The sequence below is a fragment of the Brevibacillus sp. TJ4 genome (assembly GCF_044627595.2).
GTDB lineage: Bacteria > Bacillota > Bacilli > Brevibacillales > Brevibacillaceae > Brevibacillus.
On sequence record NZ_CP185865.1, the window covers coordinates 1,846,774 to 1,960,307 of the forward strand.

The window sequence follows — 113,534 nt, forward strand, 5'->3', positions numbered from 1 at the left end:
GCACAGATTGAACCGATGGGCTATAATGAAAAGGTTTCTGCCTTGTTGCAATGCGACAAGTCTACACCACTTCTGCTGCTCAAGCAGATCCACTACGATGCGAGTGAACGTCCGGTCTTGTATTCCCATAATTATTTCAGGGCGGACAAATTTCACTTCCACGTCGTACGAAGACGGTTGTAACTGTGGGGGAAACCCCACGTTCACAATTTTTTACCATAAATTACAGGGGGTATTCTTAGATGAAAAAGGTTTTTTCCGCCCTTTCTGTGGCAACACTCAGCCTGTCGCTTGTGCTGGCAGGTTGCGGAACCACACAAGAGGCACCGCAAGGACAGGCAGGAGAGGGAGCAGGAGGAGAGACTCCGGCAGCTACAGCTAGAGTGGGTATGGTTACGGACGTTGGCGGCGTAAACGACAACTCCTTCAACCAAAGCGCCTGGGAAGGCCTGCAAGCTCTGCGCACTGAGTTGAACTTGCCAGAAGCAAACGTAAACTATCTGCAATCGACCAGTGATGCGGACTACGTTCCTAACCTGAACCAATTTGTCAAAGACAACTGGGATCTGACTTGGGGAATCGGCTTCCTGATGGGAGACCACCTGAAAAAAGTAGCGGATGAAAATCCAAATGCGAAACTGGCGATTATTGACGCAGAAGTAGATGCTCCAAACGTAGCGTCTGTTTTGTTCAAAGAGCATGAAGGTGCTTTCCTCGCGGGTGTAGTTGCTGCGAAAATGAGCCAGTCGAAAAAAGTAGGTTTTGTCGGTGGCGTTGAAATCCCGGTCATCAAGCGTTTTGAGCTTGGCTTTGAAGCAGGTGTAAAAGCCGTTGATCCGGAAGTGCAAGTAATCAAAATCTACACTGGCTTCTTCGACAAGCCAGACGAAGGTAAATCGGCTGCTGCACAAATCTACGGACAAGGCGCAGACATCATTTTCCACGCTGCTGGGCAAACTGGAGACGGTGTGTTCAACGAAGGAAAAGACCGCAAATCCAAAGGCGAAAACGTCTGGGTAATCGGTGTAGACAAAGACCAATCCCTGACTTTTGGCGACGACATCACGCTGACTTCCATGGTAAAACGCGTGGATGAAGCTGTACTCCGCGTTTCCAAGGATGCGATCGACGGCAACTTCCCTGGCGGCAGCATCGTATGGCTGGGTCTGGCTGAAGACGGCGTAGGATTGGCTGAAACTTCCTCCAAAAACGTACCGGAAGATGTATTGGCTTTGGTGGAAGAGTATAAGCAAAAAATCGTGAGCGGTGAAATCAACGTACCTGCTGAATAATACGTAGGTAGCTACGAAACGGACAAGGCTGGTTCGAGCAACCGGCCTTGTTCTTTACCTTCAAACAAGACCCACAAAAACGGGGGGAACGTGCTTGGATTCGGTAAAGAAAGTTGTTGAAATGCGAGGCATTACAAAGCGTTTTCCCGGTATTATCGCAAATGACAATATCTCATTGTCCGTGAGAAAAGGGGAAATTCACGCGCTTCTAGGTGAAAACGGCGCTGGCAAATCCACATTGATGAACATCTTGTTTGGTTTGTATCAACCAGATGAAGGCGAAATCCTGATCAACGAGAAGCAAGTCAAGATTACAAGTCCGAATGTGGCAAATGAGCTGGGCATCGGCATGGTGCATCAACATTTTATGTTAGTTGAAACTTTTACAGTGACTGAGAATATTATCTTAGGAAACGAACCGAAAAACGGGTTACAGATAGATATGAAAAAAGCAATTCGGGATGTGGAGGAGCTTTCTCAAAAATACGGATTGAAAGTAGACCCGAACGCAAAAATCGAACAAATCTCTGTCGGCATGCAACAGAGAGTAGAAATTTTGAAGACGCTGTACCGCGGTGCGGAAATTCTCATTTTCGACGAGCCGACCGCTGTTCTGACCCCGCAAGAGATCAACGAACTCATCGAGATCATGCATAACCTCGTAAAAGAAGGAAAAACAATTATCCTGATTACCCACAAGCTGAAAGAGATTATGGCTGTATGTGATGCCGTTACGATTATTCGTCGCGGCAAGGTGATCGACTCGCTGGAAGTGAAACATACAAATCCGGACGAGCTGGCCGCCAAAATGGTCGGTCGTGAAGTGAACTTCAGTGTGGACAAGAAGGAAGCACAGCCGAAAGAACCGATTCTCGTCGTCGAAAACGTAGTGGCAAAAGGAAATCGCGGGGTAAATGCGCTCAACGGGATCAATCTCGAGGTGCGGGCTGGCGAAATCCTTGGTATTGCTGGAGTCGACGGCAACGGGCAAAGTGAACTCGTCGAAGCGTTGACGGGCTTGCGCAAAATCAGCGAGGGCCGTATTCTGCTCAACGGCAAAGAGATCAGCAATCATACGCCCAGGGAGATTTCGGAATCGGGCTTGTCCCATATTCCAGAAGATCGCCACAAGCGCGGTCTCGTTCTCGACTTTACGATGAGCGAGAACATGGTGCTGGAAACGTATTTTCATCCCACCTTTTGCAAAAACGGGTTTCTCGATTACGGCGCGATAGACAAGCATGCCGCGAAGTTGATCGAGGAATTTGACGTACGAACACCAAGCATTCATACGCCTGCGAGAGCGCTTTCCGGCGGGAACCAGCAAAAGGCGATTATCGCTCGCGAAGTCAATAAAGACCCGGATTTGCTGATCGCGGCACAACCGACACGCGGTTTGGACGTAGGTGCAATCGAATTTATTCATCGTCGCCTTGTCGAGCAGCGCGACAAGGGAAAGGCTGTGCTCCTGCTATCGTTGGAGTTGGATGAGATTATCAATGTATCGGATCGCATCGCGGTGATTTACGAAGGAAAAATCGTGGGAATCGTGGATGCGAAATCGACGGGTGAACAAGAGCTGGGCCTGATGATGTCGGGAGGAAAACGAAAGCAAGGAGAAGGAAACGATGAATAGAGTCATTGCCGTCTTTACCAAAGAGTCGTTTCTCGTACCTGTCATTGCCATCCTCTTCGGGTTGCTGACGGGAGCCATTGTCATGCTTGTGGGTGGATTCAATCCTATTGCTGCCTACACAGCGCTGGTCCAAAAGGTGTTTGGGAACGCGTACAATATCGGGGAGACGATTCGTCAGATTACCCCGCTGATTTTTACCGGCTTGGCTGTCGCATTTGCTTTTCGGACAGGCCTGTTCAACATCGGTGCGGAAGGCCAATTCATCATGGGCATGGTCGCAGCTACCGTTGTCGGGGTGTCGATTGAGCTGCCGGCGATTATTCACGCGCCATTGGCTGTTCTAGCCGGTGCTGTGGTCGGCGGTCTGTGGGGCTCCGTCGCTGGATATTTAAAAGCAAAGCGCGGCGTCAACGAAGTCATTACCAGCATTATGATGAACTGGATTGCGCTCTATTTGGCGAACTGGATTATGAATGCGTTTTTCGTACCAAAAGGACAGCAGCGTTCGGAGATGATCCACGACTCCGCAAGTATTTCCCTGACATTGCTGTCTCAAATGTTCGACAATGCCCGCTTGCACTGGGGCACGATGATCGCACTTTTGGCGGCCGTGTTCTTTTACATCATCATGTGGAAGACGAAGACCGGATACGAGCTGCGAGCTGTCGGATTTAACCCGCATGCCTCGGAATACGCGGGCATGAACGTAAGCCGAAATGTCGTCAAAGCGATGTTTATCAGCGGACTGTTCGCGGGAATCGGCGGAGCCTGCGAAATTCTCGGCGTGTTCCACTACCAGGCGATTTTGACCTCACAGCCTGGATACGGGTTTGACGGTATCGCCGTTGCCCTGATTGGCGGAAATACTCCGGTTGGCGTAGTGCTGGCCGCGATCCTGTTCGGGATGCTCACCTTTGGCGGTGCCGGAATCCAGTTTAGCGCTGGAGTGCCCGTCGAACTGATTAGCGTAGTGATCGCCTCCGTCATTTTCTTCGTCGCTGCGCATGGTATCGTAAAGATCTTTTTGAAGCCGATTTTGAAGAAAAAGGAAGGTGGAAAGTGATGGGCTTTGTAGACATTTTCAGCAGTCTTGTTCATAATACCATCGTGTTTTCCACTGCCTTGATTTTTGCCGCCTTGGGCGGACTGTACTCCGAGCGCTCCGGCGTGATCAATATCGCATTGGAGGGAATGATGATCATCGGTGCCTTTACGGGTGCTGTGATGACGTTCTACTTCCAGGAGTCAGCCACCAGCCTGGCGCCGTGGATTGGCTTTATCGCTGCAGCGATCGCAGGAGCAATCTTCGCCCTGCCGCACGCAGTCGCATCTGTCACCTTCAAGGCAGACCAGACTGTGAGCGGGGTTGCACTCAACTTTTTGGCTGCAGGTCTGGCCGTCTATTTGACAAAAGTCATCTTTAACGGTGCCGGACAGACGACTACGCTGAGCAGCGTTTTCGGCAAGTGGGAAATCCCGCTTCTCGGCGATATTCCGTATATCGGATACGCGTTGTTTACTGCTTATCCGACCAGCTTCATCGCATTTTTGCTCGTGCTTTTGACCTGGTTTTTGCTGTTCAAGACCTCGTTTGGCCTGCGGCTGCGCTCCGTTGGTGAGCACCCGCGCGCTGCTGATACAGTCGGGATCAATGTCAAAAGAATGCGCTACACCGCCGTGATGATCAGCGGTGCGTTGGCTGCCATGGGCGGAGCTACGATTGCTCTGACCACGACGAGCAACTTCTCGCACAACACGATCTCCGGGCAAGGCTTTATCGCGATTGCCGCCTTGATTTTTGGGAAATGGCATCCAGCCGGAGCGATGGCAGCAGCGTTGTTCTTCGGCGTAGCGCAAGCGCTCAAAGGTTTGGTCCAAGTGTACGGATTGACCCAGTATGTACCGACGGAGTTTATCTTCATGCTTCCGTACGTCTTGACGATTTTGGTGATTGCAGGCTTTGTCGGCCGTTCCAGTGCACCTGCTGCTCTGGGCAAGCCGTATGAAACCGGCTCTCGCTAAAACGGCAAGAATGGTGCAAAATGGGGCATGCTAGAAAGAGCAATCCCTTTTTCAGGGAAAGGAGGCTCTTTCGATGTGGACATGTCCCTATTGCGGAGGAACGAACGGTATTCCGTTCCACGATGAACAGTTGGATGGTGTACTTTGTCTGGAGGCGGACTGTGGCCGCTTTGTCGACAACGAAGAACTGTACACGGATGCGATCCGTCAGTGGGACGACACTGATTTTTAATACGTATTGCGTGAAAAAAAGGGGCGGATAACGCTCCTTTTTTGCTTGTTGCCCTGTCCATTGGTTACAATAGGAGAGTAAGCAGAAGAGAAGGGAGAATGGAGCATGAGCACCCAACCTGGCGAGATTTCGTTTCAAAGCAACCAGATGAACGGGATAAATGTACATATTTTGCCAACCTCCAAGTTTAAAACGACGACGATCGTGACGATGATCGAGCAACCACTCTCCGAAGAGACGGTCACGAAGGCAGCACTGCTGGCCATGGTGATGAAGCGGGGGACAGCCCGGTTTCCGGAGACGAAAAAGCTGCGGGAGCATCTCGATTTTCTGTACGGCGCCATCTTTGATGTCGACGTGACGAAAAAAGGGGAGCGGCAGATTCTGCAAATCTATATGGAAGTTCCCAACGAAAAATACTTGTCCGAGAATACGCCGCTTTTGGAGCAGGCAATCCAGTTTGTCGGCGATATGCTGGTTCGCCCGTGCGTGGAAAACGGCTCCTTTTTGCCAAAATACGTCAACCAGGAAAAGGAGACATTGCGCAAGCGGATCGAGAGCTTGATCGATGACAAGATGAAGTACGCCAACCAGCGCGTTACCGAAGAAATGTGCAAGGGAGAGCCGTTCGCATTGCTCGCCCAGGGCAGACGCGAGGATTTGCCGGGAATTACTGGGGAGGATCTGTATCAGTACTTCCAGCAGATCACCACGTCCAACCCGATCAACATGTTTGTCGTAGGCGACGTCGAGGTCGAGCAAGTACGTGAGGCGATCACCAAGCACATCCCGTTGCCGGAGGGTCAGCGTGCGCGTATCCCGGTGACCGATCCGCGCAAGCAGGTGGAGAAGGAACGCGAAGTGATCGAGCGACTCGATGTCAGTCAGGCGAAGCTGAATATCGGCTGCCGTACGCAACTCAGCTACAAGGACGACGAGTATCCGGCTCTTTTGATGTACAACGGAATTCTCGGCGGCTTTCCGCACTCCAAGCTGTTTGTCAATGTGCGGGAGAAGGCCAGCCTCGCATACTATGCAGTATCGCGCCTGGAGAGCCACAAAGGGATTATGATGATCATGTCTGGTATCGACGTCAACAACTACAACCAGGCAGTGGAGATTATCAAGCAGCAGATGGAGGCGATGCGGCAGGGCCAGATCAGCGAAGAAGAATTCAGCCAAACCCGCGCAACCTTGACCAACCAGTACCGCGAACTGCTGGACAGCGCCCGGATGATGATCGAGTTTACGTACAACGGATTGGTGAGCGGACGCACGCGCAAGCTGGAAGAGCTGCTTGAGGCGATTCAAACTGTGACGGTCGAAGAGATTACCAAAGTGGCAGAGAAGGTCAAAATGGACACGATCTACTTGCTGCGGGATCAGAAAGGAGAGGCGTAAGCATGCAGACGACTTATTTTGAGCAGGTAAACGAAACCGTCTACCACGAAGTGCTCGCGAACGGATTGAAGGTATATCTCGTGCCCAAACAGGGCTTTAGCAAGACTTACGCGGTGTTTACGACGCGCTACGGGTCGATCGACAGCCACTTCCGTACAAAAAGCGGCGAGACGATCCACGTGCCGGACGGGATTGCGCATTTCCTCGAGCACAAGATGTTCGAGAAAAAAGACCGCGATGTCATGCATGAGTTCAGCAAAAACGGCGCCTCCTGCAATGCTTTTACCAGCTTCAACCGGACGGCGTACCTGTTTTCCTGCACGGACAACCTGGACAGCAACCTGAACCTGTTGCTCGATTACGTCCAGGAGCCGTATTTTACCGACGCCAGCGTGGAGAAGGAAAAGGGGATTATCGGACAGGAAATTACGATGTACGACGACAATCCGGACTGGAAAGTGTACATGAACCTGTTGAAGGCGATGTACCAGGAATACCCGATCAAGATCGAGATTGCCGGCACGATCGAGAGCATTTCGAAGATCACCAAGGAGTACCTGTACCAGTGTTACGAGACGTTTTACCATCCGGCCAACATGCTGCTTTTGGTCGTTGGCTCGTTCGAACCGGAAAGCGTGATGAAGCTGATCCGCGAAAATCAGGGGGCCAAGGAGTTCTCGCCCGCACCTCAAATTTCCCGGCTGTTTCCTGAGGAGCCGCCTGCTGTTGCCCGACAAGCGATCGAGATCAATCTCGCTGTCGGTTTGCCAAAGTGCCTGATCGGGATCAAGGAGCGGGACAACGGATTAAGCGGGCAGGAGTTGCTGAAACGCGATCTGACGACGAAGCTGTTGCTGGACATCGTCTTTGGCAGCAGTTCGGAGCTGTACGAAAAGCTGTACGACAGTGAATTGATCACGGAAACTTTCGATTATGACTACAGTTGCGAGCAGGATTACGCCTACTCGATTTTCGGCGGCGACACACCAGATCCGGAAAAGCTGGTCGATACAATCAGACAGGAGCTGGAAGCCTACAAACAAAGAGGTGTCGATCAGGCTGATTTCGAGCGGGCGAAGCGGAAAAAGATCGGCCAGTTCATGCGCGGGCTAAACTCTGTCGAATTTATCGCCAACCAGTTTACCAATTACAAGTTTAACGGGAACGACTTGTTCAACGTAGTGCCGACGCTGGAATCGATCACGCGCGAAGACGTGGAACAACGCATGAACGAGCACTTCCAGCTCGATCAGATGGCGGTTTCCATCGTCCGTTCGGCGCCGCAGCAGGAGCAAACAAAAGCGTGATGAGCCAGCAAGCACCATGGGCGTTTATCACAGGAGCTTCCGGGACGATTGGGCAGGCGATCAGCATTTGCCTCGCCCAATCGGGAGTTCCGCTCTATTTGCACTACAATCAGTCACCTGAAAAGCTGGAGCCTGTGCTGCAGCTCTGCAGTCAACTGGGTGTTCCCGTCCAGCCGCTGCAAGCCGATCTGCGCGATCCGCAACAAATTGCGGCAATGTTCAGGAACATGCCCATTCCGCCGCTGCTCGTGGTGAACAACGCCTCCGTCGATCATGTCGGCCTGTTTACGGACGCTTCCCTCGAGCTGTTCGACGAGATGATCGCGATCAATGTGCGCGCTGCATTCCTCGTCTGCCAACTGGCAGTACCGGCGATGCTGCGGGAGCGGTACGGTCGCATCGTCAACATTTCCTCGATCTGGGGGCTTACGGGTGGCTCCTGCGAAGTGCTGTACTCGCTGAGCAAAGGGGCGATCAACTCGTTTACGAAAGCGCTGGCCAAGGAGCTGGCCCCAAACGGAATTACGGTAAATGCAGTCGCACCCGGGGCGATTTCCGGCGGCATGATGGACAAGTTTACGCCGGATGAGCTGGAGGCGATAGCCGCAGACATTCCGATGAATCGCTTGGGAACGCCAGGCGAAGCCGCATCTGTCGTCCGCTTTTTGATGTCGCGAGAGGCCAGCTATGTGACGGGACAGATCATCAGTCCGAATGGCGGATGGTATGCCTAAAGAAAGTTGCGCAATGAATAGAAAAGGCGCGAAATAGGAATCCTATCCTTGTGTGACAATATATGTCCACAACATTCAGAGGGAGGGAATTTCAGCATGTCGATTCTTGACAATTTTCGCGACTGGAAAGAATTTCTGGGCGACCGCGTAGAGCAGGCGAAACAGGCTGGCATGGAAAGCGAGACCCTGCAGAACATGGCGTACCAAATTGGCGACTACTTGGCGGGACAGGTGGACCCGAAAAATGATCAGGAGCGTCTGCTCAAGCAACTGTGGGATGCCGGCGATACCGAGCAGCAAAAAGCGCTTGCGTCTATGATGGTGAAACTCGTCCAAAACCCAAACGACGTAAACCGTGGAAATTAGTCAATAAAATCCCCTGCATTGGGGATTTTTCCTTTTCTCGATTGTCGAATGTTAGGAAAATGATATACTACATAAGAAGGCAATTTTTTCGCGGAGAGGAATGCTTATGGAAGCCCAAAAAGAATGGTACATGGAATACGAAATTTCACGAAACCGTCCCGGCCTGCTAGGGGATGTCTCATCCATCCTGGGGATGTTAAACATAAACATCATAACGATTAACGGCGTCGACACGATGCGACGCGGCATGCTTCTTTTGACAGATGATGATGAAAAAATAGAGGTTTTGCGTAATGTTGTACAGAAAATGGACAACATAACCATTACCAGGTTGCGCCCTCCGACGATGCTGGATCGTTTGGCTGTTCGACATGGACGCTATATTGAGCGGGACAGCGAGGACAAGAAGACATTCCGCTTCGTGCGTGACGAATTGGGTCTTTTGGTCGATTTTATGGCTGAAATTTTAAAAAAGGAAGGTCACCAACTGATCGGAATTCGCGGCATGCCGCGGGTCGGGAAAACGGAGTCGATGATTGCTGCCAGCGTTTCGGCAAACAAGCGCTGGACGTTTATTTCTTCTACTCTTTTGCGCCAGACGATCCGCAGTTCGCTCGCCATTGATGAACTGTCAACCGATCATGTATATTTGATTGATGGCATCGTCTCCACGCTTCGCTCCACAGAAAAGCATTATACCTTGCTTCGGGAGATTATGAACTTCCCGGCCGCGAAAATTATCGAGCACCCAGACATTTTCGCCAGGGAGTCTGAGTATGAGATGTCTGATTTTCACTATATTATCGAGTTGCGCCACCATCCAGATGAAGAGATCACCTACGAGTTGATCAACAATCGGGGCTTTGATAACTTTGAGATGAACTAAGGAGGGGGAGCAGTGTCTGAGCTAGGTCAAGTACTCCAAAGAGCCCGTGAAGAAAAAGGGGTTACGCTCGACGACATCCAAAGGATCACAAAAATACAACGTAGGTATTTGGAAGCAATTGAGAGGGGGCACTTTCATGTGCTTCCCGGTCACTTTTACGCACGCGCCTTTATCAAAAGCTACGCTGAGGCAGTCGGACTAGATCCACAGCACCTGATGAGCCATTTTCAATCGGATCTGCCCGCGCAACCGCCGGTGGAACAGGCAGAGCGGCTGCGCAGGAGGCGCGTCAGCTCTTCCAGCAATCCGCTGCGGGCTAGCAAATGGATTGCCAAAGCTGTACTTGTCCTGTTCATAGCCCTGATTATCGGGGTTACATACGTGGCCATCGTCAACAACCTCGGCGGGACGTCTACACAGCAGCCGATTCCAAGTGATAATGTGCCACCCGGAGCGGGAGTCGTATCACCCGGGCAAGGGGCTGGTGTTTCCCCGATCTCCCAGCAGCCGGAAGCGCCAACGCCACCGGCCACGCAGCCGACCACTCCTGACAATGCGCCAGCGACACCGCAAGTTGCGGTTACGTTCCAATCGCAACAGGGCAATTTGTACCAGTATACGTTGACAGGAGGTGAGACGATCTCCGTCAAGCTGAAGGGAACGGCAGATCGAAGCTGGTTTGGCGTCGGCGAGGCAAAAGGGAAATACGTGGAGCAAGGCGAGTTGAAATCGGGTGAGGAGAAAAATGTCGAACTGGGCAAATCTGCCTACATCCGTCTGGGTAAGCCAATGAACGTAGAACTAACCGTGAATGGCGTCGTTGTCGATACGTCCAAAGTGGTCTCCATGCCGTCCGACGTTGTCATCGCTGTTCAAGAAAACACCGCCCAATAGGCAAGCTGCAGGCTTGCCTATTTTCCATTTGCTCGGGTTTTGTCTGTCTTCCCTGTACCCGGCTGTACATTTCCCGGCGCCAACTTTTTTGACACGTTCTTTGCGCTATATTATACTGAATAGGTGTAATATGGGCAGGTGTGATCAATTGGAGGAAAACAGATGGCAGAGAAGGTAGGCACGCGAGAAAAAGTTGCGATTGTAACATTGGGCTGTGAAAAAAATCTTGTCGATTCGGACATGATGGCCCATCTGATAGATGAAAAAGGATACGAGCTCGTTGAAAATCCGGAAGAGGCAACAGTCGTCATCGTCAATACATGCGGTTTTATTGACGCGGCGAAAGAAGAATCCGTCAACAAGATTCTCGATATGGCGGAGCTGAAGGAAGCCGGAAGATTAAAATCGCTTGTCGTGGCAGGCTGCCTCACCCAGCGGTATAAAGAAGATATCCTGAGTGAGATTCCCGAAGTGGACGGCATTGTCGGAACAGGCGACTTTATGTCGATCACCCAGATCATTGAGGAGTCTCTGATTGGAAAACGGCCTGTCTACATCGGAAACCCGGTGTTCACCTATGAAGAAGTGGTCAAGCGTCGGGTCAAAGCCGGTACGTATTCCGCCTACATCAAGATCGCGGAAGGATGCGACAATGCCTGCACGTTTTGCAGTATCCCGCTCATGCGTGGCAATTTCCGCAGCCGCACAATCGAATCCATTGTGGAAGAAGCCCGGCACCTCGCCGCACAGGGCGTCGTGGAAATCAGCCTGATCGCTCAGGACTCGACCAACTACGGGACCGATATTTACGATGGGAAACACATGCTCCCGGCTTTGTTGGACAGCTTGGCAGAGGTGGAAGAAATCAAGTGGATTCGCCTTCACTACGCATACCCCGGTTTCTTTACTGACGAACTGATCCAGACGTTCGCCAGCAATCCAAAAGTCTGCAAGTACATCGATATGCCCCTGCAACACTCGGAGGATCACATCTTGAAGAGAATGCGCCGTCCAGGACGGCAGACGGACATTCGCGAGCTAGTTGCAAAAATTCGCGTTCAGGTTCCCGATGTCGCGCTGCGCACTTCCCTGATCGTCGGTTTCCCTGGCGAGACGGAGGAAGATTTCTCCCGACTCTGCGAATTTGTCGAGGACATACAATTTGATCGTTTGGGTGTATTCACGTATTCCAACGAAGAGGACACCCCGGCTTCCAGGCTCCCGGACCATGTGGATGAGGACACCAAAGAGCGCAGAGCCAATCAGTTGATGGAGGTTCAACGTGAGATCGCAGCCAAGCGAAATGGCCGCTTTGTCGGTCAGGTGCTGGATGTGCTGATTGAACGGTATGAAGGGCGCAACGACATTTACGTTGGACGGACTCAGTACGACGCTCCTGAAATCGATGGCGAAGTATTCGTCACCGGATTTGCAGGAGAACTGGGTTCCATCGTCAAAGTGCGGATTACACACTCCTATGAATACGATTTGGCCGGGGAGGTAGTATAGGTGAATCTCGCCAACCGCATCACCCTCGCCAGAATTTTTCTGGTGCCGGTGCTCATGTTCTTCCTGCTGGTGCGTTATAACATCGGGACTTTCACCATTGGTACCCTGACGATGACGTATAACGAGTTGATTGCGGCATTGGTTTTTATCCTGGCAGCCAGTACAGATGGACTGGATGGTTACGTCGCGCGCAAACGCAAAATCGTAACCAATCTCGGGAAGTTTCTCGATCCGCTTGCCGACAAGCTGCTTATTTCTGCTGCCCTGATTTCACTGGTGGAAATGCAGCGTCTGGAGGCGTGGATTGCGATAGTGATCATCAGCCGCGAGTTTGCCGTGACCGGATTGCGTCTGGTTGCCGCAGCAGAAGGACAGGTAATTGCAGCCAGTGCTTTGGGCAAGATAAAGACGTGGGTGCAAATCGTGGCGATCACGGCTGTAATGATCCGCAACTTCCCCTTTGCGTTTTTCGGAATACCATTTGACCAAGTAGCGATTTGGGCGATGGTCATTATCACGATTTACTCGGGGTATGACTACTTTTCGAAGAATCGCAATGTTATCCAATACTCGTGATGCGGGTATTGGACTCTTTTTTCCACAAGACTCTTTTCCCCGAAGGTTGTTTGGTGATAGACTGTCTGACTAGGGGCTTTTCTACTCACAAAGAGAATGGATGAGGGATATGAGAGCGGAGATAATCGCGGTGGGAACTGAACTGTTGCTGGGTCAGATTGCGAATACGAACGCCCAGTACCTGTCACAAAAGCTCGCGGAGATCGGCGTAGGGGTTTACTTTCACACAGTAGTGGGAGACAATACGGCAAGACTTCTGCAGACGATCCAACTGGCTGCTGAAAGATCCGAACTGATCATTTTTACCGGAGGGCTCGGTCCGACGCAGGACGATCTGACGAAGGAGACAGTCGCTTCCCACATCGGCGTTGGCCTGGAGACGAATCAGGCAGCACTGGCATACATCCAGTCTTTTTTTGACCAGCGCAAAATGACGATGACGGAAAACAATCGCAAGCAAGCACTTGTCATCGAAGGCAGCCATGTGTTCCCCAACGACTTCGGGATGGCGCCGGGAATGGCAATCAAGGATTCGGGAAGTACATACGTCTTGTTGCCGGGACCGCCCAGCGAACTGTATCCGATGGTGGAAAAGTACGTGATGCCCTACCTGACAGACCTTTTGCCGGAGAAGCAGGTGTTTCATTCCCGTGTTTTGCGTTTTTACGGGATCGGTGAATCTGCCCTGGAAGAGCGTCTGATCGATCTGATTGAGAAGCAGGACAACCCCACGCTCGCTCCGTACGCCAAAGAATTTGAGGTAACGCTGCGAATTACCGCACGAGCGCAGTCCGTGGAACAGGCAGAAAGGCTGATCTTGCCAGTCGAGCAAGAGATCCGCAACCGGCTTGGCCAGTATGTGTATGCGACCGGGGAGACATCGCTGCATGAAGTGCTGGTCGAAGAGCTGAGACGCCGAAACGAAACAATCGCTTGTGCGGAAAGCTGCACAGGGGGAACGATCGCTTCCCTGATCACTTCGGTTCCAGGCAGTTCGCAGGCCTACCATGGGGGGATCGTCTGCTACACCAACGAGGTCAAACAGCGCTTTCTCGACGTGCCCGAAGCCGTACTGGAGGCAGACGGTGCGGTGAGCGAGAAGACGGCAGCGCTTTTGGCTGAAAACGTAAGAGAAAAATTTCAAACGACATACGGCCTGGCAGTAACCGGAGTCGCCGGACCCGACTCGGTGGAGGGCAAACCTGTTGGTCTCGTGTATGTCGCTGTGGCCGCAGCGGGCAAGCCTACTGTGGTAAAAGAACTGCGCCTGGCCGGCAAGAGACGGGCGATTGTGGGCCGAGCTGCCAAATACGCGCTATTTTACGCGCTGCAAATGCAAAAAGAAAGGTGACGTATTCATGACGATTTTTGCTGATTTTCCTTTACATAAATCTATCCTGCAAGCCATTCACGACATGGGCTTTGAGGAGCCATCGCCGATTCAGGCTGCTTGTATTCCAAAAGTATTGGAAGGCGGGGACCTGATTGGCCAGGCACAAACCGGGACAGGGAAAACGGCCGCATTCGGAATTCCGCTCATCCACAAGGTGACGCCGGCAAATCGCGTACAAGCCATCATCCTGACGCCGACGCGGGAGTTGGCGATCCAGGTGGCTGGCGAACTGCTGCGAATTTCCAAGTACAACAAAGTACGCACGTTGCCCATTTACGGTGGTCAGTCGATCGGGCATCAAATTCGCGCCCTGCGTCAAGGTGTGCAAGTCGTAGTCGGTACACCCGGCCGCGTACTTGACCACTTGCGCCGCAAGACATTGAAGCTGGATCACGTTCACACCCTCGTACTCGACGAGGCAGACGAAATGCTCGACATGGGCTTCATCGACGACATTGAAACAATCATCAACCACATGCCGGAAGAACGCCAAACTCTGCTGTTCTCCGCGACCATGCCGCCGGAGATCAAGCGACTGGCTACCCGATACATGAAACAGCCGCAGACGATTGCCGTCAGCCGCGAAGAAGTGACGGCACCGCTGATCGAGCAAGTGTACTACAAGGTGTTTGACCGCAATAAAGTCGAAAGCCTCTGCCGCATCCTCGACAGTGAAGACGTGGAGCTGGGTATCATTTTCTGCCGCACCAAACGCGGTGTCGATGAGCTGAGCGAAGTGTTGCAGGCGCGCGGGTACTTGGCGGACGGACTGCACGGCGATCTTTCCCAGGCGCAGCGCGACAAGGTGATGAATGCGTTCCGCGAAGGCTCGATCGAGTTTTTGATCGCGACCGACGTAGCGGCGCGCGGTATTGACGTGGGCAACGTCTCTCACGTTATCAACTACGACATCCCGCAGGATTCGGAAAGCTACGTGCACCGCATCGGCCGTACCGGGCGCGCAGGACGCAAAGGAATCGCGATGACACTGGTTACGCCGCGGGAAGTCAGACAGATGATGTTCATCCAGAAGCAGACCAAGGCACAGGTCATTCCACGCAATGTCCCGTCCCTGGAAGAAGTGGCAGAGCGCAAGCAGGAGCAACTGCGCGAACAGCTCATCAGCCTGCTGGAAAGCGACGGGATCGCGGAAATGTACCGCAAAGTGGCCCAGTCGCTGGCAGAGCAGTATCCGGCTGAGAACGTCGCTGCCGCAGCCCTGCACCTCGCATTCCACAGCGAAGCGGGAGCGGAGAAAGAGCCGGAAGCGTACAACTTCGGCGAGACGGGTGCAGCCAAGGGCATGGTGCGATTCTTCCTCAACGTGGGTCGCAATGTAAACATGAAACCGCAAGACTTGGTTCGCGAAATTTCCGAGTCTGTAGGCATCCCGGGCAAAGCAGTCGGACGTATCGACATTTTCGAGAACTTCACGTTTGTTGAAGTGCCGGAAGAAGTCGCTCCGTTCGTCTACGAGTCGCTGCGCCAGACGAGAATCAACGGAAAGAGAATCAATCTGGAGCCGGCCAAGCCGCGCGGAGCCAAACGCTCCTAGTCCAGATTTCGGACAGCCGCTTTTCATGCGAGGGCCTGAAAAGCGGCTGTTTTTATATGCGAATATTTGTTCGCAAAAAATACTTGGCAAATGCTTCTGTCTCGATGTATGATTAAGACAACAGCAAACAGAAGGTGAAAATTTGGAAAGGGTGTGTCCCATTTGTCAGATCGTCGCGCAGCTTTGGAAAGTGCATTGCGTCAGATAGAAAAGCAATTCGGAAAAGGTTCCATTATGAAACTTGGAGAGGTTGCCAACGTCCAGGTTTCCACAGTATCCAGCGGAGCGCTTGCGCTCGACATCGCCCTCGGCGTGGGCGGCTTTCCACGCGGTCGTATCGTCGAAGTATACGGTCCGGAATCATCCGGTAAAACGACGGTAGCGCTGCATGCGATCGCCGAAGTGCAAAAACAGGGTGGACAAGCAGCGTTCATCGATGCCGAGCATGCACTGGACCCGGTGTACGCCTCCAAGCTGGGAGTAAATATTGACGAGCTTCTGCTTTCCCAGCCCGACACAGGGGAGCAGGCATTGGAAATCGCAGAGGCGCTGGTTCGCTCCGGCGCTGTCGATATCATCGTTGTCGACTCGGTAGCCGCACTGGTGCCAAAGGCGGAGATCGAAGGGGAGATGGGCGATTCGCACGTGGGCTTGCAGGCTCGCTTGATGTCCCAGGCGCTGCGCAAACTCTCCGGTGCGATCAACAAGTCGAAGACAATCGCCATCTTCATCAACCAGCTCCGCGAAAAAGTCGGCGTCATGTTCGGAAACCCGGAGACGACTCCAGGTGGACGCGCCCTCAAGTTCTACGCCAGCGTGCGTCTGGACGTTCGCAAGGCGGAATCGATCAAGGTAGGCAACGATATTTTGGGCAGCAAGACCAAGATCAAAGTCGTCAAAAACAAAGTCGCGCCGCCGTTTAAAGTAGCTGAAGTCGACATTATGTACGGGGAAGGCATTTCCCGCGAAGGCAGCATCCTCGACATCGGTGCGGAGATCGACGTCGTGCAGAAGAGTGGGGCATGGTATTCCTTCAATGAGGAGCGTCTTGGCCAAGGACGGGAGAACTCCAAGGTCTTCCTGAAAGAAAACCCGCATATCGCCGCTCAAATCGAGGCAAAGGTGCGCGAGTATTACAGCCTGAATCCGAGTTCCATCCCAGCCAGTGAGCCGGTAATCGATCCGGAGCAGGATGAAGAGCCGACCTTTGATCTGGACTAATTGCGCATCATCAGCGTGACGATGAAGCAGCCTGTCGCTTGTGGCAGGCTGTTTTTCTACGTGACGTGCCGATGCGGCAGGCCGGTGTCGAAAGAAGCGCCGCCCTGAAGGGAACAAGCTGCCGAGAAAGGGGAGATCCCGATGAAAAGCGGGCACATTACAGCCGTTCATCAGGACCAGAAGCAAAAGCAGCGGTACCATATCGATATTGAAGATGAATACGCTTTTTCCGTTCACGAAGATATTTTGATCAAATACAACCTGTTCAAGGGTACACTGGTGGATGAGCGCTTTTTCCAGGAAGTGCTGATCGCAGAGGAGAAGCACAAAGCCTACTTGGCGGCACTGCGCTATCTCGGGATGCGGCCGCGCACGCGAAGCCAGTTGAAGAAGTATTTGCAGGACAAAGGCTTTTCTGAGCAGATCGCGAGCGAGATTTGCACGCGATGTGTCGAGCAAGGCTATGTGGACGACCAGGCCTTCGCGCGCCAATGGGTGGACGAAAGGCTGCGCCTGAAGCCGAGAAGCGCGTACATGCTGCGGATGGAGCTGCTGCAAAAGGGGCTGGAGAAAGAAACGGTAGACAGAGCAGTCGCGGCGGTATCGCGCGAGGACGAACTCGACGCGGCTCGCGCACTGGTCGAAAAAAAGCTGCGTCGGATGGACCGTGTCCCTAGTCCCGAGGAGGAAAAGAAGCTATTGGCGATGCTGATGCGCAAAGGTTTTTCCCATTCTGTCATACAACAGCTCAGAAGTGAACTGCGCCAACGGGTTGACGACAGGTGACTCCAGTTGCATCTTCTTGACAATTCTTGTTCACAAATAATAAAATAGGTTTGTATTTACTTGGTGTATCATACCTTTTTTCGCTGATTTGTGCAGTCGTTGCCTGTGGAAAAACTGAACACCCGTGCAATGATTGTACGGATTCAGCGGACCGAGTCACATCGGTCTTGTTTATTAGACGAATGTTGATGTGAAAAGACAAGGCGGCAAGCGACCCTCCATGAAAACGAATGCTTGGAAAGTGGGGAGATGTCTTACAATAAGGAGGTGAAACGAAAAAGCTTATGGACATAGTGCTAACAGTAGTGATTGCGCTTGTTACCTTGCTGATCGGCTTGGGTATTGGCTACTTTGTTCGCAAGTCAATTGCGGAGGCGAAGATTGGCAGTGCGGAAGAAGCTGCGCTGCAAATTGTCGAAGATGCCAAACGGGACGCTGAAGCCGTGAAAAAGGAAAAAGTGCTGGAAGCCAAGGACGAAGTGTTCAAACTTCGTTCCGAAGCGGAAAACGAATTGCGCGAGCGTCGCAATGAAATCCAGCGCCAGGAACGCCGCATCCTGCAAAAGGAAGAGGCGTTGGACCGCAAGATGGAGCAGTTGGAGCGCAAGGAAGAGGATCTGGACCAGCGCGAACGCACAGTTGCGGAACTGCAAGGCAAGGTAGAGCAATTATATAAAAAGCAAGTCGCTGAGTTGGAGCGGATTTCCGGACTGACTCAAGAGGAAGCGAAAACGATTATCCTGACAGACGTGGAAAATACGGTTCGCCATGAAATGGCGGTTATGATCAAGGAGATCGAGACGCAAGCGAAGGAAGAAGCGGACAAACGCGCCCGTGAAATCATCACTACTTCGATCCAGCGTTGTGCAGCAGACCACGTAGCGGAGACGACCGTCTCGGTAGTGACGCTGCCAAACGATGAGATGAAGGGCCGAATTATCGGTCGTGAAGGACGAAACATCCGTGCATTGGAGACTTTGACCGGAATCGATCTGATTATTGATGATACTCCTGAAGCAGTGATTTTGTCCGGTTTCGATCCCGTTCGTCGTGAAATCGCGAAAACGGCTCTGGACAAGCTCGTGGCAGACGGCCGGATCCATCCGGCACGCATCGAGGAAATGGTGGAAAAAGCTCGCCGCGAAGTGGATGAACGCATCCGCGAATACGGTGAGCAGGCTACCTTCGAAACGGGTGTGCACGGCTTGCACCCTGACCTGATCAAGATTCTCGGACGTTTGCGTTACCGTACAAGCTATGGACAAAACGTGCTGAAGCACTCGATGGAAGTAGCGCATCTGACAGGACTGATGGCAGCAGAGCTGAAAGAAGACGTCAAGCTGGCCAAGCGTGCCGGTTTGCTCCATGATATTGGCAAGGCCATTGACCATGAAGTGGAAGGCTCCCACGTCGAAATCGGGGTGGAGCTCGCGAAGAAGTACAACGAGCATCCTGTGGTGGTGAACAGTATTGCTTCTCACCACGGCGATACCGAACCGACTTCGGTGATTGCGATGCTGGTTGCAGCAGCGGACGCTCTTTCCGCCGCCCGACCAGGCGCACGACGCGAGACCTTGGAGACGTACATCCGACGTCTTGAGAAGCTGGAAGAAATCTCGGAGTCCTTTGATGGCGTCGAAAAATCGTATGCGATCCAGGCAGGCCGCGAGATTCGCGTGATGGTACAGCCAGACAAGATTGATGATGCAGAAGCAACCCGCCTTGCACGTGAGATTACCAAGCGAATAGAAAATGAACTCGACTATCCGGGACATATCAAGGTAACGGTGATTCGTGAAACGCGTTCAGTCGAGTATGCAAAGTAAAGTGGCCATCCCGCCACTTTACTTTTTTTCTGGGGAGCAGAAGGGAACCGTCCGTTTTTCTCAACGCGCTTACTTGTGTATACTACCAATGAGGTGATTCGGAAATGAAGCTGTTGTTTATCGGCGATATTATGGGAGCGCCAGGAAGAGAGATCGTGAAACAATATCTTCCTTTGCTGAAGCGCAAGTATCAGCCTACCTTTATCGTAGCCAACGGTGAAAATGCCGCACATGGCAGAGGGATAACCGAAAAAATTGCCAAAGAGCTGTTTGACAGTGGGGTCCACGCCATTACGCTCGGCAACCATACGTGGGACCAGCGGGAAATTTTTGACTTTCTGGACGATGAGCCGCGGATGATTCGCCCGGCCAACTTTCCGGAGGGAGCGCCGGGCAAAGGGATTACATACATCAAACAAGGCGAGGGCGAGCTGGCTGTCATCAACCTGCAGGGCCGTACCTTTTTGCCGCCTTTGGACTGCCCGTTCCAGAAGGCAGACGAACTCGTCGAGCAGGCGCGCAAACGAACCAAGCTGATCTTTGTCGATTTTCACGCTGAAGCGACTTCGGAAAAACAGGCGTTGGCATGGTACCTGGATGGTCGCGTGAGTGCTGTAGTCGGCACACATACCCATGTCCAGACGGCGGACGAGCGGATTTTGCCGCAGGGGACAGGGTTTCTCTGTGACGTCGGCATGTGCGGTCCGAGTCACGGGATTCTTGGCATGGAGCGCCAGGCGGTCATCGGCAAGTTTCTCTCGCAGCTTCCCGCACGTTTTGAGGTCGCGACAGGACCGGCAGAGCTGCACGCCGTCGTCATTACATTCGACAAATCGACAGGGAACGCGAAAAAAATGGAACGCGTCCGAATTGACTCGGACCATCTATTTATGGAATAATCAAGAAAAGAATTGAATTTTTTGAATCTTAGATGTGCAGTAGCAGGAATTTTTAGGGGTTATGCGAATATCAATCTAATGATGACAGGATTCCTATCAGACGGGAGGTTCAAAAGGATGGAAGTATTAAAAGTTTCAGCAAAGTCTAACCCCAACTCCGTTGCTGGTGCCCTTGCAGGTGTGCTTCGCGAACGCGGGGCGGCTGAAATCCAGGCCATTGGTGCTGGGGCGCTTAATCAAGCTGTGAAAGCCGTAGCTATCGCACGAGGGTTCGTAGCGCCGAGTGGAGTTGACCTGATCTGCATTCCAGCCTTTACTGACATCGTGATTGATGGAGAAGAACGTACTGCAATTAAATTGATCGTAGAACCCAGATAATAAAAAGACTGTCGTTTGCCTGTTTGTTCGTTGAATGAACAGGTTTTTTCATGTCTGAAAACGGGTATAGACAAAAAAAGGAATTCAACCCTGCTAGAACGCCGAAAACGGCACCAATCTGCCTGCGACGCGTATGAAAGCCTTGGGGAGTGGGCTATTCTGTTGGTAGGGCAGAAACGAAACAAAAATGTATGCGGAAATAAGTTGCGTGTATTCGGAAACGTGCTACAATATTAGGTGAGGACATTAATGTACCGAGTTCAAAGTTTAATTCGGGTCAAAAGTAAGTTGAGTAAAAGGACTTGCAATTTTGTGAGGACAGGACTACAATTATCACTGTCTAATGCACAATTTTGTCACATCTCATCGAATATTCGACATCGGTGAGTTCCTTTTTCTCACAGTCACTGAAAGGGTGGAATCTGAATGATTAGTCAACTTTCTTGGAAAGTTGGAGGACAGCAAGGGGAAGGTATCGAGAGTACTGGTGAGATCTTCTCCATGGCGATGAACCGGATGGGTTACCATCTGTACAGCTATCGCCACTTCTCTTCCCGAATCAAAGGTGGACACACAAACAACAAAATTCGTGTAAGCACAAAACCAATGCGTGCGATTTCTGATGATCTGGACATCCTCGTGGCGTTCGATCAGGAGACAATCGATTTTAATGCGCATGAGTTGCGTGAAGGCGGTATCATTATCGCTGATGCGAAGTTTAACCCCAAGCTGCCGGAAGGTCTGCCAACAGTCCGTTTCTATGCTGTGCCGCTGACCGAGATCGCAGATGAGCTGGGTACTTCTTTGATGAAAAACATGGTGTCGATCGGTGCTTCCAGCGCAATTCTGGGAATTCCGGTTGAGAGCTACCGTGCTATTGTAGAAGATATGTTCCTCCGCAAAGGCGAAAAAGTTGTTGAGAAAAACATGGAAGCGATTCGCCGCGGTTTTGAATTTGTCTCTGAGTTGACTGGCGGTCAGTTGCCTGAGTTCCAACTGGAAAAGGCGAATCCGCAAAAGCAATTGTTCCTGATCGGTAACGACGCGATCGCGCTGGGTGCAGTAGCAGCGGGCTGCCGCTTCATGCCTGCATACCCGATCACGCCTGCTTCCGAGGTTATGGAATACCTGATCAAAAAGCTGCCTAAATTCGGCGGTACGGTCATCCAGACAGAAGACGAGATCGCTGCGGTAACGATGGCGATTGGTGCGAACTTCGCGGGTGCACGTGCGCTGACAGCTTCTGCTGGTCCTGGTCTGTCCCTGATGATGGAAGCAATCGGTCTGGCGGGGATTACCGAAACGCCAGTCGTCATTGTCGATACACAGCGTGGCGGTCCTTCCACAGGTATGCCTACGAAGATCGAACAATCCGACGTAAACGCAATGATTTACGGTACGCACGGGGATGTTCCAAAAGTCGTAATCGCGCCAAGCTCGGTAGAAGAGTGCTTCTACGATACTGTTGAAGCGTTCAACATCGCAGAAGAATACCAACTGCCTGTAATTCTGATGACGGACCTGACCCTTTCGCTGGGCAAACAGACGGTTACGCCGTTTGACTACAGCAAAGTCGAAATCCGCCGCGGGAAACTGCTGGCTGGACAAGAGTTGCCGGAAAGAGAGCAGAACGACCTGTTCAAGCGCTATGAAGTAACAGAAGACGGCATCTCCCCTCGTGTTATCCCTGGTCAAAAATACGGTCTTCACCACGTAACAGGGGTAGAGCATGCGGAGACCGGACGTCCGTCTGAAGATGCTACAAACCGCAAACAACAAATGGAAAAACGGATGCGCAAATTGAACGGCGTACTCGCCAACTTCAAAAATCCGGTTGTTACAGATGCACCGCACGCAGATGCTGATGTGCTGGTTATCGGTATCAACTCGACGATCGGTACGATTCAGGAAGCAAAAACTCGTCTGGAACAAGACGGCCTGAAAGTAAACCATGCGCAAATCCGTCTGCTGCATCCATTCCCTGTTGACGAAGTGAAAGCATTGATGGATAAAGCAAGACAAGTGATTGTGGTTGAGCACAACATCCAAGGACAAGTAACCAACCTGATCAAACAAAACGTAGGTGGCGCAGATAAGATTCAATCCGTCCTGAAATACGACGGTAATCCGTTCTTGCCTAAGGAAATTTACGCTCAAGTGAAGGAGCTGACTAAACATGGCAACTATGAAAGAGTTTCGCAATAACGTAAAGCCAAACTGGTGCCCTGGCTGTGGTGACTTCTCTGTACAGGCTGCGATTCAGCGCGCTGCTGCCAACGTAGGTCTGGAACCAGAGGATTTGGCCATCATTTCCGGTATCGGTTGTTCCGGACGTATCTCCGGCTACATCAACTGCTACGGTTTCCACGGCATCCACGGTCGTGCTCTGCCAATCGCACAAGGCGTGAAAATGGCAAACCGCGAGCTGACTGTAATCGCATCCGGTGGTGACGGTGACGGTTTTGCGATCGGTATGGGTCATACTGTCCATGCGATCCGCCGCAACATGAACATCACGTATATCGTCATGGATAACCAAATCTACGGTCTGACAAAAGGTCAAACGTCTCCGCGTTCGGCTACAGGGTTTGTTACCAAGTCCACACCGGCTGGCTCCATCGAGTCTTCCATCACGCCGGTTGAACTGGCACTCTCTGTCGGCGCAACCTTTGTCGCACAGTCTTTCTCCAGCGATCTGAAAGGTTTGACAGAGCTGATTGAAAAGGGAATCCAGCATGAAGGTTTCTCCCTGATCAACGTATTCAGCCCTTGCGTCACATACAACAAAGTAAACACGTACGATTGGTTCAAAGAGAACATCGTTCCGGTAGACACGATCGAAGGATACGATCCGCATGACCGTATCAAAGCAATGTCCACTTCGATGAAGTACAACGGTCTGATCACCGGTCTGATCTATCAAAATACCGAACAAAAATCGTACGAGTCGCTTGTTACCGGCTTCAAAGAGCAAGGTCTGGCGAAACAAGACATCCGTCTGTCTGAAGAAGACTTCGCGAAACTGGTTGCTGAATTCGCGTAAGGATAGCTGCAAATAAAGGACCGTCCCTGTCATCGGGACTGACCCCCGTTTGTGAGTCAGGGATCAAAACACCTTTCAAGTTAAGCTGCCAGTCGCCTGTAATCCATCGGCGACTGGTTGTTTAGTTTCGTTTGAATGCGAATTGAGTTATAGTAGTGAATGTAGTCTCGAACGGTTTGCTCAACGATTGCAGTCGTTGTGCAGGTCAAACCTTCGAGATAGAACGTTTCAGACTTTAGTGTGGAATGGAACGATTCGATGGGGGCATTATCAGCAGGCGTACCCTTACGGGACATGCTCATGATAATCCCTTTTTCTTTTACCGCTTCTTGATATGCCTGTGACGTATAGACGCTGCCTTGATCGCTGTGAAGCATTGAACCTTCTGTGAGAGGCAGCTGATTCAGCGTATCTAATACAAATGCTGTGTCTTGTTTATCTGCTATACTGTACGCCACGATCTCCCCATTAAACAAGTCTAAAATGCTCGACAGGTACAACGTCTTTCCTCCAAACGGTAAATAGGTGATATCCGTCACGAGTTTTTGCATCGGTGCATTCGCCTCAAATTGACGTTGTAACTGATGTTCCGCTACATGGGCTGGCTGTCCTGTTGGCTTGCGCTTCTTTACCCTGACTCGACACTGTAGTCCCTCACGTTGCATGATTCGCTGCACACGTTTGTGATTAATGGACTGCTCTTTTCGAAGCAGCGCAGTAATCTTCCGGTAACCATAGCGGAATTTATGAAGGGTGCAAAGCTGACGAATCTTCTCGGCGAGCAGATTTTCTTGTTTTGTGGCAAAAGCTGCTTTCCAGCGATAGTATGTTGCACGAGCAACCCCTAGCAGTTCACAAGCTTGCGTGACGGACATTTCATCTCGAATAGATTCCATCCAGGCGACTACGGCCTCTGGTGACACCTCCTCTCCAATTCTTTGTACTTTTTTAGTACATCTAGCTGTTGTTTCAGGTAACGATTTTCTGCCTTTACTTGTTCAAGCTCTGAGGCAAACTCAGGACCTTTCCCAAAGCTATACTGCTTACCGACAGGCTGCCCCAGCCGATGAAGCTCACCATTACGATACCATGACATCCAAACTTTCAGTTGTGTTACATTCCTGATCCCTAGCTCGTCCATGACCACCTTTACCGGAATTCCTGCTAATCTCATTTTAATTGCCTGCATTTTCACTTCTACGGGGTAACTAACTCGTGTTGCCAACGCAAAAACACCTCCAAGTTGTTTTCCATATCTTACGACATGGTTCCGTTCACTTGAAGGTGTTTTAATTTGTCTCACGTTATGGGGTCAGTCCCCATCTAAGGGACGGTCCTTTTTTGGTTTGCACCGGCGAAGAGCACCGTCTAGCAGGTGCGGTCGCGCCATTGGCGATACAGCAGCATGACCAGGAAAAATACGACCAGTTGTCCAAACAGCGGGTAAAGAAAGCGAAGCAGCGAGCCAAAGCCGACGAAACTGATGACGTAGCTGATGAGCAAAATGAGCGCAATGATTGTGGGCGTTCGCAGGCGAGTGGCCTGCTGAAGCTGGATGGACAGTCCGAATACATTGGCGACGAGAGTGGAAAACACCTCGGCGTAGACGAGCAGGGAAAAAAGCAGCGAAATGGTATGACCGAAATCGTGCAGCAGGGCGATCATCGGCATCTCCACGTACTGAATGTCAGGCATTTTCACCGTCAAGGAGAAATAGGCGAGCAGGAGCAATAGGCCAATACCGGCTCCACCAATCAACCCTCCGGCAATCAGCGGCTTTTCACTCTGGCTATTCCGCCCGATCGGGACAAGAACCGCTTGTGCAAGCGAGACGTTTAAGGCAACATAGTACAAGGGAGAACTGAGCCATGCCCACGGACGCTGGGATTCTGTGACGATCAACGGTTGCTCCCAGGGCTGTACATAGAAAAAGACGAGCAAGGTAAAGCCGACGAGCAAAGGAACGAAGATGCTGTTTACCTGGTGGATGGCAAACAATCCTTTTCGCGTGACGACAAAGATCATCAGCATGCTGAACCAGATGCCTAGTTGTGGCGACAAATGAAAAGACTCCCAGAAGATCGAGCCGGTGGCAGCGAGCATTACGGAAGTCATCCCCAACAAAACCGTCAGCAGCAGCGCATTGAACACAGTCCCGAACGGGTGGCCAAACAAATACGTGCTAATCGTCTGGTATGAATCGGCCTGAATGCGGTAGGCGATCAGCATCACGCGAGTTCCCGACCAGATGAACAGTCCCATAGCCAGTACAATTCCGATCAGACCTTGGAAGCCGTACCGAACAAAAAACTCGATAATTTCTTTTCCGCTGGCAAATCCGGCACCTACGACAGTACCGATGTAGGTAAAGGCGATTTGCCATGCCGTTTTCCATGATCCCTGCATCTGGTGACCTCCTGTCCCACTTACCACATCTTATGAAAGAGAGTGAGCTGATTATGCGAGTTACCGTACTGGGGTTTCAATCCCCGTATCCCGGTCCAAATGGTGCGACTCCCGGATACCTGGTCGAGACAGAGTCCGCCCGACTGTTGCTTGATTGCGGCAGCGGGGTGCTGTCTGTATTGAACCGATTCATGCCGCTGTACGAGCTGGATGCACTGCTGCTTTCCCATTACCATCACGATCACATCGCAGATGTCGGCGTGTTGCAGTACGGGTTAATGGTGCACCAGATTTTTGGCGATCGCGACCCGAATCAGCCCTTGCCCGTTTATGCTCCCGCGTTGCCGAATACGGAGGCAAACCGCTTGCCGTACAAACAAGCGACAGCGTTTTTCCCGGTAGAAGAGCAGACGAAGCTCACGATCGGGGATGTGGCGATCGATTTTTTGCGTACCGATCACGGAAATGGCGATCCCTGCTATGCGATGCGGCTGGCCAGCAAAGGGAAGGTACTGGTCTACGGGGCAGACAGCGGCCCGGGGACAAACTGGGAAGGGTTTGCGAATGACGCAGATTTGTTTATTTGCGAGGGTACGTATCTCGAACGCACGAAGCCGAAGACGGCAAATGGCCATCTCTCTGTCCGGCAGGCTGCCGAACTGGCGGAAGGGCTTGGCTGTCGTTCGTTGCTGATCACGCATTTGTTCCATACATACCGGCAGGAAGAGGTCGAAAAAGAGGCCAGTGCCTACATGCGGGGGACGTGTCACGTCGCCAGCATCGGCCTGCAACTCACACTGTAAATTGAAACAAAGAGAGGAAACGAGATGTTTGCAAATGTATTGGAGATTGCCCGGCAATTGATCCGCGAGCGTGTCAGCAGCGGGGAAACCGTCATTGACGCGACGATGGGCAACGGGAATGACACCGTTTTTTTGGCACGACTTGTAGAGGAAGAGGGAAAGGTGATCGCGTACGACATCCAGGAGCAGGCTCTCGCAAAAACGCGCGAACGGCTCGTGCAGCAGGAGTTGGCAGAACGCGTGGAGCTCAAGCTGGCGAGCCATGAAGAAATGGCGCTGCTCGACACCCAGGTGGCTGCCGTAATGTTCAACCTGGGGTATCTGCCAGGCAGCGACAAGCAGGTTACGACGATGGCACAAAGCACGATCCGTGCTATCCAGGCTGGTCTTGAGCTGCTTCGGCCAGGTGGGATGATGACGATCATGGTCTACTGGGGGCATCCTGCGGGCGTACAGGAAAAGGAAACCGTCGAATCGTTCTGCCAGCAGTTGGATCAAACGAAATATCTCGTGCTCAAATACCAATACCTCAACCAGAAAAACAGCGCCCCGTACCTGCTGGCGATTGAGCGTAGGGCGTAGAGAGCCGATACGTCGCTGTGATTGTTTCCCGGGCAAGCGCATGTTCCGACATGGCTGGCTTGTCTTGTTGAAGTTTGTCAGCGGCTCGGCAAAAATAGGCACGCCCCTGTCGTTTCCGGTACATATCTTATGTTGAGGAATCGTGCAAGGGGGATCCACGTGAATAGAATCGGAATCATGCTGGACTGGGGAGTAATGGAAAAGGGCAAAAACGGGGAGCGATCCTACGAAAGGATTCCATATTATGTGGAGATCGGCAAAGAGCTTGGGCTGCAGCCGGTTTTTTTTCATCCCCGACATGTACAGAAAGGGGATAATGTGGTCCAGGGTTATTTTTGGAATGGCAGTCGATTGATTCCCAGGCTCGTTTCAGTGCCAAAAGTTATCCACAACCGGGTGCTGACTGGCGACGCGAAGGCGAGAGCGGTCATCTCCCGACTGAGCAGAAAACGTAAAGTATTTAATGGACTGGTCGTACGAGACAAACGCAAGGTTCACCAGTTGCTCTGGAAGAACAAGCAGCTCCGTCCGTATTTGCCCTATTCCACTCCGTATACAGCCGAGGCGCTGCGGCGGTTTTTGGACCAGTACCCGATCGTCTACATCAAACCGACGATCGGATCGGTCGGCATCGGTGTAGCGCGAATCGAACGCCACGGGAACGAGTATATGTTTATTTCCTCGAAGATGAGAAGACTGTTGCCACGCAAACAGCTTTTGTCCCTGGTCAGAAGATGGGTGGGACCGAGGCGCTTTCTCCTGCAGCAAGGCATCTCGCTGGCACGCTACGAAGACAAGACCTTTGACATACGCGTCTCAGTGCAAAAAAACGGCGAGAACGAGTGGGTAGTCAGCGGGATGGTCGCCAAGGTAGCAAACAAGAAGAACAAGCTGAGCAACCTGTCGCGGGGCGGCAAAGCGGTCCCGTTGTCTGTAGCGATGAAGCCAACCTTTACAGAAGAGCAGCAGGAGGAGACGATTGCACGCATCGAAACGGCTGCCATTCGGATCGCGGCGGAGTACGCGCGCCATTTCCCTTCGCTGGCTGACCTGGGGATGGACATGGGCATCGACAGGCAGGGCAATCCGTATCTGATCGAAGTGAACGTCCGGGATCAGCGCTATTCGTTTTTCAAGGCGGGAGAAAAGGAAATGTTCAAGCAAACCTATCGCTGTCCGATGGAGTACGCACTATCGCTGATTCAGGGAAATGCCGGGAAAGGCAGAACAAAAAAATACGTGTCGTAAAAGCGGAAAAAAAAGACGGGGGTTTGTGCCCCCGTCTTTCTCATGTTTTACACAGCTTTTTCGCCAGTGGCGCGCTGTCGGCAAACTAGCGTGTTGGTGAGAACCCCCAAGCCTGCCCCGGTCGATTCCGCTTTTACGCAGAGGTATGCGGCAGGTTGCGGAAGTGACGATACGCCAAGGCCAGGATTGATTTGCGCGTGACAATCCCCGCGAAGATTTGTTGATCGTCTTCGATGCAGACGAACGGGTGGTTGATGCAAAGCTCGAGGGCTTTCATAAATCTATCGGTGTCCTTTAGGCGAGGGATTTTGGTGTCCATTACTTCATCGACGGTATGCACGCTCATTTGCTCAAATTCAAAGCGCTCCAGACCGAGTGTCTTGTTAATAATCTGGTTGGTGCTGATAGTCCCGTGCAGGCGATACTGGTGATCCAACACGGGTATGGCAGAGTAACCGCTTTTCATCAAAACAAGCAAGGCATGTTCAAGCGAATTGCCAAGTTGTACATGGGCAACTTTTGTGGAAGCAATAATTAGGTCTTTTATGGGAGTATGTAGCATCGGGATGTCCTGATTCAACTGGATCCACCACCCTTTTGTATTCTAGGATCAAGCATGCTGTCATCGTACCCTTCTATGATACAGCAATGAGCGGCGAATCGGTAGAGGCTGGAAATAAAACCTTGCACCTGGACTGCCTGTAAGCGGATGGAAACGAGGAGGCGACTATGGAAAAAGCCCAACGATGAACGTCGGGCAAGGAATCGAGGTGTGGAACAATGTGTTCCTGCAACCTATTATGCAAAATCGTTTTGCCGCTGACACTAGGAGCTTGCAGGAAGCGCTTGGCGAAAAGATTCAGTTGTACTGTTCCGGCAAGTGCCAGTCAGGGGCGGCAAGCTCTTCAGCCGTATAGGAGAACAGTTGCAAGCGTTTTGTCAGATGCGTGTCGGCCTCCTGGACGTATGCGGCAGGGACGGCAAAAGGCTCGGAGACGACCGGCCATTCTTTGCTGATCGCTTGCTGCAAGCGGCTTTTGACATCGTCTACGCTCACCTGCTTCCCGGTCAGTCCGGCGATACTGCCGACGGTGCTGCCGTCGATCGTCGGGATCGGCCTGTGCTGCTCCATTTCCTGCAAGCCTGCCACCCGGTAAAATTCTTCCATCCACCTGCCGCGCGGCTGTTCGTCGACATTGATGCAAAGCTGCAAAATGGAGCCGAAGCGGGTCCTGCGCTGCGCCATCCCGCCGATCTTCTTCCCGTGCAGGGAAAAGTCGTACTCACCGGCACAGTATGAACCTGCCACTTCGCCAAATTGCAGGCTGCCGTATTCCCGCAAGCCTACGCCGAGCAGTCTGGCGACGAAGGCAAAAAAGGAATCAATGGATAGCGTGCGATCCGGTACGAGACAGGCCATGTTCAACACACCGGAATCCAGGGGCACGCACGCACCACCGGAAGAACGAAGCACACAACCAAACCCGTCCTGCCCGAACTGCCGGAGTGCATCTTCCAGATGTGGCAGCCTGGCGTCACGCCGCCCCAAAAACAGCGCTTTATCGTATACCCAAAGATGGATGATGGGGGAGGATTCTTCCCGCATGCCCGAGGTCAAGGCTTCATCGAGGATGAGCGGCTCCAGCGGGAGACTGCGGTACACACCTGAATCCATCCAGCGAAAGGGTTGATCTACGGAAAAAGACATAAGCAAGTCAGACTCCTTTGTGGATAAGACTAGCATCCATTATACAATGGCGATCGTCGGGATGACTATGCTTCTTCTGCACGAAGCAGTGAATGTCGCTGCTGCTCGCCATAAAAAACACCCGACACCACTGGTGCCGGGTGACAATTCACGCTGCTATCTCGTCGCCACAAAGCTGAAATTGTCCAGATAGGTCATGCGGCGCGGTGCATCAGCGACTGCATCTTTTTGCATGTACAGACCGAGTTTCGTGCCTGCCCGCTTGATTTCCTGGTTGCCAAACAGGTGCTGATCGTTGACGTAAATCGAGACGGAGGTACCGTTAACGACGACTTTCAGCTTGTTTTTGCTTTTCAGCTCGTATCGGGCGGATGCGATCACATCGACCTTGTACTCTTCCACATCGGATATTTTGCCGAGGACGACGCGGTTTTTGTCCAGGTAGACGACATGTGCTTCATTGTCTTTTGTGCCGTTGAAAAACAGTCCGGCAAGTCCGTCTGTACGATCAACTTCGACATCGACGGTCAATTCGTATTTTTCCGGTTTGGTCGATTCCTTCCATTTCAAAGGCAAGAGGTAGTGCTCCAGGTCTTTGTCATTGCTTCCCGCCGTAATTCGCTGGTTAATGACTCCCCAATTGCCCACAGCGTCATCAGTCAGCCAGTTTTTCAGCTCCCGGTTGGAGAAATTGTCGTGGACACTTTCAGGAAGCTCAGGCTGCGGAGGGGCAGGAGGGTTCGGATTCGGGAAGACGATTTTGTCTTCATCTCCGTCGCGCTCGATCAACGCACGGTGCAAAAGGGATGCAGCTTCGGCACGGGTGATCGCATCTTGCGGACGGAAGTAGTTGTTGGAGCCTTGCATCAGGCCTGTATCGATGGCGATGGCGACGTATGGGCGCAGGTTGGTAGAGATTTCCTGATTGTCGCGGAATTTGCGCAGTTGGTTCAGGTCCGCTTTTTTGGTCTTGTCGTAACCGAGCAAACGGACCATGGCGACGGCGATGTCTTCGCGAACAGCCGGTTCGTTGGGCTTGTAGGTGTAACGATTGCCTTGCTTGTAGCCGGTCAGGTACGGTTTTGCGGACTCTACGTAGTAAAACGACCAGTGGGATCGCGGAACGTCTTCGAATGTTTGCTTGACCGATCGGCGGTCGATCTCGACGTCTGCTGCGGCAATCATAATTTTGGCGAATTCGGCGCGCGTCACCTTGTTGTTGGGACGGAATCTGCCATCGGTATATCCGTCGATGATCCCTCTTTCCGCCATATCCATGATCGCCTTGTAGGCCCAATGATTCCTCGGCACGTCCGAGAAGCTCTTGTTCGCAGCACTTGCAAACGGAACGATGGCAAACACCATTATCACCGCTAAGAAGAAGCTGAGCGCTCGTTTCATGGTGAACCTCCTCATCCTTGTAATGTTCTTGCCTGGCTGTTATTCAGACGACGGGATGGAAGAGAATGTTGCAGCGGCAAACGCCCAATGTTGGAAAATTAGGTAAAAAGCAAGGGGAGGACAGGCGGAAGCAATAGGTCTTATGAAGGGAGAAAAAAGGTACAGTTTTGTACATATTTTGCCGAAATCCCGATTAGCTTTTGTACCGCATGAAATGGTATAATGCTGTATTGGCAACATCAACAATCACGATTATTCCGACTGAGGTGATAGATTTATGAAACAGGTGAAAGAGGCGACTGTGGACTTAAAATCCGGCAAGTCACCCAAAACGACGGCTGATTACGCCAAGTATTTTCAGGCCCCTTCCCTGAAAGACGCAAAACAGCGCGGAAAGGAAGAAGTCCGGGTCCATTACGACTTTACCATTGCGGATGACATGAAAGAGATCGGCAAAGGGAAGCGGTACCACGTCCGCACCTACGGCTGTCAAATGAACGAACACGACTCGGAGACGATCTCCGGTATTCTCGAACAGATGGGCTACGCATCGACGGACAATGTAGAGGATGCCGACGTCGTGCTGTTCAACACCTGTGCGATCCGTGAAAATGCGGAGGACAAGGTGTTTGGCGAGCTGGGCAACATGAAACGGATCAAAAACAACAATCCGAATCTGATCTTGGGCGTGTGCGGCTGCATGTCGCAGGAAGAAAAAGTCGTCAGCAAAATTTTGAAGAGCTACCAGCAGGTCGACCTCGTCTTCGGTACCCACAACATTCACCGTTTGCCCGAGCTGTTGCGCGAAGCGATCTACAGCAAGGAAATGGTCATCGAAGTGTGGTCCAAGGAAGGCGACATCGTCGAGAACATGCCGAAAATCCGCGAGGGCAACACCAAGGCATGGGTCAACATCATGTATGGCTGCGACAAGTTCTGCACCTACTGTATCGTCCCGTATACGCGCGGCAAGGAGCGCAGCCGCCGCCCCGAGGACGTGATTGCCGAAGTGCGCGACCTGGCTCGCCAGGGCTTCAAGGAAATCATGCTGCTGGGCCAAAACGTCAACGCCTACGGCAAGGACTTCGAGGATATCACGTACGGCTTTGGCGATTTGCTGGATGAGATTCGCAAAATCGATATTCCGCGCATCCGCTTTACCACCAGCCACCCGCGTGACTTCGACGACCATTTGATCGAAGTGTTGAGCAAAGGCGGCAATCTGGTGGAGCAAATCCACCTGCCAGTCCAGTCGGGGTCCAGCGAAGTGCTCAAACGCATGGCGCGCAAATACTCCCGCGAGCACTACCTGGAGCTGGTGCGAAAAATCAAGGCGGCGATCCCCAACGTCTCTTTGTCTACCGACATTATCGTCGGTTTCCCGGGGGAGACCGACGAGCAGTTCGAAGATACGCTTTCCTTGGTGGAAGAAGTGCGCTATGATTTTGCCTACACCTTCATCTACTCTCCGCGCGAGGGTACACCAGCCGCCGGCATGGAGGACAATGTGCCGATGGAAGTGAAAAAAGAGCGTCTGTACCGCCTCAATGAAGCACTTGCACGAATCGGGCTGGAGCAGAACAAGAAGCTGGAAGGAAGCGTGCAGGAAGTCCTGGTGGAAGGCGTATCGAAAAACAATGACAAGGTGCTGGCCGGCCGCACGCGAACCAACAAACTGGTTCACTTCGTCGGCGATGAATCGATAATCGGCCAGTATGTACACGTCCGCATCGACGAAGCGAAGACGTGGACGCTTCACGGAGAAATAGTAACCAAAGTCGAGGTGTAAAAAGAGAGATGGAACAAACAAACCTGTATACCCAGAAAGAAATTTTGGAAAAAGCCCGTGAGCTTGCCGGGATGATTTCCAATACGAATGAAGTCGACTTTTTCAAGCGAGCCGAACAGAAGATCAAACACCACGAGCGCGTACAGGAGCTGATCGATCAGCTCAAGCAAAAGCAGAAGCAAATGGTCATGTTCGAATCGATCAACAAGCCGGAACTGGTGAAAAAAGTAGAAGCAGAGTTCAACCAGCTTCAGGAAGAGCTTGATGCGATTCCGATCGTCACCGAGTTCAAACAATCCCAGGTAGACGTGAACGACCTTTTGCAAATGGTCACGAATGTCATCACGAACACCGTATCGGAGCGTATTATTTTGGATACGGGGGGAAATCCGCTGACCGGAGAAACAGGCGGCGGACCTGAGAAAAAACACAACGGAGGCTGCTGCTCCTAAGAAAAGTTCCCCGTCCCGACATGCTTTCGCGATCGTTTTATCCAAACTCTCCTCAAAATGAGGTGGGTGTTTGCACCCTAGCCGAATGCCCTGCATACAAATGTACAGAAACGTTGTATGGAGGAGGTAAAGAAATGTCGGGTATAGACAAAGATCTACAGTGCCGGGAACTCATCGCGAAAGCTGTTGTCGGTAAGGGACATAAATTTTTCTCGACAACCCACACGATCATACCATCGCAGACTCCTTCGACGATCCTGGGATGCTGGATTATCAACACCAACTTCCAGGCAGAAAAAGTCGGAGACGCGGTTGAAGTATCTGGTACGTACGATGCCAACCTGTGGTTCTCGTTTGCCAATAATACCCAAACCGAAGTCAAGCGAGAAACAGTTAAGTTCTCCGTACTCGTTCCGCTCACGTTCTTCGATAAGAACAGCCGAGGCGATCTGGAAATTGTCGCCCGTGCCGTCGAACAGCCGAAGTGCGTCAAGGCCGAGTTGAGTGGCGGTGGAACTATAACAATCAGGGTCGAAAGCGAGTTTGTTGTAGAAGTGATCGGAGAGACAAAAGTGTGCGTTGTTGTCTGCAATAGTTGTGATGATAAAGATTTCCATTTGCTCACTGACTATGAAGAGAACAGCGACGAGTTTGACGACTTTGATTCATCTACACTGCTCGACGAGCTTGACTGAAAGAGGAGAAGCCAATCTCCTCTTTTTCTTTTTGCCGTACATGGAGAGCAGCAGATGGACGCCGCACTTTTTCCGTGCCCAGACATAGGCTATAGCAGAATGGGTAGGAAGGAGTGCTGGTCGTGTCGACACCGATGGAAAACAGGCAATTCACGCGTTCGCCCGTACAGGTGATGTCGTCGAATGCGAAGCAGGCCATAGAGCTTCTGCGACGTCCCGAGGTGGTCAGGTGGCTGCTTCGGATCAGCGGTCTGCCCGTTGCCTCAGGCAAGCGAAAAGAGCCCGGCTGGCGCACGTACAAAATCAGCATGTACCAGGATCATGTGCTGGAGGTGCGCAAAAGCGACGAACCGACGCAATGGCTGCTGCAGCCGTGGCAGTCTCCCTCTTTTGCACAGGTATCGCTTTCCGCACACGATCCGGAATTGCAACTGGTCAAAGGACTGGCAGCAAGGGGATTGTACGCTGCAGGGATCGACGCGGGCGTCGTGACGGTGATGGCCGCATCCCCCCATCGGGCCAAGCTGGTCAACGTCTCGCCTGATTGGCCGGCGAAGAATGCCGAGCGGTTTTTGCAAAAGGCCAGGCATTGGTGGGAGAGCCGACAGCGTCTGCACGGCCAGGTATTGCAGAAGTTGGGTGCGGACCCGGAGTTCGCCCTGCGCCGTACAGAGAACATGCAGCACGAGATGGAGCTTGCCTCCAACTATCTGAAAGTGAACGGGACTGTCGGGTGTGACACGACCCGCTATCGGGAGGAGTTGGCGCTGCATCAGCATCCGATAGCGGAGCTGCGTCCCGAGCCGTCCGAGGACCCCGACGAACTGTATGGGCGCATCCGTGAAGCGTTGCGGCTCGCATACAAGAAAATCAATGATCCTGATGTCGAATGCTTGGCTGGCGGCATGCCGTTTCGCGGCTATCCGATCGGCGGGCATATCCATTTGAGCGGATTGACGCCGACATTTGCCCTTCGCCGCAAGCTCGACGCCTATCTGGCGCTGCCTCTTGTCCTGATCGAAGACGACGGGTGCGCAGAGCGTCGAAAACGGTACGGCTTTTTGGGCGATGTGCGGGAAAAGGCGTACGGCTTCGAATACCGGACGCTGCCCAGTTGGCTCGTTCATCCGATAGTCGCCAGAGGCGTACTTCACCTGGCAAGACTGATTGCCACCTCACACAGCCAGTTGCAGGCCCAGCCACATCTTCGACTTCCTTTGCTCAAGGCGTACTACCGGGGAGACAAAGCGGTGCTGGAACCGTATGTGCGCCAGGTGTGGGAGGAGCTGAGACGATTGCCGGGCTACCAGCTCTCGGCGATCCACCTGGAACGCTACTTCTCCTATTTGCTATCGGACATTTCGTGGCCGGCGTCGGTCGATTTGCGAAAAACATGGGAATTTGGATGAAGTGCCACACCTTGCCAGTGCGTTTGTTCAACTTTTGGCTCAAATCATGCTATAATAGCAAGCGAGATTTGTAGCTAGGAGAAGAAGCGATGGCACAATATACCCCGATGATTCAACAGTATCTGGCAATCAAACAAGATTACCCGGATACTTTCTTATTTTTCCGCATGGGTGATTTTTACGAGCTGTTTTTTGAAGATGCACTGCTCGCTTCCCGGGAGCTGGAAATTACGCTGACCGGCCGCGACGGTGGGGGAGAGGACCGCATCCCCATGTGCGGAGTCCCGCACCATGCGGCTGACACCTACATAGCAGAGCTTTTGAAAAAAGGCTACAAGGTCGCCGTTTGCGATCAGGTGGAGGACCCCAAGGAAGCGAAGGGAATCGTCCGCCGCGAAGTCACCCGGGTGATCACCCCGGGGACGATGATGGAAGGCAAGTGGCTGCCCGACAAAGAGAACAACTACATGGTGGCAGTCGCCTGGGCTGACGGACGCAGCGGTGTCGCGGCCTGTGACATGAGTACGGGCGAGATGTACGTCACCTCGCTTGCTGCCAGCAAGCAGACTGTACTGGAAGAAGCGCTGCAGTATCGGCCCAAGGAAATGGTCGTGTGCGCAGTTCCCCGCTTTTCCCAGACGTCCATTCCCCAGGCCGAGCTGTCTTTGGAGGAGCTCGATGCGTTTGCCATTGACAAGCAGTACGGCGAACAGGCCAAAGGGCTGGATTTGCCGATGCGCCAAGCGGTCAACGCGCTTCTTCACTACATCGGCACGACGCAAAAGCGCAGTCTGTCGCACTTGCGCCTGATCAAGCGTTACGACGCCCGGCAGTACCTGCAAATGGACGGCTTTTCGCGGCGCAACCTGGAGCTGACGGAGACGATTCGCGACAAGAGCAAAAAAGGCTCGCTTTTGTGGCTGCTGGATCGCACCGAGACGGCGATGGGCGGACGGCTGTTGCGCAGATGGCTGGAGAGGCCGCTGCGCCATTTGCCCGAGTTGACAGCCAGGCTGGACGCTGTAGAAGTGCTGAAGGGGGATATGCTCCTGCGTTCGGATTTGCGGGATTGCCTGGACCGGGTCTACGATCTGGAGCGGCTGGCCGGGCGTATTTCCTACGGTAACGCCAACGCTCGCGACCTCGTGCAGCTTCGCCTCTCGCTGGAGGCGGTACCGGAGTTGAAGCGAATGCTGCTGGCAACCGACACGCCCGTCCTGATCGAGCTTGCGGAAGGCATGGATGCGTGTACGGACATCGTCTCGTTTCTCGGCCAGGCGCTCGTCGACGATCCGCCGTTGTCGGTCCGTGAAGGCGGGATTATTCGCACCGGCTACGATTCGTACCTGGACAAGCTGCACACAGCCAGCCGCGAAGGAAAGACCTGGATCGCCCAACTGGAACAAAGCGAGCGGGAAGCGACGGGAATCCGTTCGCTCAAGGTCGGCTTCAACAAGGTGTTCGGCTATTACATCGAAGTGTCCAAGGCAAACATCGGCAACGTCCCCGCCGGACGTTACGAACGGAAACAGACGCTGGCCAATGCGGAGCGCTACATCACGCCGGAGTTGAAAGAAAAAGAGGCGCTCATCCTCGAAGCGGAAGAGAAGATGATCGAGCTGGAATACCAGTTGTTTGTCGCCATCCGCAGCGAAATTGCCGCGCATATACCCCGGCTGCAGGAGCTGGCGCAGCGGATCGCATCCGTCGACGTCCTGCAATCCTTCGCTACGGTCAGCGACGAGCGCGGTTACGTACGGCCCCAGTTTTCGCAGCAAGGCGAGTACCGGATCGAGGAAGGTCGCCATCCGGTCGTCGAGGCGATGCTGGAAGGGGAAAAATTCGTATCCAACGACGTCCACATGGACCACGATCAGCGCCAGGTGCTGTTGATTACCGGTCCGAACATGGCCGGGAAAAGCACGTACATGCGCCAGATCGCACTGATTACAGTCATGGCCCAGATCGGCTGCTTTGTCCCGGCAAAGTCAGCGACGCTCTCGGTAGTCGACCAGATTTTTACGCGGATCGGCGCGGCAGACGATCTGGCTGGCGGTCACAGTACGTTCATGGTCGAGATGCTGGAGACGAATCACGCCTTGCAAAAAGCGACCCAAGACAGCCTGATCTTGCTCGATGAAATCGGTCGCGGGACATCGACGTACGACGGCATGGCGCTGGCCCAGGCAGTCATTGAGTACATCCGCGAAAAAATTGGCGCCAAGACGCTGTTCTCGACGCACTACCACGAACTGACCGGGTTGGCGGACAGCCTCTCCGGCGTCGTCAACGTCCATGCTCGCTGTGAGGAGCGGGATGGCAAGCTGTTGTTTTTGCACAAGATCGAGGAAGGCAAGGCAGACAAAAGCTACGGAATTCACGTCGCCGAATTGGCAGAAATGCCGGTCTGGGTCATTGAGCGCGCCCGCACGATTTTGACGGGGCTGGAAGCAAACGGAGCCAGTCATGCACGCGACGGGCAAATGTCTTTCGACGCGCTGTGGTCATCGCCTGCCCCTGTAGCCGCGACAAAGGAGCAGCCGGCAGTACAGTTGTCGGCAGACGAGCAGGCGATCCTGTCGGAACTGCGGGAGCTCGATCTGAATCAGACGACCCCGATGGACGCGATGCTGCAGTTGTTTGCCTGGAAGAAGCGGTTGAAAAAGGAGTAGCTTGTCCCACGAGGAGGGGGTCCGATGGGAAAGATCAACGTATTAGACGAGCATCTTACCAATATGATTGCGGCAGGCGAGGTCGTGGAACGCCCTGCTTCTGTCGTCAAGGAGCTGGTGGAAAACGCCATCGACGCCATGGCGACGAGCATTGAGATTCACGTGGAGGAAGGCGGATTGGAGCTGATCCGCGTCGTCGACGACGGACAGGGCATGGACCGCGACGATTGCCGGCTCGCTTTTGAGCGGCATGCGACGAGCAAGATCGGATCGGTGAGGGATTTGTTCCGCATCCGTACGCTCGGATTTCGCGGGGAGGCACTGCCGAGTATCGCAGCCGTCTCCCGCGTGGAACTGACCAGCAATCTGTCCAGCAGCCAGGTCGGGACGCGGCTTTTGATCGAGGGGGGGACAGTGCGCGAAGAGCTGGAGACGGCAGCCCCCAAAGGGACCGAGATTTGCGTTCGCAGCCTGTTTTTCAACACGCCGGCGCGACTGAAGTACATGAAATCGATCGCCACGGAGATCGGTCACATCTCCGACTACGTCAATCGGCTGGCGCTGACTCATCCGGATATTTCCTTTACATTGACGCACAACCAGAAGCCGCTTTTGCAAACCTCGGGCGACGGCAAGCTGCTGCACGTCATGGCCGCCATCTACGGCGTGCAGATCGCCAAACAATTGCTGCCGATTGCAGGTGAGACGCTCGACTTTCGCTGGAGCGGCTACCTGTCCAAGACCGAAGTGACGCGCGCCAACCGTTCCTACCTGTCTACGCTCGTAAACGGCCGCTACATCCGCAACCATGCCCTGCACAACGCGATCCTGCGAGGCTACCACACGCTTTTGCCAATCGGCAGGTTCCCGATCGTGGCCTTGCAGATCGAAATGGACCCCACTCTGGTGGATGTCAACGTACACCCGGCCAAACTCGAGGCGCGTTTCAGCAAGGAAGCGGAGCTGTGCGCGGCTGTGGAAGAGTCGGTGAAAAGCACCTTGCGCGAAGGGTTGGGCATTGTCAGACCGCTGGCGGCACAGCCAAAGGCAAAGGTCGTCACCCAGGTGGAACAGCCGCAGTTTGACCTGCAGATCCCTGCTGCTCCGAGCATGCCACAAGGCAGCAGTCAGGTGGCAAAGGAAGCACCCGGCAGCTATGCCCGATCAGGGGGAGCGTTTGCTTCTGGCAGCAGCGGCGTTTTTGCCGAGCATGTCCCGAGAAATGGTTCTTTTGCCGCAATGGAACCGCGGACAGCTTCACGTCTGGCAGAGCGGGAACAGTTCGGAAGCGAGATGTCTCTTTCGGAGAGACAGATGGTGGCCGAGCAGCAGGCAGCCACGACATTGTTTACGGAAGGGCGGACGGGGGTACAGCCATCAGAAGCGGTATTCGTTACCGGAGCCGAACAGCAACAGACGGCTCCTACCGATCTTGGGACAAAGAGTGTATCCACACAACCCTCGGAACAAACCGGGAACGCCGCCGAGACTGCGCCACGCGAGGAATCTGCTGTTCCTGTCATGTATCCGGTGGGGCAAGTACACGGAACGTACATCGTCGCACAAAACGACGCGGGCATGTACCTGATCGACCAGCACGCAGCCCAGGAGCGGATTTTTTACGAATACTTCATGGAAAAGCTGCGCAGCGAGTCGGTTGCCAGCCAAATGCTGCTGTTCCCCCATACGGTCGAGTGTACGGCGGCAGAGGCGGCGCGCCTGGAAAAGCGGCTTGGGCTCTTGCAGTCGTTCGGTCTGGAGATCGAGTCTTTTGGCGGACGCACCTTTATCGTCCGGGCGCATCCCCACTGGTTTCCGCAGGGGGCGGAGCTGGAAGTGATCGAGGAGCTCGTCCAGTTTATTCTGGAGAGCGGGGAGAGGGAGCAGGCAGACCTTGTGTTGATGCGGGAAAAAGCGGCGATCCTGATGTCCTGCAAGGCAGCGATCAAGGCAAACCGCTATCTCACGCACGCCGAGATGGAGAGCCTGCTCAACCAACTGCGGGAGACGTCCAGTCCGTTTACCTGCCCGCATGGACGACCGATCGTCATCCACTTTTCCGGGTACGACCTGGAAAAGATGTTCAAGCGGGTCATGTGAAGAATCGAACGAAGATCAGGAGTAGAGCGGGATCGCTCTGCTCTTTTTTTGTTGCCGGGATTCACCGATGCGCGGGCTGGAGCAAAGCGAGACAAGAAACTACAGAACGAAAAAAATACCTCCAAGCTGTCTTTTGTGCAGATGCAATCGCACAGTGCTTGAAGGTATTATTCCATTGATTGGCACCGCATCACGGGTGTCTTGCGGGCTGAGAAAAGCGGGACATGTCGGCAGGTCAGCTTTTGCCTAGCAGACTGGCAGCTCGGAAAAGGCTTCAACCAGAAGCTCGTACGAACGAATCCGTTTCGGGAATGATTTGATCGGGGTCACGATGACCAACTCGTCTACCTGATACGTTTGTTGGAGGGCGAGCAGCTTTTCCCTGACGGTCTTTTTGCTTCCGGAGAGAATATGCGGCTCTTTTATTTCCAGGGTAAACGCTTCTGTGGAGTGCTTTTCGAACTCCCTCGCTTTTTTCATGCTGTTTAATGTGAGCGTTTTGCCGCTAGCCAGATGGATGGTGACTTGCTCGTTCTCGGCGGCGAGTGTTCGAGCTTCTGCATCGCTGTCAGCGACGATCACGGACAGCGCAATGATGGCTTCGGGACGTAGCTGCTGACCGCTGACAAACTGGCTGCGGTACCTGTCGATGGCGGCAAGACTGACAGCCTCATCGCTGTTAATGAACTGCGCGAAGACATACGGGAGCCCGCGTTTGGCAGCCAGTTCAGCGCTCTCCACGCTCGTTCCCAACAGGTATAGATCAGCAGGCTTAGGGGGAACCGGGATCGCTTTCAACCCGTACAGAGGGTGCCCCGGCTCCAGATTGTTGTGCAGATAGCTTACCAGCTCAGTCAGTTTTTCATCGAGGGACGGAGGGGAAGAAGCGGCGTTCCTTTGCTGCAAAGCGCGTGTGGACAAGGGCAGCCCGCCCGGTGCGCGTCCTACTCCAAGATCGACCCTCCCCGGTGCCAGCGAGGCGAGGACGTGGAAGTTTTCCGCCACTTTATACGGACTGTAATGCTGCAGCATCACGCCGCCCGAACCGATACGGATTCGCTCGGTCTTTGCCAGCAGGTGGGAAATGAGAACCTCCGGGGAAGACCCGACGACGTGATCCAGATCGTGATGCTCGGAAACCCAGAAACGGTGGTAGCCCAGCTTCTCTGCGATCCGTGCCAGTTCAATCGTGTGCTGGAAGGCTTGCGTGGCTGTTTCTCCTTCCTGAATCGGTGTTTGGTCCAAAATACTCAGTCTCAGCGCCACAGTGCTTCTCTCCTCTACGTCAAAATGTACGCAAAAAGCCCCTTGAAGAACATGTGTTCAAAGGGGCTTCTGGTGTTCCAGTCAGCGAAATAACAATAACCTATATGTTTACTAGGATTTTAACGATGCATGTGGCCGTTGTCAATCTGTTTATCGTGCAGGAATAAAAAAGAAAAAGTTGACGAATTGGAAAGTGGAAGATAGAATACCAAGTAATCATATAGGAATTTCGAGTCGACCAGACCACTGGAGACTTCCTGCCTCACGTTTGACGTGGGTAGGGGGTCTTTTTGTTTTGGCAAAAAGGCTTGGCAAAAAACAAACAGGGCCCCTTAGGCAAATGGGGAGATGCATCGAGAACCAGGGAGGAATGTATATGGGTATCGAACCGGTCATTCTGGAGCAGGCAGCTCCTTCTCTGACCAACCAAGGCGGCTCATCCAACAGCGCCGCCCAGGAAAACAAGATCGAGTTTGTGCAGGTGGAGAAGACGTTTGAAAGCGCCGGAAAGACGATTCATGCGCTCAAGGGCGTCACCCTGAACGTACAAAAAGGGGATATTTTCGGGGTAATCGGGTATTCCGGGGCAGGCAAAAGTACGCTCTTGCGCACGGTCAACTTGCTTGAGCGACCTACAGCGGGCAAAGTCATCGTGGACGGCAAGGACCTGACCTGCCTGTCGGAACGCGAACTGCGTGCCGTCAAAAAACAGATCGGGATGATTTTTCAACAATTTCACCTGCTGGAATCGAAGACTGTTTTTGACAATGTCGCAATGCCGCTTCTTTTGGGTCAGACACCGAAAATGGAGATTCAGGACAGAGTGACAGAACTGCTCTCGTTCGTCGGGTTGTCAGACAAAGCAAGGAGCTACCCGGATGAGCTGTCCGGCGGGCAAAAACAGCGTGTCGGCATCGCCCGTGCGCTGGCGACCAATCCCTCGATATTGCTCAGCGACGAGGCTACCTCAGCGCTTGACCCGCAGACGACCGGCTCAATCCTGCAATTGCTCAAGCGTGTAAACCAGGAGTACAACGTCACGATTCTCCTGATCACCCATGAGATGAACGTCATCAAGGAAATTTGCAATCGAGTCGCCGTCATGGATCAAGGCTCGGTCGTTGAGCAGGGTGACGTACTGGACCTGTTCGCAAATCCGCAGACAAGCACCGCCCAGGGATTTGTAAAGTCGGTCATGCCCGACGAAATACCGCCTGGAGTGGTCGAAGCGTTGCAGGCGAAAGGCAGTCGATCGCGATTTTTTCAGATTTACTTCGTCGGGGAGCGTTCCGGGCAGCAGATTATATCCCAGGTTGCCAAGCAGTTTCAGACTGAAGTCGGCGTTCTGCACGGAAATATCGCAGAGCTGCGAGGTGTGCCGTTTGGTCGGCTGATTATCGAGCTGACTGGCCATGAAGCAGAAATCTCCCGGGCGTATCAGTACATCCGGCTGCAAAACGTGACTGTGAAGGAGATAACGTAGAGATGGAAGTCACATCGGAGCAAATTGTGCAAGCAGTGTATCAAACGCTGTACATGGTCAGTGCGTCACTTCTCTTCGCCACCATCATTGGTATTCCGCTAGGCGTCTTGCTGGTCGTCACACGCAAGGGTCACATTTTGGAAAATTCGTTCATTTTTTCGCTTCTCAACCCGGTCGTCAACGTCCTCAGGTCCGTGCCTTTTATCATCCTGCTGGTGGCGATCATCCCGCTGACGCGACTGATTGTCGGGACCTCGATCGGCACGACGGCTGCAATCGTCCCCCTCGTCATCTATACGGGACCGTATATAGCAAGGCTGGTAGAAAACTCGCTGCTGGAGGTCGATGCGGGGATCATCGAGGCGGCACAGGCGATGGGTGCGACTCCTGTGCAAGTGATTTTCCGCTTTCTCATACCTGAAGCGCTCGGATCGCTGGTGCTGTCGATCACGACCGCTACGATTGGCCTGATCGGCGCGACGGCGATGGCCGGGGCAGTGGGTGCAGGCGGTCTTGGCGACTTGGCGATTACGTACGGGCATCAGCGTTTCAGTACGATCACGATCGTGGCGACGGTGATCATTCTGGTCGTCATGGTGCAGGGCATCCAATCACTGGGCAACCGTCTGGCGCGAAACATCCGCCGCAGATAAGCAAAGTGTCCAATTGAAAAATAAAGACAGGAGAGACAGACATGAAAAAATGGGTCCTTTTTGTATTCCTTATCGTACTTGCCAGTCTCGCAGCCGCATGCGGGAAGCCTGATACGTCATCCCAGGCGCTAAAAATCGGAATTCGCGGGTCGGAAAGCCGGACCTGGGATTTCGTCAAGGAACAGGCGCACAAACACGGGCTGCAGATCGAACTGGTGCAACTCAATGCCAACGTCAATCCGAATACGGTGCTGCTCGAAGGAGACATCGACGCAAACGCGTTCCAGCACGTCGCCTTCCTCGATCAGTTCAACGAAAAAAACAATTCGGACATCGTCCCCATCGGCTCGACGATTATCGCCCCGCTCGGCATTTACTCCGACAAGTACGAGAAGATCGAAGACATTCCCGATCGCGCCCAAATCGCGGTGCCAAATGACGACTCCAACTGGGGGCGCTCTCTGCTGCTGCTGCAGGAAGCGGGGCTGATTCGGGTAGTGGACGACTTCGACGGCTTCGGCGGTGCAGACAAAATCAAGGACAATCCCAAACAACTTGAGATTGTACCCGTCGATGGAGCAAACACCCCGCGCGTCATGCCGGATGTCGCTGCCTCGATCATCAACAACGGCGTGGCAGTCGAAGCCGGATTTTTGTTAAAAGACGCCATTTTCCACGAAAGCAAGACCGCCAAGCCGTACATCAATGTAATTGCCACGACGCGGCACAACGAAAATCGGGAAGACCTGAAAAAGCTGGTGGAAATCTACCAGTCGCGGGAGGTCACCGACTTCATCACAGAGACGTACAAGGGCAACTACATCCCAACGCAAGTATCGGTAGAGGAACTGAAAAACTTCAAGGACGCGTATTCCAGCAAGCCGTAACGGGGGAGTGCAGACTTTTACAAGGCAACAATGCACGCAAAAAGGAGGGGTACCGATGACGAGAGAAAGACAAATCCGTTTGTCCGCCTACCTAGTGGGCACAGGTATTCACGTCGCATCCTGGCGTTTGCCGGAAGCCAAGCGCAATGCGAGTATCGATCTGGAATTTTACAAAAAGCTGGTACAGACGGCGGAGCGTGGGAAATTTGACATCGCTTTTATTGCCGACAGCCTGGCTGTGAATGAAAACTCCCACCCGAATATTTTGAACCGGTTCGAACCGACGACATTGCTCGCGGCACTGGCGGGAGCGACTTCCAAGATCGGCCTGGTGGCGACTGCATCGACGACGTATCACGAGCCGTATAACCTCGCCCGGCTGTTCGCGTCGGTCGATCAGATCAGCAATGGGCGAGCCGGGTGGAATCTGGTCACGACGGGTGACGCTACAGGAGAAACCGGGCGCAATTTCAACCTGGATGCACATGTGGAGCATGACGAACGCTACCGGCGGGCCGAGGAATTTATCGACGTCGTGCAAGGCTTGTGGGACTCCTGGGAGGACGATGCGTTCGTCCAGGACAAGGAAAACGGGGTCTACTTCGACCCGCAAAAAATGCATCGATTGGATTACAGGGGCCGTTACTTCTCGGTGCGGGGCCCGCTCAACATTGGCAGATCACGGCAAGGTCAGCCGGTGATCGTGCAGGCAGGCGCCTCCGAACCGGGGCAGTGGCTGGCGGCGCGTACGGCGGAAGTAGTATTTTCCCACGTCAAAGACTTTGCCAAGGCGCAAGAGTTTTACCAAAGCCTCAAAGGAAAGCTGGCCTCGTTTGGGCGCACGCCGGACCAGTTGCACATTTTGCAAGGCATTTCCCCGATCATCGCGGACACGAAGGAAGAAGCCGAAGCAATGCAGCGGCGGTTGCAGGAGCTGCTCGTACCGGAGCAAGGCTTGCGATTTTTGTCCGGCTATTTGGGCAAAGTTGATTTCAGCAAATACACCTTGGACACGCCGGCAGCAGAAGTAGAGTTTCCTGCCGACAACGGTATTCAAAGCCACTTCGAGCGGATGACAGAACTGATTCGCAAAAAGAATCCGACCTTGCGCGAACTGTACGCACTGCTCGAAGGCGGGGTCAACGATGAACTCGTGGGAACGCCAGAGCAGGTCGCAGATGTCCTGGAAAAATGGTTTGCAGAAGGAGCCGCTGACGGCTTCATGCTCGTCGCCCCGGTTCTCCCCCAGGGACTGGAGGACTTCGTTGATAAAGTCATCCCGATCTTGCAGGAACGCGGGCTGTACCGTCTCGATTACGAAGGCGATACGCTGCGCGATCATCTCGGTCTGCGCAAGCCGGAGAACCGCTTTGCGGCACGAGCACGACTGGAAAAAGCAGAGTCGCAGGCGTCGTCCGCCGCCAAGTGATTCGATGAAACATGTCGTGAACGGTTCACGAGGAAGGGGGAGCGCATGGTACACATACACAATCTGGGCAAGAGCTACAATACGGCGAAGGGCACTGTCCCTGTTTTGCAGGACATCCATTTGACCGTCGAAAAAGGAGATATTTTCGGCATCATCGGTTTCAGCGGTGCGGGCAAGTCGACCTTGATCCGCTGCCTCAACCGTCTGGAGGAACCGGATACGGGGATGATCGTGATCGGAGACAAGGTCATTACAGAGCTTGACGAGAGGGAACTGCGCGTCGCCAGGCAAAAAATCGGGATGATTTTTCAGCAGTTCAACCTGTTTGACGCCAAGACCGTATTTCAGAACGTAGCGTTCCCGCTGGAGGTAGCAGGACACTCAAGACCGTACATCCAGCAGCGCGTCCGGGAAATCCTCGACCTCGTCCAACTCGGGGACAAGGCCCACGTCTACCCGTATCAGCTCAGCGGCGGACAAAAACAGCGGGTCGGAATTGCCCGAGCACTGGTCAATGAACCGGACCTGCTGCTAAGCGACGAAGCAACCTCCGCTCTCGATCCACAGACGACGTATTCCATTTTGGAACTGCTCAAAGAGATCAACCGCCAACTGCACCTGACGATTCTGCTCATCACCCATGAGCTGGACGTGCTGCAGCATGTGTGCAACAACATGGCAGTGCTCGAAGCCGGGAGAATCGTCGAAACGGGCCCTGTGGAGCAGTTCTTCCTGCAACCCAGGAGCGATACGGCCAAACGCTTTGTGGGCATCCTCGATCATTACCGGGAAAGGCGAAACGTGGTGATGGAAGGGGTAGGGGAGGGCATATGAGAGACGATCTGCCGGAATTGCTCTGGGAAGGCTTGCTTGAGACGCTCTACATGGTATTTTGGTCTTCCCTGTTTGCCCTCGCGATGGGCATTGTCCTCGGCATAACACTTGTCGTAACGGAGCAGGGAGGCATCCTGGCAAGGCCGAGGCTGCACAAGCTGATCAGCACCATCATCAACAGCCTGCGTTCGCTTCCCTTTCTCATCCTGATCGTCCTGCTGCTGCCGCTTTCCCGCCTGATCGTCGGCACGTCGCTGGGACCGACAGCCGCGATCGTTCCGCTCTCTGTCGGAGCAGCGCCTTTTCTCGGACGTATCATAGAAAATTCACTGAAAGAAGTGAGTGCCGGAAAGATCGAAGCGGCACTTGCGATTGGCGCCACGCCGTTTACAATCATCTTCCGTGTGCTCATACCCGAGGCATTGCCAGCGCTCGTCCGCGGGGTGACGATCGGAATCATCGGAATTACGGAATTTACGGCAGTCGCTGGCGCTATCGGGGGTGGCGGTCTGGGCAGTCTGGCAATTCGCTTTGGCTACCAGCGCTTCCGTGAAGACGTCTTGCTGGCGACAGTGATCTTGATTATCCTGCTCGTCCAGCTCATTCAGTGGACGGGGGACTCCATAGCCAGAGCAATCAATAAAAAGCGGTACAAATTCGAGTAGCACCGCGATGAACAAAGGAAAGGGGAGTTGAGTTTATGAGAGCAAAAGGGTGGAAGGTACTGGCTGCCTGGGGAATCAGTGCAAGTCTGCTATTGGCAGGCTGCGGGGCTAGCGAGCAGACGACGGGGGGTTCTGCCGTGCAGGGCGGCAATGCCGGCAGCCAAGGGCAGGTGGCGTCAGAAGTTACGCTAAAAGTCGGGGCTGCGCCTGTACCACATGCAGAGATTTTGGAATTTATCAAACCGGCATTGAAAGAACAGGGAGTGAATCTGGAGGTCATCATCCTCGATGACGAAGGACAGCTTAACCCGGCACTTCACGAGAAGCAGATCGACGCAAACTTCTTTCAGCATGTCCCCTACCTCGACTCGGTCAAAACGGAGAAAGGGTACGACTTCACCGTTACGACGAAAGTCCATGTCGAGCCGATCGGTTTTTACTCAGACAAATGGAAGGACAAGGATGAACTCAAGGAAGGGGCGAAAATCGGTCTTCCCAACAACCCGTCCAACGAATTCCGGGCACTCGTTTTACTACAAGAGCAAGGGCTGATCAAGCTGAGAGAGGGTCTGACGACGTACGAGGCGACGCCAAGAGATATCGCAGACAACCCGAAGAACCTGGAGTTCGTCGAAGCTGAAGCGGCGACCTTGCCACGTGCGTTGCCCGACTTGGATGGCGCGGTCATCAACACCAATGTGGTGCTGGAAGCGAAAATCGATCCGAATACCGCGCTGTTCCGCGAAGGTGCGAATTCGCCCTACGCCAACGTAATCGTCGTTCGCAAAGGCGACGAAGACCGCGATGAAATCAAAAAGCTCGACGCCGCTTTGACCAGCCCGGAAGTAAAGGCGTTTATCCAGGACAAATACGGAGTGGCCGTCGTGCCAGCTTTTTAATTGATCCTCTCCTTAGCATGAATGACGGTTTGGGCACGACCACTTGTGTGCAGTTCACTTTTTGCAAATAAGAGAGCAACCCGGATGCCAGGAAAAAGGCAGCGGGTTGCTTTCTGTTTGCAGGGTGGTACAGAGGGTGCCCCGGCTTTCGACGCCGCTTTGATGTTAAAATTGACAACGCATGTGCGCAAAAGCTATAAATGAATGTAGGCCAGAGGAAACTTGCTCGTGAAACCGAGCAGTCAGGCAAACAAATCACTTATGAATTATTTCCTGCTGGAAGAGGACTGCTGTACTTCCTGCACGTATCCGATCGTTTGCAGGAGAGCTCCGATGACAGAGAGAACCAATCCGATGATTTGTATGTCCTGCGAGGACAATCCCGTTTCTTGCTGGTTTTGGTTTTTCACGCTCTTACCTCCTACGAAGAATCATGTTCTACCTTATGTAATCCGTTTCCAGACGGAACCATCCATATGGAGAGAGGCAAAAAACCAAAATTCAAACCCACTTTGTACCTGGTTGTATCAGAACAGAAATGTGTCCCCTTGGTGAGCAGTATATTCGAAAAACCGCTGATATGAGACATATCCACGGTTGAAGAAACCGCCCATGCTGGCAAAAAAGCAGGCAGGGCAGTACCTCGTCAGGGGATAGACGTAGGAGAGCTTTCGATGATCGTTACTACCGGACTAGAGCCGACGCCAGAGACGTTGCAGCATGCGGAAGAGTTGGCCTCGCGCTTCGGCCTTTGTGTTCAAAAGCGCGGTGACGCTTCGATCGCACAGATGCGAAAGCGGTACGGCGATGATGAAATTCTCGTCGTCAGCGCACAGGGGGCGCGGATCGAGATCCCCGGTAAAAAACCGTTCTTTTTTCACCCGAATACAGCGGCATTTCGTATAAAGCGATTGATGCGCGGCGATACTGATACTATGCTCGCCGCTTGCCAAATTCAACCAGGCGATGAAGTTTTGGACGCCACGCTGGGTTTGGGCGCGGATGCAATCGTGTTCGCCCATGCTACAGGGGCGGATGGACGGGTAGTAGGAATCGAATCCGAGCCATTGATCGCCTTTATCGTGGAGGATGGTCTGCGCCATTGGCCCAGCGATTCGGCAGAATTGAGGGAAGCGATGCACCGCGTGGAAGTCCGCCTGGGAAACCATCTGGAAGTGCTGGCCGGTTTGCCGGACCGCTCTTTTGACGTCGTCTATTTTGATCCGATGTTTGAAAGTACGGTGACCAGTTCCTCGGGGATTGCCGGCGTGCGCGAATTTGCGGACCAAGCCACCTTGCGGGAGGACGCCGTAAAAGAGGCGCTGCGGGTGGCACGCAAACGCGTGGTGCTAAAGGAAGGAAAAGCAGGAAGACTGTATGGACAGTTTGGCTTTACCCCCTTTCGTACTCGGACGCAACAAGTGGTGTACAGCTACATAGAGATAGGTGGAGGGGAGTGACCTTGCAAGAGAAAGAAAAACTTGTCGTGATCATCGGTCCTACGGCGGTAGGCAAGACAGCGTTAAGCCTGGAGCTGGCGGAGGAGTTCGACGGAGAAATTATTTCCGGCGACTCCATGCAAGTGTATCGGGGGATGGACATCGGGACAGCGAAAGCAGAGCCGCACGAGCTGGCACGCGTTCCTCATCACCTGATCGACATCATCTCTCCGGCTGAGGAGTATTCCGTCGCGATCTTTCAGGACAGCGCGACTCGCCTGATCACGGAAATCAACCAACGGGGTCGCTTGCCTTTCCTGGTGGGAGGCACCGGACTCTACATAGAAGCAGTAACCCATCGTTTTCAGTTCGCCGAGTCGGCGCACGATCAGGAACTGCGAGAAAGATTGCAGCGACTGGCGGATACAGAAGGAGTAGAAGCGCTGCACGCCCGCCTGGCAGCCGTCGATCCGATCACAGCCGAGCGCCTGCATCCAAACGATGTCCGACGCGTCATCCGCGCCTTGGAGATTTACGAAACGACCGGCTACACGATGGCGGACTACCAGCACCGGGCGAAGCAGTCGCCGTACGATCTGCTGATGATCGGCCTGACGATGGAGCGGGGACTGCTGTACGAGCGGATCAATCAGCGGGTCGACCAAATGATCGAAGCCGGTCTGGTAGAAGAGGTGCGCTCGCTTTTGGATCAGGGCTATGACGCCTCGCTTGTCTCGATGCAGGGATTGGGCTACAAGGAGCTGATTCCGTACCTGTACGGGGAGATCACGCTGGAGAAAGCGATCAATGACATCAAGCAGAGGACGCGCCATTTTGCCAAGCGTCAGCTATCCTGGTTTCGCCGGATGGAAGAAGTTCACTGGTTCGACTTGACGGACCCGGCGTCAAGGCCGAAGACACTGCAAAGTATCAAGCAGATATTGGCAGGAAAGTTTCAACAATTGCCGAATATATAACATACAAGTCCTTTTAGGGGGTAATGTACATGAAGCAGTCGATCAACATTCAGGATACGTTTTTGAATCATTTGCGAAAAGAAAATATCGCGGTCACCATTTATCTGGTGAACGGATTTCAATTGCGCGGGTTTATTAAGGCGTTTGATAATTTTACAATCGTAATTGATAGTGAAGGAAAGCAGCAACTCGTCTACAAGCATGCCATTTCTACATTTACCCCGCAGCGTCCAGTCTCACTGATGTCGCAGGATAACAATCAACAGTAAGGAACGGCGTTTCACCCCTGCCCCGGACGTGGTTGTCCGGGGAGTTTTTTTCGGCTTGCCCATTGCAGGAAATGAAAAAGGACAAGGAATCATTCCTTGTCCTTTTTCTGTTCACTTGTCTGGCGAGGAGGTTTTGAGCCCGCGAATCAAAACCGTATAACAAAGGACCGAGCAGATCGTCGCAGCCGCGATGACAATTCCCATCGGGACAGCTGTACCGCTGCCTCCCAGCCCGACGAGCGGGGCGACCAGACCTCCGCTGCTGAACGTGATCAAGCCTTGCAAGGCTGATGCGCTGCCGGCTGCTTTGCTCTGGTTTTGCATGGCCAGCGAAAAACCGGTACTGCTGACGATACCGACGCTGGAAATGACCAGGAAGAGCGGTACCAACAGCATCAGCAGGCTGCCGTCGATGAGGATCATGGCAAACAGGGCAACTCCGCCAAAGGTCGCTTGCGCCAAACCGTAGACGAACAGCTTTTTCTCGGAAATTTTTCCTGCAAGTCTGCCCGTTACTTGGCTCGCGATAATGATCCCCAGACCGTTCACGGCAAAAATCAGGCTGTATTCCGTCGGCGTTACGCCGTGTATTTCCTGAAAGACAAAGGAGGAGCCGGAAATGTAGGCGAACATCGCAGAGGAGACGAGGCCCTGCGAGAGCGCAAAGCCCATAAACGTCCGGTCTTTGATCAGCCTGCCAAACGTGGACAGCGTGTTCGCCAGACCTCCAGGTGAGCGCTTTTCCGCCGGCAATGACTCTGAGAGCCCAAAGAAAACGACGATCATCATCAATATCCCGATCAGGGCAAGCGCGACGAAAATGCCTTCCCAGGAAGTAAACAGCATCATCTGTCCGCCTATGATGGGAGCGGCGATCGGCGCGACCCCGTTAACGAGCATCAACAGGGCAAAGAACTTCGTCATTTCTGCCCCGGAGAACATGTCCCGAACCATCGCCCGGGCGATGACGATTCCGGTAGCACCGGCCAGACCCTGCACAAAGCGAAGCAGGACAAACGACCAGATCGATGGGGCGACGGCGCACAGGATCGAAGCGATCGCGTACACGACAAGGCCAACAAGCAGTGGGGTTCGCCGCCCGCGTACATCGCTGATCGGGCCGGCAAACAGTTGGCCAAGGGAAAGTCCCACCATGCACGCAGTCAGGCTTAACTGCGTCATCGAGGTGCTCGTCTGCATGTCCTGTGCCAGCACGGGCAAGGCTGGCAAGTACATGTCCAGGGAAAGGGGGCCAAAGGATACCAAGGAACCCAAAATGGCAGCGATCCACAATCGCTTGGTACGATTCATCGGCAGTGAAACGGGTTCCAGCTTGCTTGCTGGTAGACTCATGGCAAAATCAGGCCTTTCTGCTTTGTGATTGGACTTTCGGTTTACGGAGTGGTCGAGGACTGGATCGATTGCTGATACGTGAGCATCGCGGTGTTGACCTTTGTCAGCATGCTGCGAAACAGTTCTTTTTCTTCCTCGCTGAAATGCTCGAAGCATTTCAATTCCAGCTCACGCATCACCTCACGGACAGCAAGCGCTGCGGTCCGTCCTTTCTCAGTCAAAAACACGCGCGAAATCCGCTGGTCTTGCGGATCAGGCTGTCGGATGACGAATCCGACTTTTTCCATTCGGTCAATCGTGACAGTGAGAGTCGCAGGCTTGATGTAAATTTCCTCGGCAAGCTCTTTTTGAACCATGCCGTCTTCCTTCAACAGGCGCAGAAGAATCGGCGGCTGGCCTGGCAAAACCTCATACTTGCTGATGAGCAGATCGACGTTTTGGCGATGCAGCTTGAGTACGCGCCGCATAAACACGAGCAACGCTTGCGAGTGATCGTAGTCTCCCACTGTTCATCTCCCTCCTGATCGTTAGATATCTAATTAATTGCAAATATACTGATTTGTTTACCATCTGTCAACGGATGGAGGGGACAAAACTGTATCAGGTGGCAGGTGTTGTAACCCGCTGTCGAGGAGTCGCGTCCTAATTGCATATACAGAAATGGTAACGAAAGGATGACGCTCATGCCGTTTACGTTCGCCCATCCGGCGATTGTGCTTCCACTGTACAGGCTGCGCTCGTTTTCCTTTACCGCACTTGTATGTGGCAGCATCGCGCCTGATTTTGAATACTTTTTGCGGATGCAGCCGTATAGCGTGTACAGCCATACACTCGCAGGCGTGTCGTACGTCGATCTGCCGATTGCCTTTTTGCTGGCCATCCTGTTTCACCGTATCGTCAAGCTGCCGCTTTACGCCTGCCTTCCGCGTTTGCTGCAAAAAGCAGTGTATCCGGCCGTCGCCGCCTCTTGGAAGCTGGACACATGGCGCAAGCGGCTGGTGTTTGCCTATTCGGCGGTACTGGGCAGCCTGACACACATCGTATGGGACAGTTTCACGCATCAAGGGGCGTTCTTTGTGGAAAAACTCCCGGCGCTGCAAGCAAAGCTGAACCTCGGCGGACTGGATGTTCCGCTGTACAAGCTCTTGCAGCATGGCAGCACAATCCTCGGGCTGACGGCAATCGGCTGCTTCCTGTTGTGGACAGCCCTCCGCTCAGCAGATGCCCCGATCCGGCCGGGCATTTCTCTTGCGCGCAAAGTCGTGTACTGGTTCGGTATTGGGGCGACAGGTGTTCTCGTCGCCTGTGTTCACGCATGGGTGAATCGGGGCGCGCTGCCATGGGATGCACCGTTGCAAAGCATCGTTCCGTTTTTGTCCGGGAGCATGCTCGGGATCATCCTGTTCTCCTGCGTACTCGGACAGCCTGGGGTCAAAAAATAGGGCAGGTTTACCTTGCCCATGAGTATACTTAAGGTATGACCAAGAGGCAGGTGATTCCAGGTGAAACCGACCATCTATCAACCCTCAACCGAAACGAAGGAGGAGAAGGTGCAAAATCGCATCCAGGTAGTCTTTCACCGGACTGAGCGGGTCAGGCAGCCTGAAACATTGGCTGATCGGGTTCGGACTACAGCTCCCGACAACGTGGCGGCCGCTTTTGCAGATCTGGAAGGCCTGATCGGGTTGCAGGAAGCAAAAAAACTGATGTATGAAATCCACGCGTTATTGCGGATGAATAAGGAACGAGAAAAGCACAACCTGAAGCTCGAAAAGCAGGTTTTTCACATGGTGTTCAAAGGAAACCCGGGAACCGGGAAGACTACAGTGGCACGCATCTTCGGCAGGATTTTCAAAGAAATGGGTATTCTGAGCAAAGGGCACTTAATCGAGGTCGAACGGGCCGATCTCGTCGGTGAGTTCATCGGACATACCGCCCAGAAGACGCGGGATCTGGTCAAAAAGGCGCTGGGCGGAGTCCTGTTTATCGACGAGGCGTACTCGCTGGCGCGCGGCGGGGAAAAGGACTTCGGGAAGGAAGCGATCGACTGTTTGACGAAAGCACTGGAGGACAAAGGCAACGAATTCGTCTGCATTTTGGCCGGCTACCCGGAAGAGATGGATGCCTTTCTCGAACTGAATCCGGGAATGCCATCGCGCTTTCCCATCCATCTGACCTTTGCCGATTACAGTGTCGAGGAACTGCTCAAAATCGCGGACAGCATGCTGGCGACCAAGGAATACCGCTTGTCCGCCAGCGCCAGGGAAAAGCTGCGGCAGCATCTGATTCGCATGCGGCAGGATGTATTCGAAGACAACTTCAGCAATGCACGCTATGTGCGCAATGCCCTGGAGCAGGCGATCCGCAAGCAGGCGGTGCGTTTGCTGGAAATACAGGAGTTGACCCGCGAGGACATTATGACCTTGTCGGCGGAGGACTTTGTCTGGCCCAATGCGTAAAGAACCGGGAAAATTGTGGTATGATAGGGAGGAAAGGACGGGGTTTCGTGAGCGAAATGATCAAAACAAAAGAGACTGCAATATTGGTTGGCTGCTTGCTCGATAATCGCGATGCCGAACGGATGCGCCTGTCGATGGAGGAATTGGAAGAGCTGGCGGATACGGCAGGGGTGGAAGTCCTCGACGTGATCACGCAGAACCGCGAACGCGTGGATTCCGCCTGGTATCTGGGCTCCGGAAAAATCGAGGAGATCGCCCATCGCGCCACAGAGCTGGACGTGGATGTGGTGATTTTCAACGACGAGCTTTCCCCCAGTCAGACACGCAATCTGGATCGGGTATTCGAATGCAAGGTGATTGACCGGACACAGTTGATTCTCGATATTTTTGCCGGACGTGCGCAGTCGCGCGAAGGGAAAATCCAGGTGGAGCTGGCCCAGTACAACTACCTGCTGCCCCGGCTGGCCGGGCAAGGCAAGCAGCTCTCCCGCCTGGGCGCGGGGATCGGGACACGCGGTCCCGGGGAAAGCAAGCTGGAGAGCGACAGACGGCATATTCGCAAGCGGATCAGCGAGTTGAAACAGCAACTCGCCGACACGGTCCGCACCAGACAGCTTCATCGCGAGCGGCGGAAGAAAAACAATGTGTTTCAAGTGGCGTTGGTGGGCTACACCAATGCGGGCAAATCGACGCTGCTCAATCAACTGACGGATGCGGGCACCCTGCAAGAGGACAAATTGTTTGCGACGCTGGACCCGACGACCCGGCAGCTCACTTTGCCAAGCGGCATGGAAGTGCTGTTGACGGATACCGTCGGCTTTATTCAGGATTTGCCGACGACCCTCGTGGCGGCATTCCGCTCCACCCTGGAAGGGATCAAGGAAGCGGACCTGATCTTGCACGTCGTGGACAGTCACCATCCCGACTTGGAGATCCACATGGAAGTCGTCGACCGGGTATTAAAAGAACTGGATGCCGGGCAAATTCCCCAGCTCGTCGTGTTCAACAAGGCTGACCTGGTGCGGGAGGGCACGTATTTGCCGCCTGCGGAAAACTCCATCTTCATCTCGGCGCTGCGCCCGGATGACCAGCAGTTGCTGCTGGAGCGAATCGAACAATACGCGCTTGCCTCGTTTGAACAACTGGAGCTGAAAGTCCCTGCGGAGCGCGGCGATATTTTGTCGCTTTTGCATCGCGAAGGGGTAGAGATGGAACAGCAATTTCACGATGAAGAAGCATCCTACCGGATCAAGGTCCGGGTCAACCGCGACCACCCGATCTACGGACGGATTGCTCCTTTTCTCCTGGACCCGCCAGAGACTGTAGAAGAGAGTTGGTAAGATACACGATGTTTCACTTGTTTTCACACGGGGAAGCGCTTCGTCCCCTGGTAGAAGAAGCAGAGGCGACGATTGCGGAGCGGCACCGGCAGATTGCCTCTGTCGTTGATTTTAATCAGTTAAAGGTGCTTCGCTCTTTTCAAAAACACGGCGTCAACGAGTTTCACTTCGCGCCTTCCACCGGATACGGCTATGACGATTCCGGCCGTTCTACGCTGGAATCGATTTACGCAGACGTATTTGGCGGGGAGGCGGCACTCGTGCGCCCGCACATTATTTCCGGGACCCATGCGATCGCCATTTGCCTGTTCGGCATCCTACGTCCTGGCGACGAGCTTCTCTACATTACAGGCAAGCCGTACGATACGCTGGAGGAAGTAGTCGGGGTGCGCGGCGAAGGACAAGGCTCGCTCAAGGACTACGGCATCGGCTACAGCTACGTACCGCTTACCGAGGAGAAGGAAATCGATTTCGTCGCGGTTGCTTCAGCGATCACGCCGAAGACGAAGATGATCGGCATTCAGCGTTCGCGCGGCTATGCGGATCGCCCTTCCTTCAGCATCGCCAAAATCGAGGAGATGATCCGCGTCATCAAGGAGATCAATCCCGACCTGATCGTCTTCGTCGACAACTGCTACGGCGAATTTACCGAAGAGCGCGAGCCTTTGCAGGTGGGAGCAGACATCATGGCCGGCTCGCTGATCAAAAACCCAGGCGGCGGTCTGGTCAAGACAGGCGGATACATCGTCGGTCGCAGCGACCTGGTACAGCTCGCCTCCTATCGCATGGCGGCACCAGGCATCGGGGCCGAGGGAGGTGCTTCGCTGTACTCGCTTCTGGAGATGTACCAGGGCTTTTTCCTCGCGCCACACGTGGTCGGTGAAGCGCTCAAGGGGGCGGTCTTTTCGTCCGCGCTGCTGGAGCGGCTCGGCTTTGCGACCAACCCGCTTTGGCACGAGCCGCGCACCGATCTGATACAATCGGTTGCTTTCGGCAGTGCCGAGCGGTTGATTACGTTTTGCCAGGGAATCCAGAAAGCGGCTCCGGTCGACGCCCATGTAACGCCGTACCCAAGCGAGATGCCGGGCTACGCCGATCCGGTCATCATGGCAGCGGGGACGTTCATTCAGGGAGCGAGTATCGAGTTCTCCGCTGACGGGCCGATCCGCCCGCCGTACCTTGGATTTGTCCAGGGAGGTCTGACTTATTCGCATGTAAAGGTAGGGATACTTACAGCGCTCAATGAAATGCTGGAAAAAGGGCTGCTGGAAATCCCGTCATAGCTTCTGGACAACTGGCAGTGATCCTTGCATCGGGAGGATCGCTGCCTTTTTGCTGCCAGATGACAGTACTCAGCCAAATATTCACTGTTGCTCCTGCGTAATAATTCCTGACACGTGTTGACAGAAAAGGTTTTCATGAATAGAATAGGGGAGAAGATACAACATACAGGAGGGACGAGTCATGAGTGATAATATTCGCCGGAATATGGCCCTCTTTCCCATTGGGATCGTAATGAAACTGACAGATCTGACTGCACGGCAAATTCGCTACTACGAACAGAACGAATTGATCCAACCTGCGCGAACCGAAGGGAAACAGCGTCTTTTCAGCTTCAATGATGTCGATCGTCTACTAGAGATCAAATCGCTGATTGAAAAGGGACTGAACATTGCAGGCATCAAGCAAGTGCTGAACATGCAGGCACCCGCCATGGACCCCAATGAAATCTCAACAACTACTGAAGCAAAGCGAAAAGAGATGTCCGACAAGGACCTTCACCAGTTGTTGAAGCAACAAATCATGCATCACAATGCTTCTCGCCGCGGTGAGGACGCATTGATTCGTGGGGAGCTTTCACGCTTCTTCCACTGATATAGATGTAGATGGTTATAAAGAGGAGGAGAGAAATGTGAGCAAGTATACGAAGGAAGACATTTTGCGCCTGGCGCAAGAGGAGGATGTACGATACATCCGCCTGCAATTTACGGACTTGATGGGGGTAATCAAAAACGTAGAGATTCCGTTGTCCCAGTTGCCAAAAGCACTCGACAACAAAATGATGTTTGACGGTTCTTCCATCGAAGGGTTTGTTCGCATTGAAGAGTCAGACATGTATCTGGTTCCGGATCTCGACACATGGGTCGTTTTCCCTTGGGGAACCGAGCATGGCAAAGTTGCGCGTCTGATCTGTGACATCTACATGCCAGACGGCTCTCCGTTTGAAGGCGATCCGCGCCAAATCCTGAAGCGCGTGCTGAAGGAAGCAGAAGAACTCGGCTTTACTTCTTTCAACGTCGGTCCAGAGCCTGAGTTTTTCCTGTTCAAAATTGACGAAAAAGGCGAGCCAACTCTCGATCTGAACGACCAGGGCGGGTACTTCGACTTCGCTCCGCTCGATCTGGGTGAAAACTGCCGCCGCGACATCGTGTTGACTCTGGAAAAAATGGGCTTTGAAATCGAAGCCTCCCACCATGAAGTGGCTCCAGGCCAACATGAAATCGACTTTAAATACGCAAATGCACTGCAAGCGGCCGATCAAATTTTGACGTTCAAACTGGTAGTAAAAACAGTTGCCCGTCAGCACGGTCTGCATGCGACCTTCATGCCAAAACCGCTGTACGGCGTAAACGGTTCCGGTATGCACGCTCACCAATCTCTCTTCCGCGGGGATGAAAATGCGTTCTACGACGAGTCCGACGAACTGGGCTTGAGCCAAACGGCGAAACACTACCTGGCTGGTATTCTGGCCCATGCGCGTGGTTTTGCGGCGATCACCAACCCGTTGGTGAACTCCTACAAGCGTCTGGTTCCTGGATATGAAGCACCTTGCTACGTGGCATGGTCCGCGAAAAACCGTTCTCCGCTCGTTCGTATCCCGGCGTCCCGTGGCTTGAGCACGCGGATCGAAGTGCGCAACCCAGACCCGGCTGCCAACCCGTACCTGGCACTTGCTGTCATGCTGAAAGCAGGCCTGGACGGAATCAAGAACAAGCTGGAGCTGGCCCCAGCGGTTGATCGCAACATTTACGTAATGAACGAGCAAGATCGCGAGGAAAACGGCATTGCCAGCCTGCCATCTACATTGAAAGAAGCGATCGAGTGCCTGAAAGCCGACCCTGTGATCTGCGAAGCGCTGGGCGAGCATGCACTGATCCACTTCATCGAAGCAAAAGAAATCGAGTGGGATATGTTCCGCACACGCGTTCACGACTGGGAGCGCGAGCAGTACATGAACACGTATTAATAGGCGAAACCCCTTGTGCCGTATGGTGCGAGGGGTTTTTGCGTACGGGCAGTATTCAATTTTCGGCCAAGGTGTGAGATCGCGAAGTGCAAGTCTTCGTTCATTGCACCGAGCTGTTTGTGTATGTCATCAAATGTAAGAATCAATTAAGGATAGAACGCGAAAAGAAGACAACTGAGAAATACAGTGCTGTACGTCCGACTTTTTTGACTTGCTGGTCTTGGTGAAACAAGGTAATGAGCCATACGATAGGTCCGATGGCAATGCAAATCCCACCAATTCATTTTTTCTTCATTGAATAATGTTTGGATATGATTTCAACAAATCAATACAAAGGATGGGGAATCACGAAAACTAAATTGGCGCCAGGTGCAATTCACACACCGGCAATAAAAAAGTCCGCTGGATAAGCGGACCTCTCCTTTATTTTTGTTGGTAGATAAAAGAGCCCTTGGCTGCTCCACGTGTTTGAATGGATATTCTCGTTGGAAATCCTGGCGATGAAATGAAAATTCTGGCTATACTGAACGGCTTCACGCGAAACTCCTTCACGCCATCCAGAATAAGCCAAAAAGAATTTTTGCTGTTGTTTGAGATTGCGAATGTTCCGCCTACTCCTTTCGGGACAAAAAGGATAAACTTTTTCCCAGCGTTCCGATAACTAAAAGATCCTGCGAACGAAAATTTACCCAACTTCATTACACCACCCTTACTAGTTTGTACAGATTATTCCAGGAAAAGGATCGTGCTTGGGTAATAGTTGAGGTAGCTTGCCCATTTTCATTCGTTCAACTTCGATTTAAAAACACACGATGTGTAAACGGAAAGGTGAGCAAGTAGGTTGCGGAGACTGGATCGAGAGCCGCGGTAAAAATGTCGCCAAATCAGGTTGGCACTTCCGTGAATGACCCTGTGGAGAACAACTTGGTGAGGTTATTGCAGGCAAAAGGCATTTCACGCCCTACAGATGGACAGGCAGGTGTACAAGAAGCGAAAAATGACCAAGCTGATGAAGCGGCAGTAGACGTTTGCAACGATTTTGCAAATCATTCGTAGTATTCAAGAGAGGAGGGAAACGCATGGATATCTTGCTGTGGATCGTCATCGTCGCGTTGTTTGCATTAAGTATTGCCGGGATTTTCTTGCCCGTTATTCCCGATACGATTCTGTTATGGGCCGGCTTTTTGCTGTACCATTTTTTTGTGGCGGACCCGGGGGCAGGCTTGCCAGCCTCTTTCTGGTGGGGGATGGTTGGATTAAGCGTATTGTTGTTCGGCGCTGACTTTTTGACCAATATGTATTTCGTCAAACGGTACGGCGGCTCAAAATGGTCATCTTTTGCTGCGGTTTTGGGGATCATCCTGGGGATTTTCATCTTCCCCCCTTTTGGCATGATTATCCTGCCGTTTGTATTCGTAGTCCTGGTGGAATTGTTCGTACAGAACCAACCATTGGAGCGGGCGATCAAAGCAGGCTTTGGCTCTTTGCTCGGATTCCTGGGAAGTGCTGTGGTGAAGGTCGTGCTGCAAATTGCAATGATTATCTGGTTCTTCCTGGCAATCTAGCCGATCCCAAGAGAAAAAACGCCGGTATCCTCATGGTACGAGAGGGTACTGGCGTTTTTTATGTAGCATGTGACTAGTGAAGCAGCCGATATACGCCAATCACTTTTCCGAGAATCGTGACTGACTCGAGGATGATCGGCTCCATCGTCGCATTTTCCGGTTGGAGACGGAAGTGGTTTTTCTCTTTGAAAAAGCGCTTTACGGTCGCTTCGTCGTCCTCGGTCATCGCCACGACGATATCGCCGTTGTTGGCGACGCTTTGCTGGCGGACGATGACGTAGTCACCATCGAGAATTCCCGCTTCAATCATACTGTTGCCGGATACGCGGAGCATGTACACCTTGTCCGACGTGACGATGTTCTCTGGCAGTGGGAAGTACTCTTCCACGTCTTCGATCGCCGTGATCGGAAGACCGGCAGTGACTTTCCCGATGACAGGTACACGAACGACGAGGTCTTCAAAGCTTTCCTGGAAACGATCTTCTTCGGAGAGCAGTTCAATGGCACGCGGCTTGGTCGGGTCGCGGCGAATCAGGCCCTTTTTTTCCAGACGAGCCAGATGGCCGTGAACAGTCGAGCTGGATGCCAGGCCGACAGCTTCGCCGATTTCCCGGACGGAAGGGGGATACCCTTTGTCGCGTACTTCCTTGCGAATAAAGTCAATGATGGCCTGCTGCCTATTGGATAATTTGGACATGGGGGACACCTCAATTTTCTCGAACATGTTTTCTATATTATACCATGGGATCTTGCGTTCGACAAACATAAGTTCGTTTTTTCTCGAAAAAATCAGATCGGAAAAACCGCTTGACATGAACGTATGTTCGCATATATGATTATGACAACGAATAGAACGTATGTTTGCAGGAGGGGTTATCGATGAACGGAGTACGCTCGAACAGCGGGTTGGACAAGAAGGAAGGACGTCGGGGTCGCCTTGGGATTACACGTGGACAAGCCATTTTGTTTTTGCTCTCATTCGCTCTCTTTTTTTACTTGCTGACAGAACTGGTGTTTGCATCTTCCGCAAAGGGCTCTGTCGACCTGCCTGAAGCACCGGTGCAGGCTGAGTCTGTTATGGAAGTGACAGTCGTTCAGGGAGACAGTTTGTGGAAGCTGGCCAACCTCTACAAAAATGATGCCAACCCGGATGTTCCGGAACTGGTGGAAAAGATCAAGGAGATCAACGGCCTCGATGAGGTCATCATCTACCCTGGTCAGACGCTGCGCATCCCGCTGGGGTAATGTGCTCGCGCGCTTGCACGGCTTGCCTCATGTGGTATAATAGAGCGCATTAGTACAGAGGCAGGAGGAACCGGCAGTGGTAACTGACGCGGAAATCAAACGAATCAATGAACTGGCGAAAAAATCTCGCGAAGCGGGTTTGACAGAGGAAGAGAAAAGCGAGCAGAAGCAGCTTCGCCAAAAGTATATCGACGCAGTAAAGCATTCTTTGAAAGCAAATTTGGACTCGATTCGCTATGTGGAGGACCTCGACGAGAAGGGGCCGAAGCATTAAAAGAAAGGCATAGATCGAATGTTGCATGGACTGGCATCCTGGCTCGCAAGCTCGGATGTCTTTTTCCGTCCTGTAATCATGAAAAAGCCACCTTGCGAAAAGGTGGCCAAATGATGTGTGATCTGTCGATGCGTTATTTGCTCAGCGCTTCGACAAGGCTTTGTCCAAATTCTCTTGCGCCTTCTGGTCCATCGCTTGTGATGACATCATCGTACTTGACGACGTGTTGGACGAGGTACTCGACGTTGTTTGCTTTCAATTCGTCAATCATCACGTCTACAGGGTAGCAGGTGCCTTGGCGACCGGAGAGCAGTCCTGTTTTTGCGACTACTACGGAACCGGCGCAGATGCCGCTGACGAGGATGTTTTTCTCGTACGCCTGCTTCAAGTATTGGATCAGCTCTTCATTGCCCCACAGGTAATCGATCGTTCCGGAGCCGCCGATCACGGCTACCACATCGTAGTCGCTGGCAGTTACTTCGGAGAAGACTACTTCAGCAGTCGCTACACCGGCATTGTCGCCTGTAATTTCACCCGTTTTGGTGCTGGCGACCGTTACCGTGACGCCTGCCTTTTCCAGCTCTTCTTTCGGATGATTCAATTCATCCTCATTAAAACGATCCGGCGGGATAATGAGCAGTGCTTTTTTATTCATAAAAAGACCTCCCTTGTCTGGTTCAGATTCAAAGTTTTTGCATTACCTATGCTATACCGAAGTGGACAGGCTGTGAAGAACGCACATTTTTGTACGGTGGTTACAAAAATGTTACTATTGGCGAAGGAGGTGCGACCTGCATGGCGGATACGTTGCGAAAAGAAATTAAAGAGAAAATTCAAAATGGCGATTACCATTGCGAAAAGGAACTTACGCTATCGGTCATCAGCGGCAAGTGGAAGGTCGTGATCCTGTGGCATCTGGGGGTAGAAGGGCCGCATCGGTTCCGCGACCTGCAGCGCTTGTTCCCGAAAATATCGCATAAAATGCTGACCAATCAGTTGCGTGAATTGATGGAGGACGGGATCGTGCACAGAGAGGTGTATCCCGAAGTTCCGCCCAGAGTCGAGTATTCCTTGACCGAACTGGGCATGACGCTATTGCCGATCGTGGAAATGATGTACGAATGGGGAAAGAAAAGGCTGGAGTCGCTAAAAGGCGAAGAGTATGAGGCTGCCTGCGCAGGTTCCTGTACCGCTACTGGCGTGCAGAAATAATACAATGCAAGACGAGGAGGAGGAACGATGTGAGCTGGATCGCGGTTGCAACCGGTGGGGCGGTGGGATCGCTGTTTCGCTATGCCCTTGCGCTGCTGGCCAATCAGGCGGGGTGGCCGCTTGGGACGTGGCTGGCGAATGTCATTGGCTCGTTTTTGATCGGCGTGCTTGCGGTGTGGGGCAAAGAGCGGGGCATGTTTGCACCTGAACTGTACCTTCTTTTTGCAACGGGCGTAATGGGAGGATTTACGACCTTCTCGACTTTATCCTTGGAGGTAGTGACGTTCTGGGGGGAAGGACAGTTCGGGAGAGGGTTCCTGTACCTGGCAGCCAGTGTGGTCGTCGGGCTGCTTTCCTGTGCGGCCGGCATCTGGCTGGCACGGCAACTGCCGCTCTCGGCGTAGCGGGAGCATGATCTGGTGATGGGAGGAGGATGTGTGTGAGCATCAAGCACCCGGAGTATGTCCAGGAGCAGAAAAAGCTGGACGAGACCGTAGCGGCGATCGATGAGGAGATCCGCCAGTTGCGGGAGGATATTCGTGAGGCGACCGATGACTACGTCAAACAGGTGGTCAATTCCGGAAAGGCGAAAACACTTCGCTATCTGGAGGACCAGGGACGTGACAAACCGTATTTCGGCAGGGTCGATTTTCTCAAGGACGAAGTCTACGAGCTGGATTCGGTATACATAGGTAAGCGCGGGATCGTGCGCAGTGACACGTTCGACTCGCTCGTCGTGGATTGGCGCGCGCCGATAGCCAGCCTGTACTACTCCGGCGAGAGCAAGGACGCCTACTACCGGATGGGCAGGGAAATTGTGCGCGGGGAAGTTACGCTGAAGCGCAATTTTGCTATTGAGAACGGACACATTACGGGGATTTACGATGGGGCGGTCAAGGAAACGATTCATCGTGAAATGGGACACCCCGATGAGTTTTTGCAGGAAGGGTACATCGACGAGTTTTTGGCTGCCAACCTCAACCAGACCAACGACAGCAGACTGAAGGACATCGTGGCGACGATTCAATCCGAGCAAAACGACATCATACGTGCCGAGAAGGATCGGCCGATCGTTGTCCAAGGGGTCGCGGGCAGCGGAAAGACGACGATTGCCCTGCATCGCCTCTCATACCTGATTTACAACTACCAGGATTCGATGCTCTCGAAAAAATTTATGGTGTTTGCCCCCAACCGGATGTTTCTGACCTACATATCCGAGGTGCTGCCAGAGCTGGGCGTCGACGACGTGCAGCAATCAACCTTTGTCGATTGGGCGGCGCGCCTGGTCAAGCCATTGCTGCCAAAGGGTTGGAAAATCACCAGTCCGGACAAACCGCTGACGCTGTTTTTCGAGGAAGGCCAGGATGAGCAGCAGCGGCAGATGATGCAAAACCGGCTGCGGTTCAAAGGATCGCTTGCTTGCCGCGACGCACTGGAGCGGTATATCCGCTACGTCGTCGAGCAGCGCGTTCCATTTAAAAAACTGAGCTTTGTCTATACGAAAACGAAGCACGTCTTTTCCATCAGCAAAGAGACGATCAAACAGATGTTCCTGGAGCAGTTTGCCAACCTTGCTTATCAGCGTCGTCTCGAAGCCTTGCGCAAGCAGCTCAAGCAGGAGATGAACAAGCAGTTTTACGCGCACTTGCGAGAGTTGAAGGTGGACCTGGACAAACAGGGATTGGCCAAGTTTGAAAAAATGCTGGAGCAGATTCTGGATACGTACATGGAGTCTTTCCCTCGGCTCGAAGCCTTTTCTGCTTATCGCGAGCTGCTGGAAGACAAGCAACTTTTGCGGGAATTGGTCACGCCGGAGATCGCTGACGATGTGATTGCGGATACAAGCGCCTCCTCGGCTGCTCTGTTTGCAGAAGAACGGGTGGAAGTAGAGGATATTGCGCCGCTTCTGTACATGCAGCACCTGATCGAAGGACTTGCAAATGCCGGCCAGTTTGACCATGCCGTGGTAGATGAGGCGCAGGATTTGAGTGCGCTGGAGATCGCGGTCATTGCACTGGCGACAAAACGCCAGTCGTTGACGGTGGTCGGCGACATCGCGCAAGCTATCCACGCGTATCGGGGACTCCACTCCTGGGAGGAGCTGACGGAGGGGATTTTCCAGCAGCCGCGCGCGTCTTACTTTGCACTCTCGCAAAGCTATCGCTCGACGATCGAGATCATGCGCTGCGCCAATGAGATTTTGCGGCAGATCGAGCTGCCGGAGACGGTGTTGGCGAAGCCGGTGCTGCGTCATGGAGCGCAGCCATCGCTGATGCAATGGGAGTCGCGCAAGCAGATGTGGGAGCTCGTCGGAAAACGCGTGGAGGAGTACCGGGCAGAGGGCTTTTCGTCCATCGCGATCGTCAGCAAGACGATCAGCGGGAGCAAGCGGGCGTACAAGGCACTGCAAGAGCGAATCCCGGACCTGGTGCTGTTGGGCAGCAAAGACAAGCAATTCCCCGGCGGAATTTCTGTCATGCCGGCATTTTTGACCAAAGGCTTGCAGTTTGATGTCGTCATCCTCCTCGATGTCGACGAGTACGGAGAAAATGAATGGGACGCCAAGCTGTTGTACGTGGCGATGACGCGCCCTGTGCACAGGCTGATGATGACCCGGCAGGCAGGTTCGGATGCGCCGCTTTTCCGCGATGTGCCTGATGAGTTGTACAGTGTCGAGTAGCGGTTTTTCGCCAGACAGGAACACAAAAAATCCCCCGGACGCATCGCGCGTGGCAGGGGGATTTTCATGCTGCATTAGTGATCTCCGTGATTTCCTTTGGAAGGATTGGTAATGACATACCCTTCTTGCGGTACATACAGGTAATCGACGATGATCCCATCCAGCAGCGGCTCGTCTTTTTTGACGATCACATCGATTTCCTTGTCGGTGGAAACCACTTCGTCATCGCTGCCAGGCTTGTCCAGTGCCAAACCGTAATGGGCATGATCGCCGTGAGCGTGCGTAATGTAGACGCGAAGCTTCAATTCCTTGTCTTCTTCCTGATCCAACACCGTTTTCAACTGCTTCGCCGCATTACGCGTAATTTTTACCTTCATGGGGCACGTCTCCTCACTGTAAAAGTTTCCTCTCCATATTAGCAAAGAGGGAAATGCCGATGCAATGTTGAAAGTGTGTAGGGGAATGGCAAATCGGCCAAACAGACAAAAACAGGAGAGGGAGAAGAGCGATGATCATAGATTTGCGCAGCGATACGGTGACGAAGCCGACGGATGAGATGATCCGGGCGATGGCGGAGGCAGAGGTAGGCGATGATGTCTACCGCGAAGATCCGACAGTAAACAGGCTGGAGGAGCTTGCAGCAGAGTATTTGGGCAAGGAAGCGGCCTTGTTTGTCACCAGTGGCACACAGGGAAATCAGGTGGCAGTCCTGACCCATTGTGTCAATGGCGACGAGGTCATTCTGGAAGCGGAGTCGCATCTGTTTTACTATGAGGCGGGAGCGATGGCGGCGCTGGCAGGGGTGCAGACCCGGACTATCCCTGGTGTACGAGGGGCGATGCGGGGAGAAGACGTCGAGAATGCGATTCGCGGGGTCAACATCCACTTTCCGCGCACCAAGCTGATCTGTCTGGAAAATACGCACAACCGAGCAGGAGGAGCGGTCCTCACCCCGCAGCAAATGAAAGAGGTACATGATGTCGGGCAGCGCCATGGCGTGCCTGTCCATCTCGATGGCGCGCGGCTGTTCAACGCGGCTGTGGCCTTGGGCGTCGATGTCCGCGAATTGACCCGATACACAGACAGCGTACAGGTCTGCCTGTCCAAAGGATTGAGCGCCCCGGTCGGCTGTGTTCTGGCAGGGGAGCGTGGCTTTATCGAAGAAGCGAGATGGTGGCGCAAAAAGCTGGGTGGCGGAATGAGACAGGCTGGCTATCTGGCGGCGCCGGGAATCATTGCCCTGACCGAGATGACTGCACGCCTGGCAGAAGACCACGAGCGTGCCAAGCTGCTCGCCGAAGGGCTGCGCCAACGCTCCATCGAAGTCGAGCCTGTGGATACCAATATCGTTTTGGCCAATACGCGCGCGCTCGGACTGACGGCGCTTGATTTTATCCAGCGTCTGAACGAAAAAGGCGTGCTGGCAGGTGATTTTGACAAGTACGTGACCCGTTTTACGACACATCGCCACATTGAAGATGCAGATATTTCCAAAACTCTGGAGATCGTCGAGCAAATCATCGAAGATGTGAAAGCCTCCGCTAGATAGGGGGCTTTTTTCGTGTTTGAAAAGGGGCTGGCCAACGAGCGGAAACGGGTGTAAATCCCCGGGGCCAAAGCAATACTAGATGTATATATCCAACAAACTGGAAATGAGGGATGACATGATTTCCGAACACGAAAAACGGCTCCTTCACAATCAAATGCAGCGAGAGGAGAGCAAAATCGTCAATATCGTGCTGCGGGATGAAACCCAGGTTGCGGGGGAAATCGAAAAAGCCACCCATCAAGGAATTTTCCTGACAGATGGCCGCTATTACGGGTACAAGGAAATAGAAGAAATAAACGGTCTGTAACCAACCTTTCCTACAGGAGCGGAGCCGGGAAAAAGTGGCGCAATCCATCCGGCAGCTCCTTTTGCCACAACCCCCAGACATGTGTGCCGGGTTTTTCCCGATAGGATAGGACAGCGCGCTTTTGCTCCAGATGCTGTTTCGCCAGGCGATTCCAGTAGACGAAGTCAAAAGTGCCGCTGCTCGTCTCTACGTCTGTCTCATCCAGTCCGACGACCATCCAGATGCGCAGCCAGGACAAGTCGGGTTGCGCGCTGAGCTGATCTTGTGTTGACTGGAAAAAGGCTCCCGACAAAGACAATACCTGTGGAAACGTATCGGGATAATCGAGTGCGAGGTGCAGCGAGACTGTTCCGCCCAGCGAATCGCCAGCCAGGACGCGTGCTGCCGGTTCACGGCGAACGGGGTAGCGATCCTCGATATACGGGAGCAGCTCCTCTGCAAAAAAGCGCTTGTACGCACGGTTGCGCGATCCCGCCGGGGAGTATTCGCTCGTGCGCTTGTTGCGGTCTACGGACACGCCGACGATCAAAAACGGCTCGATACCTTCATCGAGGATCAACTGATTGGCGATCGTGGCGATGCGTCCCATCGTAAAAAAGTCGTTTCCGTCCTGGCAATAGACGACAGGATACGAAAGAAGCTCATTGTAACCGGGCGGCACATACACTTTGACCGAACGGGAAGAGTCGAGGTGGATGCTGGGTACTTCTTCTTTGATAATCGTCCGTTTTACATAATCAGACATGTTCGTTTTCGCCCCTTATATGACAAATTGCAAACTTTGTCTTGAAAAAAACTGATACAGCTTATATAGTAAATGATAACAGGAAGGAAATAAACCCTGTAGTATCAATGCTATAACACATTTGAACAGACCTTCCTCTGAGGTATAACAGTGAGCCGAGAAACCATGACGGCTCGAACTGTTCCAAAAAGCAACGATCTTCTGTTTCATTCGGGGAGGCTTTCGCTCTTTTGTCTGACCGCTGACTGAACAGCCGCTAGACGGCTAGACAGGTAAGGCGGCGACGAAGACGTAAGACGACCCTTTAATCCAGTGACGAGGTGAATGTGATGAGTGTATCCACTGCTGTTGATCAAACAGGCAACAACACCCCGCTGCAAATTCTTGCACCGGATGGGACTGTAGTCCGTCCTGACTTGATGCCAAAACTGTCCGATGATGAACTGCGCGAACTGATGCGCAAAATGGTGTTTACCCGCGTGTGGGACCAGCGCGCGATCAGCTTGAACCGTCAAGGACGCTTGGGCTTCTACGCTCCGGTAGCCGGACAGGAAGCGAGCATGATCGGTTCGGAAGCGGCTCTTTCCAAAGAAGACTTTATTCTGCCTAGCTACCGCGACATCCCGCAAATGGTATGGCATGGCTACCCGATGCACAAAGCGTTCCTCTACTCCCGCGGCCACATCGAAGGCGGACGGATTCCTGAGGGCGTCAACGTGCTGATGCCACAAATTATTATTGCCGCACAATGCACACAAGCAACAGGGGTGGCAATGGGTTACAAGCTGCGCGGCGAAAAACGCGTTGCGATCAACTACTTCGGTGACGGTGCTACTTCCCAGGGTGACTTCTACGAAGGTATGAACTTCGCCGGGGTATACAAACTGCCAGTCATTTTCTTCTCGCAAAACAACGGTTACGCGATCTCGCTTCCATTCGAGAAGCAGACAGCATCTGAAAACATCGCCGTTAAAGCAGTGGCAGCAGGTATCGCCAGCGAACGCATAGACGGCATGGACGTACTCGCCGTATACCATGCGGTGGAAAAAGCGAGAGAGCGCGGCATCAACGGCGAAGGCGCGACTCTGATTGAAGCGCTTACCTACCGCTACGGTCCGCACACTATGGCAGGGGATGACCCGACTCGCTACCGTACCGGTGAAGAGCAAAGCGAATGGGAACTGAATGATCCGCTCATCCGCTTCCGCAAATTCCTGGAAGGAAAAGGACTGTGGAGCGAAAAAGACGAAGAAGCGACGATCGAAGAAGCGAAAAAAGCAGTTGCGGATGCAATCAAGCTGGCTGATGAAACGCCAAAAATGAAAGTATCCGAGCTGATCGATGTAATGTACGAGACACTGCCGCCTTCACTCGAAGAACAAAAGGCAGAATACCTGGAGAAGGAGTCGAAGTAAGCCATGGCACAAATGACAATGGTTCAAGCCATTACGGACGCGATGCGCGTAGAACTGAAACGCGACGAAACCGTACTCGTCTTCGGGGAAGACGTAGGGAAAAACGGCGGGGTATTCCGTGCAACAGAAGGATTGCAAGCAGAATTTGGCGAGCAGCGTGTATTTGACACGCCTCTGGCTGAATCCGGGATTGGCGGACTCGCAGTTGGTCTGTCTATCAACGGCTTCCGTCCTGTAGCCGAAATCCAGTTCTTCGGCTTTGTATTTGAGACATTCGACGCGATTGCTTCCCAGGCGACGCGTATGCGCTACCGTTCCGGCGGTCGCTTCTCGAGCCCGGTGACATTCCGCTCTCCATTCGGTGGCGGCGTGAAAACACCTGAACTGCACGCTGACTCTCTGGAAGGCTTGATGCTGCAAACTCCTGGTTTGAAAGTCGTCATTCCATCCAACCCATACGATGCAAAAGGACTGCTGATCTCCGCGATTCGCGACAACGATCCGGTCGTGTTCCTGGAGCACATGAAGCTGTACCGCTCGTTCCGTCAGGAAGTGCCAGAGGGCGAATACACCTTGCCGCTGGGCAAAGCCAACATCGTCAAAGAAGGCAGCGACGTTACCATCATCACGTATGGCGCAATGGTTCACACCAGTCTGAAAGCGGCTGAGGAAATCGAAAAAGCGCGTGGAGCGAAAGTGGAAGTGATCGACCTGAGAACGATCAGCCCACTCGATATCGACACAATCGTCGCGTCTGTGAAAAAGACAAACCGCGCGATCGTGGTACAGGAAGCGCAAAGAACATCCGGTGTGGCAGCGGAAATTATCGCGCAAATCAACGAACGTGCGATTCTCCATCTGGAAGCTCCGGTACTGCGGGTGACTGCTCCCGATACCGTATATCCGTTTGCACAAGCAGAAGACGTATGGCTGCCAGACGTCAAACGCGTCGTGGACGGCTTGACCCAAGTGCTTGACTTCTAATCGGCTGGCACATATACAGGTGGCGGAAAGATGATAGCTTTCCGCCTTCTTTTGGCACATGCTTGAATGAGAGTACGGCAAAGTGTTTATGAAGAAGGAGGAGTTAGTGTGAGTCGTTTTACATTCAGACTCCCGGAGCTTGGCGAGGGCATCCATGAAGGCGAGATCGTCAAATGGCATGTACAGCCGGGAGATACCGTAGAAGAAGACCAGGTCATTATGGAAGTGCAAAATGACAAGGCTGTAGTAGAAGTACCGTCCCCGGTAAAAGGGAAGGTATTGGAACTGAAAGTAACGGAAGGGACGGTCAGTGTCGTCGGCGATCCGTTGATTGAATTTGAAGTCGAAGGCGAAGTGCCAAACCTGCCGGATCACGGACATGGCGATGCACCAGCCCCTGCTGCAGAAGAAAAAATGGAGCCTGGCTGCGACATCGGTTCGCAAGTAAGCGCCAATGCCAACCAAGCGCTGGAAACACCGATGGCACAAGCGACTGCGACGGCAACAGCAGCACCGATTGACCGCAAACACGTACTGGCGACGCCGTCCGTGCGCAAATACGCTCGCGAAAAAGGCGTCCAGCTCGCATCTGTCCCAGGCACAGGCAAACTGGGCCGCATCACCAAGGAAGACGTGGATCGCTTTGTCGCTGGCGGGGCTGTACCTGCACAAGCGGCAGAAGCTGCTGTACCGGCTGCATCCGCACCGGCACAAGAAGCACCGGCAGCTACCGGCGTATCGCAAGCAGCGGCAGCACCGACTGTTCACTACAGCGCACAAGGCGGAGAAGTCGAAGAGCGCGTGCCGTTGAAAGGAATGCGCAAAGCCATTGCCAAAGCGATGGTCAAATCGGCGTACACCGCACCACATGTTACGATCTTCGACGAAGTGGACGTAACCGAACTGGTAGAAATGCGCAAAAATGCCAAGCCGCTTGCAGAAGAGCGCGGCGTGAAGCTGACTTACCTGCCGATGATCGTCAAGGCAGTTGTCGCTGGTCTGAAGAAGTTCCCAGAGCTGAACGCTTCGATCGACGATGAAAAACAAGAAATCATTTACAAAAAATACTACAATATCGGCATTGCCACTTCGACAGAAGAAGGCTTGCTCGTGCCAGTCGTCAAGGCGGCAGACAGCAAATCGATCTTCCAAATCGCTGGCGAAATCGGCGAATTGGCCAAGAAGGCGCGCGACCGCAAAGCGACTGCTGATGAGCTGAAAGGTTCCACGTTCAGCATTACAAACATCGGTTCTGCCGGCGGCATGTTCTTCACGCCGATCATCAACTATCCGGAAGTCGCGATTTTGGGTGTTGGCCGCATCAGTGAAAAACCGGTTGTGAAAAACGGTGAAATCGTTGTGGGTCAGGTTCTGTCGCTGTCCCTCAGCTTTGACCACCGCCTCGTCGACGGCGAACCGGCGCAGCGCTTCATCAACTACGTGAAACAGCTTCTGGAAAATCCGACGCTGCTCGTCATGGAGGGATAATCAACTATGGTAGTAGGTGAATTTACCACTGAAGTAGATGTGCTCGTCATCGGTGCAGGACCTGGCGGATATGTGGCGGCGATTCGCGCCGCCCAACTGGGCAAAACGGTTGCCGTCGTGGAAAAGGCTGACCTGGGTGGCGTATGCCTGAACGTAGGTTGCATTCCGTCCAAAGCGATGATCCACGCGGCTCATACGTATGAGCATACCCAGCATACCGAGTCCATGGGAATCACCATGGAAAATGTAAAAGTAGACTTTGCCAAAGTGCAAGAGTGGAAGAGCGGCATCGTCAAACAACTGACGGGAGGCGTTGCTTCCCTGTTCAAAGGGCATAAAATCCAGGTGATTCCGGGTGAGGCCCTGTTCGTGACAGAAAATGAAGTGCGTGTCTTCCACGGCTACGACGTCAACCGCTATCGCTTTGAGCATTGCATCATCGCCACCGGCTCCCGTCCGATCGAACTTCCAGCTTTCCCGTTCGGCAAGCGCGTGCTTTCCTCTACCGGGGCACTGGCATTGACGGAATTGCCGAAGAGCATGGTCATTATCGGCGGCGGTTATATCGGGATCGAGCTCGGTACGGTATTCGCCAAGTTTGGCACGAAAGTCACCGTACTGGAAGGTTCCGACCAAATCCTGCCGGGCTTTGAGCCGGACATGCCGCGTCTGGTCGAGCGCAAGCTGAAAAAGCTGGGCGTCGACATCAAGACCAAGGCGTTGGCACAAGGCATGGAAGAAACCGAAGACGGCGTGATCGTCACGGCGGAAATCAACGGAGAGCAGCAAAAATTCGAAGCAGAATACTTGCTGGTCACTGTCGGCCGTCGTCCCAATACAGATGAATTGGGCTTGCGCGAAATCGGCATGAACCTGACCGACCGCGGCTTGATCGTAGTAGACAAGCAAGGACGTACCAACATTCCAAACGTATACGCGATTGGAGACGTTGTAGCAGGTCCTGCTCTGGCGCATAAGGCTTCCTACGAAGGAAAAGTGGCTGCCGAAGCGATTGCCGGAAAACCGTCCGAAGTTGACTACAAAGCGATTCCTGCGGTTGTATTCAGCGATCCTGAGATTGCCAGCGTAGGATTGAACGAACGCGAAGTAAAAGAACAAGGCATCGACTATGTGGTCGGACGCTTCCCGTTCGCAGCCAACGGCCGTGCCCTCTCCGTCAATGCGGGTGAAGGCTACGTGAAGCTGATTGCGGAGAAAGAGAGCAAACTCGTCCTGGGCGCGCAAATCGTAGGTCCAGAAGCCTCCAACATTATCGCCGAGATCGGATTGGCGATCGAAATGGGTGCTACACTCGAAGACATCGAGCTGACGATCCACGCCCATCCAACCTTGGGTGAAGTGACGATGGAAGCGGCAGAACTTGCTCTGGGTCATCCGATTCACGTGATGAAATAACCGTTCGGATCAAACTATCAGTCCATAAAAGCCTTGTACCGTGGGTGCAAGGCTTTTCCACATATTACCCTTTCCAGTCGAATCTGTTATAATGTAAAATAGTGGGAGACTGAAGGTGGGTGGGATCGGCAGCATGGAGATTACTAGCAAAATGATTGATGAGTTGCGACAGAAACTGGAAACAGCCGCGAAGAGCCGCGGTTATAATTTTCTTGATCCAGAAATCGTGCGAATCAGCCAGAAGCTGGACAAGTTGATTGTTGCCCATATGAGAAACGGCGAAAAACGCCCTTGATTGGGCGTTTTTCTATGATAGTGATATGTCGTCAGATGCCAAACAGAAGTCTGGCACGCGTTCCCTTTTTCGCGAGATGAGCGGGTGAAGCGTAGTAATAACTCGGACAAATGAGCAGCTCTCGGGCAGTGCGTACAGGACCTGGAGCATTCCAAACAAGCTCGCCTGTGTGCTCATCATAGGAAAGCGCAGGGGAGAGCGGTTGCAAGTATGACAGAAACGCGGTCGGCTCCCGGAGTGCCTCGCGGATTTTTTCCGCTTGTGCGAGCAGCGTCGGATGAATAGCGGCTGACCACGTATGATCAAAACCAAACTCCCGATAAGCGGAGAGAAATAGCAACAAACGTCCTTTCACATACCCCGGGTCCTCGCTGACGTCCTGCGTGATTGCGGGGGATACAGGCTGCTTTGGCAATGATGCGAGCGCTGCCTGCAAGCTGTCGGCAAATGGCTGTGCAGGCAGCAGGAGCAGGTAACGGTACACATCATCGGTCGAGCTGACGTCTGCCGTCTGAAGCGGATCAAACAGCTCGGGAATTCCACTATGAAACAAGGGACGGAAATACTCCCAATCCGCTTGGAGCCGATGCCGGACAAACAAGGTGCGCATCTCTTCCACCCAGGGAAGAAAGCGCTGTGGAGCTGCTTGTTGCGCTACGATAGAAAGGCTGGCTGCCAGTTCAAACAGGGGGGAAATACAGAAGCGTACAGCTACTTGCGAAAATGAGTCGTGGGTAGAAAGCGGAATGCGAATCATCTGTGCCAACCTCCAAGTAAATAGTAAACTTATCATATTTCAAACGAATGGGACAATTCAATCTTTTATTGTCAATAAAAGGAAAAACACCCGGCCGCTTCGCAAGCGCCGGGTGCTCTTCTCATCCTTCTCTCGTCCGGATTTGTCGTGAGTGATTTTCTTGTTTTACTCTTTTGGAACCGGGCAAGGGTTCTCCCGTTTGCTCCAACGGACGAAATTCGTTATTGTAGGTTTGATGCGGGTTTTCATCGAGCATATGGTCTTCTTTCATGCGATCAGCTCCTTCCTTTATTTAGTTTGTCGAAATCTAAGGATGACGAACCATAGGAATTGCTGGTATTCTAAAAGGAAGCATGTTCATGCGGATATTTGCCGACATAACATTTATTATGTAAACAACTACTCGCATCAGAAAGGAGCATGAAGCATGCCTCTTTTGATCGCACCAGTTTTCAATTCGACGACACCGAAACCGGTACGCATCGAATTGCCGGATTCATATTATCTCATTTCGCATGCGGACAAGCCGTATGAGCTGACGAAGAAGTATTTGCGCAACGAAATGGATGAAAACAAGCGCTTCTTTGAAAGGCGCGTGGATCGCACCAGCCTGTTCCTCGTCGCCGACTATCCAGATATGAAGGTCACCAGCGATCGCGAGTGGATCGAGGAGATCGAGAACAAGCTGAACATTTCCGTCATGCAGGGAGTTTGCTCGATTCCCTATATCGTGACGATCCAGTCCAACATGTTCGGAATCACCTATTTGAAACGCTCGCTGGATGGCAGCAGATATGTGTTCGACGATCAGGCATCCGAGGTTTTTCACTCGATCCTGAATCAGCAGCTTCCGGCAATCGCCTTTAGCCGTTATTCCCTCTCTCTCGAAAAGAAGAGCAACGATGACCAGCTGGTTGATTTGTGGATCGCGCTGGAATCACTGTTCGTTCCGGACGGGCGAAAAGGGGAGATCACATACAAATTGCGGATGCGAATGGCATACTACTTCGGTGAAACGTATGATGAGCGTGTCAAGATTGCTGATTTTATCAAGAAATCGTATAATCATCGTTCCGAGATTGTACACAGCGGCAAAATGTTCGGCAAAAAACTTTCCAGCGAGGTCAAAATCCTCCGCCACATGACACGGGCAGCGATTTTGAACATGACGAACGAAGGGCTTCGTCTGCAGGAAATCAGTGCCAGACTGGATAAGCTGATTATGAGCGGAGAGAGCTACGTCGAGCGTTACGCACCGAGATTTTTCATACAAGTAAAGTGGTAGTAAGCACCACCGAAACAGACCAGGAGGATAACATGAGTGTTTTGATTGTGGAAAACGTGTCCCATGGATATGGCGACCGAATTTTATTTCGCGATGTCTCGTTTCGCTTGCAGCCGGGAGATCGTGCAGGTCTCGTCGGTGCAAATGGGACCGGGAAATCTACGCTGATGGGGATTTTGACCGGACAAAATATTCCGGATCAAGGCCGCGTCGAGTGGATGCCGAAAATCCAGTACGGCTACCTCGACCAGCACACCAAGCTGCAGGCGGGCAAGACGATACGCGACGTGCTCAAAGATGCGTTTTTGCCGCTTTTGGAACAGGAAGCAGAACTGATGGCGATCGGCGAAAAAATGGCTGAAGCCTCCCCGGAGGAACTTGAAGAGCTGCTGGAGCGTATGGGCGAGATCCAGGACAAACTGGAGACGAGCGGCTTTTACCTGATTGATGCCAAGGTCGAAGAGATCGGCAACGCGCTCGGACTTTCCGCGATCGGGCTGGATCGCGACGTAGCGGCTTTGTCGGGGGGACAGCGGACCAAGGTACTGCTGGCCAAATTGCTTCTGGAGCAGCCATCCGTGTTGCTGTTGGATGAGCCGACCAACTATTTGGACGAAGAGCATATTACATGGCTGAAAAACTACCTGAAAGAGTACCCGTACTCCTTTATCCTGATATCCCATGACACCAGCTTTATGAACGAAGTGGTCAACGTCATCTACCATCTCGAGTTCACCAAGCTGAACCGCTACACGGGCAACTACGAATCTTTCCTCGCGCAGTCGGAAATGAAGCGCAGCCAGCATATGGACGCGTATGAGCGGCAGCAGGAGGAAATCTCCAAGATGGAAGATTTTATCGCCCGAAACAAGGCGCGCGCTTCCACCACAGGGCGGGCCAAGAGCCGCCAGAAGCAGCTGGAAAAAATGGAGCGTATCGACAAGCCGGAGACAGCAGCGAAGCCTACGTTTACCTTCAAGGAATCGCGGGCGAGCAGCCGCTTTGTCGTAGAGGCGGAAGACCTGGAGATCGGGTATTCTCACCCGCTGTTGCCCAAGCTGAGCGTGAAGCTGGAGCGCGGGGAAAAAGTGGCGATCGTCGGAATGAACGGGGTCGGGAAATCGACGCTGCTCAAGACGCTTCTCGGGATCATCCCGCCGCTTGGCGGCAAGCTCGAGCGCGGCGACTTCCTGCACCCGGCCTACTTTGAGCAGGAAGTAAAAGCGACCTCTTTGACGGCTCTCGATGAAGTGTGGAATGAATTTCCGTCCATGAACAATCACGAAGTACGCGGGGCACTTGCGCGTTGCGGACTGAAAAACGAGCACATCAACCGCAGCATGAACGCCCTGTCCGGGGGCGAGCAGGCAAAGGTGCGTCTGTGCAAGCTGTTGCAGCGCGAGAGCAACTGGCTCGTGTTTGACGAGCCGACGAACCACCTGGATGTCGTCGCCAAGGAAGAGCTGAAGCGTGCGATCAAGGAATTCAAAGGAACTGTGCTTCTGGTATGCCACGAACCGGAGTTTTACGAAGACTGGGTAACCCAGGTGTGGAACGTGGAGGAATGGAGCCAGGCGCAGGCCAAAACTCCGATCAAGCTGTAATCCGGGTTTTGCGTACAGCCATCATGCAAACAAAAGAGTGCAAACAGGAGACTGTCTGCACTCTTTTTTGTTGTATCGTTATCGAGTTCTGCGCCTCTTCATTCTTCTGCTGGCAGCACCGCCCAGGCGTTGGGCAAGTAGCGGCCGCGATGATACGGCGAAGATGTTTTGGTGATAGCCTCGCCATTGTGCAGCATCATGGAGCTGGAGCCGCCGTCCATGGCCATCGCGTTGACGACACCGCGCTCTGCCAGAAGCTCCGCCATGTCGTTCATGCTCGCGCCGATCGAATGTCCCGGCTGCCGCCCGTCTACGACAGCGAAGACGATCGTGCCGTCTTCCTTCTGACCGACTGCCGTGCGTGGCTGGATTCCCCAGCTTTTGGCAGGTTGGTCGGCAAACAGGTTTTTCCCGCCGACGATCAGTTGCGGGCGAAAGCTCATGGCGTCTCGAACGCCCATCTGAATCAGTTCTTCAGCGCTGTAGCTGCCAGTCACGAGTTTGCCCTCATAGGTGATGCCCAACGCTGTTTCTCCGTTTCTCGGGTTGTAGCTCTGCAAAATCTTGCCGTTCTGGATCACCAGCCCGTAAGCCGTCGCTCCTTTTCCATAGCCGTCAGGATCGTGAAAGCCGCTGGCGTTTACGATGCCCAGCGCATTGGTCTTGGCTACGAATTCGTCGAGCAAATCGCCGCGGTCCTTGCGGTTGGTGACGAGCAGGCGCACGCGGTTCGGATCGTGTATGTACATCAGCTTGCCGCGAAAGAAATAGCTTCCTTTGTCGACGTAGATTTCTTCAATCTCGATCAGCTCCCGCGGTTTTTCCGGCTCCGGGATTGCTTCGGGGATCGCCGGCAGGACTACCGGGTTCGGGGTACTGGTTGATTCGCTGTTGATCACCTGGGGAAACTTGATCTCTTGGCGCAATGCCTCGAGCTTTTCTTCCGGCAAAAACGTATACACCGCCCAATGGTCGTGCTGCGTCGTAAGCAAGGTCCCGGCCGCCCATTCGCGCAGCTCTTCGCCGGTTCTGGTCCCGAACAAAAACCAGATGCCAAGCAGGGATACCATGGTAAAGCAAAAGCCGCCGACGAGTACAACTTGCTTCTGCCAGCGCGAGGGTCGGCGTCGTTTGATCTGTTTGCGTGTACGGGTGCGCGATAGTGTCTGTGCGGTGTCCACTGGCTGCAATCCTCTCTTCAATCGGTTTTCTATTAGGTATGGACGCATATCTGGGAAAAAAGTTTCAGGGAATGAACAGAATGTGGAACGGGGCAAGCTATCCACAGGAGGTGAGGCAGATGCGTGGCTTTGACAAAGAGTTTCAAAAAGAGGTAGAAGAGTACAAGAACAGCGACAATGGGACGCTCAACCAGACGACAAGCCGGGATCGGCACGACAAGATGGAAAAGAACGAAAGGCGTTTGGACTCCAATAACCGCTAAGCGAAGGCACAGGCGAAATGGAGCGTACGTCACGCCTCGCTTCGTTCCACTGTTCCGGCCGGGCAAAGTGTGGTAAGCTAACCCAATGTAAAGATTTTTTTGCCAGGAGGGTTTTTGTGAGTACCACGTTTGCTGACTTGCACATTGGAGAGCCGTTGCTTCACATATTGCAAGAACGAAAAATGAATACGCCGACACCCGTACAGGCGGCAGCGATTCCGGCGATACTGCAAGGCCAGGATGCGTTTGTCCAATCGCCGACCGGAACGGGCAAAACGTATGCCTATCTCTTGCCGATCCTGACGAAAGTGGATATGCAAAAAAAAGACGTACAGGCGATCGTCTTGGCCCCGACGCATGAGCTGGTGATGCAAATTGCCCGCGAAGCGGAGGGACTTTTGCCTGCCGCCCCAGGTGCGGTACAGCCGATAATCGGCGGAGTGGACGTCAAGCGCCAGGTGGAGAGGCTGAAAAAAAAGCCGATCCTGATCGTGGCGACACCGGGCAGATTGCTGGAGTTGATCGAGCAGCGGAAGCTGAAAGTGCACGAGGTCAAAACGGTCGTGGTGGACGAAGCCGACCGGATGCTTGATCCCGGTTTCGGGAAGCCGGTTCAGGAAGTGATGAAACGGACGCTTCGCAATACCCAGCGCCTGTTTTTCTCCGCGACGATTACCGATGAGTTGCTGAAGTTTGGCACTGACATGGCGAAGGAGGCGGCGGTCATCCGGGCTGATGCGCCGGAAGGAGGAGCAGGAGTTCTCCATATGTACCTGCTGACGGACCCGCGCAAAAAAGTCGATACGCTGCGTCGGCTGCTGCGTCTGGTCAACGTCCGTTCGTCGATGGTGTTCGTCAACCAGATCGACAAGGTGGAGGAAATCGTCGCCAAGCTGCAATACCATCATCTCGCCTGTCGTCTGCTGCACAGCGACGCGAGCAAGGAAGAGAGAGCCCATACGCTGCAGCAGTTCCGCGAGGGCGTCTTTCCCGTGCTGATCACGACAGATGTCTCCGCGCGAGGCATCGATATTCCCGAGGTAGAGTGTATCGTTCATTTTGATCCGGCGCCAGACGCCGATACGTATATTCACCGCAGTGGACGTACCGGGCGGATGGGCAGGGCTGGACTCGTCTTTTCCATCGTGACGAGCCAGGAGCTGTTTATCCTGCGCAAGTTCACCAAGCAGACGGGAATCGAGATTACGGAGAAGCAGATGTCGCATGGAACGCTGGAAGATCCGGGGAACATGCGGACCGGCAAACCGAGAGCTGTGCGCGAAAACAGCACAGCCTCAGGAAAAACGGCTCAACCGGGCAAGCGCGTACATAAGAAAGGGCGATTTGGAACAAAGTAGTCGGGTAAACCTGTTCATCCGAGGAGGGTTCCCATGCGCAAAGATCGCCTGGAAGAAGAGAGCTTGCTGGTAAACGGCCCTGTGGGTGGGGAAGTGCTGACAAAGGCAGAACGCCAGGTGCTTCGCCGCGATGCCCAGGAGCTGCAAAAGAAAATGGACGAGGCCAAGCAAGAGCCGATCGCGGAGTAGACCGCGAAAGCCAAAAAGAGCAGTGCTGCCGCTGGAAATGGAAATTGCCAGGGATGCGCTGCTCTTTTTCGTAGTGTTAGGCATGGACAGAGGAGTGCTGTAGATACGCGTCGAGGTCTGCCAGCCATTCCTGTACACTGGCGTAGCCTGGGTCGATTTGCAACAGCGATCGGATCATATTCCGGATCGCCGGAGTAAGGGAAAGCTCTTCTTCCCAGCTTCGCTCCACTGCGTCATCTGCTGCCGTATAGCTCGAGTACAAGAGGAACAAAAAGAAATGTCCTAGCGCGTACAAGTCGCTTGCGGGAGCGACTTCCCGCTTCAACTGCTTCTCCGGCGGATACACGCTCACATCCTCGACAGTATAGGTCGGAGCGTCACCGAGCCGCCGGGCGAGTCCAAAGTCGATCAGGTAGGGCTGTTCGTCCTTCCAGATGACGTTGGGGATACGCACATCCCGGTGGATGATGCCGTGGTCGTGCAAATAGGCAACGATTTCACCGAGTTTGCGCATGTAGCGAGCCGCTGTATATTCATCCAAGTGAATTTGTTCCTCGAACAAAATATCCTCCAGCGTCGGACCTGCGATATACGTCATCACGAGAAACGAATCATTGCGATAGGTAAAGGCATCCAGACAGCGGGGAATTTGTGGGTGAGACAGCTTCTCCAGCACATTCCGCTCGTATGCTTGCATTTCCTCGCCTTTGGGTGTGCGCCGCAGGCTTGGCCGCACTTGCTTGAGCACGAACAACTCCTGCTCTCCCTCGCGCCTTGCCAGATAGGCGATGCCGTAGCTGCCCAAGCCGAGTACCTTTTCAATACGGTAGGCGCCGATCTGCCTGCCCGGTTTGTAGGGGCGGTCGTATATCGTTTGCTGCCACCACGTCAGCAGTTGTTTCCACATGTCTCTTCTCCCCCCCGGGACTTATTGTACCACGGATCGTTTGAAAGACGACATGAGAGGCGGGAATGAAAAGCGTATTTTCCTGCACGCTTGACCTTTTGCGAAGCCGCATCCTGCGTTATAATCAGGTCGTCATAACAGATGGGAGCGGTAAGATGCATGAAATTTAACATCGACTGGTTAGCTTTTTTCCTGATTGAACAACCTGAACATGAAGACGCCCCCAAACAAGTGCGGATGAGCCGGTACATGGGGCATGACGAGTATGAGAAGAGCGAGCTGCGCACGTTTCTGGATGGCGAGTATGCGCGAATCGCCAAGCGAAAGGTAGAGCCCAATCCGAAAAGCGAAGGGGCTCCGACCAAGCTGGGGCAATTTGTGCTGGAGCCGGGACATCCCCTGGAGTCCAACCCCAATTACGCGCTGCTGCAACGACTGCTCGCAGCAGATACGCCGTCGGAGGGCAAGCAGCCGTGCCAGGAGCTGATTCAGTCCTACCTGCGCACGTCACAGGTGCGTGGCGGTGTGCTGATCGTCGTCAGGACGCGGCTGGAGCTTCTCGACGAGCGGTATGTATTCATCCTGAAATGCGACTTCGAGCAAAAAACAGCGGTGATTACAGATGAAAAAAGCCTGATCTCCAACGTGCAGATGGCGATTAACGCGAAAAACATGAAATCGCTGATGTATCCGTACATGATTGAATCAGGCATGAACGACCCGTACCACGTAAAAATCCATCAGTTTTCCCACGCCAAATATTTCGAGGAATTCCTGCGGTATATCGAATACCCGCAGACCGTCTCGCAACTGGTCGCCGAGGAAGTGATTTCACTGGCTCGCCAGCATATCCAGTTCCAGTATCCGGAAGAGTCGGAGGAGCGGCAGCGCGAAGAGGAAGCGATCGAGCTGATTGCCGCAAGCCCCAAGCGCGAGCTTTCCGAGAAGTGGGAGCATGACACTGTCATGGAAGCGATGCAGATCATCACCGATCGCCAGCCCGAGGTCGAGCTGAAATTCAAGCTGGATCACATGCAGGTTCGCGCGCTTCTCGCCGATTATGGCTCCAGCCTGCACATCGCCAAGGTCAACGGCAGGTATCTGATCCTTCTGGAAGGCGAGATGCTGCAATTCGAACGCGGGGTGTCTCCGGTGGAGTTCGTCAAGCCAAAATCGTTGGCAGAGGTCGTACGGGAACTGGAAAATCGAAGTCCGCGGAGTGTGTCGGCAAGCGAAGTTGCGGCAGCGGACGAGGCAGGGGAGAAGCCGCCCTGGGAATGAGGAGGTAACAGCATGGAAGAGACAAAGAACAATACGCATCCGGGCGATGGAAACCGGTCTTTGCCGGGGCAGGAGCAGCACGTATATCCTGTGTTGCGCCACGCCAGTCTGGTGAAGCAGAACCCGAAGCGCTGGGTGACGCGGCCGCATACGGCTGATACCGTCATCATGTACGCGCTGGATCAGGGTACCGGGTACATACTGATCGAGCAGCGTATGCTGGAGGAGGCGGGATGGTCGGCAGAGCACCTGCATGAGCGGGCCATGCACAATCTCGGACAGCTGCCCTTTGCGGTCAAAACACAGGAAATCGGGCCCAACCGGATTCATTTTATCAGCCCGCCGGATGGTTACGCCGCAAGCCGAATCTTGTTGACGAACCTGCTCGACGAATTTGAACAAAGGAAGCAAGGGGATTCCTTGGGGGTAGCGATCCCCCATCAGGATGTGCTGATCGTCGCCGATTTGACAGGGAAGACAGGGGCCCAACTGCTGGCGCGCCTCACCTACGATTTTGCTTCCAAAGGGCAGGTGCCGATCAGCGTTCTGCCGTTTTTCTGGGAAAATGGGGAGTTGACGCCGTTTCTGGCGGTATGAAAAAAAGCATATGGCTGGATGTGTGTTCGTAGACTTGGGGGGAAGCGACCCAAGTCTTTTTTGCTGTTTAGATGAAATCGTCGATTTGGGGCAAAACAGCCTGACCTATCTTGCCTCGTCTGGCTCTTCCATAAACCACAAAATGTGGGTGCATCTTTGGCAAATCAAGATCGTGGCATTTTTGTTGGCCCAATCGAATCCGAGAAAAGTCGCTCCCCTTGAATTCAGTTGCCGAAAGTCCTTGTCAAACCGGGTATGTTTGCAACAAGGGCAGGTAATCGTTTGATCTGCTGCTTTGTATTGCATATTCATCATCCTCTCTTTAATCGTTCATACGAATACAGGTCCGCAAATGTTTCATAAAAAGGGAAAACGGCAGTCTGGGGAACCGATGTGCCCAAACTGCCGCTTGTTTGCTTGCAGATGAAAACTGCGAACGCTCGTTTCCTTTTACGAAAACAGGGAGACGAGCTTCACGCCGGACTCGATCCAGTGCAGCGCACGAACGTAGGAGTCGGTATCAATCGTCGGCAAATCGGCTGGTTGATCTACTGTCTCCAGCCATTTGGGGTCGCGGAACCAGTCGAATCCGTCAGCAGGCGCATGCTCGACGTCGGGCCAGGCGTGAGAGAGAGCGGGGCTGTAGAGCTTTGCTCTGCCCTCCCGCAGCTCTGCCCCGTGAAGGCGTAATTCGTATTTCACATCCGCCGCCGGTTCCGCAGCATTTTGGGCGTGGGGTGTAAACAGATGCGGCCAGTAGTCCGCGCGAGAACCGGTATGGGGAATACGGTACGCAAACTGGCAGATGCGTGCCAGCCGCGCGTCATCCTCGTAGAGCAAGCCGTACAAGGTCTTGCCGATGGCGATCCGCTGTTCCACTGTAGGAAAGTCGTGGACGTTCAAGCCGACGAGCTGAAAACGCTTGTCCGTCGCATGTGCCTTGAAGGGGAAAAGTACCTGGTTTAAGGAAAAGGCGGATTGCGCCAAGAAAGCGAGCGAGGAGAAGATCCGGTGTACCGTGTACGGCTTCTGGGCTACTCGTTGCTCGATGTACTGCTGCTCATTGACGATCAAGGCGCGAGTCAGGCGCGCGCTGTCTTTTGTGCTCAAAAACGCCTGCCAAAAGCCGTGCATGAACGACGAGACGCCTAGCGGAGCCAAGAGCGAGGTTAAATCCTCTCCTGTTTCCTTCATCTTCGCATACAGCAGGAGCTGTGGATACGCATCGTAAAAAATCAGCCAGTTGCACCGTTCCAAAAACCAGAAATACGAGGCGATCGAGGGCTCGTCCAGCAGGATCGGCAGCCACTCGCCTTTCAGGTCTGTCATGTTCCAGCCTCCGTTGCGCGAGACCAGATGAGCGAGCAGTGCCCAGTGGATTTCCGGGTACTGGCGATAAAAGCGGAGGTATGCTTCTGTCCGTGTCACGTTGTTGCGATTGGCGGTTGCAGTTTGCCGCCTGATTTCTGCGACCAGTGATGTAGTTTCGGCAGTAGTCGATTTCATCTGTCCCTCATTCCCGTTTTCAAGCTTGTATGTAGCCAACTGGAGCAAAAAAGCAGGTCCTCTTCTGACCCGCTTTCCGTTACCCGATCATTTCCAGTACGAGGAGGCGAACGAGCAGTTTTTCCTTCGCTTCCTCCCATGTTTCACCGCATATCACGACATGCTCCGATTGAAATTCTGCCTCGGCGATGTAGACTCCGTCTCGTTCATAGATTTTCATTGCAGATCGTCCCTTTCGATGCCTTTCAAGCAGTGTATGCTATGATAGGAGAAAAGATGCATACAAAACGAAAAAAATCAGCATGTAAAGGGTGAAACAAAATGGACATCCAGGTGACAGAGACTGCCCGCGAAAGGCTTGAGACTTTGGCAGGAAATGAGGAAAAAACCGTGCGCATTAACGGCGAACTGGTCGGGGGGTGTGGAATGACAGTGGAGTATTTCCTCTGGTGGGATGAAATTTTGCCTGGTGATCTGAAGGTAAGCCATGACCGTTTGACCTTTGTTGTGGATAAAGAGACGAGGGAGTACATCGGGACGGATACGCTGAAGATCGATTTTCATCCACAGCAGGGCTTCCGCCTGATTACTCCCCAGCAAATTCTCGCCTACGGCCTTGCTATCAAGGACCGTTGGGCGTAGTGTTACTTTGGTACGAATTGCAGAATAAAGGCGAGGATACCCGCAGCGATCAAGGGTCCCACGGGCACACCACGGAAAAAGGTAACGCCGACGATCGTGCCCAGAAGCAGACCGGTGACGACCAGCGGGTTGCTCGTCATCAGGGCTGTGCCTCTGCCGCCGAGGTATGCGACGAAGATCCCGATCGCGATCGCCAGCACAGTTTGCCAGTGGGTGAAAATCTGCACAAAACTTTCCGGCTTGATTTTTCCGCTGGCAAGCGGGGCGAGCACACCGATGGTCAGGACGATAATGCCGACCTGCAAACCGTATTGTTCGAGGTATGGAAAAGCGCGTTCAAAATTCAGCAGTCTGCATAAGAGCAAAATGGCGACGGCAATGGAGACGGTCGGATTGTCGCCGACGATGCCCAACGCCAGGAGAACGAGTAAAATCAGATTGATCATGTCCATGGTACGGTTTCTCTCTTTCTATTGTTTCTTCTATATAGTATGGCGATTGAGACCGGGTTCATCTGAGAGTGAGACGAGTAAATCGATGGGAACGCGTCTATTATTCGGAATGTTTCGGCGCTTTGGAGCAGCCGGGCAAAACAAAATCCGGCCCAGCGAGGTCGTAGGACCGGTTTGTCCTTTTTATATCCAAAGCTCCAGCATGCCTACAGGAAAACCGACTGCCTCGCTGGAGTCGGGGAAGCGTCCCCAGGCAAAGACTCCGTTGAAATATTCAATCGTAAACGGCTGATCGTGATCGGGCACACTATACTTCCCGCCGATACGAAACTCATCGGTGCCTAAATAGTACGATTTTGCCATAAAGTATTTTTGCTGAACAATAGCGAGCTGGGACTCATCCCCAGACTTTTGGATTTCTGCTGCCTGTTGGCGGAGACGCTCCATCTCTTCCTGAAGCTCTGCCAAGGTCATTTGACTGTATAAACGCACGGTGCTGCCCTCCTTTCGACAGTTTTCATTGTAGCAGAAGACAGGGGAAAAGGCGATTCGTGGAGAAATTCTTGTCAGAGGGGGGACTTGCGTAATGACGCGATTTGACTTGAGTGGTAAAACAGCGATTGTGACCGGAGCCGGCAGAGGGATCGGTCGGGCGCTGGCGATTGGATTGGCAGAGGCAGGGGCGCAGGTAGCAGTGGTCGCCCGCAGCGCTGCCGATTTGCAGGAAACAGTGAGCGAGATCGAGAAGGCGGGGGGCAAGGCGCATGCCATCGTAGCCGATTTGACAGCTTCCGATGCAGCCCAGCAGGTCGTGGACAAAACGCTGGAAACGCTTGGAGGCCTGCATATTCTGGTGAACAACGCGGGCATGAACATCCGCAAAAAGGCGCATGAAGTGGCAGAGGAAGACTGGGATCGTGTCGTCGATCTCAATCTGAAGGCGACCTTCCGGCTTTCCCAGGCAGCGGGTGCCATCATGTGCGAGCAAAAATACGGGCGAATCATCAATATCGCTTCGGTAGCAGGGCTGGTTGCCTTGCGCACAGGTGTTGCCTACGGCGCCAGCAAAGCGGGGGTGATCCAGATGACACGCGTGCTCGCCCTTGAATGGAGCAGACACGGTGTAAACGTGAATGCAATCGCGCCCTGGTACTTTAAGACGCCGCTGACAGAAGGCTTGCTTCGCGACGAGGCATTTTTGCAGGAAGTATTGCAACGCACTCCGAGCGGGCGAATCGGGGAACTGGAGGATCTGGTCGGTCCGGCGATTTTCCTCGCTTCTGACGCTGCTGCCTACATATCCGGCCAAACGATCGCAGTAGATGGCGGGATGTCCATCTACGGATTCTAGGGGATAGCAATGCGAGGCGTTCATATGCAAAAAAAATGGGGCTGTCTGCCACGTCATGTGGAGACAGCCCCAAGCAATTGGGGGTGATTGGGAAAAGAAACGATCGGAGGAAACTGGCTTTGCTCTCACCCAAAACCAGGAACTCCCGCATCTCTATCGTCAAAGCGAAGAGAATGATAATCGGGTACTTTCCCAACACGTTGAAAAAGAGCTTACTCGTCTACCATACCACAAAAAAAATGAAGTGTGGGTTAAACAAAAATAAAGTAATCTTAAATAATTATTTGGCAAACGTATGGTTTGCAATGCTCACGGTCTGCTTTCTCGTCCAGATCCATTTTGAAGTTGCTGTCTTTGGATTGAAGAAGTAGAGCGAGCCGTGTGTCGGATCATTTCCCTGCAAAGCCTCCAGGACAGCTTTGCGCGCTGTCTCATTCGTCTTTGTGGGAAGTTGCCCGTTTCGTACGGGTGAAAACGCGTTGGGAGCAAAAATAACCTCCCGTACGGTAGACGGAAATCCCGGAGATGCTACCCGATTCAATACGACGGCGGCAATGGCTACTTGCCCCTCGTATGGTTCTCCCCGGCCTTCCGCATATACTAACCGGGCCAGCAGTTCGATTTCCCGTTCAGACACTTTCACCTGACCGTTGCGGGCAACTGTGCGCAGTTCGTCCCGGCTTGTCTGGACGCTCTGGCGTTGCGTATGTACCGCAGTCGTCGAGGCATTTGGCATGGATTTCAATTCTTCCTTTGCTTGCGATACAGTCGGCACGGCAGGTCCGGCATGCTTGACGGCCTGCGGTGCTGTAGCACTCGTCGGTGAGACAAACAAATAGAACATCATCAGCAGAAAACTGTTGATATAGAAGAAAAAGCGCAACTGCGCTTCGCGTGAAATCATTCTTTCGAACCACTCCTTTTCGCTCTTTGCAGAGAATCGTTGCGGAAGCGAATCGGGCTATCTGCAAGTGTAGCGGTTCGTCTGATAAAACGCAACAGGAAAATGAATCCGCAGAACTATTTTCTTGTTCAGAAAATGCCGATCAATAGGAAAAAAGAATTGTTTTTGTAAATAACTTGAAAAAAACACCACCGAACTCGGTGGTGTCAGATTGCAGACAAACTCCCTCGCTGAACGAACAGCAGAGGGAGTTTGTTTAATAATTTGATGAAAATACCGAAGGTGTTTTGATCGTTCACCTTTTGGCGACCTGATTTCCATAGCCAGGTCGCCATTTTTTTCAAGTTCATGGCAGCGAAAACAAGCATCGCCTGCATCGTGACCTTCTCCAGTCCTCGTAAGGTCGTCCAACGCATGCCATGCTTTTCCTTCATATCAGCGAATACACGTTCAATCGTTTCTTTCCGTTTGCTATAGATTTGTTTGTTTTCCTCGGTATGCCGGAGGTGGTCTACCTCTTCGAGGTAATCAGCCCAGATGTGGCGACTCACTCTCTTTGTGTAGTCTTTACTTTCCGTGCATTGTTTCAAGAACGGACAACTTCGGCAAACTTGAGAATTTGATCGATAGATACGGTACCCATCCTTGTTTGTTGTCTCATATGTTAAGATTTGCTCGTTCGGGCAGATGTAGCAGTCGAAATATTCATCATACACATATTCGTGCTTTTTAAAAAAACCTTCTTTGGTGCGTGGTCTTGTGTAGGGCATAACGGGGCGAATCTGGTCATCAAGGAGTGTTTTACTGATGTAAGGCGTCTTGTATCCCGAGTCCACTGCCACAGCTTGAGGCTGTGCAAACGTCTTTCGCACTTGATTCAAAACATCCTCAAAAACCTGACTGTCATGCACATTGCCTGGCGTTACCTTGGCACCAAGCACAAATCCATTTCGATCACATGCTGTATGAAAACTATAAGCAAATACACGTTCCTTTTCCCCTTTTACAAACAATCCGCAATCCGGGTCAGTTGTGCTGACTTTCACCTCCTTCTTCGAAGTTTCTGTCTTTTTTTCAAGGGGCTTCTTTCCATGTGCAATACGATCCTGATTGATTTCTTCGTCCAGCAGCTCTTGATATTTCTTCGCTTGTTCTTCAACGATTTCTTTCACGTATTTATGCTTATTCGCACTGGCTTTTACATGCGTAGCATCAATGAAAAGCACATCAGGCTTCACGAATCCATGATGAACCGCCTCCTCCAATATTCGAAGGAAGATCGACTCGAAGAGTTGAGTATCCCGAAAACGGCGAACATAGTTCTTGCCTAGGGTCGTGAAATGGGGAATGGGCTGACTGAAATCATAGCCAATAAACCACCGATAGGCAACATTGGTTTCGATCTCTTTAATCGTTTGTCGCATGGAACGAATTCCAAAAATATATTGGATGAAAGCAATTTTAACTAAGACTACAGGGTCAACACTGGGTCTGCCATTGTCATGACAGTAGAGGCTTTCCACCAAGTCATAGATGAACGAAAAGTCGATTGCATTTTCAATTTTTCTTACGAGATGATCTTCTGGCACCAACTCATCTAGCGAGAATGCAGATATCTGATAACGCCCTTCGGCCTCTTGCTTATTAAGCATAATGCCACCTCTAAAAAATAACTTTTGAAAACGTAACATGTTCTATATTCAACAAAAAAGCCTGCAGACCCTGTTCCTTACGGAACTTTGTCTACAGGCTGACACCACCGAACTCGGTGGTGTTTTCCATCCTTGCGTTTCCTGACGAAAGGTTACTTCTCCGTAATCGTAATCGTCTTGATCGTTACCGGTTCCTGTGGCATGCTTTCCTCATTGGTTTGCGGATTGACCTTTACAGGAACGGATTCGATTTTTTGCACGACATCGAGGCCGGAGACGACCTTCCCGAAGATCGTGTAGTTCGGAATGTGTTTGAGGTTCTCCACGTTTTTGCCGGAGCCGATAAAGAACTGGCTGCCGTTTGTGTTTGCGCCTGCATTTGCCATTGCAACCACGCCTACTTCGTATTCATGTCCGTTGTTCAATTCATCTTCGAACGTGTAGCCGGGGCCACCGATCCCCGTACCGAGCGGATCACCGGTTTGAATCATAAAGTTTTTGACGACCCGGTGGAAGGTCAGATTGTCGTAGTAGTTGTCTTTGGCGAGAAAGACGAAGTTATTTACTGCAAGGGGAGCATCTTTGGCAAACAGGTCGATGGTAATATCGCCCATGCTTGTCGAGATCGTCGCTTGGTACGTCTTGTTCGGATCAATTTGCATCTCCGGCGGCTGATCGTACTTTTTCTCACCTGTTGGACCAGGTGGTTGAGCCGGTTCTTTGGAGTCCTGCTGGTTGGCAGGAGGATTTGTTGTTTGATCGGGTGCTGGTTCTTCGGCAGTATTGGAACAACCGGCGACCAAGGCAATGGCAGTCAGGCAGGCAAACATGGTGGTAAGCAGTTTTTTCATCTCTGCACCTTCCTTTGCTCATAAGCTAGTATGATACGGATTCGAATTATAGCAAATCCGAAAGAAAAAAGCCAATCGTCTATTTTTTTTGTACGGAGTCGTGCTAAGATGTAAGAAAAGGTCACAAGGGTGAGCGAAATGGGAGAAAGATTCGAGACAAAAACCGTACATATCGGCCATGAACCTCTTCGTCAGGTCACGAGCAAATCCACCCCGATTTACCAAACTTCTGTATTTGCATTCCAGGGCTTGGAGGAAGTGGAGCAATTTTACACAGGTCATGGGGAGTACCTGTACACGCGCAACGGAAACCCCAACCAGACCGAGCTTGCAAACGCCATCACGAAGTTGGAGCAGGCGGAGGACGGCGTCAGTGCCGCATCGGGGATGGGGGCGATCATGGCTGGCGTGCTCGCTGTTGTGAAACCGGGCGACCATATTCTCGCCTCGCACGAAATCTACGGGGGAACATACGCCCTGCTCGACAAGGAGCTGTCCCGTCTGGGGATCGAGCTGGAGTGCATCAATCTGAACGAACTGACGTCGCTGGACGGACATATTCGACCGAACACACGTCTGTTCTACATGGAGACGATTACGAACCCGCTGTTGACGGTGGCTGACATGCCGGGCTGGGTGCAGCAGGCCAAGCAAGCGGGGCTGACGGTGATGATTGACAATACATTTGCAACGCCATACCTGGTTCAGCCTCTGACATTGGGGGCTGACTTGGTGGTGCACAGCGCGACGAAGTACATCGGCGGCCACAGCGATGCGACTGCCGGAGTGCTCGTCGGCAAAAAGGAGTTGGTCCAGCGAGCGCGGGAAATTGTCGTCAATTACGGTGCTTCGCTCAGCCCGTTCGAAGCGTGGATTACGTCGCGCGGACTCAAGACGCTCGCCTTGCGGATGGAGCGCCAGTGCGACAATGCCCGGGAAGTGGCCGCTTTTTTGCGAGAGCATCCGGCTGTGGGGCGCGTCTATTACCCGAGTGAAGCAGACGTCCACTTTTTTGCCCGAAAAAAGCAAGGAGCGATGCTTTCCTTCTGCCTTGCTGACGAGAGCAGGATTTACGATTTTTACCGCAAGCTCGACTGGATCAAGTTCGCGCCTTCATTGGCGGGCGTGGAAACCTCGGTCTCCCATCCTGTCACGACCTCGCATCGCGCCTTTAGCGAGGAACAGCGCCTCGCCAGCGGTATTACAATGGGATTGGTGCGCCTGTCTGTGGGAATCGAAGCGGTGGAAGACATCGTAGCCGAACTGGATCGGGCACTTTCCTAGATCATCCGAGGTCCGCAGCCACAAGTTGGAAGAACGGCCAGCTTCGTGTATCATAAGGGAATGTGCGAATAAGGGAGGTTGTACGATGAGTTCACAGGAAGAAGTACAGGTGATCGATTTTGAAGAACTGCTGCGGTTTATCGAAAAACGTCTCGCATCCGCCGGCAAGTATGTAAGACGGGAAGACATCATCACCATCTTGCAGGCAGAGGAAGCATTTTTGATGGAAAAAGGTGTATTGCAGGAGTACAGTGAATAAAGACTTGAGATGAATACGGTGTCCCCGAGGTAGCGAAGACTACTTGGTGCGGACACCTTTTTCAATGATACAGGGACCGCGAAGCAGTTGCATGACCGGGCATTTCCATTCGGCATCCAAGCTGTTGCAGGGACAAGGGTCGGTATACAATAGCCTGTTTGCGCCCACCGGAAAAAAACGGTATGATGAAGTACGAAAAGCCAAAATGTATATGAGGACGTGAACGCATTGACAGATGAAAACAAGGATCTTGAGCTGGGCGATTTGATCACTCTGGATGACGAAAATGGGGAGCCGTTGGGTGATTTTGAGGTAATCGCGCTGTTTGAGTTGAACGGAAAGGAATACATCGCCTTGACGGAAGCGGTTGAAGACGAAGAGAGCGAAGAAGAGCTGGAGGAAGAAGTCGACATTTTCGTTTTCCAGATCGACGGCGGAGAGATGGTACCGCTGGAAGATGATGAAGAAGATGCTGTTTACGTGAAGCTGAATGAAGTGCTGGAAGGCATCGAACTGGTGAAAGACGGCGAATAAGCCATAAGCGAAAAAGAAAGGTGCGGTCGCGATTGCTGCCGCACCTTCTTGTTTCTTTTTGTACAGATCGGGATGCTGTTACTGGACAGGTGGAACATCCTGCATGCCGATGATGTCATCGCGCAGGTCGCGGACGACGAGGATACAGGTGTAATCGGTATCTTCCAGGCGGGAGACGAGCATATCCCGTTCGTCTTTGGCGAACCCGAGTTTGGCCAGGCGTTTACGCAGTTCTTCCGCACCATTGGCAATGAAGTTCGCTTTGCTGTCGAGATCGCCGACGGCACCGTCCGGATGGGTACGGAACTTGTAAAAAAAGCTGCGCTGGTTCGATTCGTTTCTATCGGTATCGAGCTTGAGCACCCAGATGTCGTCTTTGTGATAACCGGAAGAATTGAGCGCCTCGATATCGGATACGAGCTCCTGGTCGTAGTGATGGAATTTGACAAAAGGACTGGTTGTGCCGATCAAGCTGTTACCCCCTTTTTCCATTGCGTTTTCTTGCCTTTTTAGGGTTCCCTGCTGCTTCGCGTGTAATGTTGGGAAATGAATGCAATGGAAAGAATTGAAAAAAATGCGCAATCGTGAGAAAATGCAGCATGGAACAAGCATTCCCCCTTGTTGCGATGGAGCATTTTGGCTTATTTTACGCTTCGGACCTTGACAATGCGGCAAGTTTTTCTAATCATTGAGTCCGACAAGCGTTGTATACGGGGGGAAGCATACGGTACAATACCGATTATCGGCGTTTTCACGGTAGCAAACCTGTTTTGTCGTAAAAATCGTCGCAGTCGTATGTAGAGGGGAGAGCGCGATTGAAGGAAACGGACACACTTCAAGAAATGACATATACGGAAGAAGATATTCAGGTCCTCGAAGGACTGATTGCTGTACGCAAGCGGCCCGGCATGTACATAGGATCGACAGGAAGCCGGGGATTGCATCACCTGTTGTGGGAAATCGTCGACAACGCCAAGGACGAGGTGCTGGCAGGCCATAACGACCGCATCATCGTCACGTTGCATGACGACGGCAGTGTGAGCGTGGAAGACCACGGGCGGGGAATCCCGACGGGCATGCACAGTACCGGTCGACCAGTGCCGGAAGTGATTTTTACAACGCTTCATGCGGGAGGAAAATTTGGCGGCGGTGGATATAAAAAAAGCGGTGGATTGCACGGGGTAGGCTCGAGCGTAGTGGTCGCCCTGTCCAAATGGCTGGAAGTGGAGATTCATCGCGAGGGCAAAATCCACAGGCAGCGGTTCGCATACGTGGTCGATGAGAAAGGTGTCGAGCATGTAGGCAAACCTGTCACCGAGCTGGAAGTCGTCGGCACGACCAAACGCACAGGGACGACGGTCCGCTTTCTCCCGGATGAAGCGGTATTTGGAAACGCCCGTTTTGACTACGAAACGATTCGCGAGCGTTTCCGCGAAACCGCTTTTTTGCTCAAGAAACTGCGGATGGTGCTGATCGACGAGCGCACGGCGGAAAAAAAGAAAGAAGAATTTTACTTTGAAGACGGCTTGAAATCGTACGTGGAGTACCTGAACGAAGGCAAGCAAACCTTGCACCCGATCGTCTACTTTGAAGGGGAAAAAGACAACGTCTACGTCGAGCTGGCTTTTCAATACAACGACGGGTATGCCGAGACGCTCGTCTCCTACGTCAACTCGATTGTCACCGCGGACGGAGGGACGCATGTCACCGGCTTCCGCAACGGGACGACCCGCATTTTCAACGAATTCGCACGCAAAAAAGGCTACATCAAGGAAAAAGACCCCAACCTGTCCGGGAACGATCTGCGGGAAGGCTTCCTCGGCGTGTTGTCGCTGCAAATGGCCGATGTCCAGTTCGAGTCGCAGACGAAAGACAAGCTGGGCAATGAAGAAGCGCGTACGATCGTCGAGCAGATTATCTCGGAGAAGCTCGGTTTTTTCCTGGAGGAGAATCCGGAGATCGGCAAGCTGTTGATCGACAAGGCAATCCGTTCGGCGGAAATTCGCGAGGAACTGCGCAAGCAACGCGAAGCATTGCGCGGCGACAAAAAAGGCAAGTCAGCGAAAAAGCGCAAGTCGATCTCGGAGAAGTTCACGCCGCCTCAGTACCGCGATCCAAAACGAAACGAGCTGTTCCTGGTCGAGGGCGACTCTGCCGGCGGTTCCGCGAAGCAGGCTCGCAACTCCGAGTTCCAGGCGCTGTTCAGCCTCAAGGGAAAACCGCTGAACACCGAGAAGGCAAAGCTCTCCGAGGTACTGGCCAACGAAGAGTTTCGCACCATTCTGGAAGTGCTGGAGACGGACATTGGCGAAGACTTTTCCATTGAAAACTGCGCGTTTGACAAAGTCATTATCATGTCTGACGCCGATGTGGACGGCTCGCATATCCAGACGCTGCTGCTCACCTTTTTCTTCCGCTACATGCGCCCGATGATCGCTGCCGGGCATCTGTACATCGCCCAGCCTCCTCTGTACCAGGTGAAAAAAGAGGGCAAGTCCAAGAAGCCGGAAATCATCTACTGCTGGAACGATTACGAGCTGGAGCAGGCGGTCAAGCAGCTCGGCCGCGGCGTGGAAGTGCAGCGCTACAAAGGATTGGGCGAGATGAATCCGGACCAGCTCTGGGAGACGACGATGAACCCGGAGACGCGCAAGCTGATCAAAGTGCAGATCGAAGACCTGGCCCAGTCGGAAAAGCTGGTCACCGTCCTGATGGGCGACAAAGTTCCGCCACGTCGAGAGTGGATTGAAAGCCACGTCACCTTTGAAGTGGGGGAGGATGAATAAGCATGCTGTCCAATCAAATCATCGAACAAAGTTTCGCCGAGCTTATGGGCAAGCGCTTCAGCGACTACGCCAACCTCGTCATCCTGTCGCGCGCCATTCCTGACGCCCGGGACGGACTGAAACCGGTGCAGCGCAGGATTTTGTACGCAATGTACCAGGAAGGCAACACGCATGAGAAGCCGTACCGCAAATCTGCGAAAACGGTAGGATATGTCATGGGTACATACCACCCTCACGGCGACACGGCCATTTACGAAACGATGGTCCGCATGGCGCAGTGGTGGAAGATGGGGCAGGTGCTGATCCAGGGGCACGGCAACTTCGGGAGCCTGGACGCCGATCCCCCGGCGGCGATGCGCTATACGGAGTCGCGTCTGTCGGCCCTGGCCAGCGAGATGCTGCGCGATATTGAAAAAGATACGGTCACGTTCATTCCCAACTACGACAACTCGGCCCAGCAGCCGGCTGTACTGCCGTCGCGTTTTCCCAACCTGCTCGTAAACGGCGCGTCGGGGATCGCGGTCGGTTTTGCGACGGACATACCGACGCACAATCTGGGAGAAGTCATCGACGCGGCAATCGCGCAGATGAAAGACCCGCAGATCAGCCTGGATGAACTGATGCAGTACGTAAAAGGGCCTGACTTCCCGACCGGCGGGATTGTGCAGGGGGTATCCGGCATCCGCAAAGCGTTTGATACGGGGCGCGGACAGCTCATCATCCGCGCGAGAACGCATGTGGAGGAGCCAAAAGGCAGCAAGGTCAAAAAGATCGTCATCTCCGAGCTTCCGTACGAAGTAGTCAAATCGAAGCTGGTCGGACAAATCGACGAGCTGGTGATGGAGCGCAAGATCGAGGGAGCGATCGCTGTCCGCGATGAGACCGGACGCAAGGAAGCCGACATGAAGCAGGTGCGCATCGTCATCGACATCCGCAAAGAGGCGGACGAGCAGGCGATTCTCAACTACCTGTACAAAAACACCGACCTGCAAATTTACTACAACTACAACATGAACGTGATCCACGAGGGAACGATCCGGCAGATGGGCTTAAAGCAGCTGCTCGGCGCCTACATCGAGCACCAGAAAGAAGTGGTGACCCGCCGTTCCCAATTCGATCTGGACAAAAAAGTCAATCGCGAACATGTGGTTGAAGGCTTGATCCGGGCGAAATCGATTCTCCGCCAGATCGTCGACACGATCATGGACTCGGAGGACCGTGCCGACGCCAAGCGCAACATCATGGAGGCGTACGGATTTACCGAGCTGCAGGCAGATGCGATTCTGAACATCCAGCTCGCTTCCCTGACCCGCCTTGACATCGTCAAGCTGGAAAAAGAACGGGCTGCTTTGGAAAAGGAGATCGCTGAATTGCGGGAGATTTTGGGCAGCGAAAAACGGCTGATCCAGGTAATTACGCAGGAGCTTCGCGAGATCAAGAAAAAGTATGCGGGAGAGCGTCGCACCGAAATTCAGGGCGAGATCGAGGAGATCAAGGTCGATCTGGCGATGCAGATCAACGCCGAGGATTGCATTGTGACGCTCACCAATGAAGGCTACGCCAAACGGACCAGCCCGCGTTCGTTCAAGTCGATGGGCGGAACGATTGAGACGTGCGGCGTAAAAGAGGGAGACCGGGTGCGCCACTTCGTCGAGACGAACACTTCGCATACGGCTCTGTTCTTCACCCAGGATGGCAAGTATTTCGCTACTCTGGTGAATTCGCTGCCGGACGACAAGTGGAAGGACATCGGATCTGCGCTGGTCAACGTGATTCCGCTGGAGAAGCAACAGCGCATCGTCGGCTTTGCCGTCGTGGAAGACTTCAAGCGTCCGCTGTTCGTCTACCATGTCAGCAGCCGCGGCATGATCAAGAAAACGCCTCTGGCCGAATACGAAACCAATCGCTCCAGCGCCCTGGTGGCAGCCAAACTGAAATCCGCCGACGACGAATTTGTCAGTGTGTTTGTCGCTGATGAGGCAGGTGATTTCCTCGTCGCTACGCGCGACGGCATGGGCATTCGTTTTCCGCGCGTGGAGGTTGGCGCGACGGGGCGGGCTTCCAGCGGTGTGAAGGCGATTGCGCTCGGTGCCGGGGATCAGGTCGTCTCTTTGCTGCCAGTCGAGCCGGACGATCAGCGTGCCTTTAGCCTGGTGACCCGGGAGGGCATCGTCAAGCGTACGCGCATTGCCGACATTCCGCTGCAAGGGCGGGCGGGAAAAGGCGTGCAATTGATCCGCAAACGCAAGACCCACCCGCATCAACTGCTGGCGATCAACATCAGCAATACGATGTACGCCTTGACCGAGCAAAACGAATGGCAACTCATCCCGAGCGAGCAGGTAATCATCAACGAGCAGGGTGGTATCGGGCGCTCGCTGGTTGAGGGCGGGATCAAAGACCTCGTCTTTGAAGCGGTCCTGCCAACGGAGGAATCCCCGGCTGATGCAGCAGGGAAAAGCCCTGCGGGGGCATCGCCACAACATGCATCTGGGGATCAGATCAGCTTGTTCCCTGACGACCCAGGCAAGGAAAAGGATTGATCGCACATGGCGAATATATTTGAAGCATTTACTTCTGCGTTAAACTGGCAGCAGGTTTCCCTCCTGCTCGATACCGTCACGTACTTTGAGGATGCGCCCAAGCTGCTGTCGATTCCAGCCGAGCAGGGCGAGACGGTCGCGGTTCCGCTCATTGCCGACACACTGCGCAGCATGCTCAGCGAGTTGGACGAGCAGGATGCCTTTGCCCGCAGACCGTTTCACCTGAGCTGGGAAGCAGGGCAGGACGAACAGACCGGAACGCTCGTAGTAGGGCTTCCGTCCGGCGCCACCGTGCGCCAGGCGACAGACCTCACTCAATTTTCGGCTGTCTAGTCCGGGCTCGTCCGGTTTTTGTCCACATTCTGGATAAATCAGGAAGGATATGCGCACACTATGGCGGGAGGTGTGACCGCTGTGGAACGCACAACGAGCATCAATGGGCAGGAATACCAGTTTACCGCCACGTACGATGGTGATGCACAATACCATGTAGAGGTGCGAAGCGATGATCAAGTCGTTTCGACCTTTACGATGGCCGCCGAGTCGGAGAACGAGCTGTTTGAGGCGGCAGTAGCCCATTTTACAGCCGACGTGGAGCTGGGCAATATCAAGCAATAGCAGATGTACGCAGTCCCGTACGGAAACGGGGCTGCGTTTTTCTTTGCAGGAAGTGTGAATACCGCTTTTCATCTGTACGTGATCTATGATACAACAGGTAGGAAAACGTGGAACGAAAAGGAGTACCCAAATGAGTCTGCACCAGGAACGGAACTTGCAAAACATGATCGAGCGCTGGCGCAAACAACCGCCGCAACCGGGAGAGCTGTCAGAGGAAGCATGCATCTCTTTTTTGAAAGAAATCGAACAGCTCAGGGGCGAACAGGCAGACGCTACGTACGATTGGGCAGAAGCAATCTTATTGACGAGCCTGTCAGCCTTTCGTATGGACAAACCGGGCGGACACAAGCTGGTGGAGGAATGGCTGGAGCGTGCCGTTCAGCTCGCACCCGAGTACGAGCCTGCGCTGCAGCTTCGACTTCGTCTGGCGGTGTCTCAGCTTCGCCAGCATGCGTTTCCGACGACGTTCCCGGTCGTTCGCGAGACGGACAACGTCGTGACCCGCAGGCGAAGTGTCGAGACGCTTTCCGGACTTGTTGACGAAGAGCTGGCTGTACTCCCGCAGTGGTCTGCCCGTGCTGCTCAGGCGGCGGCATTGGCGCGCAAGTTGGAGCAGCACGAGATCGCCGAAGGCGCAGAAGGGCTGGTTCAGCTGTACGGGGAGCGGACTGCTTTGCTCGCGCAAGTGCGGGAGCAGGTACAGGCGTATGCCGCCTCGCTGTCAGGCGTCTTTTATTCAGCCGAATCGCTGGGCCAGTTGCAAGCAGCGCTTCGGGAGCTGGAAAAGCAGCGGGAGCAAAAAGAGGCATGGCTTGCCCAGATGGAACTGCCACATGCGCAGCAAGCCAGCGAGACAAGTGAAGAATCGGCTCTGGAGGGGCTGGAAAAGCTGATCGGCCTAAATGAGATGAAGCAGCGTGTCCGCCAGCTTGCGAGCTTTTTGCAATACAGACAGAAGCGTGAGGAAAAAGGCTGGCACATGCAGGACGAGCTGCCGCTCCACCTCGTACTGATGGGCAATCCGGGGACAGGAAAAACGACGCTGGCGCGTTTGATTGCCCGGCTGTACAAGGAGCTGGGACTGCTCTCCACGGGGCAGTTGGTGGAGGTAGATCGTTCACATCTGGTCGGCGCTTACGTCGGACAGACGGAGCAGCGTGTCATGGAAGCTGTCAAACGGGCGGAGGGCGGTGTGCTGTTTATCGATGAGGCGTACAGCCTGAAACGTCCCGACAGCTCGGGCAGCGATTACGGGCAAGTGGCGGTTGACACGCTGGTAGCGGCGATGACCGGGGGAGAGTACGCAGGACGCTTTGTTGTCATGCTGGCCGGGTATCCCGAGGAGATGCGGCAATTTCTCGATGCCAATCCGGGCCTGCGCAGCCGCTTTCCGGAGACGGGCCATTTCGTCCTGCCGGATTATACGATCGACGAGCTGATGCAGATCGCGGCTGAGGTAGCGAGCCGCAACGACTTTCTGCTGACAGAAGAAGCGAAAAACCAACTGCGCCAGCGATTGGAAAAAGCGCGCGTAGACCAGACGTTCGGCAACGCGCGAACGGCGACCAATCTCGTACTGGATGCGATTTTTGCAAAAGGACGCAATTTGTCAAAAGACGATTTGCAGTGGGATGATTACACCGTCTTGTATCCGCAGGATGTGAGTGAGGCGCCAGAGGAGAAGGATCAACCGGCGGCCGAGAGCCGCTTGCAGCAGTTGATCGGGCTTGCTAGCGTGAAGGCGGAAATCGGCAAAATCGCGGCATTCGTCACGGTGCAAAAGGAGCGTGCGGCGCGCGGATTGCCGATGAGTCCGGTGGAGCTGCACGCCGTCTTTACGGGAAATCCCGGTACGGGCAAGACGACTGTGGCTGCGCTGTACGCACAAATTTTGCAAGAGATCGGCTATTTGAAACGCGGGCATCTGGTCACCGCGAGCCGCGCCGATCTGGTCGCCGGTTACGTCGGGCAGACGGCGGCGCTCACGCGGCGGAAGATACGGGAGGCGCTGGGCGGCGTTCTGTTCATCGACGAGGCGTATGCGCTGTTTGGCGCAAGCGGTCAGGACTTCGGGCAGGAGGCTGTGCATACGTTGGTCGAGGAGATGACGCGTCACGGCGAAAATCTCGTCGTCGTTCTGGCAGGCTACCCGGAAGAAATGAACATGCTGTTGATGAGCAATCCCGGTTTGCTGTCCCGTTTTAAAAAGTACATTCACTTCCCCGACTACAGTGTTGCCGAGCTGGTCGAGATTTTGCGGCAAGCGGCACAGGCAGCCGGCTACCGGATCGCAGACGATACGCTTCAGCGCATAACCGGGCGGCTTCAGGAGCTGGCCGGCGACAAGGGGCTGCACGGCAACGGGCGTTTCAGCGTCAACTTGTTGCAGGAAACGATCCAAAACCAGGCGCTTCGCCTGACCGCTCAGCCGCGTGAACAGTGGAGCGAGGAAGCGCTCGGGGAGCTTTCCTGGGAAGATTTTCGCGCTTCCCTACAAGACTAGATGACACTAGCCGTTGGCTGGCTGCTCCCCGTCGCCGCGATTTACCCAGCCCAACGCCCGCAAGGCAATTTCCAGGCAAAGGCGGCGGTGTGGCGTGTGGAAGTCGTCTCCGATACAGGAAGCGATTTTTTCCAAACGGTGGTATAGCGTCTGGCGGTGGATAAACAGCTTTTCGGCTGTCTCCTGCTTGGACATGCCCGTATCCAGGTAGACGCGCAGCGTGTGTACGAGCGCAGAATCATGCTGCTCGTCATGGCGGAGCAAGGGACCCAGATAATCGTGGATAAATTGCTTGAGCACCGGCTCCTGCGGGACGTGAAAGAGCAGGCGGAAAAGGCCGAGGTCAGCAAAATACGGACTGGGCGATTCGTGGCAAAAGGCCAATGCCTGCTCGGCCTCTGCCAGATGCTTGGAAGCGTCAGCGAGCCTTTTTCCCGCTCGGCTGACGCCAAAGCGTATAGTCGTCGCGCTGCCCATCGCCTGCTGGAAGATTCGCTTCATTTCGCCCATCGCCCGGTCCAAAACCCGGCGCTGATCTGCCAGAGGCTGTTTTTCTGCTGCCAAGAGGTAAAAGCGGTTGCCGATGCAGCGGATGTAGGGGCGAAAACCAAGTCGCGTAAACAGCGAACGAAATACCGCAGTCAAATCGTGAGGGGCCGGCAGATCGGCCTCTTTTTCGTGTGCAAACGACGCGATCAGCATGTGGTAGACGGGCGCGTGTCCGCTCTCGGACAGCCCGAGCAGCGAGCGCATCTGCTCTTCGGCAAGCGGGCGATTGGCGATCAGTTCGTCAAACAGCCGGTTTTCCGCTGCCCGCGTCTGTTCGTCCACGAACATTTTGCGCATGAGCATTTGCGCCAGAACATTGACCGTGTTGTCCAGAGTAAGCAAAAGAAATTCATCCGGCTCCCGTTCGTACAGCACCATGCCGACATGGGCGAGCAAATGGCCCATCGCGATTACAGGCTGGTAGACGAGCTGTTTGGTTTCGCTGAGCACAAGCGATTGTGCGCTGGCAGCGGTATGTTCCTCCCCCGCAAGCTGCTCGCGGATCAGTAGAGAGAGCTCACCCTGGACGGCTTGTGGAAGAGGCGGGATGAACTGCGTCCCTGTCTCCGGCGTGTATAGAAACACCTGGGTCTGCACTGCAGATTGAAAAAATTGCAGCAGCTTGCCCGTGCCTTGCGAGCGCAGGCTGAGCTGTTGCAGCCCCCGCGAGTAGGATTCCAGATTGCGCAAGACCTGCAACTGCTGGTTGATCAGATGTTCATGCAGATCGAGCGTAATATCGACAAAGCGCACAGGCTCGTCAAAAACAATCAAGGGAAACTGGTGATGGTCTGCCATCTCCAGCATATCCTGCGGAATTTGCGGGATGTAGGAGCCGAGCTCCACGCACAGCCCGGCTGCCTGTCTGTGAATCAGCTCGGCGAGGTAGGCCAGCCGCGTCTGTCGCGCTTCACCGAAGCCCATGCCGGTGGAGAGGATCAGTTCGCCGCCGTTTAAAAACTTGCCGGTTTCCGCGGATTCCAGGATGTGCACCCAGCGGATGGAGCGGGCCAAGCCTTTGCTGCCCGCCACTGCCCGGGCATGCTGAAAGGAAGGGCGTCGGAGCGCATCGGCAACGGTAAGGCGCCAGTCATTGCTCATCGTAAACCTCCTTCACGGGATTGGAAGTCAGAAAAATTTGTAAATAGACAGGATGTAAGAGGAATGATAGTCAATGCTTGTCGTTTTGTCTAGTGATTACTGACAGAAGATTCCGATAGAATAGCAGTATCACGATCTTCCAGGCAAGGAGTTGAAGGAAATGAGTAAAGCAGTGATTACTGACCAGATGCAGAATTTCATCGGCGGTCAGTGGGTGGATGCCGACGCGTCCCGCTACGAGGATGTGCCCAATCCCGCGACAGGAGAGCTGTTGGCCCGAGTGCCGCTGTCCAGCAAAGAGGATGTGGACAAGGCTGTACAGGCGGCCAAAGCGGCGTTTCCGTCCTGGAGCGCGACGCCTGTCGTCGACCGCGCGCGCATCATGTTTCGTTTCCAGGCATTGCTTTTGCAGCATCAGGACGAACTGGCACAGATGATTACGATGGAAAACGGCAAAAATTTGCCGGAGGCGCAGGCAGAGCTGTTGCGCGGCATCGAGATGGTCGAATTCGCCTGCGGCATGCCGACGCTTTTGATGGGCGAGGCGCTGCCCAACATCGCTGCGAACATCGACTGCAATGTCATTCGTTTCCCGCTCGGAGTCGTCGGCGGAATCGTACCGTTCAACTTCCCGCTGATGGTCCCGATGTGGATGTACCCGATCGCGATTACGGCCGGAAATACATTTGTACTCAAACCGTCGGAGCGCACGCCGATCTCTTCGATTCGCATCGCTGAGCTGCTGAAGGAGGCAGGCTTGCCGGACGGTGTGTTCAACGTCGTAAACGGCGCCCATGACGTGGTCAACGGCCTGTTGGAGCACCCTGACGTAAAGGCGATCTCCTTCGTCGGCTCGCAGCCGGTAGCCGAGTATGTATACAAGACCGCTGCCGCTCATGGCAAGCGCGTGCAGGCTTTGGCAGGGGCCAAAAACCACCATCTCGTCATGCCCGATACCGACTTGCGCAGAGCGGCCAAAACAATCGTCAGCTCGGCGTTCGGCTGTGCCGGTGAGCGCTGCATGGCAGCAAGCGCGGTCGTAGCCGTGGAGGAGATCGCCGACGAGCTAGTGCAGTACCTGATCGAAGAATCGAACCAGTTGGTGATGGGCAATGGCCTGGAGCAAGGGGTAGACTTGGGTCCGGTAATTCGTGACTCGCACTTGTCCAAGGTGCATGGCTACATCGAAAAAGGCGTAGAGGGCGGGGCCCAGCTCGTGCGCGATGGACGCGAGGACGCAAAGGAAAAGCAGGCAGGCTACTTCCTCGGACCGACCATTTTTGACAAGGCTGATGCCGAAATGGTGATCGTGCGCGACGAGATTTTTGCTCCGGTACTCAGCGTCATGCGCGTCAAAAACTTCGATGAGGGATTGGAGACGATCAGCCGCTCCCGCTACGGCAACGGGGCGACGATCTACACCAACAACGGCAAGTGGGGACGTGAATTCGTGCAGCGTGTGGAAGCGGGCATGGTCGGTGTCAATGTCGGCGTGCCGGCACCGATGGGCTTCTTCCCGTTCTCCGGCTGGAAGCAGTCGTTCTACGGCGATCTCCACGCCAACGGCAAGGACGGCGTCGAGTTCTACACGAAGAAAAAGACCGTCACGTCCCGCTGGTTTGATGACGGCGACACGAGCATCGGTTCGCAAAAAGTATTTGTGAAATAAGGGGGAGAGCACATATGGGACAGGACCAATTGGAACTGCCGCTGGATAAGGATCGTCTGCTGGAAGCGGATCGGGAGCATTTGTGGCATCACATCTCGCCGTACAATCCCAATCCGATGATCGTCACCGAAGCGAGCGGCTCCTGGATTACCGACATCGACGGCAACCGCTATCTGGACGGGATGGCCGGCTTGTGGTGCGTCAACATCGGCTACGGACGCCAGGAACTCGCGGACGCTGCCTATGAGCAACTGAAGCAGCTGGCCTACTTTCCCCTGACGCAAAGCCATGTTCCGGCGATCCGGCTGGCAGAGAAGGTCAGCGAGTGGCTCGGTGAGGAGTACCGCGTCTTTTTCTCCAACAGCGGATCGGAAGCAAACGAGGTGGCGTTTAAAATTGCACGGCAGTATCACCATCAAAACGGTGAGCCGGGACGCTACAAATTCATCTCCCGCCACCGTGCCTACCACGGCAATACGATGGGCTCGCTGGCGGCTACCGGCCAGGCGATTCGCAAGGAAAAATACGAACCGTTGGCACCAGGCTTCCTGCACGTACCGCCGCCGTACTGCTACCGTTGTCCGGCAGGCAAGTCGTACGGCGCGTGCAATCTCGAGTGTGCGCAATTTTTCGACCAGGTCATCAACTGGGAAGGCGAAAAAACAGTTGCGGCGGTCATTATGGAACCGACGATTACCGGTGGCGGCGTCATCGTACCTTCGCCGGAGTATATGCCCAAGGTGCGGGAAATTTGCGACAAGTACGGCGTCCTGATGATCGTCGACGAGGTCATCTGCGGATTCGGCCGCTCCGGAAAACGCTTCGGCCATCAAAATTTCGGCGTGAAGCCGGACATCGTCACGATGGCCAAGGGGATCACCAGCGCCTATCTGCCGCTGTCGGCGACTGCTGTTCGCGCCGAGATTGCCGACCGTTTCAACGAGCAGGGGGTAAACCAGCACTTCCGTCACGTCAACACCTTCGGAGGCAATCCCGCCGCCTGTGCATTGGCATTGAAGAACCTGGAGCTGATGGAGGAAGAGCAGCTCGTCGAACGCGCCGAACAGTTGGGGGCAGAGCTTCGTGCCAAGCTGGCGTTTCTCGCCGATCACCCCAACGTCGGGGATATGCGCAGCTTTGGCTTTATGATGGGCATCGAAATGGTAGAAGACCGCAAGACCAAGGTACCGGCTGCACCGGACAAAGTGACGCAGGTGATCGCGGAGTGCAAAAAGCGCCGTCTGATCATCGGCCGCAACGGCGATACGGTCCCCAGCTTCAACAACGTCTTGACGCTCTCGCCGCCGTTTTCCACCACCAGCGACGACATCGACTTTATCGCGCAGGTGATGAAAGAAGCGTTTGATACTCTGCTGTAACAGATGCTGGCAACAATAACAGCACAGCCGATGCGATGGGAGTCGCGTTGGCTGTGCTGTTTGCTTTGTCCCGCTGTATGTGTAGCGATTGTAAAAGTCATCAACACACTGCGATTCATTGCTGAAATGAGAGACAAAACCGTTATAATTGATCTTGTGCGTAAACAAAAACCAAACCGTAACCTAGATCGCAGGAGGGTGCCATGAAACGTATCTGTGTATTTGCGGGTTCCAACCCAGGTGTCAATCAAGCCTATGGAGAGGCCGCGACCAGGCTCGGCGATGAACTCGTCGCACGCGATCTGGAACTCGTCTACGGCGGCTCCAACATGGGGCTGATGGGGAGAGTAGCCAACGCAGTACTGGGCGGGGGTGGCAAAGCTATCGGCGTCATGCCGACAGGGTTGTTTCGCCGGGAAATTGTCCACACGCAGCTGACCGAGTTTTACGAAGTGCAGACAATGCATGAGCGCAAGGCCAAAATGGGGGACCTCGCTGACGGCTTCATCGCCTTGCCGGGCGGATACGGAACCTTTGAGGAAATTTTTGAAGTGGTCAGTTGGGGGCAGATCGGCATCCATGACAAACCGGTCGGATTGCTCAATGTAGACGGCTTTTACGACCCGCTGCGCACGATGGTGCAGCACGCGATCGATGCCGGTTTTATTCACGGCACCCCGGGTGACCTGCTGATTTGTGAAAGCGATCCGGCACGCCTGTTGGACAGAATGTGCGAGTACACGCCGCCTGCGAGGGTGAACAAGTGGACGGAACTGTCCGAATGAAAGCAGGAAAGCAGTTCTCCGGTTGCGGGGAACTGCTTTTGATCAAATTGCCAGAATTACCCTTGACAGAAACGAATGACAAATGGTAGCCTTGGTGAATATAATTCCAAGTAATCATATTGGAATAAATAAAGGTGCTTTGTTACCAAGTAACGGAGGGTAATTCACATGAAAAGACACAATCGTCTGGTTCAATTCGGGACAGCAGCAGCATTGGCGGCCGTTCTCTCTTTCCCGCAGGCAGTCTTGGCTGCTGGCCAGCCAATCGCCGTGTCAGCGAGCACAACAGCAGCCCTGGCAGCAGATGAGTCGGCAGCGTACAGCAGTTTCCTCTCTCGCCACTACGGCATCGCGCTGTCCGGTACCGTCAACCGTGCGCAATTTGCTGCGGCACTGGAAAAGGTCGTCGCTCCGGTCAGAGGGATCACGGCGGAGCCAACACAGACGAGCTATTTGCCGCAAGCGCCGGCAGGGTCCACGAGCCTGACCGTGTGGGAAGCGGTCACAGCTGCAGTGAAAGCGGCCGAGCAGAAAGAACTGGCGTATACATACGATGAAGCGAAGGTCGCCGCAGCCTGGGCGAAAGCAGGCTGGACCTACAACGCAGGAGGAACGATTCCGTTTGACTCCGCACAAGAGCTCGCTGTCGCCATCGATCTGCAATTCGTTCCTGCGCTCCAGTTGGCGTCGCTGAAAGCAGATGGTTCCGTCTCGGCTGAGCTGGCGTACCAGTTGCTGGGCAAAGTGGCCGAGTTCCACGGACAAACCCAAAATTACCTGGGTACGATCTCTGAGGCAGGCATTTACGGCAAGCTGGTACAGGCGTGGAAAGAGTCGCAGTTGATCAAGGCGGGCGACCTGCAGCAGCTCGTCGACGAGGTGCTCAAGCAAGACCTGATCACCGGCTACAATTTGAAAGACGCCGCCTTCGACCCGCACTTTGACCCAGCGCGAACGATTACGTACGGACACAGCGATATTGTTCACGCCGTCCAGCTTATCGGTCTGTTGCAGAGCGAAGGGATCGAGGCAAAGGTACAGCTGGAGCCGAAAACATCAGCTTTTCTCTACCTGAAAGAGTGGGGAGAGCCGACCGAAACCGAGGATTACCAGGTGGTGCAGATTGAAAACGGCAATTACATCGCCTACTCCAAAGAGTACGATCTCAGCTTCGAATTCGCCTCGGCAGAAGAGAAGGAGCGCTTCCAGCCGCTCGTCCTGCAATACGCCAAAAAGAACGAAGAAGATGCGACCGGCTTGCTGAAAGGCTCCTGGTGGCAGCCGCTGTACTACTCGCTGACCGAGATCGCGGACTATCCGGTGATTACGAATAACTACGTGCAGGAAGGCCGTTATATCGTACAAACCTTCTCCTTGAACGAAGATTCTGCAGCAGTCGTGGAAGGCTTCAAGACATTGGATGCAACGCTGGATGTACAGACGTATCAATTCTGGGTGGATCAGCCGTTTTACAATTACTTGCTCGGTGATTTTAAATAAGGAAATAGAGGAAAACCCGCTGGTTCATTGGCCACCGGGTTTTCTTTTTTCCAATTCAGGGATATTCTGGGTTGACGATGGAGCGGGTTCGTTTTATAATTCCGAGTAAACAAATAAGAAATACTTAAAATGTAAGAAAAAAGGAGTTTGTCCGATGGCAAATGCGGCAGTGTTGGTGATTGCACACGGTTCCCCTGAAGCGGACTGGCTGGCGCTGGTAGAAGCATCTGTCCGCCAATGCCAGAGCAGATTGCCAGTACGGGTCGCTTATCTCGGCGGAGTGGAGGGGAGAAGCATCCCCGAAGAATGGCGTCGGCTGGAACAGGCAGGAGCGGAATATATCATCGTTGTCCCACTGTTTGTGACAGCAGGCAGCTCACATGTAGCAGAAATTCGCAGCTTGCTCGGACTGGACCCGCTCCAATCGACCGAATATTCTGTGATTGGAGGACGCGCCCGCGCCATCTGGTGTCCACCGCTGGAGGATCATCCGCTAGTGGAAACAATCGTCGAGCAGCGGATCAAGGATCTGTCCATTCGTCCCGCCGAGGAAGCGCTGCTGCTCGTCGGTCACGGCAACCAGAAGCCGGATGGGTGCGAGCAGTGGGAGCGGCTATTGGGGAGGTTGACGCTTCGACTGCACAACAAATTCCACTTCGCGGCAGCAGGCTACGCTGCGCTTCGTCCCGATACCGTGCACAAGCAAGCGTGTCTGCTGGCCGAGAGCGGGAAACTGCTCGTCGTTCCGCTCTTTGTCAGTCAGGGATACTTTACGCGCAAGGCGATCCCGCAGCGGCTGGAAGGTCTTTCGTACCGCTTCAGCGGTGAAGCCTATTTGCCCCATCCGCTGATTGCAGAATGGATTGGGCAATCGATTCAGAACGCCGCACGAAAGGAAATTTTGGCCATAAGGAGTGTGTGAGAAATGGCAGAGAAAAAACAGTGGAAATGGGCAAATGATCCGTCGCTGAACAAAATGGAGCTGACCAAGCTGGAAAAAGACGGGCTCGATGTGATCGAGACGATCATCAACACGTACTCGAAGCAAGGATATGCGTCGATCGAGCCGTCAGACATGGATCGCTTCAAATGGGCTGGTGTGTACCAGCAGCGGCCCAAGGACGGACATTTTATGATGCGCGTGCGCATTCCAGGAGGTATTCTCAGCAGTGATCAGGCACGCACGCTGGCGAAAATCGCAGAAGACTACGGGCGCGACCTGGTGGATGTGACGACCAGGCAGGCTGTGCAATTTCACTGGCTGACCGTAGAATCGCTCGCCGACATTTTTGACCGTCTATCCGCCGTAGGGCTGTCCTCGTTTGAAGCATGCGGCGATTGTCCGCGTACCATCATGGGCAATCCACTGGCTGGAATCGACCCGCATGAAGTTCTGGACACCCGACCGATCGTAGCCGAACTGGAAAGGTTCTTTCTGTTGAATCGCGATTTCTCCAACCTGCCGCGCAAGTACAAAATGTCGATTTCAGCCAACGTCTACAATGCCGCCCATGCGCAAATCAACGACCTGGCATTTACTCCCGCAATGAAAACGATCAACGGCGAGGAAGTGATCGGCTTCCACGTCTGGGTAGGCGGAGGCTTGTCGGCCAAGCCGTACCTGGCTCACCAACTCGACGTCTTCGCGCGGCCGGAAGAAGTAGTGAAGGTCGCTGCCGGGGTTACGACGCTGTTCCGCGATTTCGGCTATCGCGAGAAGCGGACACACGCCCGGTTGAAATTTCTCGTTGCTGACTGGGGCGTGGAAAAGTTCAAGGAAGAACTGCTGAAAGTGACGGGCGAGCTGGAGACGCGTGGCCGGGACCTGTTGCGCGGCTGGAACAGCGGATACTTCTACGGCATCCACGAGCAGCGTCAAAAAGGGTATTACTACGCTGGACTGTCCGTACCGGTAGGGCGGATGAATGCAGGCGAGCTGAACGAGCTGGCACGTCTGGCAGACGAGTACGGAGACGGCACGATTGGCACCTGCAACACGCAAAATGTTTTGATTCGCAACATCCCTGCGGAAAAGGTGGAAGCGTTCCGCGCAGAACCGCTCGTCGTCAACCGCTTCCCGCTCAAGCCGAAAACATTTGTTGGCTACGCTGTCTCCTGTACTGGAACAGAGTATTGCAACCTCGCAATCGTCGAGACGAAGGAGCGCATGCGCGCACTGGCTGAGTACCTCGATGCGACGGTCGACCTGGATACGCCGCTGCGCATCCACATGGTCGGCTGCCCCAATTCCTGCGGTCAGCGGCAAATCGCCGACATCGGTTTGCAAGGGGCACTGGTCAAGACACCGGCCGGGATGGTCGAAGCGTTTGACATCCACGTCGGCGGCACGCTGGAGGACCCCCGTTTCAACCAAAAGCTGAAAGCGCGCGTCACTGTCGACAAGCTCGGACCGTTCCTGGCGCAGCTCATCACCTTTTACAAACGGGATCGGCTGGAGGGGGAGGCGTACTGGAGATATGTAGAACGGGTCGGTCTGGAGCGGATTCAGGAACAGGCAAACAGCATTTTGCAGACCGCCTAGGAACGAAACAGGAGATGAGACAGATGGCACTGGAACAGACAGAGAGTTACTTGTACAAACTGGAAGCGACGCTGGAGGACGGCAGACTGCTGACCGTGGTGGTCGTCGCCAATTCCGACGAGCGGGCATTTCGTTCTGCGGAGAACAATTTGCTGCGTCATACTGTCGTCCCGCCCAAGCTCACAGAACTGAGTCTGGTGGAAAAGAAACCGCTGGGCAGACAGGGAGTCGGCTATGTCGTGGAAACATCCCGCTTTTGAGCTTCGGTCAAACCCGTTGCTCCTGACCCATATCGGGAATGACGCCCGTCTCATATACTGTGGCGAAGAACTGCATTGCCGCACAATGTCCCGTATTGTGCATGTTCGAAAAAGCGGTCGAAGCAGCTCTCTTGGCTTGATCCACGCCTCTGTCGCGAACAAGCCGTACGCCTTGCTGCAGATTGCATGATGGAAGGTCGTGGTTGTTAGTGCTTTGGAGTTATGTCGCGATCGCGATTGCATTGTTTTTTGCAATGAATATCGGAGCGAGCGGGACGGCTGCGACGATGGGAGCGGCATACGGCAGCGGAGCAGTCAAAAACAAGCTGGTCGCGATGCTGCTGGTCGCCGTAGCAGCTTTCCTCGGGGCGGTCATCGGAGGCGGCGAGGTGGTCAAAACGATCAGCGGCGGAATCATCTCGTCGGGCCTGATGGTCGGGGAGGTTGTCGTGATCGTCCTCGCCGCTGCCACCCTGACGCTGTTTGGGGCAAACCTGATGGGCATTCCGCTTTCCACCAGCGAAGTGACCGTCGGTTCTATCGTCGGCGTCGGTCTGGCCTACCAGTCGGTCTACGTGACGAATTTGCTGGTAATCATGTCATTCTGGCTTCTAGTCCCGCTTGCAGCCTTTGCGTGCGCATTCGTTCTGGGAAAGCTGGTCAAACGGATCGACCGGCGTTGGCCCGATTTGCAGAGGCCGGGCTCGCGCGGGGAACGGTGGCTTTGCTGGCTGTTGGTGGCATGCGGTGTCTATGAGGCGTTTTCCGCAGGGATGAACAACGTCGCCAATGCGGTCGGTCCCCTGGTAGGGGCCGGCATGATGACGGCAAGCGATGGCGTTTGGC

112 protein-coding genes (2 of these 112 only partly in view) are annotated in these 113,534 nt (G+C 53.6%); 86 read left to right on the top strand and 26 right to left on the bottom strand.

Going from position 1 to position 113,534, the window contains the following annotated elements; translation table 11 throughout:
- From ACAF76_RS09010 to ACAF76_RS09120, 23 genes are all read left to right on the top strand, one after another.
- Nucleotides 1-183, top strand: partial view of a GntR family transcriptional regulator gene (locus tag ACAF76_RS09010; protein WP_400163037.1) — the final stretch only. 543 nt of this gene lie to the left of the window's left edge; 183 of the gene's 726 nt are visible here — the last part of the coding sequence; the start codon falls outside the window, past its left edge; the stop codon is at nt 181-183.
- Between the two features lie 59 nt (nt 184-242).
- On the top strand, nt 243-1,292 hold the full coding sequence (locus tag ACAF76_RS09015; RefSeq protein ID WP_400163038.1) for a BMP family protein: 1,050 nt from the start codon (nt 243-245) through the stop codon (nt 1,290-1,292).
- A 121-nt stretch (nt 1,293-1,413) separates the two neighbouring features.
- Nucleotides 1,414-2,928 (top strand): ABC transporter ATP-binding protein, encoded by a 1,515-nt coding sequence (locus ACAF76_RS09020; protein ID WP_400163065.1) that lies wholly within the window; start codon nt 1,414-1,416, stop codon nt 2,926-2,928.
- Nucleotides 2,921-3,991 (top strand): ABC transporter permease, encoded by a 1,071-nt coding sequence (locus ACAF76_RS09025; protein WP_400163040.1) that lies wholly within the window; start codon nt 2,921-2,923, stop codon nt 3,989-3,991. Before ACAF76_RS09020 ends, ACAF76_RS09025 begins: the two co-directional genes overlap by 8 nt.
- Nucleotides 3,991-4,950 carry an ABC transporter permease gene (locus ACAF76_RS09030; protein ID WP_400163041.1) on the top strand — a complete coding sequence of 320 codons (960 nt, stop codon included), beginning with the start codon at nt 3,991-3,993 and terminating at the stop codon, nt 4,948-4,950. The genes ACAF76_RS09025 and ACAF76_RS09030 overlap by 1 nt, the downstream gene beginning before the upstream one ends.
- A gap of 73 nt (nt 4,951-5,023) precedes the next feature.
- Nucleotides 5,024-5,182 (top strand): hypothetical protein, encoded by a 159-nt coding sequence (locus ACAF76_RS09035; RefSeq protein WP_400163042.1) that lies wholly within the window; start codon nt 5,024-5,026, stop codon nt 5,180-5,182.
- Nucleotides 5,183-5,287: 105 nt separating this feature from the next.
- A complete protein-coding gene (yfmF, locus tag ACAF76_RS09040; RefSeq protein ID WP_400163043.1) occupies nt 5,288-6,583 on the top strand; it encodes an EF-P 5-aminopentanol modification-associated protein YfmF in 1,296 nt (431 codons plus the stop codon).
- 2 nt (nt 6,584-6,585) lie between these two features.
- Nucleotides 6,586-7,890, top strand: a complete 1,305-nt coding sequence (yfmH, locus tag ACAF76_RS09045) for an EF-P 5-aminopentanol modification-associated protein YfmH (protein WP_400163044.1) — start codon at nt 6,586-6,588, stop codon at nt 7,888-7,890.
- Nucleotides 7,890-8,624 (top strand): elongation factor P 5-aminopentanone reductase, encoded by a 735-nt coding sequence (gene ymfI / locus ACAF76_RS09050; protein WP_400163045.1) that lies wholly within the window; start codon nt 7,890-7,892, stop codon nt 8,622-8,624. Before yfmH ends, ymfI begins: the two co-directional genes overlap by 1 nt.
- Nucleotides 8,625-8,720: 96 nt before the next feature.
- Nucleotides 8,721-8,990 carry a DUF3243 domain-containing protein gene (locus ACAF76_RS09055; RefSeq protein ID WP_400163046.1) on the top strand — a complete coding sequence of 90 codons (270 nt, stop codon included), beginning with the start codon at nt 8,721-8,723 and terminating at the stop codon, nt 8,988-8,990.
- 106 nt (nt 8,991-9,096) lie between these two features.
- On the top strand, nt 9,097-9,876 hold the full coding sequence (locus ACAF76_RS09060) for a DUF3388 domain-containing protein (RefSeq protein ID WP_400163048.1): 780 nt from the start codon (nt 9,097-9,099) through the stop codon (nt 9,874-9,876).
- Nucleotides 9,877-9,888: 12 nt separating this feature from the next.
- Nucleotides 9,889-10,770, top strand: coding sequence for a helix-turn-helix domain-containing protein (locus ACAF76_RS09065; protein ID WP_400163049.1), 882 nt, complete (start codon nt 9,889-9,891; stop codon nt 10,768-10,770).
- Nucleotides 10,771-10,932: 162 nt separating this feature from the next.
- Nucleotides 10,933-12,279, top strand: coding sequence for a 30S ribosomal protein S12 methylthiotransferase RimO (gene rimO, locus ACAF76_RS09070; RefSeq protein ID WP_400163050.1), 1,347 nt, complete (start codon nt 10,933-10,935; stop codon nt 12,277-12,279).
- A complete protein-coding gene (gene pgsA / locus ACAF76_RS09075; RefSeq protein ID WP_400163051.1) occupies nt 12,280-12,855 on the top strand; it encodes a CDP-diacylglycerol--glycerol-3-phosphate 3-phosphatidyltransferase in 576 nt (191 codons plus the stop codon).
- Nucleotides 12,856-12,964: 109 nt separating this feature from the next.
- A complete protein-coding gene (locus tag ACAF76_RS09080; RefSeq protein ID WP_400163052.1) occupies nt 12,965-14,206 on the top strand; it encodes a competence/damage-inducible protein A in 1,242 nt (413 codons plus the stop codon).
- Nucleotides 14,207-14,213: 7 nt separating this feature from the next.
- Nucleotides 14,214-15,803, top strand: a complete 1,590-nt coding sequence (locus ACAF76_RS09085) for a DEAD/DEAH box helicase (protein ID WP_400163053.1) — start codon at nt 14,214-14,216, stop codon at nt 15,801-15,803.
- Between the two features lie 162 nt (nt 15,804-15,965).
- A complete protein-coding gene (recA, locus tag ACAF76_RS09090; RefSeq protein ID WP_400163054.1) occupies nt 15,966-17,024 on the top strand; it encodes a recombinase RecA in 1,059 nt (352 codons plus the stop codon).
- Nucleotides 17,025-17,165: 141 nt separating this feature from the next.
- On the top strand, nt 17,166-17,810 hold the full coding sequence (locus ACAF76_RS09095; RefSeq protein WP_400163055.1) for a RecX family transcriptional regulator: 645 nt from the start codon (nt 17,166-17,168) through the stop codon (nt 17,808-17,810).
- 284 nt (nt 17,811-18,094) lie between these two features.
- Entirely contained in the window at nt 18,095-19,636 is a 1,542-nt protein-coding gene (rny, locus tag ACAF76_RS09100) for a ribonuclease Y (protein WP_400163056.1), read from the top strand.
- 104 nt (nt 19,637-19,740) lie between these two features.
- Complete coding sequence (locus ACAF76_RS09105; RefSeq protein ID WP_400163057.1) at nt 19,741-20,535, top strand: TIGR00282 family metallophosphoesterase; 795 nt, start codon at nt 19,741-19,743, stop codon at nt 20,533-20,535.
- Nucleotides 20,536-20,652: 117 nt separating this feature from the next.
- Nucleotides 20,653-20,913 carry a stage V sporulation protein SpoVS gene (spoVS, locus tag ACAF76_RS09110; RefSeq protein ID WP_003385776.1) on the top strand — a complete coding sequence of 87 codons (261 nt, stop codon included), beginning with the start codon at nt 20,653-20,655 and terminating at the stop codon, nt 20,911-20,913.
- A 426-nt stretch (nt 20,914-21,339) separates the two neighbouring features.
- On the top strand, nt 21,340-23,118 hold the full coding sequence (locus tag ACAF76_RS09115; protein WP_400163058.1) for a 2-oxoacid:acceptor oxidoreductase subunit alpha: 1,779 nt from the start codon (nt 21,340-21,342) through the stop codon (nt 23,116-23,118).
- The gene (locus tag ACAF76_RS09120; RefSeq protein ID WP_400163059.1) at nt 23,090-23,956 is read left to right on the top strand and encodes a 2-oxoacid:ferredoxin oxidoreductase subunit beta; all 867 of its coding nucleotides are present in this window, start codon (nt 23,090-23,092) and stop codon (nt 23,954-23,956) included. Before ACAF76_RS09115 ends, ACAF76_RS09120 begins: the two co-directional genes overlap by 29 nt.
- An 80-nt stretch (nt 23,957-24,036) precedes the next feature.
- On the opposite strand, the gene ACAF76_RS09125 is transcribed toward ACAF76_RS09120, so the two are convergent.
- Nucleotides 24,037-25,181, bottom strand: a protein-coding gene (locus ACAF76_RS09125; RefSeq protein WP_400162572.1) for an IS3 family transposase whose coding sequence is annotated in 2 segments (ribosomal slippage) — nt 24,037-24,908 and nt 24,908-25,181 — 1,146 coding nt in all. Because the reading frame shifts where the segments join, the coding sequence is not laid out codon by codon here.
- Between the two features lie 143 nt (nt 25,182-25,324).
- Nucleotides 25,325-26,362 (bottom strand): hypothetical protein, encoded by a 1,038-nt coding sequence (locus ACAF76_RS09130; RefSeq protein ID WP_400163436.1) that lies wholly within the window; start codon nt 26,360-26,362, stop codon nt 25,325-25,327.
- Between the two features lie 53 nt (nt 26,363-26,415).
- Between ACAF76_RS09130 and ACAF76_RS09135 the strand changes: the two genes are divergently transcribed.
- The 3 genes from ACAF76_RS09135 (at nt 26,416) to ACAF76_RS09145 (ending at nt 28,995) form a co-directional block, all read left to right on the top strand.
- On the top strand, nt 26,416-27,165 hold the full coding sequence (locus tag ACAF76_RS09135) for an MBL fold metallo-hydrolase (protein ID WP_400163437.1): 750 nt from the start codon (nt 26,416-26,418) through the stop codon (nt 27,163-27,165).
- Between the two features lie 24 nt (nt 27,166-27,189).
- Nucleotides 27,190-27,747 (top strand): class I SAM-dependent methyltransferase, encoded by a 558-nt coding sequence (locus ACAF76_RS09140; protein WP_400163438.1) that lies wholly within the window; start codon nt 27,190-27,192, stop codon nt 27,745-27,747.
- A 159-nt stretch (nt 27,748-27,906) separates the two neighbouring features.
- Entirely contained in the window at nt 27,907-28,995 is a 1,089-nt protein-coding gene (locus ACAF76_RS09145) for a YheC/YheD family protein (RefSeq protein ID WP_400163439.1), read from the top strand.
- Between the two features lie 133 nt (nt 28,996-29,128).
- Here the strand turns inward: ACAF76_RS09145 and cbpB are convergent, their stop codons facing one another.
- The 3 genes from cbpB to ACAF76_RS09160 form a co-directional block, all read right to left on the bottom strand.
- The gene (gene cbpB, locus ACAF76_RS09150) at nt 29,129-29,575 is read right to left on the bottom strand and encodes a cyclic-di-AMP-binding protein CbpB (protein ID WP_400163440.1); all 447 of its coding nucleotides are present in this window, start codon (nt 29,573-29,575) and stop codon (nt 29,129-29,131) included.
- A gap of 279 nt (nt 29,576-29,854) precedes the next feature.
- Nucleotides 29,855-30,703 carry a lipoate--protein ligase family protein gene (locus tag ACAF76_RS09155; RefSeq protein WP_400163441.1) on the bottom strand — a complete coding sequence of 283 codons (849 nt, stop codon included), beginning with the start codon at nt 30,701-30,703 and terminating at the stop codon, nt 29,855-29,857.
- Between the two features lie 156 nt (nt 30,704-30,859).
- Nucleotides 30,860-32,104 carry an S-layer homology domain-containing protein gene (locus tag ACAF76_RS09160; protein WP_400163442.1) on the bottom strand — a complete coding sequence of 415 codons (1,245 nt, stop codon included), beginning with the start codon at nt 32,102-32,104 and terminating at the stop codon, nt 30,860-30,862.
- Between the two features lie 277 nt (nt 32,105-32,381).
- Here ACAF76_RS09160 and miaB point away from each other — a divergent pair, with 277 nt between their 5' ends.
- The 6 genes from miaB to mutL all read left to right on the top strand — a co-directional run bounded on the left by miaB (nt 32,382) and on the right by mutL (nt 41,221).
- On the top strand, nt 32,382-33,893 hold the full coding sequence (gene miaB / locus ACAF76_RS09165; protein ID WP_400163443.1) for a tRNA (N6-isopentenyl adenosine(37)-C2)-methylthiotransferase MiaB: 1,512 nt from the start codon (nt 32,382-32,384) through the stop codon (nt 33,891-33,893).
- Between the two features lie 8 nt (nt 33,894-33,901).
- Entirely contained in the window at nt 33,902-34,345 is a 444-nt protein-coding gene (locus ACAF76_RS09170; RefSeq protein ID WP_400163444.1) for a RicAFT regulatory complex protein RicA family protein, read from the top strand.
- A gap of 134 nt (nt 34,346-34,479) precedes the next feature.
- The gene (cotE, locus tag ACAF76_RS09175; RefSeq protein WP_400163445.1) at nt 34,480-35,040 is read left to right on the top strand and encodes an outer spore coat protein CotE; all 561 of its coding nucleotides are present in this window, start codon (nt 34,480-34,482) and stop codon (nt 35,038-35,040) included.
- A 122-nt stretch (nt 35,041-35,162) separates the two neighbouring features.
- Nucleotides 35,163-36,449, top strand: coding sequence for a putative amidoligase domain-containing protein (locus ACAF76_RS09180; protein ID WP_400163446.1), 1,287 nt, complete (start codon nt 35,163-35,165; stop codon nt 36,447-36,449).
- Nucleotides 36,450-36,538: 89 nt separating this feature from the next.
- Nucleotides 36,539-39,121 carry a DNA mismatch repair protein MutS gene (gene mutS / locus ACAF76_RS09185; protein ID WP_400163447.1) on the top strand — a complete coding sequence of 861 codons (2,583 nt, stop codon included), beginning with the start codon at nt 36,539-36,541 and terminating at the stop codon, nt 39,119-39,121.
- Nucleotides 39,122-39,145: 24 nt separating this feature from the next.
- Nucleotides 39,146-41,221 carry a DNA mismatch repair endonuclease MutL gene (gene mutL, locus ACAF76_RS09190; protein ID WP_400163448.1) on the top strand — a complete coding sequence of 692 codons (2,076 nt, stop codon included), beginning with the start codon at nt 39,146-39,148 and terminating at the stop codon, nt 41,219-41,221.
- A 246-nt stretch (nt 41,222-41,467) separates the two neighbouring features.
- On the opposite strand, the gene ACAF76_RS09195 is transcribed toward mutL, so the two are convergent.
- Entirely contained in the window at nt 41,468-42,487 is a 1,020-nt protein-coding gene (locus tag ACAF76_RS09195; RefSeq protein ID WP_400163449.1) for an LLM class flavin-dependent oxidoreductase, read from the bottom strand.
- 376 nt (nt 42,488-42,863) lie between these two features.
- Between ACAF76_RS09195 and ACAF76_RS09200 the strand changes: the two genes are divergently transcribed.
- Genes ACAF76_RS09200 through ACAF76_RS09230 form a run of 7 tightly spaced genes read left to right on the top strand, consistent with a single transcriptional unit; the run spans nt 42,864 to nt 49,337 of the window.
- Entirely contained in the window at nt 42,864-43,970 is a 1,107-nt protein-coding gene (locus tag ACAF76_RS09200; protein ID WP_400163450.1) for a methionine ABC transporter ATP-binding protein, read from the top strand.
- Nucleotides 43,971-43,972: 2 nt separating this feature from the next.
- Entirely contained in the window at nt 43,973-44,623 is a 651-nt protein-coding gene (locus tag ACAF76_RS09205) for a methionine ABC transporter permease (protein WP_400163451.1), read from the top strand.
- A 41-nt stretch (nt 44,624-44,664) separates the two neighbouring features.
- The gene (locus ACAF76_RS09210) at nt 44,665-45,510 is read left to right on the top strand and encodes a MetQ/NlpA family ABC transporter substrate-binding protein (protein ID WP_400163452.1); all 846 of its coding nucleotides are present in this window, start codon (nt 44,665-44,667) and stop codon (nt 45,508-45,510) included.
- 55 nt (nt 45,511-45,565) lie between these two features.
- The gene (locus tag ACAF76_RS09215; RefSeq protein ID WP_400163453.1) at nt 45,566-46,939 is read left to right on the top strand and encodes an LLM class flavin-dependent oxidoreductase; all 1,374 of its coding nucleotides are present in this window, start codon (nt 45,566-45,568) and stop codon (nt 46,937-46,939) included.
- A gap of 45 nt (nt 46,940-46,984) precedes the next feature.
- Entirely contained in the window at nt 46,985-47,773 is a 789-nt protein-coding gene (locus tag ACAF76_RS09220; RefSeq protein ID WP_400163454.1) for a methionine ABC transporter ATP-binding protein, read from the top strand.
- Entirely contained in the window at nt 47,770-48,438 is a 669-nt protein-coding gene (locus tag ACAF76_RS09225) for a methionine ABC transporter permease (protein WP_400163455.1), read from the top strand. The genes ACAF76_RS09220 and ACAF76_RS09225 overlap by 4 nt, the downstream gene beginning before the upstream one ends.
- Nucleotides 48,439-48,473: 35 nt before the next feature.
- A complete protein-coding gene (locus ACAF76_RS09230; RefSeq protein WP_400163456.1) occupies nt 48,474-49,337 on the top strand; it encodes a MetQ/NlpA family ABC transporter substrate-binding protein in 864 nt (287 codons plus the stop codon).
- A 266-nt stretch (nt 49,338-49,603) separates the two neighbouring features.
- Here ACAF76_RS09230 and ACAF76_RS09235 read toward each other — a convergent pair whose 3' ends face one another.
- Nucleotides 49,604-49,747 (bottom strand): hypothetical protein, encoded by a 144-nt coding sequence (locus ACAF76_RS09235; RefSeq protein WP_400163457.1) that lies wholly within the window; start codon nt 49,745-49,747, stop codon nt 49,604-49,606.
- 264 nt (nt 49,748-50,011) lie between these two features.
- Here ACAF76_RS09235 and ACAF76_RS09240 point away from each other — a divergent pair, with 264 nt between their 5' ends.
- The 3 genes from ACAF76_RS09240 to hfq are packed head-to-tail and all read left to right on the top strand — an operon-like array spanning nt 50,012 to nt 52,022.
- Nucleotides 50,012-50,797, top strand: coding sequence for a class I SAM-dependent methyltransferase (locus ACAF76_RS09240; protein WP_400163458.1), 786 nt, complete (start codon nt 50,012-50,014; stop codon nt 50,795-50,797).
- Nucleotides 50,794-51,753 carry a tRNA (adenosine(37)-N6)-dimethylallyltransferase MiaA gene (miaA, locus tag ACAF76_RS09245; RefSeq protein ID WP_400163459.1) on the top strand — a complete coding sequence of 320 codons (960 nt, stop codon included), beginning with the start codon at nt 50,794-50,796 and terminating at the stop codon, nt 51,751-51,753. Before ACAF76_RS09240 ends, miaA begins: the two co-directional genes overlap by 4 nt.
- Before the next feature lie 29 nt (nt 51,754-51,782).
- Nucleotides 51,783-52,022, top strand: coding sequence for an RNA chaperone Hfq (hfq, locus tag ACAF76_RS09250; protein WP_400163460.1), 240 nt, complete (start codon nt 51,783-51,785; stop codon nt 52,020-52,022).
- Between the two features lie 111 nt (nt 52,023-52,133).
- On the opposite strand, the gene ACAF76_RS09255 is transcribed toward hfq, so the two are convergent.
- Both ACAF76_RS09255 and ACAF76_RS09260 read right to left on the bottom strand, forming a co-directional pair.
- Nucleotides 52,134-53,375, bottom strand: coding sequence for a multidrug effflux MFS transporter (locus ACAF76_RS09255; protein ID WP_400163461.1), 1,242 nt, complete (start codon nt 53,373-53,375; stop codon nt 52,134-52,136).
- 41 nt (nt 53,376-53,416) lie between these two features.
- A complete protein-coding gene (locus tag ACAF76_RS09260) occupies nt 53,417-53,881 on the bottom strand; it encodes a MarR family winged helix-turn-helix transcriptional regulator (protein WP_400163462.1) in 465 nt (154 codons plus the stop codon).
- Nucleotides 53,882-54,058: 177 nt separating this feature from the next.
- Here ACAF76_RS09260 and ACAF76_RS09265 point away from each other — a divergent pair, with 177 nt between their 5' ends.
- From ACAF76_RS09265 to ACAF76_RS09295, 7 genes are all read left to right on the top strand, one after another.
- Nucleotides 54,059-54,817 carry a DUF4184 family protein gene (locus ACAF76_RS09265; protein ID WP_400163463.1) on the top strand — a complete coding sequence of 253 codons (759 nt, stop codon included), beginning with the start codon at nt 54,059-54,061 and terminating at the stop codon, nt 54,815-54,817.
- Nucleotides 54,818-54,925: 108 nt separating this feature from the next.
- On the top strand, nt 54,926-55,834 hold the full coding sequence (locus ACAF76_RS09270) for an AAA family ATPase (RefSeq protein WP_400163464.1): 909 nt from the start codon (nt 54,926-54,928) through the stop codon (nt 55,832-55,834).
- Nucleotides 55,835-55,881: 47 nt separating this feature from the next.
- Nucleotides 55,882-57,174: a GTPase HflX gene (gene hflX / locus ACAF76_RS09275; RefSeq protein ID WP_400163465.1), complete on the top strand. Its 1,293-nt coding sequence runs from the start codon at nt 55,882-55,884 to the stop codon at nt 57,172-57,174.
- A gap of 8 nt (nt 57,175-57,182) precedes the next feature.
- Nucleotides 57,183-58,457 carry an aminotransferase class I/II-fold pyridoxal phosphate-dependent enzyme gene (locus ACAF76_RS09280; protein ID WP_400163466.1) on the top strand — a complete coding sequence of 425 codons (1,275 nt, stop codon included), beginning with the start codon at nt 57,183-57,185 and terminating at the stop codon, nt 58,455-58,457.
- A gap of 181 nt (nt 58,458-58,638) precedes the next feature.
- Entirely contained in the window at nt 58,639-59,049 is a 411-nt protein-coding gene (locus ACAF76_RS09285) for a MerR family transcriptional regulator (RefSeq protein ID WP_400163467.1), read from the top strand.
- A 37-nt stretch (nt 59,050-59,086) separates the two neighbouring features.
- Nucleotides 59,087-60,421 (top strand): type I glutamate--ammonia ligase, encoded by a 1,335-nt coding sequence (glnA, locus tag ACAF76_RS09290; RefSeq protein ID WP_400163468.1) that lies wholly within the window; start codon nt 59,087-59,089, stop codon nt 60,419-60,421.
- A 1,079-nt stretch (nt 60,422-61,500) separates the two neighbouring features.
- Entirely contained in the window at nt 61,501-61,986 is a 486-nt protein-coding gene (locus ACAF76_RS09295) for a DUF456 domain-containing protein (protein ID WP_400163469.1), read from the top strand.
- 73 nt (nt 61,987-62,059) lie between these two features.
- Here the strand turns inward: ACAF76_RS09295 and lexA are convergent, their stop codons facing one another.
- Entirely contained in the window at nt 62,060-62,683 is a 624-nt protein-coding gene (gene lexA, locus ACAF76_RS09300) for a transcriptional repressor LexA (RefSeq protein WP_400163470.1), read from the bottom strand.
- A 182-nt stretch (nt 62,684-62,865) separates the two neighbouring features.
- Here lexA and ACAF76_RS09305 point away from each other — a divergent pair, with 182 nt between their 5' ends.
- Together ACAF76_RS09305 and ACAF76_RS09310 are read left to right on the top strand one after the other, a co-directional pair.
- Entirely contained in the window at nt 62,866-63,231 is a 366-nt protein-coding gene (locus ACAF76_RS09305; RefSeq protein WP_400163471.1) for a LysM peptidoglycan-binding domain-containing protein, read from the top strand.
- Between the two features lie 76 nt (nt 63,232-63,307).
- Nucleotides 63,308-63,505 carry a DUF896 domain-containing protein gene (locus ACAF76_RS09310; protein ID WP_400163472.1) on the top strand — a complete coding sequence of 66 codons (198 nt, stop codon included), beginning with the start codon at nt 63,308-63,310 and terminating at the stop codon, nt 63,503-63,505.
- Nucleotides 63,506-63,638: 133 nt separating this feature from the next.
- Here ACAF76_RS09310 and ACAF76_RS09315 read toward each other — a convergent pair whose 3' ends face one another.
- Nucleotides 63,639-64,160 (bottom strand): DJ-1/PfpI family protein, encoded by a 522-nt coding sequence (locus ACAF76_RS09315; protein WP_400163473.1) that lies wholly within the window; start codon nt 64,158-64,160, stop codon nt 63,639-63,641.
- A 140-nt stretch (nt 64,161-64,300) separates the two neighbouring features.
- Here ACAF76_RS09315 and ACAF76_RS09320 point away from each other — a divergent pair, with 140 nt between their 5' ends.
- Genes ACAF76_RS09320 through ACAF76_RS09330 form a run of 3 tightly spaced genes read left to right on the top strand, consistent with a single transcriptional unit; the run spans nt 64,301 to nt 67,397 of the window.
- The gene (locus ACAF76_RS09320) at nt 64,301-64,717 is read left to right on the top strand and encodes a winged helix-turn-helix transcriptional regulator (RefSeq protein ID WP_400163474.1); all 417 of its coding nucleotides are present in this window, start codon (nt 64,301-64,303) and stop codon (nt 64,715-64,717) included.
- A gap of 29 nt (nt 64,718-64,746) precedes the next feature.
- Nucleotides 64,747-65,121 carry a fluoride efflux transporter CrcB gene (crcB, locus tag ACAF76_RS09325; RefSeq protein WP_400163475.1) on the top strand — a complete coding sequence of 125 codons (375 nt, stop codon included), beginning with the start codon at nt 64,747-64,749 and terminating at the stop codon, nt 65,119-65,121.
- Nucleotides 65,122-65,156: 35 nt separating this feature from the next.
- Entirely contained in the window at nt 65,157-67,397 is a 2,241-nt protein-coding gene (locus ACAF76_RS09330) for a HelD family protein (RefSeq protein ID WP_400163476.1), read from the top strand.
- Between the two features lie 74 nt (nt 67,398-67,471).
- Here the strand turns inward: ACAF76_RS09330 and ACAF76_RS09335 are convergent, their stop codons facing one another.
- Nucleotides 67,472-67,774: a HesB/IscA family protein gene (locus ACAF76_RS09335; protein ID WP_400163477.1), complete on the bottom strand. Its 303-nt coding sequence runs from the start codon at nt 67,772-67,774 to the stop codon at nt 67,472-67,474.
- 131 nt (nt 67,775-67,905) lie between these two features.
- Here ACAF76_RS09335 and ltaE point away from each other — a divergent pair, with 131 nt between their 5' ends.
- Nucleotides 67,906-68,946, top strand: coding sequence for a low-specificity L-threonine aldolase (gene ltaE / locus ACAF76_RS09340; RefSeq protein ID WP_400163478.1), 1,041 nt, complete (start codon nt 67,906-67,908; stop codon nt 68,944-68,946).
- Between the two features lie 115 nt (nt 68,947-69,061).
- On the top strand, nt 69,062-69,253 hold the full coding sequence (locus ACAF76_RS09345) for a hypothetical protein (protein ID WP_400163479.1): 192 nt from the start codon (nt 69,062-69,064) through the stop codon (nt 69,251-69,253).
- Between the two features lie 10 nt (nt 69,254-69,263).
- On the opposite strand, the gene ACAF76_RS09350 is transcribed toward ACAF76_RS09345, so the two are convergent.
- Nucleotides 69,264-69,998, bottom strand: a complete 735-nt coding sequence (locus ACAF76_RS09350; RefSeq protein ID WP_400163480.1) for an alpha/beta hydrolase — start codon at nt 69,996-69,998, stop codon at nt 69,264-69,266.
- 329 nt (nt 69,999-70,327) lie between these two features.
- On the opposite strand from ACAF76_RS09350, the gene pdhA reads away from it, so the two are divergent.
- The 5 genes from pdhA to ACAF76_RS09375 all read left to right on the top strand — a co-directional run bounded on the left by pdhA (nt 70,328) and on the right by ACAF76_RS09375 (nt 75,596).
- Nucleotides 70,328-71,413 carry a pyruvate dehydrogenase (acetyl-transferring) E1 component subunit alpha gene (gene pdhA / locus ACAF76_RS09355; protein WP_400163481.1) on the top strand — a complete coding sequence of 362 codons (1,086 nt, stop codon included), beginning with the start codon at nt 70,328-70,330 and terminating at the stop codon, nt 71,411-71,413.
- A 3-nt stretch (nt 71,414-71,416) separates the two neighbouring features.
- On the top strand, nt 71,417-72,397 hold the full coding sequence (locus ACAF76_RS09360; RefSeq protein ID WP_400163482.1) for an alpha-ketoacid dehydrogenase subunit beta: 981 nt from the start codon (nt 71,417-71,419) through the stop codon (nt 72,395-72,397).
- Between the two features lie 108 nt (nt 72,398-72,505).
- Nucleotides 72,506-73,885 (top strand): dihydrolipoamide acetyltransferase family protein, encoded by a 1,380-nt coding sequence (locus ACAF76_RS09365; RefSeq protein WP_400163483.1) that lies wholly within the window; start codon nt 72,506-72,508, stop codon nt 73,883-73,885.
- 6 nt (nt 73,886-73,891) lie between these two features.
- Nucleotides 73,892-75,301, top strand: coding sequence for a dihydrolipoyl dehydrogenase (gene lpdA / locus ACAF76_RS09370; protein WP_400163484.1), 1,410 nt, complete (start codon nt 73,892-73,894; stop codon nt 75,299-75,301).
- Nucleotides 75,302-75,434: 133 nt separating this feature from the next.
- Nucleotides 75,435-75,596, top strand: a complete 162-nt coding sequence (locus ACAF76_RS09375) for an aspartyl-phosphate phosphatase Spo0E family protein (RefSeq protein WP_400163504.1) — start codon at nt 75,435-75,437, stop codon at nt 75,594-75,596.
- 31 nt (nt 75,597-75,627) lie between these two features.
- Here the strand turns inward: ACAF76_RS09375 and ACAF76_RS09380 are convergent, their stop codons facing one another.
- On the bottom strand, nt 75,628-76,353 hold the full coding sequence (locus ACAF76_RS09380; RefSeq protein WP_400163485.1) for a hypothetical protein: 726 nt from the start codon (nt 76,351-76,353) through the stop codon (nt 75,628-75,630).
- Between the two features lie 121 nt (nt 76,354-76,474).
- Nucleotides 76,475-76,624, bottom strand: a complete 150-nt coding sequence (locus ACAF76_RS09385; protein ID WP_400163486.1) for a small acid-soluble spore protein P — start codon at nt 76,622-76,624, stop codon at nt 76,475-76,477.
- Nucleotides 76,625-76,780: 156 nt separating this feature from the next.
- Here ACAF76_RS09385 and ACAF76_RS09390 point away from each other — a divergent pair, with 156 nt between their 5' ends.
- Both ACAF76_RS09390 and ACAF76_RS09395 read left to right on the top strand, forming a co-directional pair.
- Nucleotides 76,781-77,638 (top strand): hypothetical protein, encoded by an 858-nt coding sequence (locus tag ACAF76_RS09390; RefSeq protein WP_400163487.1) that lies wholly within the window; start codon nt 76,781-76,783, stop codon nt 77,636-77,638.
- 32 nt (nt 77,639-77,670) lie between these two features.
- Nucleotides 77,671-79,242 (top strand): ABC-F family ATP-binding cassette domain-containing protein, encoded by a 1,572-nt coding sequence (locus tag ACAF76_RS09395; protein ID WP_400163488.1) that lies wholly within the window; start codon nt 77,671-77,673, stop codon nt 79,240-79,242.
- 98 nt (nt 79,243-79,340) lie between these two features.
- Here ACAF76_RS09395 and ACAF76_RS09400 read toward each other — a convergent pair whose 3' ends face one another.
- Entirely contained in the window at nt 79,341-80,423 is a 1,083-nt protein-coding gene (locus tag ACAF76_RS09400) for a phosphodiester glycosidase family protein (RefSeq protein WP_400163489.1), read from the bottom strand.
- Between the two features lie 119 nt (nt 80,424-80,542).
- On the opposite strand from ACAF76_RS09400, the gene ACAF76_RS09405 reads away from it, so the two are divergent.
- From ACAF76_RS09405 to ACAF76_RS09415, 3 genes are all read left to right on the top strand, one after another.
- Nucleotides 80,543-80,686, top strand: a complete 144-nt coding sequence (locus ACAF76_RS09405) for a hypothetical protein (protein ID WP_400163490.1) — start codon at nt 80,543-80,545, stop codon at nt 80,684-80,686.
- Nucleotides 80,687-80,802: 116 nt separating this feature from the next.
- Entirely contained in the window at nt 80,803-82,044 is a 1,242-nt protein-coding gene (locus ACAF76_RS09410) for a DEAD/DEAH box helicase (RefSeq protein WP_400163491.1), read from the top strand.
- A gap of 33 nt (nt 82,045-82,077) precedes the next feature.
- Nucleotides 82,078-82,233 (top strand): hypothetical protein, encoded by a 156-nt coding sequence (locus ACAF76_RS09415; protein WP_400163492.1) that lies wholly within the window; start codon nt 82,078-82,080, stop codon nt 82,231-82,233.
- 76 nt (nt 82,234-82,309) lie between these two features.
- Here the strand turns inward: ACAF76_RS09415 and ACAF76_RS09420 are convergent, their stop codons facing one another.
- Nucleotides 82,310-83,140 (bottom strand): serine/threonine protein kinase, encoded by an 831-nt coding sequence (locus ACAF76_RS09420; protein ID WP_400163493.1) that lies wholly within the window; start codon nt 83,138-83,140, stop codon nt 82,310-82,312.
- A 159-nt stretch (nt 83,141-83,299) separates the two neighbouring features.
- Here ACAF76_RS09420 and ACAF76_RS09425 point away from each other — a divergent pair, with 159 nt between their 5' ends.
- On the top strand, nt 83,300-84,421 hold the full coding sequence (locus tag ACAF76_RS09425; RefSeq protein ID WP_400163494.1) for a DUF3900 domain-containing protein: 1,122 nt from the start codon (nt 83,300-83,302) through the stop codon (nt 84,419-84,421).
- Nucleotides 84,422-84,433: 12 nt separating this feature from the next.
- On the top strand, nt 84,434-85,018 hold the full coding sequence (locus ACAF76_RS09430) for a DUF1444 family protein (protein WP_400163495.1): 585 nt from the start codon (nt 84,434-84,436) through the stop codon (nt 85,016-85,018).
- Between the two features lie 450 nt (nt 85,019-85,468).
- Here ACAF76_RS09430 and ACAF76_RS09435 read toward each other — a convergent pair whose 3' ends face one another.
- Nucleotides 85,469-86,524, bottom strand: coding sequence for a DUF2515 family protein (locus ACAF76_RS09435; RefSeq protein WP_400163496.1), 1,056 nt, complete (start codon nt 86,522-86,524; stop codon nt 85,469-85,471).
- 79 nt (nt 86,525-86,603) lie between these two features.
- Nucleotides 86,604-86,744 carry a hypothetical protein gene (locus tag ACAF76_RS09440; RefSeq protein ID WP_400163497.1) on the bottom strand — a complete coding sequence of 47 codons (141 nt, stop codon included), beginning with the start codon at nt 86,742-86,744 and terminating at the stop codon, nt 86,604-86,606.
- 101 nt (nt 86,745-86,845) lie between these two features.
- Here ACAF76_RS09440 and ACAF76_RS09445 point away from each other — a divergent pair, with 101 nt between their 5' ends.
- Nucleotides 86,846-87,166: an iron-sulfur cluster biosynthesis family protein gene (locus ACAF76_RS09445; protein WP_400163498.1), complete on the top strand. Its 321-nt coding sequence runs from the start codon at nt 86,846-86,848 to the stop codon at nt 87,164-87,166.
- A gap of 2 nt (nt 87,167-87,168) precedes the next feature.
- On the opposite strand, the gene ACAF76_RS09450 is transcribed toward ACAF76_RS09445, so the two are convergent.
- Nucleotides 87,169-87,618 carry a DUF441 domain-containing protein gene (locus tag ACAF76_RS09450; RefSeq protein WP_400163499.1) on the bottom strand — a complete coding sequence of 150 codons (450 nt, stop codon included), beginning with the start codon at nt 87,616-87,618 and terminating at the stop codon, nt 87,169-87,171.
- Between the two features lie 183 nt (nt 87,619-87,801).
- Entirely contained in the window at nt 87,802-88,110 is a 309-nt protein-coding gene (locus ACAF76_RS09455) for a YfhH family protein (protein WP_400163500.1), read from the bottom strand.
- 94 nt (nt 88,111-88,204) lie between these two features.
- Here ACAF76_RS09455 and ACAF76_RS09460 point away from each other — a divergent pair, with 94 nt between their 5' ends.
- Nucleotides 88,205-88,969: an SDR family NAD(P)-dependent oxidoreductase gene (locus ACAF76_RS09460; protein ID WP_400163501.1), complete on the top strand. Its 765-nt coding sequence runs from the start codon at nt 88,205-88,207 to the stop codon at nt 88,967-88,969.
- Between the two features lie 280 nt (nt 88,970-89,249).
- Here the strand turns inward: ACAF76_RS09460 and ACAF76_RS09465 are convergent, their stop codons facing one another.
- The 3 genes from ACAF76_RS09465 to ACAF76_RS09475 all read right to left on the bottom strand — a co-directional run bounded on the left by ACAF76_RS09465 (nt 89,250) and on the right by ACAF76_RS09475 (nt 92,376).
- Nucleotides 89,250-89,873, bottom strand: coding sequence for a cell wall hydrolase (locus ACAF76_RS09465; protein WP_400163502.1), 624 nt, complete (start codon nt 89,871-89,873; stop codon nt 89,250-89,252).
- Nucleotides 89,874-90,079: 206 nt separating this feature from the next.
- Complete coding sequence (locus ACAF76_RS09470) at nt 90,080-91,525, bottom strand: IS1182 family transposase (protein WP_400162161.1); 1,446 nt, start codon at nt 91,523-91,525, stop codon at nt 90,080-90,082.
- A gap of 152 nt (nt 91,526-91,677) precedes the next feature.
- Nucleotides 91,678-92,376: a peptidylprolyl isomerase gene (locus tag ACAF76_RS09475; RefSeq protein ID WP_421617685.1), complete on the bottom strand. Its 699-nt coding sequence runs from the start codon at nt 92,374-92,376 to the stop codon at nt 91,678-91,680.
- A gap of 138 nt (nt 92,377-92,514) precedes the next feature.
- Here ACAF76_RS09475 and ACAF76_RS09480 point away from each other — a divergent pair, with 138 nt between their 5' ends.
- The 3 genes from ACAF76_RS09480 to ACAF76_RS09490 all read left to right on the top strand — a co-directional run bounded on the left by ACAF76_RS09480 (nt 92,515) and on the right by ACAF76_RS09490 (nt 94,453).
- On the top strand, nt 92,515-93,660 hold the full coding sequence (locus ACAF76_RS09480) for a trans-sulfuration enzyme family protein (protein WP_421617686.1): 1,146 nt from the start codon (nt 92,515-92,517) through the stop codon (nt 93,658-93,660).
- An 85-nt stretch (nt 93,661-93,745) separates the two neighbouring features.
- Nucleotides 93,746-93,919 (top strand): hypothetical protein, encoded by a 174-nt coding sequence (locus ACAF76_RS09485; protein WP_421617687.1) that lies wholly within the window; start codon nt 93,746-93,748, stop codon nt 93,917-93,919.
- A gap of 228 nt (nt 93,920-94,147) precedes the next feature.
- Complete coding sequence (locus ACAF76_RS09490; RefSeq protein ID WP_421617901.1) at nt 94,148-94,453, top strand: DUF1292 domain-containing protein; 306 nt, start codon at nt 94,148-94,150, stop codon at nt 94,451-94,453.
- Between the two features lie 78 nt (nt 94,454-94,531).
- Here ACAF76_RS09490 and ACAF76_RS09495 read toward each other — a convergent pair whose 3' ends face one another.
- Nucleotides 94,532-94,924 (bottom strand): general stress protein, encoded by a 393-nt coding sequence (locus ACAF76_RS09495; protein ID WP_421617688.1) that lies wholly within the window; start codon nt 94,922-94,924, stop codon nt 94,532-94,534.
- A 371-nt stretch (nt 94,925-95,295) separates the two neighbouring features.
- On the opposite strand from ACAF76_RS09495, the gene ACAF76_RS09500 reads away from it, so the two are divergent.
- The 5 genes from ACAF76_RS09500 to ACAF76_RS09520 all read left to right on the top strand — a co-directional run bounded on the left by ACAF76_RS09500 (nt 95,296) and on the right by ACAF76_RS09520 (nt 102,903).
- Complete coding sequence (locus ACAF76_RS09500) at nt 95,296-97,239, top strand: DNA gyrase/topoisomerase IV subunit B (RefSeq protein ID WP_421617902.1); 1,944 nt, start codon at nt 95,296-95,298, stop codon at nt 97,237-97,239.
- A gap of 2 nt (nt 97,240-97,241) precedes the next feature.
- Nucleotides 97,242-99,782: a DNA topoisomerase IV subunit A gene (parC, locus tag ACAF76_RS09505; protein WP_421617689.1), complete on the top strand. Its 2,541-nt coding sequence runs from the start codon at nt 97,242-97,244 to the stop codon at nt 99,780-99,782.
- 6 nt (nt 99,783-99,788) lie between these two features.
- A complete protein-coding gene (locus ACAF76_RS09510; protein WP_421617691.1) occupies nt 99,789-100,115 on the top strand; it encodes a hypothetical protein in 327 nt (108 codons plus the stop codon).
- Between the two features lie 81 nt (nt 100,116-100,196).
- Complete coding sequence (locus ACAF76_RS09515; RefSeq protein WP_421617692.1) at nt 100,197-100,400, top strand: hypothetical protein; 204 nt, start codon at nt 100,197-100,199, stop codon at nt 100,398-100,400.
- 130 nt (nt 100,401-100,530) lie between these two features.
- Nucleotides 100,531-102,903 (top strand): AAA family ATPase, encoded by a 2,373-nt coding sequence (locus ACAF76_RS09520; RefSeq protein WP_421617693.1) that lies wholly within the window; start codon nt 100,531-100,533, stop codon nt 102,901-102,903.
- 6 nt (nt 102,904-102,909) lie between these two features.
- Here ACAF76_RS09520 and ACAF76_RS09525 read toward each other — a convergent pair whose 3' ends face one another.
- The gene (locus tag ACAF76_RS09525) at nt 102,910-104,553 is read right to left on the bottom strand and encodes a PucR family transcriptional regulator (protein ID WP_421617694.1); all 1,644 of its coding nucleotides are present in this window, start codon (nt 104,551-104,553) and stop codon (nt 102,910-102,912) included.
- Nucleotides 104,554-104,713: 160 nt separating this feature from the next.
- Between ACAF76_RS09525 and ACAF76_RS09530 the strand changes: the two genes are divergently transcribed.
- From ACAF76_RS09530 to ACAF76_RS09565, 8 genes are all read left to right on the top strand, one after another.
- Complete coding sequence (locus ACAF76_RS09530) at nt 104,714-106,222, top strand: CoA-acylating methylmalonate-semialdehyde dehydrogenase (RefSeq protein WP_421617695.1); 1,509 nt, start codon at nt 104,714-104,716, stop codon at nt 106,220-106,222.
- A gap of 14 nt (nt 106,223-106,236) precedes the next feature.
- Nucleotides 106,237-107,601 carry an aspartate aminotransferase family protein gene (locus tag ACAF76_RS09535; RefSeq protein ID WP_421617696.1) on the top strand — a complete coding sequence of 455 codons (1,365 nt, stop codon included), beginning with the start codon at nt 106,237-106,239 and terminating at the stop codon, nt 107,599-107,601.
- Between the two features lie 203 nt (nt 107,602-107,804).
- The gene (locus ACAF76_RS09540) at nt 107,805-108,386 is read left to right on the top strand and encodes a TIGR00730 family Rossman fold protein (protein WP_421617697.1); all 582 of its coding nucleotides are present in this window, start codon (nt 107,805-107,807) and stop codon (nt 108,384-108,386) included.
- A 168-nt stretch (nt 108,387-108,554) separates the two neighbouring features.
- Nucleotides 108,555-109,886 carry a hypothetical protein gene (locus ACAF76_RS09545; protein ID WP_421617698.1) on the top strand — a complete coding sequence of 444 codons (1,332 nt, stop codon included), beginning with the start codon at nt 108,555-108,557 and terminating at the stop codon, nt 109,884-109,886.
- Nucleotides 109,887-110,040: 154 nt separating this feature from the next.
- Nucleotides 110,041-110,808 carry a sirohydrochlorin chelatase gene (locus tag ACAF76_RS09550; protein ID WP_421617699.1) on the top strand — a complete coding sequence of 256 codons (768 nt, stop codon included), beginning with the start codon at nt 110,041-110,043 and terminating at the stop codon, nt 110,806-110,808.
- 3 nt (nt 110,809-110,811) lie between these two features.
- Entirely contained in the window at nt 110,812-112,428 is a 1,617-nt protein-coding gene (locus ACAF76_RS09555; RefSeq protein WP_421617700.1) for a nitrite/sulfite reductase, read from the top strand.
- 23 nt (nt 112,429-112,451) lie between these two features.
- Nucleotides 112,452-112,688 (top strand): DUF3906 family protein, encoded by a 237-nt coding sequence (locus ACAF76_RS09560; RefSeq protein WP_421617701.1) that lies wholly within the window; start codon nt 112,452-112,454, stop codon nt 112,686-112,688.
- A 209-nt stretch (nt 112,689-112,897) separates the two neighbouring features.
- On the top strand, nt 112,898-113,534 hold the 5' portion of the coding sequence (locus tag ACAF76_RS09565; protein WP_421617903.1) for an inorganic phosphate transporter. It continues 449 nt past the right edge of the window; 637 of the gene's 1,086 nt are visible here — the first part of the coding sequence; its start codon is at nt 112,898-112,900; its stop codon lies beyond the right edge, outside the window.

What these genes read in the sequence shown, in the direction of transcription:
- ACAF76_RS09015 (WP_400163038.1), top strand. Translation starts at nt 243, where the DNA reads ATGAAAAAGGTTTTTTCCGCCCTTTCTGTGGCAACACTCAGCCTGTCG.
- ACAF76_RS09020 (WP_400163065.1), top strand. Translation starts at nt 1,414, where the DNA reads ATGCGAGGCATTACAAAGCGTTTTCCCGGTATTATCGCAAATGACAAT.
- ACAF76_RS09025 (WP_400163040.1), top strand. Translation starts at nt 2,921, where the DNA reads ATGAATAGAGTCATTGCCGTCTTTACCAAAGAGTCGTTTCTCGTACCT.
- ACAF76_RS09030 (WP_400163041.1), top strand. Translation starts at nt 3,991, where the DNA reads ATGGGCTTTGTAGACATTTTCAGCAGTCTTGTTCATAATACCATCGTG.
- ACAF76_RS09035 (WP_400163042.1), top strand. Translation starts at nt 5,024, where the DNA reads ATGTGGACATGTCCCTATTGCGGAGGAACGAACGGTATTCCGTTCCAC.
- yfmF (WP_400163043.1), top strand. Translation starts at nt 5,288, where the DNA reads ATGAGCACCCAACCTGGCGAGATTTCGTTTCAAAGCAACCAGATGAAC.
- yfmH (WP_400163044.1), top strand. Translation starts at nt 6,586, where the DNA reads ATGCAGACGACTTATTTTGAGCAGGTAAACGAAACCGTCTACCACGAA.
- ymfI (WP_400163045.1), top strand. Translation starts at nt 7,890, where the DNA reads ATGAGCCAGCAAGCACCATGGGCGTTTATCACAGGAGCTTCCGGGACG.
- ACAF76_RS09055 (WP_400163046.1), top strand. Translation starts at nt 8,721, where the DNA reads ATGTCGATTCTTGACAATTTTCGCGACTGGAAAGAATTTCTGGGCGAC.
- ACAF76_RS09060 (WP_400163048.1), top strand. Translation starts at nt 9,097, where the DNA reads ATGGAAGCCCAAAAAGAATGGTACATGGAATACGAAATTTCACGAAAC.
- rimO (WP_400163050.1), top strand. Translation starts at nt 10,933, where the DNA reads ATGGCAGAGAAGGTAGGCACGCGAGAAAAAGTTGCGATTGTAACATTG.
- ACAF76_RS09080 (WP_400163052.1), top strand. Translation starts at nt 12,965, where the DNA reads ATGAGAGCGGAGATAATCGCGGTGGGAACTGAACTGTTGCTGGGTCAG.
- ACAF76_RS09085 (WP_400163053.1), top strand. Translation starts at nt 14,214, where the DNA reads ATGACGATTTTTGCTGATTTTCCTTTACATAAATCTATCCTGCAAGCC.
- ACAF76_RS09095 (WP_400163055.1), top strand. Translation starts at nt 17,166, where the DNA reads ATGAAAAGCGGGCACATTACAGCCGTTCATCAGGACCAGAAGCAAAAG.
- rny (WP_400163056.1), top strand. Translation starts at nt 18,095, where the DNA reads ATGGACATAGTGCTAACAGTAGTGATTGCGCTTGTTACCTTGCTGATC.
- ACAF76_RS09105 (WP_400163057.1), top strand. Translation starts at nt 19,741, where the DNA reads ATGAAGCTGTTGTTTATCGGCGATATTATGGGAGCGCCAGGAAGAGAG.
- spoVS (WP_003385776.1), top strand. Translation starts at nt 20,653, where the DNA reads ATGGAAGTATTAAAAGTTTCAGCAAAGTCTAACCCCAACTCCGTTGCT.
- ACAF76_RS09115 (WP_400163058.1), top strand. Translation starts at nt 21,340, where the DNA reads ATGATTAGTCAACTTTCTTGGAAAGTTGGAGGACAGCAAGGGGAAGGT.
- ACAF76_RS09120 (WP_400163059.1), top strand. Translation starts at nt 23,090, where the DNA reads ATGGCAACTATGAAAGAGTTTCGCAATAACGTAAAGCCAAACTGGTGC.
- ACAF76_RS09130 (WP_400163436.1), bottom strand. Translation starts at nt 26,362, where the DNA reads ATGCAGGGATCATGGAAAACGGCATGGCAAATCGCCTTTACCTACATC.
- ACAF76_RS09135 (WP_400163437.1), top strand. Translation starts at nt 26,416, where the DNA reads ATGCGAGTTACCGTACTGGGGTTTCAATCCCCGTATCCCGGTCCAAAT.
- ACAF76_RS09140 (WP_400163438.1), top strand. Translation starts at nt 27,190, where the DNA reads ATGTTTGCAAATGTATTGGAGATTGCCCGGCAATTGATCCGCGAGCGT.
- ACAF76_RS09155 (WP_400163441.1), bottom strand. Translation starts at nt 30,703, where the DNA reads ATGTCTTTTTCCGTAGATCAACCCTTTCGCTGGATGGATTCAGGTGTG.
- ACAF76_RS09160 (WP_400163442.1), bottom strand. Translation starts at nt 32,104, where the DNA reads ATGAAACGAGCGCTCAGCTTCTTCTTAGCGGTGATAATGGTGTTTGCC.
- miaB (WP_400163443.1), top strand. Translation starts at nt 32,382, where the DNA reads ATGAAACAGGTGAAAGAGGCGACTGTGGACTTAAAATCCGGCAAGTCA.
- ACAF76_RS09170 (WP_400163444.1), top strand. Translation starts at nt 33,902, where the DNA reads ATGGAACAAACAAACCTGTATACCCAGAAAGAAATTTTGGAAAAAGCC.
- cotE (WP_400163445.1), top strand. Translation starts at nt 34,480, where the DNA reads ATGTCGGGTATAGACAAAGATCTACAGTGCCGGGAACTCATCGCGAAA.
- mutS (WP_400163447.1), top strand. Translation starts at nt 36,539, where the DNA reads ATGGCACAATATACCCCGATGATTCAACAGTATCTGGCAATCAAACAA.
- mutL (WP_400163448.1), top strand. Translation starts at nt 39,146, where the DNA reads ATGGGAAAGATCAACGTATTAGACGAGCATCTTACCAATATGATTGCG.
- ACAF76_RS09200 (WP_400163450.1), top strand. Translation starts at nt 42,864, where the DNA reads ATGGGTATCGAACCGGTCATTCTGGAGCAGGCAGCTCCTTCTCTGACC.
- ACAF76_RS09205 (WP_400163451.1), top strand. Translation starts at nt 43,973, where the DNA reads ATGGAAGTCACATCGGAGCAAATTGTGCAAGCAGTGTATCAAACGCTG.
- ACAF76_RS09210 (WP_400163452.1), top strand. Translation starts at nt 44,665, where the DNA reads ATGAAAAAATGGGTCCTTTTTGTATTCCTTATCGTACTTGCCAGTCTC.
- ACAF76_RS09215 (WP_400163453.1), top strand. Translation starts at nt 45,566, where the DNA reads ATGACGAGAGAAAGACAAATCCGTTTGTCCGCCTACCTAGTGGGCACA.
- ACAF76_RS09220 (WP_400163454.1), top strand. Translation starts at nt 46,985, where the DNA reads ATGGTACACATACACAATCTGGGCAAGAGCTACAATACGGCGAAGGGC.
- ACAF76_RS09225 (WP_400163455.1), top strand. Translation starts at nt 47,770, where the DNA reads ATGAGAGACGATCTGCCGGAATTGCTCTGGGAAGGCTTGCTTGAGACG.
- ACAF76_RS09230 (WP_400163456.1), top strand. Translation starts at nt 48,474, where the DNA reads ATGAGAGCAAAAGGGTGGAAGGTACTGGCTGCCTGGGGAATCAGTGCA.
- ACAF76_RS09240 (WP_400163458.1), top strand. Translation starts at nt 50,012, where the DNA reads ATGATCGTTACTACCGGACTAGAGCCGACGCCAGAGACGTTGCAGCAT.
- hfq (WP_400163460.1), top strand. Translation starts at nt 51,783, where the DNA reads ATGAAGCAGTCGATCAACATTCAGGATACGTTTTTGAATCATTTGCGA.
- ACAF76_RS09255 (WP_400163461.1), bottom strand. Translation starts at nt 53,375, where the DNA reads ATGAGTCTACCAGCAAGCAAGCTGGAACCCGTTTCACTGCCGATGAAT.
- ACAF76_RS09265 (WP_400163463.1), top strand. Translation starts at nt 54,059, where the DNA reads ATGCCGTTTACGTTCGCCCATCCGGCGATTGTGCTTCCACTGTACAGG.
- ACAF76_RS09280 (WP_400163466.1), top strand. Translation starts at nt 57,183, where the DNA reads ATGTTTCACTTGTTTTCACACGGGGAAGCGCTTCGTCCCCTGGTAGAA.
- ACAF76_RS09285 (WP_400163467.1), top strand. Translation starts at nt 58,639, where the DNA reads ATGAGTGATAATATTCGCCGGAATATGGCCCTCTTTCCCATTGGGATC.
- ACAF76_RS09295 (WP_400163469.1), top strand. Translation starts at nt 61,501, where the DNA reads ATGGATATCTTGCTGTGGATCGTCATCGTCGCGTTGTTTGCATTAAGT.
- lexA (WP_400163470.1), bottom strand. Translation starts at nt 62,683, where the DNA reads ATGTCCAAATTATCCAATAGGCAGCAGGCCATCATTGACTTTATTCGC.
- ACAF76_RS09305 (WP_400163471.1), top strand. Translation starts at nt 62,866, where the DNA reads ATGAACGGAGTACGCTCGAACAGCGGGTTGGACAAGAAGGAAGGACGT.
- ACAF76_RS09315 (WP_400163473.1), bottom strand. Translation starts at nt 64,160, where the DNA reads ATGAATAAAAAAGCACTGCTCATTATCCCGCCGGATCGTTTTAATGAG.
- ACAF76_RS09320 (WP_400163474.1), top strand. Translation starts at nt 64,301, where the DNA reads ATGGCGGATACGTTGCGAAAAGAAATTAAAGAGAAAATTCAAAATGGC.
- ACAF76_RS09335 (WP_400163477.1), bottom strand. Translation starts at nt 67,774, where the DNA reads ATGAAGGTAAAAATTACGCGTAATGCGGCGAAGCAGTTGAAAACGGTG.
- ltaE (WP_400163478.1), top strand. Translation starts at nt 67,906, where the DNA reads ATGATCATAGATTTGCGCAGCGATACGGTGACGAAGCCGACGGATGAG.
- ACAF76_RS09345 (WP_400163479.1), top strand. Translation starts at nt 69,062, where the DNA reads ATGATTTCCGAACACGAAAAACGGCTCCTTCACAATCAAATGCAGCGA.
- ACAF76_RS09350 (WP_400163480.1), bottom strand. Translation starts at nt 69,998, where the DNA reads ATGTCTGATTATGTAAAACGGACGATTATCAAAGAAGAAGTACCCAGC.
- pdhA (WP_400163481.1), top strand. Translation starts at nt 70,328, where the DNA reads ATGAGTGTATCCACTGCTGTTGATCAAACAGGCAACAACACCCCGCTG.
- ACAF76_RS09360 (WP_400163482.1), top strand. Translation starts at nt 71,417, where the DNA reads ATGGCACAAATGACAATGGTTCAAGCCATTACGGACGCGATGCGCGTA.
- lpdA (WP_400163484.1), top strand. Translation starts at nt 73,892, where the DNA reads ATGGTAGTAGGTGAATTTACCACTGAAGTAGATGTGCTCGTCATCGGT.
- ACAF76_RS09375 (WP_400163504.1), top strand. Translation starts at nt 75,435, where the DNA reads ATGGAGATTACTAGCAAAATGATTGATGAGTTGCGACAGAAACTGGAA.
- ACAF76_RS09380 (WP_400163485.1), bottom strand. Translation starts at nt 76,353, where the DNA reads ATGATTCGCATTCCGCTTTCTACCCACGACTCATTTTCGCAAGTAGCT.
- ACAF76_RS09385 (WP_400163486.1), bottom strand. Translation starts at nt 76,624, where the DNA reads ATGAAAGAAGACCATATGCTCGATGAAAACCCGCATCAAACCTACAAT.
- ACAF76_RS09390 (WP_400163487.1), top strand. Translation starts at nt 76,781, where the DNA reads ATGCCTCTTTTGATCGCACCAGTTTTCAATTCGACGACACCGAAACCG.
- ACAF76_RS09395 (WP_400163488.1), top strand. Translation starts at nt 77,671, where the DNA reads ATGAGTGTTTTGATTGTGGAAAACGTGTCCCATGGATATGGCGACCGA.
- ACAF76_RS09405 (WP_400163490.1), top strand. Translation starts at nt 80,543, where the DNA reads ATGCGTGGCTTTGACAAAGAGTTTCAAAAAGAGGTAGAAGAGTACAAG.
- ACAF76_RS09415 (WP_400163492.1), top strand. Translation starts at nt 82,078, where the DNA reads ATGCGCAAAGATCGCCTGGAAGAAGAGAGCTTGCTGGTAAACGGCCCT.
- ACAF76_RS09420 (WP_400163493.1), bottom strand. Translation starts at nt 83,140, where the DNA reads ATGTGGAAACAACTGCTGACGTGGTGGCAGCAAACGATATACGACCGC.
- ACAF76_RS09425 (WP_400163494.1), top strand. Translation starts at nt 83,300, where the DNA reads ATGAAATTTAACATCGACTGGTTAGCTTTTTTCCTGATTGAACAACCT.
- ACAF76_RS09430 (WP_400163495.1), top strand. Translation starts at nt 84,434, where the DNA reads ATGGAAGAGACAAAGAACAATACGCATCCGGGCGATGGAAACCGGTCT.
- ACAF76_RS09435 (WP_400163496.1), bottom strand. Translation starts at nt 86,524, where the DNA reads ATGAAATCGACTACTGCCGAAACTACATCACTGGTCGCAGAAATCAGG.
- ACAF76_RS09440 (WP_400163497.1), bottom strand. Translation starts at nt 86,744, where the DNA reads ATGAAAATCTATGAACGAGACGGAGTCTACATCGCCGAGGCAGAATTT.
- ACAF76_RS09445 (WP_400163498.1), top strand. Translation starts at nt 86,846, where the DNA reads ATGGACATCCAGGTGACAGAGACTGCCCGCGAAAGGCTTGAGACTTTG.
- ACAF76_RS09450 (WP_400163499.1), bottom strand. Translation starts at nt 87,618, where the DNA reads ATGGACATGATCAATCTGATTTTACTCGTTCTCCTGGCGTTGGGCATC.
- ACAF76_RS09460 (WP_400163501.1), top strand. Translation starts at nt 88,205, where the DNA reads ATGACGCGATTTGACTTGAGTGGTAAAACAGCGATTGTGACCGGAGCC.
- ACAF76_RS09465 (WP_400163502.1), bottom strand. Translation starts at nt 89,873, where the DNA reads ATGATTTCACGCGAAGCGCAGTTGCGCTTTTTCTTCTATATCAACAGT.
- ACAF76_RS09470 (WP_400162161.1), bottom strand. Translation starts at nt 91,525, where the DNA reads ATGCTTAATAAGCAAGAGGCCGAAGGGCGTTATCAGATATCTGCATTC.
- ACAF76_RS09475 (WP_421617685.1), bottom strand. Translation starts at nt 92,376, where the DNA reads ATGAAAAAACTGCTTACCACCATGTTTGCCTGCCTGACTGCCATTGCC.
- ACAF76_RS09480 (WP_421617686.1), top strand. Translation starts at nt 92,515, where the DNA reads ATGGGAGAAAGATTCGAGACAAAAACCGTACATATCGGCCATGAACCT.
- ACAF76_RS09485 (WP_421617687.1), top strand. Translation starts at nt 93,746, where the DNA reads ATGAGTTCACAGGAAGAAGTACAGGTGATCGATTTTGAAGAACTGCTG.
- ACAF76_RS09500 (WP_421617902.1), top strand. Translation starts at nt 95,296, where the DNA reads ATGACATATACGGAAGAAGATATTCAGGTCCTCGAAGGACTGATTGCT.
- parC (WP_421617689.1), top strand. Translation starts at nt 97,242, where the DNA reads ATGCTGTCCAATCAAATCATCGAACAAAGTTTCGCCGAGCTTATGGGC.
- ACAF76_RS09510 (WP_421617691.1), top strand. Translation starts at nt 99,789, where the DNA reads ATGGCGAATATATTTGAAGCATTTACTTCTGCGTTAAACTGGCAGCAG.
- ACAF76_RS09520 (WP_421617693.1), top strand. Translation starts at nt 100,531, where the DNA reads ATGAGTCTGCACCAGGAACGGAACTTGCAAAACATGATCGAGCGCTGG.
- ACAF76_RS09525 (WP_421617694.1), bottom strand. Translation starts at nt 104,553, where the DNA reads ATGAGCAATGACTGGCGCCTTACCGTTGCCGATGCGCTCCGACGCCCT.
- ACAF76_RS09530 (WP_421617695.1), top strand. Translation starts at nt 104,714, where the DNA reads ATGAGTAAAGCAGTGATTACTGACCAGATGCAGAATTTCATCGGCGGT.
- ACAF76_RS09535 (WP_421617696.1), top strand. Translation starts at nt 106,237, where the DNA reads ATGGGACAGGACCAATTGGAACTGCCGCTGGATAAGGATCGTCTGCTG.
- ACAF76_RS09540 (WP_421617697.1), top strand. Translation starts at nt 107,805, where the DNA reads ATGAAACGTATCTGTGTATTTGCGGGTTCCAACCCAGGTGTCAATCAA.
- ACAF76_RS09545 (WP_421617698.1), top strand. Translation starts at nt 108,555, where the DNA reads ATGAAAAGACACAATCGTCTGGTTCAATTCGGGACAGCAGCAGCATTG.
- ACAF76_RS09550 (WP_421617699.1), top strand. Translation starts at nt 110,041, where the DNA reads ATGGCAAATGCGGCAGTGTTGGTGATTGCACACGGTTCCCCTGAAGCG.
- ACAF76_RS09555 (WP_421617700.1), top strand. Translation starts at nt 110,812, where the DNA reads ATGGCAGAGAAAAAACAGTGGAAATGGGCAAATGATCCGTCGCTGAAC.
- ACAF76_RS09560 (WP_421617701.1), top strand. Translation starts at nt 112,452, where the DNA reads ATGGCACTGGAACAGACAGAGAGTTACTTGTACAAACTGGAAGCGACG.